General features: G+C 65.0%; 106 protein-coding genes and 3 tRNA genes (2 of these 109 only partly in view). 60 read left to right on the forward strand and 49 right to left on the reverse strand.

Going from position 1 to position 115,343, the window contains the following annotated elements:
* Window positions 1-1,196, forward strand: partial view of a class I SAM-dependent methyltransferase gene (locus GUY37_RS05655; protein ID WP_166823264.1) — the 3' portion only. It extends 91 nt beyond the left edge of the window; 1,196 of the gene's 1,287 nt are visible here — the last part of the coding sequence; the start codon falls outside the window, past its left edge; the stop codon is at window positions 1,194-1,196.
* Here GUY37_RS05655 and GUY37_RS05660 read toward each other — a convergent pair.
* The 5 genes from GUY37_RS05660 to GUY37_RS05680 form a co-directional block, all read right to left on the reverse strand.
* Window positions 1,147-1,590 (reverse strand): nuclear transport factor 2 family protein, encoded by a 444-nt coding sequence (locus GUY37_RS05660; RefSeq protein ID WP_166823267.1) that lies wholly within the window; start codon window positions 1,588-1,590, stop codon window positions 1,147-1,149. The two genes, GUY37_RS05655 and GUY37_RS05660, sit on opposite strands and share 50 nt — an antisense overlap.
* Window positions 1,591-1,698: 108 nt before the next feature.
* Entirely contained in the window at window positions 1,699-2,670 is a 972-nt protein-coding gene (locus GUY37_RS05665) for an HAAS signaling domain-containing protein (RefSeq protein ID WP_166823269.1), read from the reverse strand.
* Window positions 2,667-3,014, reverse strand: a complete 348-nt coding sequence (locus tag GUY37_RS05670; protein ID WP_166823272.1) for a PadR family transcriptional regulator — start codon at window positions 3,012-3,014, stop codon at window positions 2,667-2,669. Before GUY37_RS05670 ends, GUY37_RS05665 begins: the two co-directional genes overlap by 4 nt.
* Before the next feature lie 400 nt (window positions 3,015-3,414).
* Window positions 3,415-4,776, reverse strand: a complete 1,362-nt coding sequence (locus GUY37_RS05675; RefSeq protein ID WP_166823274.1) for an APC family permease — start codon at window positions 4,774-4,776, stop codon at window positions 3,415-3,417.
* Window positions 4,777-4,791: 15 nt separating this feature from the next.
* Complete coding sequence (locus tag GUY37_RS05680) at window positions 4,792-6,438, reverse strand: amidohydrolase (RefSeq protein ID WP_166823277.1); 1,647 nt, start codon at window positions 6,436-6,438, stop codon at window positions 4,792-4,794.
* 135 nt (window positions 6,439-6,573) lie between these two features.
* Between GUY37_RS05680 and GUY37_RS05685 the strand changes: the two genes are divergently transcribed.
* Genes GUY37_RS05685 through GUY37_RS05695 form a run of 3 tightly spaced genes read left to right on the forward strand, consistent with a single transcriptional unit; the run spans window position 6,574 to window position 8,347 of the window.
* Complete coding sequence (locus tag GUY37_RS05685; protein ID WP_166823279.1) at window positions 6,574-7,203, forward strand: TetR/AcrR family transcriptional regulator; 630 nt, start codon at window positions 6,574-6,576, stop codon at window positions 7,201-7,203.
* A complete protein-coding gene (locus GUY37_RS05690; protein WP_166823282.1) occupies window positions 7,200-7,721 on the forward strand; it encodes an ASCH domain-containing protein in 522 nt (173 codons plus the stop codon). Before GUY37_RS05685 ends, GUY37_RS05690 begins: the two co-directional genes overlap by 4 nt.
* Window positions 7,718-8,347, forward strand: a complete 630-nt coding sequence (locus tag GUY37_RS05695; protein WP_166823285.1) for a maleylpyruvate isomerase family mycothiol-dependent enzyme — start codon at window positions 7,718-7,720, stop codon at window positions 8,345-8,347. The genes GUY37_RS05690 and GUY37_RS05695 overlap by 4 nt, the downstream gene beginning before the upstream one ends.
* A 55-nt stretch (window positions 8,348-8,402) precedes the next feature.
* Here GUY37_RS05695 and GUY37_RS05700 read toward each other — a convergent pair whose 3' ends face one another.
* Window positions 8,403-8,843 carry an anthrone oxygenase family protein gene (locus tag GUY37_RS05700; RefSeq protein ID WP_166823288.1) on the reverse strand — a complete coding sequence of 147 codons (441 nt, stop codon included), beginning with the start codon at window positions 8,841-8,843 and terminating at the stop codon, window positions 8,403-8,405.
* A 114-nt stretch (window positions 8,844-8,957) separates the two neighbouring features.
* On the opposite strand from GUY37_RS05700, the gene GUY37_RS05705 reads away from it, so the two are divergent.
* On the forward strand, window positions 8,958-9,605 hold the full coding sequence (locus tag GUY37_RS05705) for a MerR family transcriptional regulator (RefSeq protein WP_208094774.1): 648 nt from the start codon (window positions 8,958-8,960) through the stop codon (window positions 9,603-9,605).
* A gap of 32 nt (window positions 9,606-9,637) precedes the next feature.
* Here the strand turns inward: GUY37_RS05705 and GUY37_RS05710 are convergent, their stop codons facing one another.
* The 8 genes from GUY37_RS05710 to GUY37_RS05745 form a co-directional block, all read right to left on the reverse strand.
* Window positions 9,638-10,102 (reverse strand): GNAT family N-acetyltransferase, encoded by a 465-nt coding sequence (locus GUY37_RS05710; protein ID WP_166823291.1) that lies wholly within the window; start codon window positions 10,100-10,102, stop codon window positions 9,638-9,640.
* A gap of 272 nt (window positions 10,103-10,374) precedes the next feature.
* A tRNA-Leu gene (locus GUY37_RS05715) sits at window positions 10,375-10,456 on the reverse strand.
* 67 nt (window positions 10,457-10,523) lie between these two features.
* A complete protein-coding gene (gene bcp, locus GUY37_RS05720; RefSeq protein ID WP_166823294.1) occupies window positions 10,524-10,997 on the reverse strand; it encodes a thioredoxin-dependent thiol peroxidase in 474 nt (157 codons plus the stop codon).
* 138 nt (window positions 10,998-11,135) lie between these two features.
* Entirely contained in the window at window positions 11,136-12,884 is a 1,749-nt protein-coding gene (locus GUY37_RS05725) for an acetyl/propionyl/methylcrotonyl-CoA carboxylase subunit alpha (RefSeq protein ID WP_166823297.1), read from the reverse strand.
* A gap of 3 nt (window positions 12,885-12,887) precedes the next feature.
* Entirely contained in the window at window positions 12,888-14,615 is a 1,728-nt protein-coding gene (locus GUY37_RS05730) for a 5-oxoprolinase subunit B/C family protein (protein WP_166823300.1), read from the reverse strand.
* Window positions 14,612-15,388, reverse strand: a complete 777-nt coding sequence (locus GUY37_RS05735) for a putative hydro-lyase (protein ID WP_208094847.1) — start codon at window positions 15,386-15,388, stop codon at window positions 14,612-14,614. The genes GUY37_RS05730 and GUY37_RS05735 overlap by 4 nt, the downstream gene beginning before the upstream one ends.
* Window positions 15,389-15,441: 53 nt before the next feature.
* Window positions 15,442-16,227 carry a LamB/YcsF family protein gene (locus tag GUY37_RS05740; RefSeq protein WP_228278385.1) on the reverse strand — a complete coding sequence of 262 codons (786 nt, stop codon included), beginning with the start codon at window positions 16,225-16,227 and terminating at the stop codon, window positions 15,442-15,444.
* Between the two features lie 2 nt (window positions 16,228-16,229).
* Window positions 16,230-17,534 (reverse strand): NRAMP family divalent metal transporter, encoded by a 1,305-nt coding sequence (locus tag GUY37_RS05745; protein ID WP_166823303.1) that lies wholly within the window; start codon window positions 17,532-17,534, stop codon window positions 16,230-16,232.
* Between the two features lie 206 nt (window positions 17,535-17,740).
* Between GUY37_RS05745 and GUY37_RS05750 the strand changes: the two genes are divergently transcribed.
* Window positions 17,741-18,379, forward strand: coding sequence for a GntR family transcriptional regulator (locus tag GUY37_RS05750; protein ID WP_166823306.1), 639 nt, complete (start codon window positions 17,741-17,743; stop codon window positions 18,377-18,379).
* A 410-nt stretch (window positions 18,380-18,789) separates the two neighbouring features.
* On the opposite strand, the gene GUY37_RS05755 is transcribed toward GUY37_RS05750, so the two are convergent.
* The 8 genes from GUY37_RS05755 to GUY37_RS05790 all read right to left on the reverse strand — a co-directional run bounded on the left by GUY37_RS05755 (window position 18,790) and on the right by GUY37_RS05790 (window position 27,633).
* Window positions 18,790-19,983, reverse strand: a complete 1,194-nt coding sequence (locus GUY37_RS05755) for an alcohol dehydrogenase catalytic domain-containing protein (RefSeq protein ID WP_166829400.1) — start codon at window positions 19,981-19,983, stop codon at window positions 18,790-18,792.
* 444 nt (window positions 19,984-20,427) lie between these two features.
* On the reverse strand, window positions 20,428-22,281 hold the full coding sequence (gene nhaA / locus GUY37_RS05760; protein WP_166823309.1) for a Na+/H+ antiporter NhaA: 1,854 nt from the start codon (window positions 22,279-22,281) through the stop codon (window positions 20,428-20,430).
* A gap of 284 nt (window positions 22,282-22,565) precedes the next feature.
* Window positions 22,566-22,638: transfer RNA gene (locus tag GUY37_RS05765), tRNA-Lys, on the reverse strand.
* A 139-nt stretch (window positions 22,639-22,777) separates the two neighbouring features.
* Window positions 22,778-23,098, reverse strand: a complete 321-nt coding sequence (locus tag GUY37_RS05770) for a GroES family chaperonin (protein ID WP_135808739.1) — start codon at window positions 23,096-23,098, stop codon at window positions 22,778-22,780.
* On the reverse strand, window positions 23,091-23,375 hold the full coding sequence (locus tag GUY37_RS05775) for a DUF3618 domain-containing protein (RefSeq protein WP_166823312.1): 285 nt from the start codon (window positions 23,373-23,375) through the stop codon (window positions 23,091-23,093). The genes GUY37_RS05770 and GUY37_RS05775 overlap by 8 nt, the downstream gene beginning before the upstream one ends.
* A 96-nt stretch (window positions 23,376-23,471) precedes the next feature.
* Window positions 23,472-24,194, reverse strand: coding sequence for an ASCH domain-containing protein (locus GUY37_RS05780; RefSeq protein ID WP_166823315.1), 723 nt, complete (start codon window positions 24,192-24,194; stop codon window positions 23,472-23,474).
* 6 nt (window positions 24,195-24,200) lie between these two features.
* Window positions 24,201-25,841, reverse strand: a complete 1,641-nt coding sequence (locus GUY37_RS05785; RefSeq protein ID WP_166823318.1) for a hypothetical protein — start codon at window positions 25,839-25,841, stop codon at window positions 24,201-24,203.
* A 202-nt stretch (window positions 25,842-26,043) separates the two neighbouring features.
* Window positions 26,044-27,633 carry a hypothetical protein gene (locus GUY37_RS05790; RefSeq protein ID WP_166823321.1) on the reverse strand — a complete coding sequence of 530 codons (1,590 nt, stop codon included), beginning with the start codon at window positions 27,631-27,633 and terminating at the stop codon, window positions 26,044-26,046.
* Window positions 27,634-27,856: 223 nt separating this feature from the next.
* Between GUY37_RS05790 and GUY37_RS05795 the strand changes: the two genes are divergently transcribed.
* From GUY37_RS05795 to GUY37_RS18995, 4 genes are all read left to right on the forward strand, one after another.
* Window positions 27,857-27,929, forward strand: a tRNA-His gene (locus GUY37_RS05795).
* Window positions 27,930-28,060: 131 nt separating this feature from the next.
* Window positions 28,061-28,912, forward strand: coding sequence for a ribokinase (locus tag GUY37_RS05800; protein WP_166823324.1), 852 nt, complete (start codon window positions 28,061-28,063; stop codon window positions 28,910-28,912).
* Between the two features lie 48 nt (window positions 28,913-28,960).
* On the forward strand, window positions 28,961-29,884 hold the full coding sequence (locus GUY37_RS05805; RefSeq protein WP_166823327.1) for a dihydrodipicolinate synthase family protein: 924 nt from the start codon (window positions 28,961-28,963) through the stop codon (window positions 29,882-29,884).
* Between the two features lie 94 nt (window positions 29,885-29,978).
* Window positions 29,979-30,269 carry a hypothetical protein gene (locus tag GUY37_RS18995; RefSeq protein ID WP_208094776.1) on the forward strand — a complete coding sequence of 97 codons (291 nt, stop codon included), beginning with the start codon at window positions 29,979-29,981 and terminating at the stop codon, window positions 30,267-30,269.
* Here the strand turns inward: GUY37_RS18995 and GUY37_RS05815 are convergent.
* Window positions 30,197-31,012: a siderophore-interacting protein gene (locus GUY37_RS05815; protein WP_166823329.1), complete on the reverse strand. Its 816-nt coding sequence runs from the start codon at window positions 31,010-31,012 to the stop codon at window positions 30,197-30,199. The two genes, GUY37_RS18995 and GUY37_RS05815, sit on opposite strands and share 73 nt — an antisense overlap.
* Before the next feature lie 109 nt (window positions 31,013-31,121).
* Window positions 31,122-32,453 carry a glutaminase gene (locus GUY37_RS05820; RefSeq protein WP_166823332.1) on the reverse strand — a complete coding sequence of 444 codons (1,332 nt, stop codon included), beginning with the start codon at window positions 32,451-32,453 and terminating at the stop codon, window positions 31,122-31,124.
* A gap of 93 nt (window positions 32,454-32,546) precedes the next feature.
* Between GUY37_RS05820 and GUY37_RS05825 the strand changes: the two genes are divergently transcribed.
* From GUY37_RS05825 to GUY37_RS05835, 3 genes are read left to right on the forward strand one after another with little or no spacing between them, the layout of a single operon-like run.
* The gene (locus GUY37_RS05825; RefSeq protein ID WP_166823335.1) at window positions 32,547-32,876 is read left to right on the forward strand and encodes a hypothetical protein; all 330 of its coding nucleotides are present in this window, start codon (window positions 32,547-32,549) and stop codon (window positions 32,874-32,876) included.
* Entirely contained in the window at window positions 32,873-33,133 is a 261-nt protein-coding gene (locus GUY37_RS05830) for a hypothetical protein (protein WP_166823338.1), read from the forward strand. Before GUY37_RS05825 ends, GUY37_RS05830 begins: the two co-directional genes overlap by 4 nt.
* Window positions 33,134-33,138: 5 nt before the next feature.
* Window positions 33,139-33,381 carry a hypothetical protein gene (locus GUY37_RS05835; protein WP_166823341.1) on the forward strand — a complete coding sequence of 81 codons (243 nt, stop codon included), beginning with the start codon at window positions 33,139-33,141 and terminating at the stop codon, window positions 33,379-33,381.
* Window positions 33,382-33,454: 73 nt separating this feature from the next.
* Here GUY37_RS05835 and GUY37_RS05840 read toward each other — a convergent pair whose 3' ends face one another.
* The 8 genes from GUY37_RS05840 to GUY37_RS05870 form a co-directional block, all read right to left on the reverse strand.
* The gene (locus GUY37_RS05840) at window positions 33,455-33,793 is read right to left on the reverse strand and encodes an antitoxin (RefSeq protein WP_166823344.1); all 339 of its coding nucleotides are present in this window, start codon (window positions 33,791-33,793) and stop codon (window positions 33,455-33,457) included.
* A gap of 139 nt (window positions 33,794-33,932) precedes the next feature.
* Window positions 33,933-35,240, reverse strand: coding sequence for a Na+/H+ antiporter NhaA (gene nhaA / locus GUY37_RS05845; protein WP_407645394.1), 1,308 nt, complete (start codon window positions 35,238-35,240; stop codon window positions 33,933-33,935).
* A 142-nt stretch (window positions 35,241-35,382) separates the two neighbouring features.
* Window positions 35,383-35,535 carry a hypothetical protein gene (locus GUY37_RS19125; protein ID WP_193627385.1) on the reverse strand — a complete coding sequence of 51 codons (153 nt, stop codon included), beginning with the start codon at window positions 35,533-35,535 and terminating at the stop codon, window positions 35,383-35,385.
* Window positions 35,536-35,643: 108 nt separating this feature from the next.
* On the reverse strand, window positions 35,644-36,888 hold the full coding sequence (locus GUY37_RS05850) for a M20 family metallo-hydrolase (protein WP_166823351.1): 1,245 nt from the start codon (window positions 36,886-36,888) through the stop codon (window positions 35,644-35,646).
* 75 nt (window positions 36,889-36,963) lie between these two features.
* The gene (locus GUY37_RS05855) at window positions 36,964-37,698 is read right to left on the reverse strand and encodes an LmeA family phospholipid-binding protein (RefSeq protein WP_166823354.1); all 735 of its coding nucleotides are present in this window, start codon (window positions 37,696-37,698) and stop codon (window positions 36,964-36,966) included.
* Between the two features lie 73 nt (window positions 37,699-37,771).
* Window positions 37,772-38,488 (reverse strand): LutC/YkgG family protein, encoded by a 717-nt coding sequence (locus tag GUY37_RS05860; protein ID WP_166823357.1) that lies wholly within the window; start codon window positions 38,486-38,488, stop codon window positions 37,772-37,774.
* On the reverse strand, window positions 38,485-40,008 hold the full coding sequence (locus tag GUY37_RS05865; RefSeq protein ID WP_228278386.1) for a lactate utilization protein B: 1,524 nt from the start codon (window positions 40,006-40,008) through the stop codon (window positions 38,485-38,487). The genes GUY37_RS05860 and GUY37_RS05865 overlap by 4 nt, the downstream gene beginning before the upstream one ends.
* Window positions 40,005-41,000: a (Fe-S)-binding protein gene (locus GUY37_RS05870; RefSeq protein WP_166829406.1), complete on the reverse strand. Its 996-nt coding sequence runs from the start codon at window positions 40,998-41,000 to the stop codon at window positions 40,005-40,007. The genes GUY37_RS05865 and GUY37_RS05870 overlap by 4 nt, the downstream gene beginning before the upstream one ends.
* A 338-nt stretch (window positions 41,001-41,338) precedes the next feature.
* Here GUY37_RS05870 and GUY37_RS05875 point away from each other — a divergent pair, with 338 nt between their 5' ends.
* The gene (locus tag GUY37_RS05875) at window positions 41,339-42,259 is read left to right on the forward strand and encodes an SCO6745 family protein (protein WP_166823360.1); all 921 of its coding nucleotides are present in this window, start codon (window positions 41,339-41,341) and stop codon (window positions 42,257-42,259) included.
* Window positions 42,260-42,271: 12 nt separating this feature from the next.
* On the opposite strand, the gene orn is transcribed toward GUY37_RS05875, so the two are convergent.
* On the reverse strand, window positions 42,272-42,886 hold the full coding sequence (gene orn / locus GUY37_RS05880; RefSeq protein ID WP_407645404.1) for an oligoribonuclease: 615 nt from the start codon (window positions 42,884-42,886) through the stop codon (window positions 42,272-42,274).
* 306 nt (window positions 42,887-43,192) lie between these two features.
* Between orn and GUY37_RS05885 the strand changes: the two genes are divergently transcribed.
* From GUY37_RS05885 to GUY37_RS05895, 3 genes are all read left to right on the forward strand, one after another.
* Window positions 43,193-44,812: a hypothetical protein gene (locus GUY37_RS05885; RefSeq protein ID WP_228278387.1), complete on the forward strand. Its 1,620-nt coding sequence runs from the start codon at window positions 43,193-43,195 to the stop codon at window positions 44,810-44,812.
* Between the two features lie 157 nt (window positions 44,813-44,969).
* On the forward strand, window positions 44,970-45,935 hold the full coding sequence (locus tag GUY37_RS05890; RefSeq protein WP_166829412.1) for a tetratricopeptide repeat protein: 966 nt from the start codon (window positions 44,970-44,972) through the stop codon (window positions 45,933-45,935).
* 167 nt (window positions 45,936-46,102) lie between these two features.
* Window positions 46,103-47,752: a hypothetical protein gene (locus tag GUY37_RS05895; protein WP_228278388.1), complete on the forward strand. Its 1,650-nt coding sequence runs from the start codon at window positions 46,103-46,105 to the stop codon at window positions 47,750-47,752.
* A gap of 7 nt (window positions 47,753-47,759) precedes the next feature.
* Here the strand turns inward: GUY37_RS05895 and GUY37_RS05900 are convergent, their stop codons facing one another.
* Entirely contained in the window at window positions 47,760-48,152 is a 393-nt protein-coding gene (locus tag GUY37_RS05900) for a hypothetical protein (RefSeq protein WP_166829418.1), read from the reverse strand.
* A 131-nt stretch (window positions 48,153-48,283) separates the two neighbouring features.
* On the reverse strand, window positions 48,284-48,634 hold the full coding sequence (locus tag GUY37_RS05905) for a hypothetical protein (RefSeq protein ID WP_166823366.1): 351 nt from the start codon (window positions 48,632-48,634) through the stop codon (window positions 48,284-48,286).
* A 114-nt stretch (window positions 48,635-48,748) separates the two neighbouring features.
* Here GUY37_RS05905 and GUY37_RS05910 point away from each other — a divergent pair, with 114 nt between their 5' ends.
* From GUY37_RS05910 to GUY37_RS05955, 10 genes are all read left to right on the forward strand, one after another.
* On the forward strand, window positions 48,749-49,960 hold the full coding sequence (locus tag GUY37_RS05910) for a cysteine desulfurase family protein (RefSeq protein WP_166823368.1): 1,212 nt from the start codon (window positions 48,749-48,751) through the stop codon (window positions 49,958-49,960).
* On the forward strand, window positions 49,957-51,171 hold the full coding sequence (gene mnmA / locus GUY37_RS05915) for a tRNA 2-thiouridine(34) synthase MnmA (RefSeq protein ID WP_166823371.1): 1,215 nt from the start codon (window positions 49,957-49,959) through the stop codon (window positions 51,169-51,171). The genes GUY37_RS05910 and mnmA overlap by 4 nt, the downstream gene beginning before the upstream one ends.
* 67 nt (window positions 51,172-51,238) lie before the next feature.
* Window positions 51,239-53,386 carry a prolyl oligopeptidase family serine peptidase gene (locus tag GUY37_RS05920; RefSeq protein WP_166823374.1) on the forward strand — a complete coding sequence of 716 codons (2,148 nt, stop codon included), beginning with the start codon at window positions 51,239-51,241 and terminating at the stop codon, window positions 53,384-53,386.
* Window positions 53,379-54,539, forward strand: coding sequence for a uroporphyrinogen decarboxylase/cobalamine-independent methonine synthase family protein (locus GUY37_RS05925; RefSeq protein WP_228278389.1), 1,161 nt, complete (start codon window positions 53,379-53,381; stop codon window positions 54,537-54,539). Before GUY37_RS05920 ends, GUY37_RS05925 begins: the two co-directional genes overlap by 8 nt.
* Window positions 54,536-56,779, forward strand: coding sequence for an NAD-dependent DNA ligase LigA (gene ligA, locus GUY37_RS05930; RefSeq protein WP_166823377.1), 2,244 nt, complete (start codon window positions 54,536-54,538; stop codon window positions 56,777-56,779). The genes GUY37_RS05925 and ligA overlap by 4 nt, the downstream gene beginning before the upstream one ends.
* Window positions 56,780-56,935: 156 nt before the next feature.
* Window positions 56,936-57,490 carry a hypothetical protein gene (locus GUY37_RS05935; RefSeq protein ID WP_166823379.1) on the forward strand — a complete coding sequence of 185 codons (555 nt, stop codon included), beginning with the start codon at window positions 56,936-56,938 and terminating at the stop codon, window positions 57,488-57,490.
* 162 nt (window positions 57,491-57,652) lie between these two features.
* Window positions 57,653-57,958: an Asp-tRNA(Asn)/Glu-tRNA(Gln) amidotransferase subunit GatC gene (gatC, locus tag GUY37_RS05940; RefSeq protein ID WP_135808767.1), complete on the forward strand. Its 306-nt coding sequence runs from the start codon at window positions 57,653-57,655 to the stop codon at window positions 57,956-57,958.
* Window position 57,959: 1 nt separating this feature from the next.
* Window positions 57,960-59,462, forward strand: coding sequence for an Asp-tRNA(Asn)/Glu-tRNA(Gln) amidotransferase subunit GatA (gatA, locus tag GUY37_RS05945; RefSeq protein WP_166823381.1), 1,503 nt, complete (start codon window positions 57,960-57,962; stop codon window positions 59,460-59,462).
* Window positions 59,459-60,940 carry an Asp-tRNA(Asn)/Glu-tRNA(Gln) amidotransferase subunit GatB gene (gatB, locus tag GUY37_RS05950; RefSeq protein WP_166823383.1) on the forward strand — a complete coding sequence of 494 codons (1,482 nt, stop codon included), beginning with the start codon at window positions 59,459-59,461 and terminating at the stop codon, window positions 60,938-60,940. The genes gatA and gatB overlap by 4 nt, the downstream gene beginning before the upstream one ends.
* Window positions 60,941-61,151: 211 nt before the next feature.
* Window positions 61,152-62,186 carry a hypothetical protein gene (locus tag GUY37_RS05955; RefSeq protein ID WP_227492758.1) on the forward strand — a complete coding sequence of 345 codons (1,035 nt, stop codon included), beginning with the start codon at window positions 61,152-61,154 and terminating at the stop codon, window positions 62,184-62,186.
* A gap of 18 nt (window positions 62,187-62,204) precedes the next feature.
* Here GUY37_RS05955 and def read toward each other — a convergent pair whose 3' ends face one another.
* Window positions 62,205-62,777: a peptide deformylase gene (gene def, locus GUY37_RS05960; RefSeq protein WP_166823385.1), complete on the reverse strand. Its 573-nt coding sequence runs from the start codon at window positions 62,775-62,777 to the stop codon at window positions 62,205-62,207.
* A gap of 473 nt (window positions 62,778-63,250) precedes the next feature.
* On the opposite strand from def, the gene cysK reads away from it, so the two are divergent.
* On the forward strand, window positions 63,251-64,177 hold the full coding sequence (cysK, locus tag GUY37_RS05965) for a cysteine synthase A (RefSeq protein WP_152348134.1): 927 nt from the start codon (window positions 63,251-63,253) through the stop codon (window positions 64,175-64,177).
* A 100-nt stretch (window positions 64,178-64,277) separates the two neighbouring features.
* Window positions 64,278-64,952 carry a serine O-acetyltransferase EpsC gene (gene epsC, locus GUY37_RS05970; protein WP_407645405.1) on the forward strand — a complete coding sequence of 225 codons (675 nt, stop codon included), beginning with the start codon at window positions 64,278-64,280 and terminating at the stop codon, window positions 64,950-64,952.
* A gap of 142 nt (window positions 64,953-65,094) precedes the next feature.
* Here epsC and GUY37_RS05975 read toward each other — a convergent pair whose 3' ends face one another.
* A complete protein-coding gene (locus GUY37_RS05975) occupies window positions 65,095-66,036 on the reverse strand; it encodes a hypothetical protein (RefSeq protein ID WP_166823387.1) in 942 nt (313 codons plus the stop codon).
* A 525-nt stretch (window positions 66,037-66,561) separates the two neighbouring features.
* Here GUY37_RS05975 and GUY37_RS05980 point away from each other — a divergent pair.
* From GUY37_RS05980 to GUY37_RS06020, 9 genes are all read left to right on the forward strand, one after another.
* Window positions 66,562-67,740, forward strand: a complete 1,179-nt coding sequence (locus tag GUY37_RS05980) for an LLM class flavin-dependent oxidoreductase (RefSeq protein ID WP_166823389.1) — start codon at window positions 66,562-66,564, stop codon at window positions 67,738-67,740.
* Window positions 67,737-68,459, forward strand: coding sequence for an NAD(P)H-dependent oxidoreductase (locus GUY37_RS05985; protein ID WP_228278390.1), 723 nt, complete (start codon window positions 67,737-67,739; stop codon window positions 68,457-68,459). The genes GUY37_RS05980 and GUY37_RS05985 overlap by 4 nt, the downstream gene beginning before the upstream one ends.
* A 1-nt stretch (window position 68,460) precedes the next feature.
* Window positions 68,461-68,928 carry a MarR family winged helix-turn-helix transcriptional regulator gene (locus GUY37_RS05990; RefSeq protein WP_166823390.1) on the forward strand — a complete coding sequence of 156 codons (468 nt, stop codon included), beginning with the start codon at window positions 68,461-68,463 and terminating at the stop codon, window positions 68,926-68,928.
* A gap of 87 nt (window positions 68,929-69,015) precedes the next feature.
* The gene (locus tag GUY37_RS05995; protein ID WP_166823392.1) at window positions 69,016-69,960 is read left to right on the forward strand and encodes a 2-hydroxyacid dehydrogenase; all 945 of its coding nucleotides are present in this window, start codon (window positions 69,016-69,018) and stop codon (window positions 69,958-69,960) included.
* 143 nt (window positions 69,961-70,103) lie between these two features.
* Entirely contained in the window at window positions 70,104-71,816 is a 1,713-nt protein-coding gene (gene ilvD / locus GUY37_RS06000) for a dihydroxy-acid dehydratase (RefSeq protein ID WP_166823394.1), read from the forward strand.
* 488 nt (window positions 71,817-72,304) lie between these two features.
* Complete coding sequence (locus tag GUY37_RS06005) at window positions 72,305-73,288, forward strand: ABC transporter permease (protein ID WP_166823395.1); 984 nt, start codon at window positions 72,305-72,307, stop codon at window positions 73,286-73,288.
* 1 nt (window position 73,289) lies between these two features.
* A complete protein-coding gene (locus tag GUY37_RS06010) occupies window positions 73,290-74,207 on the forward strand; it encodes an ABC transporter permease (protein ID WP_166823397.1) in 918 nt (305 codons plus the stop codon).
* Window positions 74,170-76,305 carry an ABC transporter ATP-binding protein gene (locus tag GUY37_RS06015; RefSeq protein WP_166823399.1) on the forward strand — a complete coding sequence of 712 codons (2,136 nt, stop codon included), beginning with the start codon at window positions 74,170-74,172 and terminating at the stop codon, window positions 76,303-76,305. Before GUY37_RS06010 ends, GUY37_RS06015 begins: the two co-directional genes overlap by 38 nt.
* Window positions 76,306-76,357: 52 nt before the next feature.
* Window positions 76,358-78,055 carry an ABC transporter family substrate-binding protein gene (locus GUY37_RS06020; RefSeq protein WP_166823402.1) on the forward strand — a complete coding sequence of 566 codons (1,698 nt, stop codon included), beginning with the start codon at window positions 76,358-76,360 and terminating at the stop codon, window positions 78,053-78,055.
* Between the two features lie 151 nt (window positions 78,056-78,206).
* Here GUY37_RS06020 and GUY37_RS06025 read toward each other — a convergent pair whose 3' ends face one another.
* A complete protein-coding gene (locus tag GUY37_RS06025) occupies window positions 78,207-78,788 on the reverse strand; it encodes a hypothetical protein (protein ID WP_166823404.1) in 582 nt (193 codons plus the stop codon).
* A gap of 54 nt (window positions 78,789-78,842) precedes the next feature.
* Here GUY37_RS06025 and GUY37_RS06030 point away from each other — a divergent pair, with 54 nt between their 5' ends.
* Window positions 78,843-79,784 carry a D-2-hydroxyacid dehydrogenase family protein gene (locus tag GUY37_RS06030; protein ID WP_166823407.1) on the forward strand — a complete coding sequence of 314 codons (942 nt, stop codon included), beginning with the start codon at window positions 78,843-78,845 and terminating at the stop codon, window positions 79,782-79,784.
* Window positions 79,785-79,931: 147 nt separating this feature from the next.
* Entirely contained in the window at window positions 79,932-81,569 is a 1,638-nt protein-coding gene (gene mdlC / locus GUY37_RS06035; protein WP_166823409.1) for a benzoylformate decarboxylase, read from the forward strand.
* A 140-nt stretch (window positions 81,570-81,709) separates the two neighbouring features.
* Here the strand turns inward: mdlC and GUY37_RS06040 are convergent, their stop codons facing one another.
* Complete coding sequence (locus GUY37_RS06040; protein WP_166823412.1) at window positions 81,710-82,531, reverse strand: aldo/keto reductase; 822 nt, start codon at window positions 82,529-82,531, stop codon at window positions 81,710-81,712.
* Window positions 82,532-82,751: 220 nt separating this feature from the next.
* Window positions 82,752-84,122: a PTS transporter subunit EIIC gene (locus tag GUY37_RS06045; protein WP_166823414.1), complete on the reverse strand. Its 1,371-nt coding sequence runs from the start codon at window positions 84,120-84,122 to the stop codon at window positions 82,752-82,754.
* Window positions 84,123-84,257: 135 nt separating this feature from the next.
* On the opposite strand from GUY37_RS06045, the gene GUY37_RS06050 reads away from it, so the two are divergent.
* The 3 genes from GUY37_RS06050 to GUY37_RS06060 all read left to right on the forward strand — a co-directional run bounded on the left by GUY37_RS06050 (window position 84,258) and on the right by GUY37_RS06060 (window position 85,514).
* Window positions 84,258-84,491 (forward strand): PTS transporter subunit EIIB, encoded by a 234-nt coding sequence (locus GUY37_RS06050; RefSeq protein ID WP_166823417.1) that lies wholly within the window; start codon window positions 84,258-84,260, stop codon window positions 84,489-84,491.
* Between the two features lie 132 nt (window positions 84,492-84,623).
* A complete protein-coding gene (locus tag GUY37_RS06055; protein WP_228278392.1) occupies window positions 84,624-85,067 on the forward strand; it encodes a PTS sugar transporter subunit IIA in 444 nt (147 codons plus the stop codon).
* 48 nt (window positions 85,068-85,115) lie between these two features.
* Window positions 85,116-85,514, forward strand: coding sequence for a hypothetical protein (locus GUY37_RS06060; RefSeq protein WP_166823423.1), 399 nt, complete (start codon window positions 85,116-85,118; stop codon window positions 85,512-85,514).
* A gap of 11 nt (window positions 85,515-85,525) precedes the next feature.
* On the opposite strand, the gene GUY37_RS06065 is transcribed toward GUY37_RS06060, so the two are convergent.
* Window positions 85,526-86,044, reverse strand: a complete 519-nt coding sequence (locus tag GUY37_RS06065) for an adenine phosphoribosyltransferase (RefSeq protein WP_166823426.1) — start codon at window positions 86,042-86,044, stop codon at window positions 85,526-85,528.
* An 89-nt stretch (window positions 86,045-86,133) separates the two neighbouring features.
* Between GUY37_RS06065 and GUY37_RS06070 the strand changes: the two genes are divergently transcribed.
* On the forward strand, window positions 86,134-86,748 hold the full coding sequence (locus GUY37_RS06070; protein ID WP_166823429.1) for a protein-L-isoaspartate O-methyltransferase family protein: 615 nt from the start codon (window positions 86,134-86,136) through the stop codon (window positions 86,746-86,748).
* Here GUY37_RS06070 and GUY37_RS06075 read toward each other — a convergent pair.
* From GUY37_RS06075 to GUY37_RS06085, 3 genes are all read right to left on the reverse strand, one after another.
* A complete protein-coding gene (locus GUY37_RS06075) occupies window positions 86,738-87,235 on the reverse strand; it encodes a hypothetical protein (RefSeq protein ID WP_166823432.1) in 498 nt (165 codons plus the stop codon). The two genes, GUY37_RS06070 and GUY37_RS06075, sit on opposite strands and share 11 nt — an antisense overlap.
* Before the next feature lie 101 nt (window positions 87,236-87,336).
* The gene (locus tag GUY37_RS06080; protein ID WP_208094778.1) at window positions 87,337-89,157 is read right to left on the reverse strand and encodes an ABC transporter ATP-binding protein; all 1,821 of its coding nucleotides are present in this window, start codon (window positions 89,155-89,157) and stop codon (window positions 87,337-87,339) included.
* Entirely contained in the window at window positions 89,154-90,980 is a 1,827-nt protein-coding gene (locus GUY37_RS06085) for an ABC transporter ATP-binding protein (RefSeq protein ID WP_228278393.1), read from the reverse strand. The genes GUY37_RS06080 and GUY37_RS06085 overlap by 4 nt, the downstream gene beginning before the upstream one ends.
* A 323-nt stretch (window positions 90,981-91,303) precedes the next feature.
* On the opposite strand from GUY37_RS06085, the gene GUY37_RS06090 reads away from it, so the two are divergent.
* The 5 genes from GUY37_RS06090 to serA all read left to right on the forward strand — a co-directional run bounded on the left by GUY37_RS06090 (window position 91,304) and on the right by serA (window position 98,033).
* Complete coding sequence (locus GUY37_RS06090) at window positions 91,304-93,238, forward strand: acetolactate synthase large subunit (protein ID WP_166823435.1); 1,935 nt, start codon at window positions 91,304-91,306, stop codon at window positions 93,236-93,238.
* Window positions 93,235-93,750: an acetolactate synthase small subunit gene (gene ilvN, locus GUY37_RS06095; RefSeq protein ID WP_152348157.1), complete on the forward strand. Its 516-nt coding sequence runs from the start codon at window positions 93,235-93,237 to the stop codon at window positions 93,748-93,750. The genes GUY37_RS06090 and ilvN overlap by 4 nt, the downstream gene beginning before the upstream one ends.
* Before the next feature lie 106 nt (window positions 93,751-93,856).
* Complete coding sequence (ilvC, locus tag GUY37_RS06100; protein ID WP_152348158.1) at window positions 93,857-94,888, forward strand: ketol-acid reductoisomerase; 1,032 nt, start codon at window positions 93,857-93,859, stop codon at window positions 94,886-94,888.
* A gap of 150 nt (window positions 94,889-95,038) precedes the next feature.
* A complete protein-coding gene (locus GUY37_RS06105) occupies window positions 95,039-96,331 on the forward strand; it encodes a GNAT family N-acetyltransferase (RefSeq protein ID WP_166823437.1) in 1,293 nt (430 codons plus the stop codon).
* 109 nt (window positions 96,332-96,440) lie between these two features.
* Window positions 96,441-98,033: a phosphoglycerate dehydrogenase gene (serA, locus tag GUY37_RS06110; RefSeq protein WP_166823440.1), complete on the forward strand. Its 1,593-nt coding sequence runs from the start codon at window positions 96,441-96,443 to the stop codon at window positions 98,031-98,033.
* A 21-nt stretch (window positions 98,034-98,054) separates the two neighbouring features.
* Here serA and GUY37_RS06115 read toward each other — a convergent pair whose 3' ends face one another.
* Together GUY37_RS06115 and GUY37_RS06120 are read right to left on the reverse strand one after the other, a co-directional pair.
* Complete coding sequence (locus GUY37_RS06115; protein WP_166823443.1) at window positions 98,055-98,807, reverse strand: phosphatase PAP2 family protein; 753 nt, start codon at window positions 98,805-98,807, stop codon at window positions 98,055-98,057.
* Entirely contained in the window at window positions 98,804-99,655 is an 852-nt protein-coding gene (locus GUY37_RS06120; protein ID WP_166823446.1) for an HpcH/HpaI aldolase/citrate lyase family protein, read from the reverse strand. The genes GUY37_RS06115 and GUY37_RS06120 overlap by 4 nt, the downstream gene beginning before the upstream one ends.
* Window positions 99,656-99,955: 300 nt before the next feature.
* Here GUY37_RS06120 and GUY37_RS06125 point away from each other — a divergent pair, with 300 nt between their 5' ends.
* The 11 genes from GUY37_RS06125 to GUY37_RS06175 all read left to right on the forward strand — a co-directional run bounded on the left by GUY37_RS06125 (window position 99,956) and on the right by GUY37_RS06175 (window position 112,662).
* Complete coding sequence (locus GUY37_RS06125; RefSeq protein ID WP_166823449.1) at window positions 99,956-100,993, forward strand: 3-isopropylmalate dehydrogenase; 1,038 nt, start codon at window positions 99,956-99,958, stop codon at window positions 100,991-100,993.
* Window positions 100,994-101,170: 177 nt separating this feature from the next.
* Window positions 101,171-102,262, forward strand: a complete 1,092-nt coding sequence (locus GUY37_RS06130; RefSeq protein WP_166823452.1) for a branched-chain amino acid aminotransferase — start codon at window positions 101,171-101,173, stop codon at window positions 102,260-102,262.
* A gap of 198 nt (window positions 102,263-102,460) precedes the next feature.
* Window positions 102,461-103,996: an MFS transporter gene (locus GUY37_RS06135; protein WP_166823455.1), complete on the forward strand. Its 1,536-nt coding sequence runs from the start codon at window positions 102,461-102,463 to the stop codon at window positions 103,994-103,996.
* A gap of 133 nt (window positions 103,997-104,129) precedes the next feature.
* A complete protein-coding gene (locus GUY37_RS06140) occupies window positions 104,130-105,785 on the forward strand; it encodes an HNH endonuclease (protein WP_166823458.1) in 1,656 nt (551 codons plus the stop codon).
* Between the two features lie 67 nt (window positions 105,786-105,852).
* Entirely contained in the window at window positions 105,853-106,569 is a 717-nt protein-coding gene (locus tag GUY37_RS06145) for a GNAT family protein (RefSeq protein WP_228278394.1), read from the forward strand.
* A gap of 98 nt (window positions 106,570-106,667) precedes the next feature.
* Window positions 106,668-108,854, forward strand: coding sequence for a prolyl oligopeptidase family serine peptidase (locus GUY37_RS06150; RefSeq protein ID WP_166823460.1), 2,187 nt, complete (start codon window positions 106,668-106,670; stop codon window positions 108,852-108,854).
* A gap of 10 nt (window positions 108,855-108,864) precedes the next feature.
* Window positions 108,865-109,944: a lipoate--protein ligase family protein gene (locus tag GUY37_RS06155; RefSeq protein WP_166823463.1), complete on the forward strand. Its 1,080-nt coding sequence runs from the start codon at window positions 108,865-108,867 to the stop codon at window positions 109,942-109,944.
* The gene (locus tag GUY37_RS06160; protein WP_228278395.1) at window positions 109,941-110,675 is read left to right on the forward strand and encodes a Type 1 glutamine amidotransferase-like domain-containing protein; all 735 of its coding nucleotides are present in this window, start codon (window positions 109,941-109,943) and stop codon (window positions 110,673-110,675) included. Before GUY37_RS06155 ends, GUY37_RS06160 begins: the two co-directional genes overlap by 4 nt.
* Window positions 110,676-110,733: 58 nt before the next feature.
* On the forward strand, window positions 110,734-111,519 hold the full coding sequence (gene thyX / locus GUY37_RS06165; protein WP_152348169.1) for an FAD-dependent thymidylate synthase: 786 nt from the start codon (window positions 110,734-110,736) through the stop codon (window positions 111,517-111,519).
* Between the two features lie 87 nt (window positions 111,520-111,606).
* A complete protein-coding gene (locus GUY37_RS06170) occupies window positions 111,607-112,185 on the forward strand; it encodes a maltokinase N-terminal cap-like domain-containing protein (RefSeq protein WP_166823466.1) in 579 nt (192 codons plus the stop codon).
* 27 nt (window positions 112,186-112,212) lie between these two features.
* A complete protein-coding gene (locus GUY37_RS06175; RefSeq protein WP_166823469.1) occupies window positions 112,213-112,662 on the forward strand; it encodes an HIT family protein in 450 nt (149 codons plus the stop codon).
* Here GUY37_RS06175 and GUY37_RS06180 read toward each other — a convergent pair.
* The 3 genes from GUY37_RS06180 to hrpB all read right to left on the reverse strand — a co-directional run.
* Complete coding sequence (locus GUY37_RS06180) at window positions 112,643-113,698, reverse strand: zinc-binding dehydrogenase (protein ID WP_166823472.1); 1,056 nt, start codon at window positions 113,696-113,698, stop codon at window positions 112,643-112,645. The genes GUY37_RS06175 and GUY37_RS06180 overlap by 20 nt on opposite strands.
* 134 nt (window positions 113,699-113,832) lie before the next feature.
* Window positions 113,833-114,798: a 3-methyladenine DNA glycosylase gene (locus tag GUY37_RS06185; protein ID WP_228278396.1), complete on the reverse strand. Its 966-nt coding sequence runs from the start codon at window positions 114,796-114,798 to the stop codon at window positions 113,833-113,835.
* 37 nt (window positions 114,799-114,835) lie between these two features.
* Window positions 114,836-115,343, reverse strand: partial view of an ATP-dependent helicase HrpB gene (gene hrpB, locus GUY37_RS06190; protein WP_166823475.1) — the 3' end only. 2,204 nt of this gene lie beyond the right edge of the window; 508 of the gene's 2,712 nt are visible here — the last part of the coding sequence; its start codon lies beyond the right edge, outside the window — the gene reads right to left on this strand; its stop codon occupies window positions 114,836-114,838.

A 115,343-nucleotide genomic window follows, 5' to 3' on the forward strand; every position in this document is an offset into this window, starting at 1 on the left:
GTCTGCCGCAGGCGCGCATGCTCGTCGAATACATCATCGGCCGACGTCTCCGTGAACTCGACGTATCCGGTCGGGATGCGGCCGGTGCCTTCATCGACGTCGAAGCCGCCGCCGAGGCTCCCCGCCGCATCATCGTGCTCGACGATGCCAAGGGCGTCCAGACCGCACTGCTTCGCTCTCTCGCCGAGGTGGTCGTCCACCACGATCGCATCGACGAATCCCGGACCGCGGCATCGCTCTCCGACGTCCCGGAACTCGCGGACCTCGGCGAGCCGGAATCCGCACATTTCGCGGATGGTCGGGCCCCCTCGGCGGGGGAGGGGAACCCTGAGACGTGGGCGGTCATCAACGCCCCGAAGGCCACGAACGCACTGGCCGAATCCATCGCCGCACTGCAGGCCCGCGTGTCGACGATCATCGTCATCGGTCGCAGCGACTCGATGAGCCGCGCGGTGAACAAGGAGCTGGCGCGCGGTTTCGCTCGAGTCGACGTCTCTCCGGGAGTCGGCAAGCACCGGATGATCATCGGCAGCCGACCGCTGTCATCACCGAGCCTGCCGAGCTTCCCGAAGCACGGAGTCATCACCCATCCCAACGTCGGAGACCTCGAGGTCAGAGCACATGGAGCCTGCTTCTCAGGGGTGAAGAGCGATGAAGGCTCAACCCTGCTGCTCGACGCGCTCATCGAGACCCTGTCCGGTGCGGACGACGTAACGGGCACCGCTGCCGAACCGGATTCCGTGCTCGACCTCGGCTGCGGAAACGGGTGGCTGCTCACCGCGGCCATGCGTGCCACGGGGGCAGCAAGGGGGACCGGTGTGGACGTGTCCGAGGCGGCGGTCGCCTCGGCGAGGGCCACAGCGGAGGCGAACGGGGTCGACGTCGACATCATCCTCGGCGATGCCGCCGATACCGAGGACCCGGCTGTGGCGGCCTTGGGCGAATTCGCCCTCGTCGTCCTGAACCCGCCGTTCCATCAGGGCACGACGATCGAGACCGACACGGCTGAGGCGCTCATGGCCACGGCCGCGGCCCATCTGGCGCCCGGCGGTCGGGTGATCACCGTGTTCAATACGCACCTGCGCTACCGGGACCGCCTCGAGACGATCATCGGACCGAGTGAGCAGCTGGGCCGGAACACGAAGTTCACGGTCGTCTCCAGCGGCGGCGGGATCTGCGGAACTTCAGCCGACTGACACCGAGGGCGAGTCCGCCCACCCCGCCGGGGCCATAGGGTTCGTAGGCCTGCCAGCGAATGACTCGCCCGTCCGCGGTCTCGACGACGAAGCACTGGCCGAACTCGAGGGACCGGCCGCTTGCGAGCACATGCCGGGATGAGACCTCGACGGCCGCACTCGTTCCGTCTTCGCCGAAGAACCACGAGTCGACGGTGAAGTTGAGTTCGCGCATTCCGGCGACGACCCATTGGAGGCCTTCGCGGATCTCGGTGTGACCGGCCATCCGTGGTCGAGGGTAGTGCGGGTCGATGAGGACTCCGTGTGAGGCGAAGGTGGCAACGGCCGCCTCGACGTCTTTGGCCGTGACGGCGGCCAGGTTGTCGGTGATGAGCGTGTGCAGAGACGTGGACATGATTCCTCGATTCTCCGGCGCTGTGCCCGGGCCGCGGGGTGCGGCTCGGTCTGGCACTGCTGCCCGAGGGCGATCGTCTGCGTCACGCCCCTGCTTCGATGATAGGCCTCAGGACCGGCCGCGGCGATAGGTCCGCCACGTGCTCACCTGATCCCAGACGGTGATGATCCAGACCGCGATGACCGTGATGATCTGCTGGATATCAGCGTTCGCCGAGGTCGTGAGCTCGGGGTGGAGGACCGGCTGAGTGAGCAGGGCGACCGTGAGGAAGACCGCCATGGCGACATCGGCGATCCCGCCGATGAGTACCACGATCGGGCTCGCCGAGGCGGTCGTGAACTTCACGATCTCGACCGCGGCGAGGAGAGCCAGGAAGGCCCAGTATCCGAGCAGCCAGCCGAAGCCGAGGTCCGGATTGATGAACGTCTCCCCATTGTTGAGATGGCCGACGTAGAACAGGGAGGTCGGGATGAACGGAACCATAGCCAAGGCCACGACGAAGACCAGCCCGAGCCCCGCCTCGGCGCGGATCTGCCTGCCGTGGGAATCGCGACGATCGAGGTCATCGACCGTCCATGTGCCCGGCTGTCGTTTCCGCATCGCTTCGGCCGCACCGCCGTCCATTCCGCGGTCGCCGAGGCCGATGATGATGGTGATGGCGGCGAACGCGGTCAGCAGGGCGATGACCGTGTTGCCCGCCGTCTTGCCGATGATCTCCCCGATCTGGACTTCGGGGGAGAGGGCGATGGTGGTCACGACGTTCGTGAGCACCGCGAGCAGACCGACGAGAGGCAGCACCCAGCGCAGTGCCCAGATGAAGAGCGGGTAGGAATTCGGGCCGATGAGGTGCTGTGGGGAGTTGGAGTACTCCCGCGACAGCATCACCGGATCGCCGAGCTCTTCGAGGACTTCGCGTTCGATGGTGGCCGTGCGGTCCGGGGTCGGGGCCGTGTCCTCGCCGAGGCGGGCGTCGACCATGTCATCGATCGTGGCGGTGATCTCGGCGGCGATGTCCGGGCGGGTGTCTTCGGGGAGGTGGCGGGTGACGTTGTCGACGTAGATTTCGGTGAGCGCACTCATGGTGTGCCGTCCTTCCAGAGCTCTGTGATGCTGGAGTTGAGTTCGAGCCAGTGGCTGTGCAGTGCGGCGGCGACTTCGGCGCCGCTGTCGGTGAGTGTGTAGTACTTGCGGGGGCGAGCTTGTTCAGTGTTCCAAACCGATGTGAGCAGGCCCTGTTTCTCCAGTCGCCGCAGCAGGGGGTAGAGGGTGTTTGCCTCGGTGGGGATGCCTGCTTCGGTCAGCGTCGTCAGCAGTGAATAGCCGTACTGCGGCCGGCGGCAGGCGACGAGGCTGGCGAAGACCACGGTGCCGCGTCGCAGCTCCTGTTCGTGGGTGGCCAGTGCCTTGTCTTCATCCTCGTTCATGCATCACACGATAGTGTGTGTCACACACTATTACAAGAGCCGGGGTATTCTTGTAGCGGCACGGCGCGGCACGGCGCGCGGCAGGGTATGGCAAGGCAGATTACCGGCGTCGACAGCCGTTTTGGTGCAGGTTCCTCTCAACGGATCAGTTTCCTCGGTGTGCATTTTGGAGCAGGGTGTACCAAACCTCAGGCCTGCGCCTGGCAGTGTCCTCTGCGGTGCTGATGCTGCTTTCCAGGACTGCTGGATGTCCCTGCAGCCTGGCAGGTTGGGGAGCGTGGATGGCCGCCGGATGTGTCATCGCCTGCGGGCTCGTTGTCACGGCAGGGATGACCGCTCCGATGACGAGCCAGATCGTGGCGAGGGTGATCGCGTGTGGGTCGAGCTGAGTAAGTTAACGTCAGTCAGCGAGATCAAGCATTGGTGTAGGGCGACGGAAGCCACGTGTGACGAAGGCGAGGTATCCGACTCCGAGAACCAGCCAGATGGCGCCGATGAGAAGTGTCCGCGGAGATAGGCTCGTCCACAACCACAGGGTCAGACAGAATCCGATCCCCGGCAGAACGATAGAGCTGAGGACGGCACGGGAACCGCGGTTCTTCTCGTCGATGATGAAGTGTTTGATCACCGACAGATTCACTGCAGAGAACGCAATCAGAGCGCCGAAGCTCACCATCTCAGAAATGAAGGTGAGATTGACGGTGAGTGCCAGCAAAGAGACTGCGCCTACCGTCAGAGTTGCAAGAGTGGGCGTGTGAAAGCGCGGTGACAAGCGGCCGAAGTAGCTTCTCGGCAGCACTCCGTCTCGACCCATTGCAAAGAGAATGCGTGAGACCGACGCCTGAGAGGTCAGTGCTGAGCCGCACGCTCCGGCGATGTATGCGGCAGTGAAGAACGCGGTGAGGGCCTCGCCGCCGGCCGCCGCCATGACGTCGAGGGCGCCCGAATCGACATCCGCGAACTGGTTCGAAGGATAGACCAGCTGGGCCAGGTAGGACAGAGCAATATAGATGAGCCCGCCGGTGACAGTTGCGATGACGATCGCACGAGGGACTGCTCTCTTCGCGTCCTTGGCTTCTTCGGACAGTGTCGAGACTGCATCGAAGCCGAGGAAGGACAGGCACAGAATTGCTGCCCCGGCCATGACGTTGTCGAAGCCCGGTGCAGAGCCGTCGCCGGTGAACGGTGTGGCGAGGTCGACGGAACCGTAGCCGCTGAATGATGCGATGCAGAGAGCGGCGAAGGCAATGATGAAGATTGCCTGCGCGACGATGATGACGATGTTGGCCCGGGCGACGGAGACGATTCCGATCACGTTGAGGACGGTGACGAGAATGATGGCCGAGACTACGAAGACCCAGGCTGGGATCATAGGGAAGGCCGCGCTGAGGTAGATGCCGATGACGAGATAGTTGATCATCGGCAGGAACAGATAATCGAGAAGCAGGGCCCATCCGGCAACGAAACCGATTCCCGCTCCGAAGCTCTTCTGCGTGTAGGTGTATGCGGAACCGGCAAAGGGCATCGCGGCGGCCATCTTCGCATATGACCGAGCGGTGAACACCATTGCCAATAGGGTGATGACGTAGGCGGCCGGTACACGACCGCCGGTGACCTGAGTGACGATGCCGTAAGTCGTGAAGATCGTCAGTGGGACCATGTAGACGAGGCCGAAGAAGACGAGCGAAGGTACTCCGAGTGCTCGTTTCAGTTGGGTCTCAGAAGTGTCTTGGGTGGTGGAGCTGTGATTGGAATGGGACATCATTGTCCTTTCGATTCAGTCCGCTGAATGGACGGCCACGCCGCGCAGGAACGTGCGGCGAACAGGGGTGGCAGACAGTTGCTGGGGGAGCAGTGTTCGGGGATCCGAACCGAGAATGATGAAGTCGGCGCTCGCGCCTGGACGGATCACTCCCCACCTTTCGGATCTAAGGTCTGCAAATGCTTGGTGGGCCACCGCAGTCGAGTAGGCGTCGAGAGAGCGTTCGATGTCGAGGATCTCTTCGGGAGTCCACCCGCCGTCGGGCTCACCGTCGTCGGTCTGTCTGCTCACGGCAACGGCGAGACCCTCGAACGGCGTCCCCGAAGTGCAGGGCCAGTCCGAACCGAAAGCGAGGTGCCCGCCGCTGTCGAGGACGCTTCGCATCCGATATTGCGCCAGGGCGCGCTCCCTGCCGATCCGGGGGACGGTGAGTACCGTCATGAGGTCATCAAGTTGAGCCCACAGCGGCTGCATATTCGCGATGACGCCGAGTTCAGCAAAGCGGGACAGGTCGGCAGAGTCGATGATCTGGGCATGTGCGATCACCGGCCGTCGATCACGGGCACCGTTGTGCCGGATTGTGTGCTCGATGGCATCCAATGCTTGTCGAACGGCCGCGTCGCCGATGGCGTGGATGTGGATCTGAAACCCTGCCGCGTCGACCTCGCGAACCGCCTCCGCCAGAGAATCTCCTTCCCAGACTTGCATTCCGTGGTTGTGAAGGGAGGTGCAGTAGGGCTCGATGAGCGCACCGGTTTCGTTTTCGATGACTCCGTCGGCGAAGAATTTCACGGTCTGAGCGGTCAGGAACGGATCCGAAAGTTCCTCGATCCTTTGGCGCGCAGAGAGCATTTCGGGCAGTTGTTGCGTGAAGCGGCGGGGATCGGCGTAGAACGCGAGGTTGAATCTCAGTTTGAGCCGATTCTGCTGAGAGGCGGAAACATAGGTTTCGACGTCGGCTGGTTCCACCCACGCGTCCTGGACCCAAGTGACGCCTCGAGCGAGATAGTATTCGGCGGCCCGATCGAGAGCGCGGAGTCGAACAGATTCGTGGTGCGGCGGACGAAAGCCGTCGATCAGATCTACCGCACCCCATTCACGCAGAGTGCCGAGCGGTGAACCGTCGTCTCGGCGAGGAATCTCGCCTATCTGTGGTTCCGGTGTTGCAGCGGTGATCCCCGCCAGTTTCAATGCTCGAGAATTGCACCACACGGTGTGGTAGTCCCAGGCGCGAAGGACGACCGGTCGGTCGGACACGGCTCTGTCGAGCCATTCGGCGTCGAAGAGACCGTCGCGTACGAGGCTGCCGTCATACGAGGCACCTGTGATCCAAGCTTCGTCGGGGTGAGCGTCCGCATACCGTTTCACCTCGGCGATGATCTCTTCGACGCTCGTGCACGACCTGACCAGCGGCCCTTCTGCCTCCATTCCGCCGAATATCGGGTGGGCGTGACCGTCTCCGAAAGACGGCATGAGGAATCCGCCTTCGAGGTCGATAGTCTCGAGAGAGGCATCTTCTTGCTCTGTGGTGTGCTCAAGCAAAGGGCCGACGGCCTCTGCGCCGACAGCAGTGATAATGCCGTCCTGGATCAGAAGCGAGTCCGCGGGTTCGGACTTTGCTCCGAGCCAGATGGCACCGTTGTGGAAGTGCTGTGTCTTCAAAGCTGTCGTACTCCTGCTTCATCGTATTGACTGGAGTTGTCGGAACCAATACGAACAGTGTTCGTGTATGTGGCTGGGAACACGATACACTGCTCGAAGTGCGGATGGAAGAGTGAATTTGAGAGCGAGTGTTCTGTGAGACTGAATCGGGATCGGCTGGTTGATGCCGCGCTCGCACTCGTCGACGAAGAAGGTGGCGAAGCATTGTCGATGCGAACACTTGCTGCTCGCGTCGACCGTCAGGTGTCGTCTCTGTACAACCATGTTCCGGGCCGGGGTGAACTCATCGAGCTGATGCGCGCCCGGATAGTGGCCGATATCGACGTCGGAGTGTTTGGCCGGATCGAGGGTGCTGGCGAGAACGTGCCTTGGGACAAGGCTCTGGAGATGTGGGCGCGATCCTATCTCACGGCCTTTGCAGATCACCCGAATCTCATTCGGTTGTTGGCAACGACATCGATTCGGGACCTGTCAACATATGAAATGTACGACGCCGTGATCGGTGGCTTGCGCCGAGGCGGCTGGCCGCAGGGACGGACTGTCGCGGTGATGCGGTCCGTCGAAGCCTATGTCCTCGGCTCCGCTTTGGACATCGTCGCTCCGGTCGACCTCATCACCCAGGAATCTGCGGGAGAGGGCTTTGCCGAAATTCAGGCGGCACTTGACCCGCGGTTCGTCGACGGTTCGTCGGCGGCCGCTTCATTCGAGTTCGGGCTGACAACCCTGATCGAAGGCCTGAGGCTCCAGCTGAAGGCAATCTCATGAGTCCTGTCGACCCGAGCGAGCCAGAGCTGGAGCTGTTCTGGGCCGATACCCGAAGTCGCTTCCCCGACCTGCCGTCACCGCTGTCCGAAGCGTGGGCCTTCGGTGCGACTCCTGAGCACGCGGACGAACTTCTCGCTCTCGTTCTGGACGGGACGAAGACGGGCACCGCCTCGGCGCTGTGGGACATCGAAGCCGATGGCGAATCCGTCCCGGAAATGGGTGGGCTGAGCATCATCCTCGACGGTCAGGACGGACCGAGCGCCCTCATCGAAACCACCGCGATCGACGTCGTCCCATTTTCCGAGGTGACCAGCGAGCACGCCCATTCCGAAGGGGAGGGCGACCGAACCCTGGCCGCCTGGCGCGAGATTCATGAACATTTCTGGCGCGAATACGGGCAACGAGGATTCTCGCCCGACATGCCGGTCGTCTGCGAGCGCTTCAGGCTGCTCTTCAGTGCAGAAGCCGGAACACGCGAAGACGATGCCGGCGACGAGCCACGCGGGAGCAGAGTATGAACGAGATCGCTTACTGGAGCCTCATCCACGCGGAGCGCGCACGCCTCGCCGATCTTCTCGCCGCACTCGAACCTGAGCCGTGGACGCACGCAACTTTGTGCGAAGAATGGACGGTCGAGCAGGTCGTCGCCCATCTGACGGCCACGGCCGATACTGGGCGGTGGGCCTGGATCCGCAGCATCATCCGGGCGGGCTTCGATCCCGCAGAACACAACGCGCGATTGCTCGAGCGCAAGCTCGGCGCCTCACCAGAGGAGACCCTCGAGAAGTTCCGCGAGTCGATCGCTCTGACAATCGCACCGACGAAGGACCTTCAAGCCTTCCTCGGCGAAGTCATCATCCACGGCCAAGACATCGCACGGCCACTGGGTCTCGGACTGACTCCCGACGCTGCGGCGACCGTCGAAGTGGCCCGATACCTCGCCGCTAAGGACTTCGCCGTGAACTCGAAGACCCTGGTGAGAGGACTGGCGCTCAGCGCAGCGGACGCAGACTTCGAAACCGGAAGCGGACCGGAAGTGACCGGTCGTCTCCTCGACCTCGTCATGGCCATGGCCGGCCGACCGGAAGCGCTGGCAGGCCTAACCGGTGGTGGAGTCTCCGAGCTCCGGCGACGGATGAGCTGAAGCGCGGCGGGCCGGATTCGCCGACCCGGAGACCGCGAAGGACCACCGCAGGCGCTCAGCCGAACCCGACGACCCCGATCGCCACGAAGGCGAAACCGAGCAGCTGCAGCGAAGCGCGCACGATCTGGAAGGCGTCCCATCGTCTGCGCATGGCGATGAATCCTTCGGGCGCAGCCTCCTCGACGATCCGTCCGGTCCTAGCGTTGATCGGGACATTCCCGAAAATCGTCACGACCAGAGCGACACCGAGGCTGATGGCGGCCGAAAGCAGCCAGGCGTTGGCCTCATCGATCGCGATGATGATGGCCAGAGCGGTCGCCACGGTCATCCCGACCGGCATCACCCGACCGAATGTCTTCAGCAGCCCCTTCTCCATGATGAGTTGATCGTCCGTCTTCAGCCGACGGATCACCGGGTGGACCAGAGCGGCCGATCCGAACTCCGCCGAACCGACGAAACCGGTGACGAGGACCGTGGCCAATGCGAAAGCGTCCATGACCTCTTCCCCTAATAGGTAGTGAAACTATCCATAATAGATAGTAGAGGTATCTGCTAAGGTCGATCAAGACCAGTCACAGACCATTGCCGGCAGTACCGGGAGGAGAGGGCGATGCAGGAGTCGGGGGAGAAGCCGGAGATGCGGATGGCGGAGCTGTCCCGCCGCTCGGAGCTCAGCGTGCCGACCATCAAGTATTACCTGCGTGAGCGCCTGTTGCCGCCGGGGCGGCGGACGAGTGTGAATCAAGCCGTCTACGATCAGACTCATCTCGACCGGCTGCGCCTCATCCGGGCATTGACTTCGATGGCCGGGCTGCCCTTGGCGAAAGTGCGAGCCGTCGTCGACGCGGTGGACGGGCGGGCCTCGGAGATCGAGGCGATGGGAGTCACACAGGATGCGCTCATCGGAGAGGTCGAGGCCGACGATGTCGATGCCTCAGCGTTTCTCGACCGTGTGATCACCGCACGAGGATGGCACTGTGAGGCCTCGTCACCGGCCTATCGGGCAGCCGTGAGCGCGATTGCCATGCTGAGCAGGGAGGACATGACTCCGATTCTGGACCGGCTCGACGCCTACGTCGAAGCCGCCGAAGCCGTCGGCAGGACCGATCTGGACGCCATTGCCGATGCAGGCAGTCTGGAGGAGAGGATCCGCGGAGTCGTCCTCGGCAGCGTGCTGCGCCGACCGCTGCTGGAGGCGCTGGTCCTGCTCGCCCAGCAGCACTTCGCGCAGGGCCTCACTCGTTCGGAAGAAAGCTGACCGGGAACAGCTCCGTCCTCGCGATCACGCGCTCATGACTCTTCCGGCACGGCGTCGTAGGTGAGCCAGTTCGTCTGCTTCGCGACATCGTCGTAGAGCACTTGGGCCTGGGCGTTGTCATCGGCGGTGATCCAGCGGATCACGGAACAGCCTTCGGCCGCGGCGATCGACTGCAGGCGCCCGATCAATGCGCGACCGGCACCTCGGCCGCGCGCCCGAGGATCGGTGAAGAGATCATCGAGCCAGATGCCCACGCTGCCGGCCGAGGGACGGGAGAAACGACGATAGTCGGCGATTCCGACGATCGTCCCCTCCACCTCGGCGACAAGCCCCTGGCACTCATGATCGGGATCGGTCAGCCATGACCACACACGAGAGACGATCTCCTCGGACGGTTCCAGCCGGTAGAACTCGCGGTAGGCACGGAAGAGCTCCTTCCACCGGGTCTCGTCGGCAGGCGCGGTGGGGCGAATCGTCGGCGCGGGGGAATCCGTCATCTGCTGTCCTCTCTCAGATCTCGATGCATTGACCACAGTACGTCCAATGCAGGTGACCGCGGAGTCAGAACCCGCGAATTCGATTCGGCAAGAGACTCCGCCTCCTGATGACAGGAACCGGATCTGGTCGTGAGCGTACGCAAGGTGATGACACGTGCACCTTTTGTGGTGTGGGGTGCACCGTCCGTGATCAGCGTCGGCTGAGGCCAACTCCGGGAGCAGAGAGAAGTCCCCGGTGCGGAAGCCTGTCGACTCCGCACCGGGGACCGCGGTACGCGAGAGGGGACTTGAACCCCTACGTCCGAAGACACTGGAACCTAAATCCAGCGCGTCTACCAATTCCGCCACTCGCGCTCAAGCGGCCGCATCAGCGGCCGCGACGCCCTCAAGATTAGCAGGGGCGGCGCGAGTTCCTGAAAACTCAGGCTGCGTCGATGCCCAGCTCTCTGCGGACGCGAGCGACGTGCCCGTTGGCCTTGACGTTGTACTGGGCGAGTTCGACCTTGCCCTCGGCATCGACGACGACGGTCGAGCGGATGACGCCCTGGACGACCTTGCCGTAGTTCTTCTTCTCGCCGAAGGCGCCCCACTCGGTCATCATCGTCTTGTCCTCATCGGAGAGCAGGTCGAAGTTCAGACCCTCCTTCTCGATGAACTGCTGCAGCTTCTCCGGCTTGTCCGGGGAGATGCCGAGGACCACGATTCCGGCGGCCTTGAGCGCCGAGAGCGAGTCCCGGAAATCGCAGGCCTCGGTGGTGCAGCCCGGGGTCATGGCGGCCGGGTAGAAGTAGACGACGACCCGCTGGCCCTTGTAGTCGCTGAGGCTGACGGACTTTCCGTCCTGGTTGACGAGGGTGAAATCCGGGGCGGTGTCGCCGACTGACAGACGTGACATGAATATTCCTCCTGGTTTGGGCGGTCTCCGGGGTGGATGACCATTGCTGCCCACCACTCTATTCCGTTGCCGGACCGAACGCCTCCGCCGTTCGGCGGAGGCCTCAGCTGATTCTTTCGCCGAGGCGGCCCCGCCGTCTCACTCGACCCGTGCGATCGCCTGACCCACGGCCACGACGTCGCCGACGGCCGCCACCTGGTGCAATGTTCCCGCGACGGGTGCTTCGACCCGAGTCTCCATCTTCATCGCCGAGAGCACGGCGACCTCGTCACCGGCAGCCACTTGCGAGCCGTCATCGACGAGGAAGTCCACGAGGCTGCCCGGCACGGGTGCGGTGACATCCCCGGCACTCGCCGAGGCGGCTCCACCGTTGACGGCAGCATCGCCCTCGCCACCGGTCCCACCGACCGAGCCGAGAGCCGCCAGTAGTCCCGCGGGCAGTCCGATGCTGGTGAGCTTCCCGTCGATCTCGATCGACATGCGCTGCATCTGACCGTCGGCCACCGGGGCCGGGCGGTCCTGAGTCTCGAAGCGCGGCAGCAGCTCGGCTTCGATCCACTGCGTGTGGATGCCGTCGACACCGTCGCCGCCGAGACCGGTGAACGCCTCGTCGCCGAGGATGGCGAGTGAGCACGGCAGCACCGTGGCAACCCCGTCGACGCGGAGCTCCTTCGCCGCTGTCAAGGTGCGTGCGATCGCCTGCCCGCGGTCGGGACCGTGGACGATGAGCTTCGCGAAGAGGGAATCGAAGGCCGGCTGCACTGTGTCACCGGTACGCACACCGGAATCCCAGCGCACGCCGAGACCCCCGGGCACATCGAGTACATCGATGCGTCCCGGAGTCGGCAGGAAGCCACGGCCGGGATCTTCGGCGTTGATGCGCAGTTCGATGGCATGACCGACCGGCTGCGGGGTCGATTCCAGAGACAGTCCCTGGCCGAAGGCGATGCGGAACTGTTCGGCGACGAGATCGACCCCTGAGGTCACCTCGGTGACGGGATGCTCGACCTGCAGTCGGGTGTTGACCTCGAGGAACGTCATGGTGCCATCTGCAGCGAGCAGGAACTCGACGGTGCCGGCACCGCGGTAGTCCACCTCGGCGCAGATGGCTTCGGCCGAACGGTGCAGGCGCTCACGCTGCTCATCCGTCAGTCCCGGGGCGGGTGCTTCCTCGATGAGCTTCTGATTGCGCCTCTGAGCGGAGCAGTCGCGGTCACCGACGGCCACGACCCGACCCTGACCGTCGCCGACGATCTGGACCTCGACGTGGCGGGGACGCTCGAGGTACTTCTCGACGAAGCATTCGGGTCGACCGAAGGCGTCGACGGCCTCACGGGTCGCCGATTCGAAGGCACCGGCTACCTCGGTCAGCTCGTGGACGATCTTCATTCCGCGTCCGCCGCCACCGTGGGCGGCCTTGATGATGATCGGCAGTCCTGCCTCGGCGGCGAAGGACTCGACCTCGGCCGCGTTCTCCAGGGGACGGTCGATGCCCGGTGCCAGGGGAGCGCCGACTTTCTGCGCGAGCTGACGGGCCGTGACCTTGTCGCCGAGGGCCGTGATCGTGTCAGCGGTCGGACCGATCCAGATGAGGCCGGCGCCTTCGACGGCGGCGGCGAAGTCGGCGTTCTCGGACAGAAATCCGTAACCGGGGTGGACGGCATCGGCACCGGCGGCCTTCGCTGCGGAGAGGATCGCATCGATGTTGAGGTACGTGTCGCCCGCTGTCGTCCCAGGCAGAGCGAACGCTTCGTCTGCAAGCCGGGCATGCATGGCGTCGGCGTCCTGATCAGCATAGACAGCCACCGAAGTGTGCCCGTGCTGGGCGCAGGCGCGGAGGATGCGGACGGCGATCTCGCCGCGGTTGGCGATGAGGATTCTCGACATAGTTCAGCCTTCGTTCTCGTTGGTGCGGGGTCCTGCTGCGGTGCGGGACGCCTCGGCCGGGCGGGGGTTCGGCGTCGGTCGGGCAGAGGTGGTGAAGCGCAGCTTCACGCCGGGAGGCAGCTGCGCGGCGAGGTCGACATCATCGACACTGGCGATGATCGGATAGCCGCCGGTGAGCGGATGGTCGGGCCCGAAGAGCACCGGCTGACCGTTCGGCGGAACCTGCAGGGCACCGGTGACCGCGCCTTCGCTGGGCAGCTCGCCCGTGTGGGCACGTTCGAGTGGAACCTCACCGTTCAGTCGCAGTCCGACCCGGTCGGATTCGTGGGTGACCGTCCACTCCTGTGACAGCAGAGTCTTGATCCCGGCCTCGGTGAACCAATCCTCACGCGGTCCCAGCGTCGCGCTCAGCATCACGGTCTCACCCGCCTGCGGAAGATCCCTTGGCTGCGTGGGATTGGGGTCGACGAGGTGGGGCGCCGTCCGCGGATCGTGCACACTCACCGTGGTGCCCTTGTCGACAGCGGCCGGACCGAGCCCGGCCAGGGTATCGGCGGAGCTGCTGTCCAGGGCCGTTTCGACGTCGATGCCACCACGGACTGCCACGTAGCGGCGGACTCCGCGCTCGGTTGGTCCGAGATCGAGTTCGTCCCCGTCGGACAGGGCAAAGGCCTCGCCTAGGCGGGGCATGAGGACCGTGCCATCGGCAGCCGTCACGGTGATCGTTCCGGTGGCCCCGGTGACGGCGGCGACGCCGTCACCCGTGCAGCGCAAGAGGACTCCGCCGCCGAAGCTCTCCAGCCCGGCAGCGGTCTCGGCATTGCCGACGAGACGGTTGGCGGTGGTCAACGCGGTGCGGTCGGCGGCCCCGGCGGCGGAAACTCCCATCGAGGCGAAACCTGGTCGGCCGAGATCCTGGATGAGCAGCTGCAGCCCGGGACGCAGCACCTCGAGGGAGTGGGAGACCGCTGCCGCCGAATCGGATGCCGAATCCGCTGCTGAATCCACCGCAGAATCCGACACCGCAACTGGCGAACCCGAGAAACCTGTCGAACCCGACCCCGCACTCGAGCCCGCGACCTCGACGGTCTCGCGGCCCGCCTCGGCGAATTTCACGATCGTGCCGGGTACGAACAGGGCCGGTGGTTCCCGGTCCAGGTCCCACAGCTTCGCATCGGTGCGTCCGATGAGCTGCCACCCGCCGGGGGAGGAGCGAGGGTAGACGCCCGTGAATTCACCGGCCAGAGCCACCGAACCCACGGGCACACGAGTGCGTGGGGACGAGCGGCGGGGAACGGTGAAGAGCTCGTCGTCACCGGCGAGGTAGCCGAAGCCGGGAGCGAAGCCGGCGAACGCGACCTCCCAGGTCGCGGCCTGGTGGCGGGCGGTCACCTCGGCGGGGGAGACGGAGAGGAGGTCGGCCACCTCTGCGAGGTCATCGCCGTCATAGCGGACATCGATCGTGACTTCCCGGGCCGCATCCGAGACCGACTCGGTGTGCCCGAACCCGTGCACAGCCTCGGCGAGGATCTCGGCACTCGTGCGGGCGGGATCGAAGCTGATGAGCACCGTACGCGCGGCCGGGATGAGTTCGGTGACGCCGGGCAGATCGGCGGCTTCGAGACTGTGGTGCAGGGCCATCGTCGCGGACAGGTCCGCGCATTCGACGAGGAGGTGATGCCTGGAGGCGGTGTGGAAGGTCAGGGAGTCGGTCAGCGGGGTCGAAGTCATTGGCGGTAGGTGTCTTCCGGTTCGTCGGTGATGAACATCTTCCCAGGTGAGTGCGTGATCGCGAAGGGAATTCCCGATGCCTGGATGGCTGCCTGCGGGGTGACACCGCAGGCCCAGAAGACGGGAATGTCGCCGTCTTCGATGACCGGGGCGTCACCGAAATCCGGGGCATCGAGGTCCTCGATGCCGATCTGGGAGGGTTCGCCGATGTGGATCGGTGCACCGTGGACGGCGGGGAAGCGGTCGGTGATGCGCACAGCCTCGGCGACCTGGAAGGCCGGGATCGGGCGCATGGACACGACCATGTCGCCGCTGACCCGACCGGCCGGAAGGCAGGTCGTCGACGTGCGGTACATCGGCACGTTGCGACCGGCCCCCTGGTGGCGGATCGGGATGCCCGCCTCGGTCAGGCCGTTCTCGAAGGTGAACGAACAGCCGATGAGGAAGGACACGAGGTCCGGATGCTGCTCCCATGCCTCGGTGGCATCGGTGACCTCGGCGGCCAGCGCGCCGTTCTCCCAGATCCGGTAGCCGGGAATGTCGGTGCGGATATCGCTGCCCGGAGCCAGTGCGGAGGACAGCTGCCCGGGTTCGAGGACGTCGACGACCGGGCACGGCTTCGGGTTGCGCTGGGTGAACAGGAGGACGTCGAAGGCCCAATCCACGGGGACGGAGATGAGGTTTGCCTGGACGAGTCCCGGCGCCATCCCCGAGGTGGGGCCGTCGAATCCTGCCCGGATGCGTGCGCGCGCTTCCGCACCAGCCGCCCGCATAGCGTCCATGGCGGTGGCGCCGGAGGTGGCAGTGGCGGTCGTGGTTGCAGCGCTCATTTGCCGACTCCGGCGAAGGCGGCGATCGTGACGCCTTCGGATTCGAGGAGATCACGGGCAGCCCGGGCCATGTCGATGGATCCCTGGCTGTCGCCGTGGAAGCAGATGGACTGCGCATCGATGTCGACGTGGCTGCCGTCGATGGCTTCGACCTGTCCGGTCTGGACGAGGCGCAGGACGCGGGAGGCTACGGCCTCTGGGTCGTGGAGGACCGCGTTCGGCTCCGACCGGGAGACCAGGGAACCGTCGGGGTTGTAGGACCGGTCGGCGAAGGCCTCGGCGGCAACGGTCAGCCCGGCCCCGGCGGCGACGCGGTTGGCCACGCTGCCGGCGAGGCCGAGGAAAACCAGCGAGTCGTCGATGGCTTTGACCGCGTCCACGACGACCTTCGCCTGCGCTTCGTCGTGGACGATCGCGTTGTAGAGGCCGCCGTGGGGCTTGACGTAGGAGACGGTTCCGCCGACGGCTGTGGTCAGGCCGATGAGCGCGCCGATCTGGTATTCGACCTGCGCCTGCAGGGTCGCTGCCGGCACGTCGAGGGCGCGGCGACCGAAGCCTTCGTAATCGTCGTAGCCGGGATGTGCTCCGATGACGACTCCGCCCTTCGTCGCGGCGGCGACGGTGGCACGGATGCCTTCGGGGTTTCCGGCATGGAAACCGCAGGCCACGTTCGCGCTGGTGACGAGGCCGAGCATGGCGGCATCGTCACTGACGACACGGTCGGGAACGTTTTCCCCGAGGTCAGAGTTGAGGTCGATTCTCAGTTCGCTGTTGACAGACAATGTCACCCTCCGATTCCGATCATGGCGAAGATGGGGCCGATGGACTGTGTGGCCGTGTACCACGTGACCAGTGTTGCCGCGGTGCCGATGATGAGCAACCACTTCGGGTACGAATCAGTGCGCAGCAGGCGCGGCCTGAACCAGCCGATGTACATGAAGATCGTCAGACCGATCGGCAGGATGAGCCCGTTGAAGCCGCCGACGAAGACGAGCAGCGTTGCCGGAGCGGTGCCGAGGACGAGGTAGACGACGAGCGAGACGACGATGAAGGACACCGTCGCCAGCTGCAGCGGCCAGCCGCCCTCGAGGCGTTTGGAGAACGCCGAGAGGAACGTCGCCGAAGTGTAGGCGGCACCGATGACCGAGCTCAGAGCCGCGGCCCAGAAGATCGCGCCGAAGATGCGCATTCCCGCATCGCCGAGGACTGCGGCGAAGGCCTGACCGGCGGGGTTGGCCACGCTCGAGTCGAGGTCGAGAGCGACACCGGAGGCGACGACGCCGAGGATGGCGAGGAAGAGGACGTAGCGCATGACACCGGTGACGAGGATCCCCGACAGAGCCGAGCGCATGACAGAACCGGCATTCTCCGGGCCGGTCTTGCCCGAGTCGAGGTACCGGTGGGCGCCGGAATAGGTGATGTAGCCGCCGACGGTGCCGCCGACGATCGTGGTCACGGTGGCGAAGTTGATGGTGTCGGGCGCGATCGACTGTCTGAGCGCCTCACCGACCGGCGGGTTCGAGACGATGGCGACGACACAGGTGAGGATGATCATTCCGACGCCGAGGACGAGGACGACGGCGTCGACGACCTTTCCGGCGCGTTTGAACAGGAAGATGCCGATCGCCAGGACGCCGGTGAGCAGTCCGCCGAGCTTCGGGTCGATGCCCAGCAGCGCATTGAGGCCAAGGCCGCCACCGGCGATATTGCCGATGTTGAAGGCCAGTCCGCCGACGACGATCAGGACGGACAGGAGGATGCCCGAACCCGGCACGGCCGAGGAAGCCAGCTGTGCTGCGCGTTTGCCCGAGGAGGTCACCATCCGCCAGATATTGAGCTGGATGGCGATGTCGATGAGGATCGACGCGAAGATCGCGAAGGCGAAGGCCGCACCCATCTGAGCCGTGAAGGTGGCGGTCTGCGTGATGAAGCCCGGACCGATCGCCGAGGTGGCCATGAGGAAGATGGCGCCGATGATCGCGCTGCGGCTGATCTTGGAGCCGATTTCGCTCTTGGCATTGTCAAGGCCCGAGGCGGCCCCATCCGTAGAAGAGGATTCCGGCGGCTGGGATTCCGGTGCGTGTGACATGGGAGTCTCCGACTGTCTGGTGGTCAGTTGTTCCTTCGTGTGCGCCGATGGGGTGAGGGCAGCGATGTATGTGTCCTGGCGCACGTAAAGTGGTAAACAATGTAGCACTCATTGTTCAACAAACATAGACGGAGGTCACACTTCTCGTCGTCTCTTTGTCGACGGACGGATGGGATTTCGGGGTGCTGTTTCAGTAGGATGGAGAGGTGAATCACGATTCGTCCCTGGTCAACAGGCTCACTGACCGCCTCATCGCTGCAGAGCTGCGCCCGGGTGAGCGGCTGTCCGAAACCGCGCTGGCGAAGGAATTCGATGTTTCGCGCAATACTCTGCGTGAGGCGTTCCGGGTCCTCGGTGAGCAGGGCCTGGTCACGCATATCCCGCACCGAGGCGTCTCAGTGGCGTCACCGAGCACCGCCGATGTCGTCGACATCTACCGGGTGCGTCATCATGTGGAGTGCTCGGTGCTCGAGTACGCTCCGCGCAATCACCCGAACGCCGTGAGGATGGAGGCGGCCGTCGAGGCTGCCGAGAAGTTCGCTGCCGAAGAGAACTGGCTGGAAGTCGGCACGGCGAACATGGGGTTCCACAATGCCGTCGTCTCGCTGTCGGACAGCAGGCGGTTGATGCGGTCGTTTGCCAATGTGCTCGCCGAGCTGCGCCTGGCCTTCCTCAAGGTGGAGGTCCTCGACTTCCTCCATGCGCCCTTCATCGAGCGCAACCGCGAGGTGGTCGAGATCTATCGCTCTGATGGGCCGGGGGCCGCCGCTGCTAGGCTTGCCGTCTACCTCGGGGACTCGGAGAGACAGGTTCTCGGTGCCTATGCCCGCGCCGGTCAGGACTGAATTGGGAAGCTGGGGTTCGTGAGTGCTATTGAACCGGATTCGATGACACCTCGAGCTGCGAATAGCGGTCGTTCTGAGGAGTCAGCTTGGACGCGCCTTTGAGCTTAGATGAGAAGGGGCCGTTGGAGACACCAAGGTAAGCCTGCTTACGAGTGTGCTGCCAGTAGTCTGGAGCATCACTCCTTGAGCTCTTCAGAGTTGACCAGCTGGCCGATTGAAATCTGGCGGGTGGCAGAGTTAGCTCGCTAAGGTCACGACACCACCTAGCTTCGCGCGAAGACGTGTCAATCGATGTGAAGACAGACTGATCGGACAGTTAGTGCAGTTCGGGTGCCACCAAAGGCAGCACCCGAACCCGTTCTCTGATGTCGTTAAATGAAGCTTGCAGTCCTTCTGGAGGGTGGATCAGGTCAGGCTGGAATGAGCCCGTGCGGATCGATGATGAACTTGTCCGAAGCACCCTTATCAAAGGTTGCGTAGGCGTCTGGAGCATCGTCGAGACTGATGATCTTCGTGTTGAGCATGTCGCTGAGGTACGGCATGCGGTCCCAGAGAATGGCCATCATCAACTCGCGGTTGTAGTGCATGATCGGTGCCTGGCCGCCCGAGATTCGAGGTGACTTGATCCATGCTTTTCCGAAGTCGAGTGGGAAAGTTCCTTCCTGCTCTGCTTTCGACTCTGCAAGCGGATCGGGTCCGTAGACTCCGATAATGCCGGTGGCTCCGCCAGGTCGGGTAGCGTCCATGACTTGATTGATCGCGTGCGCGGGATCCATATCTCCGGCCTCACGACCGATTCCATGTGCTTCCGAGCCCACGTAGTCCACCGCACAATCCACCATGGGCTCGCCTAGAATAGCTTCGATCTGATCGGTCAGAGGAACATCCTCGTTGAGGTCAATGGTCTCGCAGCCGTTCTGTTTCATCAGATCGAGGCGGTCCTTGTGGTAGTCGCCGACAATGATGCATGACGCTCCGAGGAGGCGAGCTGCCGCTGCCCCGCAACGGCCGACAGGTCCTGCACCGGCAATATAGACTGTCGAGCCTGGCTTGGCGCCGGCCTCCATGAGTCCGTGGAATGCAGTGGGAAGAATGTCTGACAAGAGGGCCAAGTCGCGGATCTTCTCCATGGCCTGGTCCTTGTCTGGGAAGCGGAGCAGCTGAAAGTCGGCATAGGGCACAAACAGGTATTCCGCCTGTCCACCTTGCCAATTGCCGAGGTTGAACCCGTAGGCTGCGCAGGCGACATCTGGATTCGTAGTCTCGCAGATTTCCGTCCTGCGCGCCCGGCAATTGCGACACCGGCCGCAGGCGACATTGAACGGCACCGAGACGAGATCGCCTTCCTTGAGGAAAGTGACGTCGGATCCGAGCTCAACTACCTGGCCTGTCATTTCATGTCCCATGACCATGCCTTGGGGCACTGGGAAAGAGCCACGGTAGATGTGGAGGTCGCTTCCGCAGATATTCGTAGCGACGATTTTCAGTATGACACCGTGCGGTGCTTTTGCTCCGTCGGGCATCTCCAGTTTTGGGAAGTCGAGATTTTCGACCTGCATGTCTTGTGGATTAGCGAACACTACTGCGCGATTGCCATCAGCCATGATTTTCGTGTCCTTCCATAGGATGGTCATCCAGCTTTCTGCTGGAACTTGCATGCGAAAGCGTTTATTTTTCGCCTGCTGGTTCAGCCTAGTTGAATCGCCCCAGGGATAATAGAGGCAGGGAGATTGGAGGAAGGAGATTCTCTCTTGCCAGTGAAATACGCCGACGAGCTCAAGGATCGTGCCGTCGAGCGCGTCGTCCGTGCCGAGGCCGATCTGGACGTCGCAAACGGGGCAAACACGCAATACGTGGTCGTGGCCTGGTGCAACAAGACCCGACTGCACCCAGCGACAGGGTGCCGCCCGCCACTCGAGGTCCATTCGGAGTGGATCAACCAGTCCGCGACAGAACCCGCGGCTGCCAAGGAGACCAGAATAGGAGCCTCTGTGAAACCCGCGGCTTGACAGGCCTCGGTAGTAGTCGCCGACCCCCTCACCATCCTTTCAGCGGGGTGCCTCCTGGGTACGTGTGCCGCGCCTCCTCGCTTCGAGCGCCGCAGTCAACGTCCGGGCGTCATAGTCGCCCAACAGGCGCCGACCTTCGACAAAGAACGTTGGGGTGGCATGAGCACCGCTGGCCTCGGCACTCACGAGGTCGCGGTTGACTCGTTGCGCGACATCCTCGCTGTCCATGTCTTGGATGAAGCGATCGACGTTCAGCCCGAGCTCTTCCGCATAGGCAAGGAGATGCTCCCGCTCGAGCGCGTCCTGGTGTGTGAATACGAAATCGAGCCATCGCCAGAACTCGCCTTGGTTTGCAGCTGCTTCAGACGCTTTTGCAGCCAATGGTCCGTGTGGGTGGTGGGGAAGATGCCGCACTACGTAACGAAGATCGTCGCCGAATTGCGCGCGCAGGTCCTCCCAGGAGCCAGTGGCGTGTGCACAGTACTCGCACTCGAAGTCGATATATTCGACCAGAGTCAGCTTGGCGTCCTGCGGGCCGCGAATGTGATCGACTTCGGGATCGACCGTAGGATCGAGCACCATGGGCAGATCTGCAGTCTCCTCACCCCACCGCTTGGCAGCGATCTTGAAAATCAACCAGCCCAGGGCAACGGCGAGCACCATGGAGACCAGGACACCCACAGTCGCCTGTCTCCCGAGATCAGTTGTCGAGCCGAAGGCAAGTCCGATGACGAGCAGAGAGACGGTGAACCCGATGCCTGAAAGCGCTGCACCGCCGAAGACGCTGCCCATTCCCACCCCTTCTGGCGGTCGGCCAAGGCCCATCCGGACTGCCAGCAGAGTGGCAAAGCCGATTCCAAGAAGCTTACCGAGTACGAGGCCAGCAATGACTCCCCAGGTCACGGATGAGCCGAGGGAATCAGCGAGCAATCCACCTCTGAGGTCGACGCCGGCATTGGCGAGTGCGAAGATCGGCACGACAAGCAGCGCAGTGGGCCAGCGAAGGACTTCGTGCATTCTCTCGTTCACCGAGATCCCCCGTGCTAGGCCGCGGTTGACACCGCGCGCCGAGGCGGCGCTGGGCGACTGCCAGAAGTCACGGAAAAGCTGGCGGGCAGCAACTACCTCGTGGCGCTGGGTAGGGTAGGCAGGGATGAGCAGCCCGGCTATCATGCCCGCGAGTGAAGCATGAACCCCGGAAGAGACAGTGGCGAACCACAGAACAATCACAATGATCACATAAGGCCCCGTAATCCACTGTCGTGAACGGCCAAGCGCCCACAAGCCGATGAGGCAGGCTAGAGCGATCAACAAGGGGACAAACTTGATCTCATCGCTATAGACAATGCCAATGATCGATACTGCCAGGAAGTCATCGACCACTGTCAGGGTGAGGAGGAAGACACGCAACTGACCTGACAGTCGTGGACCCACTATTGCCAAAGCGCCGAGCATGAACGCTGTATCCGTTCCGACGACAGCACCCCATCCGCCAAGTCCTCTACCGCCGGACAAGCTGACGACAAACGCATACACGAGAGCCGGGAGAGCGACGCCTGCGACGCCAGCTATCAAAGCGAGTTGAGCACGACTTCGATCGCGCAAAGATCCGTGCGCGAACTCCTGCCGCACCTCTAGTCCGACAACAAAGAAGAAGATCACCATGAGTCCGTCGTTGATCCAGTGGTGCAGAGTCATATGCATGCCCACGGGACCGACATCGAAGCCGACCTCCTGATGCCAGAGCGCGAAATAGCTTTCAGATAACGGCGAGTTCGCCCACGCAAGCGCCAATACTGTGACCAGCGCCAGAAACATCGCCGATCCGGACTCTGTTCGTAGACTGCGTACGATTTGACCGAGACCTGGCTTACGGTCAGCGAAGTTCTGCATGGAGGCAGTCTATCTTCACTTGCTGTTGTATCTTCATGCCGAGGCACCCGAGGACCAGTGGTCGTTCGGTACTCCCTGGGCCTGGCTATCATCGCGTGGCGCCCCGAAGGTGGCGAAACTCGAGATGGGCTGGGAGGAGACGATCGGCTTCTCAGGGACCGAAAGCAGTGTCGAGGCTGACACGTCCAGTCCAGACCCACATCTTGGCCTACACGATCTCTTCGCAGGAAAGAGAACAGAAAACCGCCACCCGGATGATCCGAATGGCGGTTGTCAGTGTGCTGTGCACCCCCCGGGACTTGAACCCGGAACCCACTGATTAAGAGTCAGTTGCTCTGCCAATTGAGCTAGAGGTGCGTGCCGCGCATCCCGCGCAACGAGAATTAATATTACTCAGGTGTCTGCCGATCATGCAAACCGAGATCGGCCCATATTTGATTTTGTGATGAAGGTCGCAAGCCCCAGGTCAGATACCCGATCAGACAGCGGCCAGTCCCTACAGATACATGCCGGAACTGGACTGCTCGGCCGGTTCGGAGATCGCGTGGACGTCGCGCTCACGCAGGAGCACATACGCCCGTCCCTCGAGCTCCACCTCGGCGAGTTCCTCGGGATCGTAGAGGACGGTGTCGCCGAGGTTGGCCTGCCTCACGTGCGGGCCCGCGGCGACGACCTTGCCCCACACGAGCCGTCTGCCCATGCTGGCGGTGGCGGGGATGACGATGCCCGCCGAGGATTTGCGTTCCCCGGCTTCCTCGCTGGGTTCGAGCAGAATCCGGTCATGGAGCATCCGGATCGGAAGTGCGGCATCAGCCACGCTTGCGACCGGAGAGCCCGACGACGAGGGCGGCCACACCGAGGACGGCGCCGGCGCCGAGTGCGAGGATCTCGGGCTTGGGGGAGCCGTCTTCCTCGACTACCTCGGACTTCGCCTTGTTGACGGCGCGGGTCGCGAGCACCTTCGGGTGGATGCGACCGACGAGCTCGTCGATGTTCTCGGCGATGCGCTCCTCGCGCAGACGGATCGACTCCGCGAGCTGTGCGGTTGTCGCCTGGTCGACGGTCACATCTGAGGTGTAGACGTTGTCAGTCATCGGGTCGAGTCCTCCCGGTCGATAATGCAATCCTGCGTCTGTGACCTTGTGCCACAGTGCTTCGCTGTCCAGCTTAGCGGCTGGGCACTGCGAGTGTCAGATATCGGCCGCGGTTCGACGGAATCTTACGATCTCGACGCTCGCATCCGCGGGCATGGTCGGGTAGTGGCCGCGGAGATTGCCGATATACCGGTCGAGCGCGCCCGGGCGAGTGAGGTCGAGATCCTCCGCCCCCAGTTCGTCGAGTCGTTTCACCATCACCGAGGAGACTTCCACCGGGAGGGTGCCATGCTCGGTGTTCTCGAAGTACGCCAGGGCCGGACCTGTACGGTGCGATTCGTTCCACCGCACCGTCAGCGTCTTCGTCCCGTCCGTGACCGCGTCGAAGTAGCGGGCGTGGAATCTCAGCAGCCGCGTCGGTGCTGACTCCGGATGCCGATAGGAGTGGGGGAGCAGCGCGGGGATCGGGACGATCGACCGCTGGCCTGTGATGTCGTCTGGAACTGCGACGAGCGCATCGGGATGGAGGTCGAGGATTACCTGACGGCAGCGTCCGCACGGGGCCAGCAATCCGCGGCTGTGGTCGCCGACCGCGGCGAAGGTGACCAGCGGGCCGGCGTTCGCGGCCGCGGCGGCACCGATCACGACGACTTCCGCGCAGGGCCCGCCGGTGAAATGGTGGACGTTGACGCCGGTGTGTATGGCTCCGGTGGTGTCCATCGCGGCTGCGGCGACGGTGTGGTTCTCATCGGTTCCGAGCCCGCGGGCGTGTTCCTCGGCGGCGGCGATCACGCGCAGTTCGGAGTCGAAGAGGTCCATAGGGCCTCAATCCTGTTTTCCGCGGCGTCCCATGATGTAGATGATAAACCCGACCGCGGCCATGCCTGAGGCGGCGAGGACGAAGATGGGCCAGGAGCTGACGATCGTGGAGATGATGGATTCGCCGAATGAGGTCGCCGGATTCTGATTGGCCCGTGGGGACGGCTGATCCCCGCCCGTGATGAGGTCCGTGTCGTCTTTGGGTGTCTGCTCATCGGGGTTGCGCGGCACCGGATCCGAATAGTCGGGACGTTCACTGTCCTCGTCATCCCCGGGCAGCCATTCGTCACCGGCGTTGCCGGGGATGGTCTCGCGTTCATCGGGGGATCCGTTGCCGTTCGCAGGGTCCGGTGTGGTGCCGTCGGCGTCGGAGGCGCCGATCGGTGATCCGGAACCGTCTTTGTCCGAATCCTTCTCTTCGTCCTCGTCGGAATCCGAGTCGGAGCCTGAGCTGTCGGAATCGCTGCTGCGTGAGCCGTCGGAACCTGAACCGGTGTCGGCGTCAGATTCCCTGTCGTCGGAGTCTTTGTCACCGGACGTGTTCGCACGGTCCTTTGTGCCCGAGTCCGAGGAGGTTCCGCCGTCGGTCGAGCTGGTGCTGTCGTCAGAGTTGTCGCTGTCCGATTTCGTCCCGTCCTTGTCGGCTTCGCGGTCGTCATCGGAGTTGTCGTCGGAGGTGGCCCCGTCCTTGCTGGCGGTCTTGTCCCCGCTCGTGTCGCTGTCGGAGCCGTCAGCCGCGGTCACACCATCGGCGGATGAGGAAGAGCCGTTGTCCGCCGTTCCGTTGTCGTTACCGGTCTTCGAACCATCTTTTGTGGAGCCGTCCGTCTCGCCGTCAGCGTCGGCCCCGTCGCCAGTGTCCGGGTACTGCTCACCTTCAGCGACGATTTGGCCCGCATCGTTGACCGTGAAAGTCCATGCCGGATCCGGGCCAGAAGGAGCGAACTCTTCAAAGTTCATCGGTTTGGTCTGACCCTCGGCAACGATCTGACCCTCTTCATTGAAGTGATATTCCGTAGGTGCTGCTTCAGCGGTGGCTTCGGCAAAGGACTGTCCGCTGTCGTCGGTATCCGCATCGTTCGCGGTCGATCCGGCGGCGGCATCGTCGTCGGACGACTGAGCGGGAATGCGTTTCATTGCCTGTTCCGGAGCTTTGAAAGACTTCCCGACCCAGCTATTTGGCAGGGTGCCTTTACCTTTTTCCTGATCATTCTCTGGAACAGACAGCTGATTGCCGATCATTTTCCAATCGGCTGTGAGTTCACCCCCAATCTCGCATGGTTCATCCGAGGTCCACTCCTGATCCTTGCAGGCCTTGTCGCCGTCTTCATCAGGGTTGTCGTCGTCCTTACCTTCGACCTCGGTCACGCCGTTGTCGGCGCTGCTCGAATCGGCCACGTCCTTGCTGTCTGATGTCGAACCAGCATCATCGCCGGAAGCGGAAGCGGAATCGGCCCCGGCGGAAGTATTCGCGTCAGCAGTGCTGCCGGCATCCTCCGCGTCGGCGGTCGAACTGGCTTCGGCCGTGGGAGTGGGACTCGGCTGGGCGACTGCGGGAGTGAACGTCGCCGAGAGAGGAAGTGCGGCCAGGGCAAGCGCAGCGCCGATTGCGGCGGCTCTGCGGCTGAACCGGTGTGAGACTGGCACTACGTTCCTTCGCGGTGGGGATTCCGACTTTATTGGGTCAAGGGGACATGACGTTCAGACACATCGGTGCCCATCTTAATGTCTCGACCAGATGTGTTAAAGCCGCTGGCGTGTTTCGCCGTGGCGCGGGATCCATGACCGAGCGGCGGTTCGCAACCGGCGCCCGGCGGCGGGAGGCCCCTCCACAGAGCTAACGATCCTGCTAGCGATCCTGCTTGTCCGACTTCTTCGGATACGCCCGAACGGTCGAGTCGTCGCCGAGCACCAGTGCCTCGTTGCCGTCGTCGATGACCGCCAGCAGATCGGTGTCGGTCTTGAACGCTTGTTTGCCGGCGAGCAGACACGAGGTGTTCGTGTCCATCGTGCAGGGGACGATGGATCCGCGCGGTTCGGAGAGGTGGATGTCACGGCTGGAGACGTCCATCAGCAGCAGACCCGACTCCAGATCGAAGAGATACGGACCGATGTAGGCGCGTTTTCCGGCCTGTCCGCGCACCCAGGACTTCTCACCGACGATGTCGGTCGTCGTCGTCACGGTCGACAGGATCGAACCGTCCTCGAGGGAGTGGACGACAAGCTGGATCCTGTGGCCCGAGTTCGTCGAGGCGCCCTGCTCGCCCCACAGTGTGATCGCCTTGCCGTGGCCGGCCGAGATCCAGTCGATGATCTTCAGTTCGTCGCCGGGGCTTTCGAGCTTGATGCTGCGCTCGTCGCCGGTCTTGATGTTCTTCGCCTTGACCGGGCCGTTCCAGTCGGAGCTGTAGAGCTCATCGTCATCGATGGCCATCGGCGTCGAACCGGCCTGCGGGGTGGGCACGTCTTCCAGTCCCTCGGCCCCGAAGGTCGAGAGCTTGTTGCCCGACTTGATGAGCACACTCTTGCCGGCCGAGGTGATGCGTGCCTTCTCCGGCAGCTCGTAGCTCTTGGGCTTCGAGTCTCCGTCGAAGAGCGCCTCGGCGGTGTTGCCTGACTGCCACAGCAGGGCCGGACGGCCGTCGATGACGGTGTCGACGGCGAAGGTCGGGGACTCATCGATCTTGGCCTTGTACCGAGACTTGCCGGTGTCCGCGTCGAGGACCTCGAGACGGTTGTCGTTGACGAGGAGGACGCCGCGATCGGAGGCCGTCACCGAGGCGCGCTTGGGCACCTCGGTCTCCCAAGCGGGGGAGTTGTCGTAGCTGGGCACAACGTCCCGAGTCTTGTCGACGGAGAGTTCGGACGCGGGGTTGATCTGCTGTTCCGAACCGATGGTCTGCGGGGTATCGGGGGAGTCGACCGGGACGATGTTGGGAACAACGAATGCGCCGATCATGAGGATCGCCAGACCGATGAGCACAAGCCCCGGAATGGTGATCTTCTTCAGTCGCTGCGGGCGGCTGCGAGCCGACCGTCTTCGCACCGGTGTCTTCTTCACCGTCGGCGCGGCTGGTGCGGCCGGTCCCGAGAAAGGGGTGCCCATCGGGTAGCTGTCGCCGTTCGAGTTCGAGGTGTCGTCCTGCTCGACCGCCTCAGCCGAACCATTCGCGGACGAAGCAGTGGTTGAGTCGTCCGCGGCCGCCTCGGTGCCGGTGTCATGTGTGGGGGCGGTCCCGACCTTCCCGTTCTCGTCGATGCCGATCTCGGTCTTCTTCGTCCCGTCGTCGATCGTCACGGTCAGGGGAGTCGCGGTCTCCTTGGCATAATCGCCGAGGAATGAGATGGCCTGCCCGGTGTCCGAATAGCGACTCGTCGCCCCGTTGAGGGTGGTGTAGGTGAACCCGTCTTCGGAGACGGAGATCAACGCACGAGGCATGTACAGGGTTCCTTGGGAGTCGTGGACAGGGCCGAGTCAATACTAATGAATGACGAGGAGCGCTCCTACCAGTTTTCCGAAACCGTTATAGATCTCTACTGAATCGTTGCACGCAATGAGATCTGCGTCTCATCGGGCCCGGGATGCGGTTCTGGTTTGCCCGGGTGAAGCGGGTGAGGTTAGGATATATATTGCTGTCTGCACCTGAGGTGCAGCGCATGTGGTGGGTATAGCTCAGCTGGTAGAGCGCCGCGTTGTGGTCGCGGATGTCGCGGGTTCAAGTCCCGTTACTCACCCCGACCAGAAGCCCCGTGATCTGTATAAACGGATCGCGGGGCTTCTCCCGTTCCCGCGACCAGCCGTACCTGATCGTTCCTGATCGTCCATAGTCGCCTTCGCTCCGACCCCGATCGTCGATAATGGGGCCATGACCATCGACTGCTCCCTGACGGTCGTCGGCAGCATCAACGCCGACATCACCGCCACCACCTCCCGACTTCCGATCGCCGGTGAGACCGTGGGAGGCGGCCGGCTCACCCGTTCGCCCGGCGGAAAGGGCGCGAATCAGGCCGCCGCTGCCGCCCGCCTCGGTGCGCGGACCCGCATGATCGGTGCGGTCGGTCGCGACTCCGACGGCCAGGCGATGCTCCATGCCCTCCGCACCGCCGGAGTCCGGGTCGATGACATCGCCGAGGCGACCGCCGAGACCGGGACCGCGCTCATCATGGTCGACGCCGCCGGAGAGAATCAGATCGCCGTGTGCGAAGGCGCGAATGCCGAGGTCAGCCTCGCCGGAATCGAATTCGGCGCCGACGAGGCCGTACTCACTCAGCTCGAGATCTCCCTCGACCTCATTGCCGAGCTCGCCGCGCGCGTTCCCGGGTTCCTCGCCGTCAACGCGGCTCCCGCCCTTCCTCTGCCCGCCGAGGTGGTCGACCGCGCCGATCTCATCATCGTCAACGAGTACGAATACTCCCAGCTGCCGCAGCTGAAGACCGCGAAGCTCGTGGCCGTCACCTATGGGGCGGAGGGGTCGGCGCTGCTGAAGAACGGTGAGCAGATCGCCTTCGCCGAGGCGGTGCGAGCGAACCCCGTGAGCACCGTCGGTGCCGGAGACGCCTACTGCGCTGCCCTGACCATCGGTCTGACCAGCGGACTCGAGCCGGAACGCGCACTGCGGGCGGCCAACGCCGTAGGCGCGGCGACCGTGGAGGTCACCTCGGCCCAACCGGAGTTCGATCCGCTTGAGACCTACCTGTCCGCTGACCTGGCAGACTGAACATCGGCGGACCCATCGACTGCCGCCATCCGAGGAGGAGGAGGAGCATTGACGAACGCCCACGCGTACGACCCGACCCTGTTCACCGGACTGAGTGCCTTCCCGCTCACCCCGCTGACAGGCGAAACCCTCGACGAGGATGCCTTCGTCGGTCTCATCGATCGCCTCGTCCTGGCCGGCGTCGACTCGATCACGGCGCTGGGATCGACCGGTTCCTACGCTTACCTCGACACCGACGAGCGGGCACGCGTGGCGCAGCTGACTGTCGAATCAGCTCTCGACATCCCCGTCCTCCTCGGAGTCGGGGCGCTGCGGACACGAGACGTACTGGCCAACGTCGCCTCCGCCGAGGCCGCCGGAGCCCAGGGACTGCTGCTGGCCCCTGTGAGCTATCAGCCGCTGACCGACGACGAGGTGTTCGGCCTCTTCCGCACGGTCACCGAGTCCACCGACCTGCCCGTCGTCGTCTACGACAACCCCGGCACCACACACTTCACGTTCACCACCGAGCTCTACTCACGTGTGGCCGCACTCGAGGGAGTGGCCTCGATCAAGATTCCCGGGTCCCCGGCCTCGCCCGGCGGATGGGATGAGCGCATCGGTGAGATCCGCGCAGCCATCGGCAGTCAGGTGACGATCGGCATCTCCGGCGACGCCCATGGCGCAGAGGGCCTCATCGCCGGCTGCGATGCCTGGTACACGGCCGTCGGCGGCACAATACCCGAGCCGCTGCTCGAGATCACCCGGGCCGCAGAACTCGGCAATGCGCAGCTGGCCCGTGAACTCTCGGCCGAGCTGCAGCCGCTGTGGGATCTGTTCACCGAGTTCGGCGGAAGCCTGCGCGTGAGTGCCGCCATCGCCGAACACCTCGGTCTCGTCGGGCCGGCAAGTCTGCCCCTGCCGGTCCGTGACCTCGATGAAGCGGCGAAGCGCAAGGTCGCCGAGGTGGCCGAGGGCCTCGACCTGGCCTGACCTGCACTCCGGTGCCGGGTGAACGAGCCCACTGTCCGCGAAGACGCTCACCGCCTCGGCGGCCGCCGAGGCGGCCGCGCCGTCGGAGACGGATGTGCACACCGCAGACTTCCACGAGTTCGAGGACGGCGGTGCGAAGACGATGCGCGAGGATGTGCGGGTCTTCGGTACCACGCCTGAACAGGACCTGCCGATCTCACGCAATCTCGAACCCGAAGACATCACCGTCGCCGGCGAGGCGCCGCCGGAGCTGACTTCGCGTCGACCGCCCACCTCAGCACCTGAGGCCCTGCTCAGAGGCGGCGCTGCGTCTCAGTCGATCTGGCCGATGGGTTCGCGTTTCTCGGCCTGGAACTGGTCCTCGGCGCGACCGCGGGCCCAGTAGGCCGAGATCGACAGTGACTCGCGAGGCACTTCGCGGTCCTTGAGAATCCTGCGGATCGCCTTGATCGTCTCGCGCTCGCCGTGTGCGAAGACCTGCGGAGTGCCGGAATGCCACTCAAGATCCTCGACTGCGGCGATGAGCTCGTCGTCCGAGTCCACCCATTTCACCTCGATGCCTGCGGGCACCTCGGGCAGAACGCGATCGGCCTCATCGGTGACACAGGCCAGGACGACACCGGCGGCCCCGGCCGGCATGGCTTCGAGGGCGGAGCTCACGGCGGGGATCGCGGAGTGGTCGGCGATGAGCAGGTGCCAGTCGGCGTCGGCAGGGGCGTACTTGCCTCCGGCACCGGAGAGGACGAGCGTGTCTCCGGGCTGTGCATTCTTCGCCCAGGGGCCGGCGATCCCGTCATCGTCGTGGATGACGAAGTCGATGGTCAGCCACTTCTCGTCCAGGTCGATCTCACGCACCGTGTAGGTGCGGCGGCTCGGCAGCTTCTCGGGGGACTGCTCACGCAGCTCCGTCAGGTCATAGGGCGGAATGAGCTCATGAGCCGGATCGGCGAAGAGGAGTTTGACGTACTTGTCGGTCGCATCGTTCGAGGCGATGTTGTCGAACGTGTCGCCGCCGAGGCGGATCCGCACCAGATGCGGGCTGACCTCGGTCGTCTCCAGGACGGTGAGGATCGCCTGCTGGCGGGCGGGTCGTGCGGTGCGCTCGGGGGTGTTGGGTGCGGTCGTCACAGGCGGCCTTTCTCAGACGGGGTGCCCCTGAGAGCTCACGGTCGGCCGAGCCGCCCCGGCGCAGGGGTTAGGCTCACCTTATCAAACCTTGTTCGGCGGCCGAGGTCCGTCAACTCAGACGGTCGGCCATCTCCCGGCGACGATCGTCGCGGATGCGTTTGAGCCCCTTGACCGATCTGAGCGAATCGAGGATCTGCACGCCCGGCAGAGCGGAGTTCGGTCCCTTGCACTGCATCATGTCCTCGGGATCGAGCAGCACCACGCGGATCCCGTCGTCCTCCTTGCGCGACAGCGCTTCGGTGAGCATGCTCCGGGCCACGGAGTTGATTTCGTTGACGCGGCGCAGGTCGAGGACGAACGTGTTCGTGCTGGCGCCGGGCTCGTCCATGGCGCGCAGGACGTTCTCCGAACCGCTCCACTGGATGAGTCCCTGCAGGCTGCAGATGCGGACCATCTTGCCCTCCGCGTCGACGAAGCGACGGTCGCGGCGGATGATCGAGCGGGCCGGCTCAGGCGCATCCATGATGTGCAGGCTCAACCTGTCGGACAGGTCCTGGAAGATCTTCGCTCCGCGGACGCTCGTGCCGTGCCTGTCCAAGCGCGGTGAGAACGTGGCGATGCCGACCTGACCGGGCATGACACCGAAGACACCACCGGAGACGCCGCTCTTGGCGGGGATCCCGATCTCTGTCATCCAGTCGCCTGCCGCGTCGTACATGCCGCACGTCATCATGACTGCGAGCACCTGCCGATTGACCCGGGCAGAGAGCACCTGTTCACCGGTCAGCGGGTTGACGCCGCCGCCGGCCAGGGTCGAGGCCATGATGGCGAGGTCCTTGACGGTGACGGTGACCGCGCACTGTTCGATATAGCCGCGGACCACCTCGTCGGGGTCGTCGTAGAAGATGTCGTAGGACCGGAGCATGTTCGCAATGGCGACATTGCGGTAGGCCTCACGCCATTCGCCATCGGCCACCGATTCGTCGATCGTCAGCTCTCGGCCGGCGAAGCGGGAGAGACCGGCGCGCACGATCTCCGTGCGTTCTGCCAGTCCTGCACCGGGGTCGCCGAGGACGGAGTGGATCGTCATGGCCCCGGCGTTGATCATCGGGTTGAGCGGGCGGCCCGACTTCTTGTCCAGGGAGAGCTCGTTGAACTTCTCACCGCTGGGTTCGACGCCGACCTTCTCGAGGACTCCGGACAGGCCTTCCTGTTCGAGGGCGAGGCCGTAGATGAAGGGCTTCGACATCGACTGGATCGAGAACTCATGATCGGCATCGCCGGAGGTGTATTCGACGCCGTCGAGGGTGGAGATGCAGATCGCGAGCTTCTCCGGATCCGCTGTGGCGAGATCCGGGATGTAGTCCGCATTCTCCCCGGACCGATCCGGTCGGAAACGGTCGAGCGTCTCATCGAGGAAATCCGGGATGGGCGATCGCATGGCACCTCCTGCTGAAGTCGGGGTCGGTCGGCACAGCGCGGCTTGACGCAGACTGCCATTCTCACACACTCTCCCGCCGTCCGCCGTCCTTCGATGACGGAGCTGACTGCCCCGGTCCCGTCGCTGCTCCTCCTCATCGGCATCGCATTCACCGCCGTCGTCGTCATCGGCGTGGTTGTGACCGCGTTCGTGCTCCGATATGCACCGCCCGGGCCGGTGACCGACAGACTGTCCGAGCAAGCGCTCACCCCGGAAGAGATCATCACCGAGGTGGCCCCGCACAAAGACGGCACCAAGCAGATCCGCCAAAGGCTGTTCTTCGAGACCCCACCCGACGATGGAGGCCCGGTGGGACGAAGGGCTTCGACCATCCGGCTGCGCGTTTCAGGTTCAGCCCGAAGGATTCTTCAGGCGCGGCCGTGAGGTGGAGTGAAGGTCGTCATGTCATCGAACTCGAATACGTCCTCGATGAGGTGTTCATGACTGTGGCCGGCAACGTCGGCTTCGAACTCGGAGATGGCTGCGGCGCTGCAGAATTCGCACAAGCCGACGAGGGCGATGGCCGCCGCGGGCGCATCGTCCGGCGCAAGTCCTATACCGACAACCGCGAAATCATCGCGTTCACCCCTCCTGCGGGGATGACTGCATCCCCGATCCACCCATATGAAAGGCAGCGGTGAATGAGATGAAGCGACGATTCGGACGCCGCCGCGACCGCGGAGACCTGGTCATCGACTCCGAGGCACCGATCACTGCCGTCGACTGTGAGGTCTTCGCTCCGCGTGGCGAGCCGTGCGGAGCGAAGAAAGGAGACACCTGGACGGTGGCGGGCGAGGACCTGCTGCACGATTACGCTGTCATCGACGCCGTGCGGATCACGATCGACGCCGATCCGAAATCCGTGCCTGCACCAGACATCGATTCCTGAGCGCCGCCGAACAGAGATCGAGCCCCTGCCGAATTCGACAGTGGCTCGATCAGCTGAAGCAGAAGATCAGTGTTCAGCGGTGTCCGGCAGATCCATTGTCGCCGTCGAAGCCGTTGTCGCCACGATCGCCTTCGCGGACATCGTCTCCGTGCATATCGTTCCCGCGATCATCGTCACCGCGGTCTGTGCCGCCGGGCTGATCACGGTCGTTGCCGATTGCGTTGTCGGCGGCATCCCGGGCCTTCTTGATCTTGTCGGAGTGTTTGCCTCCGGTCAGGGAGTCGGCGACACCGGCGGCCTTGTCGAGGACCGAGTCGGTGACTTGTTCGGCCTTGTCCGAATTGAGCTTGTCCTTGACCTTGGGATCATTGGCGAGGTTCTTGGCCTTGTCGAGGAATTTGTCGAATGCCATGGCACGGTCCTTCTCACTTGGTCGAATGCTCTGTCGATGCTGGTCGTGGGGATGGACAGGGACGCTTCGCATCCTAGTGGGGCTGTCTGTGACGGAACTGGCAATCGCTCGATTCGGATCCGCTCGTCACCGAGCTCCTTCACGCCTGAGACTCGCGACGGTGGTGGGCATTCCGGAGGGTGAGGATGAACGCGGCGATCGCGGCAGAGAGCAGCGAGGCGCTGAGAACGGCGACCTTCGCAACATCGTGCTCGACGGAACCGGCGGCGAAGCTGAGTTCGGCAACGAGGAGCGAGACGGTGAACCCGATGCCTGCGAGCAGCCCGATGCCGGTGAGGTCGGCCCACCGCAGGCTGGGATCCAAACCTGCGGTGAATCGGGTGGCCAACCACGTAGAGGCGAGGATGCCGAGCGGTTTGCCCACGATCAGTGCGGCCATGATCCCGTAGGTCAGGGGATGGGTGAACGCGGCGGCCAGACCGTGAGACCCTCCGATGTCGACACCGGCGGCGAAGAAGGCGAAGACAGGGACGGCGAAACCGGCTGACAGCGGTCGTATACGGTGCTCGAGCGCCTCGGCGAGGTCGATTCCGGACCCGTTCTCACCCTGGCTGGAGGGCCCGAGGCCGGCATCGGTCGTGCGGTTCGAAGCACGGCCGACCACTGCGGGGATCGTGAAGCCCAGCAGCACTCCGGCGATGGTCGCATGGACACCGGAGGCGTGCATGAGCGCCCAGGCGGCGAGTCCGAGGGGGAGCAGGACGACCCATGCGGCCCAGGCCCGGTCGACGAAGAATCGACGGAAGCGGTTCGCGATGAGCCCGTAGACGATGACGACGCCGAGCGCCGCTGCGAGGGGGAGGGCCGCGATGGTCTCGGTGTAGAAGATCGCGATGATGGTGATCGCCAGCAGGTCGTCGACCGCAGCCAGGGTCAGCAGGAAGAGGCGCAGCGCCTTCGGCAGGTGGGACCCGACGATCGCGAGGACGGCGACGGCGAAGGCGATGTCGGTCGCGGTGGGGATGGCCCAGCCGCGCAGCAGGTCGGGGCGGGTGAGCAGGAAGGCCGCGCAGATGAGGGCCGGGACGAGGACCCCGCCGGCCGCCGCAGCGATCGGGACGACGGCGGTGCGGAGCCGACGCAGGTCGCCGCGGGTGAATTCGGCCTTGAGCTCGATGCCGACGAGGAAGAAGAAGACGGCGAGCAGCCCGTCGGCGGCCCATTGCCCGATGCTCAGACGCAGATGCCAGGGCTCATAGCCGAGTTCGATGTCGCGGATCGCGAAGTATTCGGCCGATGCCGGTGAGTTAGCCCAGATCAGGGCGGCAGCGGCGGCGAGGAGGAGCAGTGCGCCGCCGACGGTGTCGCGGCGGAGCGCCTGGAACAGTTGCTGTCCCGGGGAGTTCGATGAGGCAGATCGTGAGGCAGTTGCAGCAGTGGTGGTCACAGTGGTCCCGTTCGTGGTCGGAGGAGAAGAGAGTTCGACCCGAAGAATGGATGCGCAGACAGTGCTCAGTTCGTCGAAACTGAGCGTACGTGCGTGACTCGAGCGGACGTCGCCGGCTCGGCCGATGAGATCTGTCGGAGAATCACACCAGGGGTCGGAGCGGAAGATCTCCGCGCCCGAACGGCTGTGTGCCCGACTGCATCTCGCCCCAGGAGGTGATGTAGCCGTTAGTGCCCGAGTGCGGGAGAACCCACACCTTCGGGCGGAAGACGGCATCCGGAGCTGACTGTGACATTGCGGACAGTCTACCTCAGCGGATCGGGAAGCTGCCGGACTTCACCGCGCAGCCGCCCATCCCGCCGAAGAGGCCGAAGATCATGTTCGCGGCCCCTTGGCCCCGGGATCAGCCGCGACCGCGCCTGTCTATGCGCAGCACAGTCTCGAGCAGGACCGAGATGCCCGGCATGATGTCGGCGAAGTCGGTGAATTCCTCCGGGCAGTGGCTGCGTCCGTCGACCGAGGGTACGAAGACCATGCCGACCTGGGTCTTCGCAGCGATGATGCCGGCATCGTGGCCGGCTCCGGAGAACATCGTGGCGCGCGTGAGTCCGAATTCGTCGGCCACCTCCGTGATGGTGGAGGTGATCGGCTCGTGCAGGGGGACCGGCGCATCATCGGTGGTCCATTCGACCTCCACCTCGACTCCGCGCTTCTCGGCTTCGGTGCCTGCCGCCGCGGTCAGGCGCCGTTGGGCCTCGTTGAGCCAGGAGCCGTCGGGGCCGCGGAACTCGCCTTCGAGGCCGGCGATCTGCGAGACCACGTTGACGGCTTCCGGAGTGAAGCGGATCTGTCCGCAGGTGCCGCGTGTGTTCGTGCCCGATTCGGCGATCGACTCCACTGCGAGCACCGTCCCGGCGGCGGCGCAGCCGGCATCGGCGCGGACGTCCATCGGCGTGGTGCCGGCGTGATCCTGACGACCGGTGAACAGGGCCCGGAAATGGTTGATTCCGGTGATGGTCTCGACAACGCCGATCTGCCGACCGGCCCGTTCGAGTTCGGGTCCCTGCTCGATGTGGAGTTCGAGGAATGCGGTCACCGGTGAGAAGTCGTAGGCGGCCGTGAGGAATTCCTCGGGATCGATGCGTGAGTTCGGCAGCGCCTCGGCGAGGCTGCGACCTGTGGGATCCGTCAGCGCCAAGAAGCTTCGGTCGACCTGGCCGGTCATCGCGCGGGAGCCGACGCAGAAGAGACCGAAGTCGTTGGGCTCCTCGTTGAAGAACACGACGACCACCAGATCGTGATCGACACGGATGCCGTTCTCCCGGATGAGCCGCACGACCTCGATCGCGCCGAGCACCCCGACGATCCCGTCGAAGCGCCCTCCGCCGTCGACGGTGTCGGTGTGGGACCCGAGCATGATCTGGCGACCGCCGAGGCGGCCGGGCAGGACCCCGATGACATTGCCGGCACCGTCGACGCGGGTGTCCATCCCGGCCCGCTGCATGAGTCTGCGGGCGAATTCCCGGCCCGAGACGTCGAATTCGCTCAGAGCGCGCCTGGTCCAGCCGGGACGGTCGGAGTCGGTCAGCGTCGACAGTTCGGTGAGTTCTGAGGCGACGCGTTCGCGTGCGGGAATGATCATGCTCATCATCGAGTCCTCTCTTCGGCAGATGCCGGGGCGTCCGCGCAGCCGAGCCGGCTGCGCAGGGTCGGCCGTGCCAGCCTATTCCAGGCTCACCCCGGAACCGTGGACACGGACCTGCAGCCCCGCCTCGGTGGCGGTGATGTCGGTGAGTTCGAGACCGGCAGGCAGGAAGTCGAGATCGATGACGATATCGGAGATCTCCGAGGTCAGGAACGCGGGCAGGCGGTCGAGGGAGAACTCCGCGGAGCCCAGCTTGATCGTCGTCGCGTCGACCACGGCCCGGCGCCCTTCGGCCTTCGGATCGATGCCCACGAGCAGATCCTGGCCGAGCAGGGACCCCTTGAGGAAGAGCTCACCGTCGACGGTCGTGAATGACATCCCGTCCGGCAGGTCCGCATGCTCGGCGGCGAGCTCGTCGAGAGTCGTGTGGGGGAGCACCGCAGTGCCGTCGACGGTGCCGATCGGCTTCGACCCGCTGGTCGGAACGTCATAGAGCTTCGCGTCGACATCGGTGAAGTCGACACCCTCGTAGCTCGCCTCGGCGGCGGTGACATGCACCGAGTCGAGCTCCCCGGACGCCAGCTGCGTGAGGATGGGGAAGCCTTCGACGGAGACCTCGGCCTCACCGTAGTCGGAGAGTCCATCGGCGATGCGCTGCTCCGTGGTGTAGTCGACGATGCGATCGGCCGCGATCACTCCGACGATGAGCGTGAGGACGATGACGACCGCGGAGACGATGATCGTCGTCCGGCGGCTGCGACGACGTGGCCGGTCATCCGGCTGCGGGTATTGAAGAGTCTGGGCCGTGGTCATGGGCACCATTGTTCCGCACTCGCCGATCCGTTCGCATTCGCCGTCCTGGCAGAGCTGGAATCCGGCGCTGCGCTCATCCGCCGAGGATGATGACGTCGAGGGTGCGCGGACCGTGCACTCCCTCGACCCGGCTGAGTTCGATATCGCTCGTGGCCGAGGGCCCGGAGATGAACGTCAGCGGCGCGTGCGCGTCGAGGCGGGCGATCCCCTCGGGGACGATGTCGACGATGTCGTCGACCCGGACGATGCACACGTGATGGTCGGGCACCAGCGTGATCGCCCGCCGCCCGCATGTCGGGGATCCGTCGAGGACGATCGTCCCGGTCTGTGCGATCGCCACCGCCGAGGCGGTCACCACCGCCCCCTGAGCATCGAGTTCGTCGACTGTGAGCTCCTCACCCGGGGCATCGACCCGCACGTCCCCCGAGAAGCCGTCCAGCCAGGTCTCATCGAGACCGCGGGGAACGACGACCGAGGAATGGTCGCCGATGAGGCCGACGATCGTCTCCGCGGGATCGCCGGAGGCACGGTGGACGTTGGCCTTGTAGTCGACGAGGCGGTCGATGAGGAGCTCGACGAGGTCCTCACCCGTGTGCGCACCCTCATGGTGGTAACCGGAGTCGGCGGCCGTGGCAGTGTCGTTCGCGGCCCCACCGGACTCCGCGCGTGCCGTGCCGCCGGTGCCCGGTACCGCCGTCCGCGGATTCGAGGACACGTACTCCCCGCCGCCGCGGCGACCGAGGGCCTCGCTGATGCGGGCGAGGATCTCCTCGCGGGCGGCGTCGGTCATCGCTGTCCCTCCTCGTCGCGTTTGTCTGCTTCCTCTTCGGCCCACAGCTGTCGGAAGCTCTTCTCGGGCAGGGCCGGGATGTCCCGGCTCGAGGTCCAGGCGCCAGCGATTCCGGGCAGGGCGTCGATCTGCTCACCGCCGGTGACCTTGTGCGCGAGAGGCAGTCCCTTCTCCGCCGCGGCCATCCGCTTCCCGTCGCCCATCATCCACGACGCACCGGTGAGGGCGGCATCGAGCTGGGAGGACACGGGGGAGTGGTTGGCTTTGACATCTTCGCCCCGCAGGTGGACGAGGATCTCCGGAATGTTGATCTTCACCGGGCATACGTCGTAGCAGGCGCCGCACAGGCTCGAGGCATAGGGCAGCGAACCATTGCCCTCCTCCTCGACTCCGGTGAGCAGCGGGGAGACGATCGCCCCGATCGGTCCCGGGTAGGTCGAGCCGTAAGCGTGCCCGCCGGTGCGTTCGTAGACGGGGCACACGTTCATGCACGCAGAGCAGCGGATGCAGTTGAGCGCGGTGCGGCCATGCTCGTCGGCCAGTGCTCGGGTGCGCCCGTTGTCGAGGAGGACGAGGTGGACGTTCTGCGGGCCGTCGCCGTCGGACTTCCCCGTCCAGAACGAGGTGTACGGGTTCATCCGCTCACCCGTGGACGACCGCGGCAGCAGCTGCAGGAACACCTCGAGATCGGCGAAGCGGGGCAGCAGCTTCTCAATCCCCATCACGGTGATGAGCGTCTCCGGCAGGGTCAGGCACATGCGCCCGTTGCCCTCGGACTCCACCACACCGAGGGTGCCGGTCTCGGCGATGCCGAAGTTCGCTCCGGAGATCGCGACCTTCGTGGTGAGGAATTTGTGGCGCAGATGCCGGCGGGCCGCCTCGGCGAGGACGGCCGGTTCGTTCGTCAGCTCCCCGGCATCGGGCATCTTGTCCATGAAGATCTCACGGATCTCATCCCGGTTGCGGTGGATGGCGGGGACGAGGATATGGCTGGGCTTGTCATCGCCGAGCTGGACGATGAGTTCGGCCAGATCCGTCTCGAACGCATCGATGCCTTCGGTCTCGAGATGTTCGTTGAGCCCGATCTCCTGAGTGGCCATCGACTTGACCTTGATGACCTCGCGGCGACCGTTGTCGAGGACCGGGGCATTGTCTTCGACGAGTTCAGTGACGATGGCATTGGCCTCATCGGCGTCCCGGGCCCAGTGGATGATGCCGCCGGCGGCGGTGAACGCCTCTTCGAACTGTGCGAGGTATTCGGGCAGGTTCGCCATCACCTCGTTCTTCGTGGCCTCACCGGCATCGCGCAGTCCCTCCCAGTCGTCGAGTTCGGAGACGACCTCGGCCCGCTTCGACCGGATCGTCGAGGTGGCATGGCCGATGTTGTTGCGCAGCTGCTGGTTCGACAGATGCTCATGGGCGACGGTCGGGAAGTCTTCGGCTTCGACGACATTGCCCTGCCCGCCGGGCAGATCGCTGCGTCGCTTCGACGGCAGCAGCGGCATTCCCAGAAAAGTCATCGCAGGCTCCCTCCGCTCACTTCTGCTCCTTCGCTCGGCACCCGCAGCGGGTCCTCCTTCGTCGAGGCGAGGATCCGGGCGAGGTGGACCGCGGCCTGACCGACGCGGAACCCCGACTGGGACCGGCTCGGTTCGGCCGGTGAGGTGCCCTGATCGCCCGGGGTGAGATGGTCGTCGTCGACGGCTCCGACGACGGTCGTCAGCGTCTCCGTCGTCCGGCCCCGGTCATCGGTCGAGCTCGTCTCCTTGACGTGGACGGCGGTGACGTCCGGGGCGCCGTCGAAGCGGCCGGTGCGTTCGAAGCGGGACATTCCGCCGCCGATGTGCAGCAGGCAGGAGGCGTCACCGCCGGTGCAGACATCGGCCCTTGTGGCTTGGACGGTGCGGACCTTGTCGGCGAGCATCGCCGACGACGTCTCCGGATTCTTCACGGAGAAGGTGCCTCCGAAACCGCAGCAGGAATCGGCCAGCGGCAGTTCGATGAAATCGATGCCCTCGACGGACCTGACCAGGGACGACTGCCGATCACCGAGGCGCAGCAGCCGCATCCCGTGGCACGAGGGGTGGAAGGTCACTCGGTGCGGGAAGTACGAGCCGAGATCGGCTGCGGCATCCGTTACGCCTTCGACGTCGGTGAGGAACTGGGTGAGCTCGTAGGTGCGGTCGGCCACCTCGGCGGCCTCGGAAGCCAGGGCATCGTTGCCCATCCGCGTCGCGACCATCGGCTGCTGGTGGCCGAGTGAGGCCACGCAGGAGGCGGACGGGGCGACGGCGACATCCCATTCGGTGCTCGTGAAGGCGCGGACATGGTTGGCGATGACCGGTTCGGCCTGCGCGAACTTGCCGGAGTTGATGTGCATCTGCCCGCAGCAGGATTGGCCCTCGGGGAAGATCACCTGGTGTCCGAGTCGGCGCAGAATCCTCACGGTTGCCTGCGCAACCTCGGGATACATCGCATCGACGATGCAGGTGGCGAACAGTGCGATCCTCATCTGACCTCCAAGCCGGACGCTGTGCAAATGCGGTTGGCGGGATCGCTGGCCGACCGGGACGATGCCGAGGTCGCAAACGGTCCGTGTCACTCCTTGCTCAGACGGTAGCACCGGGGGTCGGGCCTGCAAATGCGGACGAACGGGCGGACGCGCCGATCGGCGGATCGGCGCGGAAGTTCAGCCGCCTCGGGGGAGGGCAGAGCGATTTAGGTCCTATGTCACTGCGCTAATCTTCACTGTGCTGATCTCGCTTACCGAGGCGATCCATGACTGTCGGAGTCGGAGCCTCCATGAGAACGCCCATTTACCTGGGACGGGACCGCCCATAGGATGACGATATGGAATCCCAGCGCACGCAGAACATCAGAACAGTCTCGGCCCGCATCAACTCCTTCCACTCGTCGATGTACTTCTCGCAGACGGTCGGTGCCGAATATGCCGAGCACGGACTCGAACCGGGTGTCGAAGGCAATATGGCCGCCCGTTCGGCTCCGCTGGGCCGGGTGAATCCCGGAGTCGTGTCCGCCGCGTACTATAACTACTCCCCGAACTTCGTCGCCGAAATGCTGCCTCGCCTGTGGGAGACGGTGACCCCGGAGCAGATGGTGACCGCCCGCTTCGACGCCGTGAGCGCGTACATGGCCGAACTCTTCGGCGACCGTGACGACATCGCACTGCTCACCGAGGCCGCGACCCAGATGACGGAGACGCTGGCCCCCGTGCTCGCCGCCATGGACTTCTCCGGACGGACCCTGGCCGCGGCCACCGCGGATGTCATCGGCGGCCACGAGGCGAACACCGCGTTCGAGAAGCTGTGGGACGTGGCGACCGTGGCCCGCGAATTCCGCGGCGACGGCCATGTCGCCTCACTCGTCACCGCCGGCGTGCCCGGAATCGACGCCCTCATGCTCGATGTCGCAACCGGCGCCGGGTTCCGCCCGCGAGCGGCGCAGAAGACCCGCGGCTACACCGACGAGGAATGGCAGACCGCGCAGACCAGGCTCGCCGAGGCGGGGCTGATCACCGTGGACAAGGACGACCGCGGATTCGACCTGCCGGTCATCACCGAGGCGGGACGCGACCTGAAGGAGCAGGTCGAGGTCCTCACCGACGGCACGGTCGCGGCCGCGTGGTCGGTGCTCGATGACGAGACGATCGAATCGCTGCTGTCGCCGAGCCGCACCCTCACCAAGGTCATCGCCCAGTCCGGGGCGTTTCCTGCCACCGTCTTCGCGCGCCCCGAGAAGAAGGCCGGCTGAGCAGAGCGGTGTTCAGGCTTCGTCGGTCTGAGCCGACTCAGCCTCATCCGACTGAGCTCGGCCCGAGAAGTTCTCGGCCACCTCGGCGGCGATCGACTTCGCCTCATCGGAGCTCGGACCCTCGGCGGAGAACACGGCTCTGCGGTAGTACCGGAGCTCGATGATCGAGTCGATGATGTCGCCGAGTGCGCGGTGCCCGCCGTGCTTGGCCGGGGCCTGGAAGTACGCGCGGGGGAACCACTGCTTGGCCAGTTCCTTGATCGAGGAGACGTCGACGATCCGGTAATGGAGGTGCTCGACGAGTTCGGGCATCTGCTTGGTGAGGAACACCTTGTCGGTGCCGACGGAGTTCCCGCCCAGCGGAGCCTTGCCCGACTCCGGGACATGCTTCTTCACGTATTCGAGGACCTGGGTCTGCGCCTCGGCGACGGTGGTGCCCGCGTCGAGTTCGGTGATCAGGCCCGAGGTGGTGTGCATATTCGTGACGAACTCGTTCATGTTCGCCAATGCATCCGCCGAGGGCCTGATGACGATGTCGATTCCGTCGTCGAGGGGGTTGAGCTCGAAGTCGGTGACGATCGCAGCCACCTCGATGAGTTCGTCCCGCACCTCGTCGAGGCCGGTCATTTCGCAGTCGATCCACACAATTCTGTTGTTGCTCACCCGCCCAGCTTAGGGCAGGGAAAGGCGATCAGGACATTCCGGAGTGGACGCTGCGCCCATTCGCGGCCGGGTCACCGCCGCCTCGGCGAGGGCAGGCGAGGGAGTGTGCGCGGATATCGGACGACCGCCTCGGCGAGGTCCGGGGAGCGGGCGTGTGAACGTCGACACACACTGAGCGTGCGCACAAAGGCGATGTCCGGGATGTGACTTAAACTTGAAGTGTCCCCGAACCAGGGGTGCCATTTTGCTCGGCTGAGGGAAGGTTCGCACGTGCGCTACACAATCGCTGTGATTCTCATGGTGGTGGGTGTCATCGTCGGTGGCCTCGGCATCCTGCAGAAGACCCTGTGGGCGCCGGAGGATACGATCACTGCCACTGCGCAGATCGACGCCGACAAACCGGCAGTCATCGTCGACCCCGGAATGCTCAACCTGTACGAAACCCCTGCGACCATGACGGTCAAGGGCAGCGGTGACCTCACGATCGCCCAAGCTCCGATCGAGAACGTCGAAGCCTGGGCCGGACAGTCCGCCTATGATCGCGTCACCGGCCTCGCCGAGGGCGGCGAGCTCACGACCAAGGGCACCGACGGTGAGGGCAAAGTGCCCGACCCGTCCGGTAGCGATCTGTGGCAGGCGCAGGTCACCGGCACCGATTCGGTGGAACTGGAGTGGAACGACGACGCCAACCGCACCGGCTTCCTCATCGCCGGCGACGGCGAAGCCGGACAGGTCGAATCCGTGACCCTCACCTGGCCCAACCATGCCGAGACCCCATGGGCGATCCCGCTGATGATCATCGGCGGAGTCGTCTTCATCATCGGCGTCGTGCTCCTCTTCCTCGGCGCCAACCGGTCGAAGAAGGAAGCGGACCGACGCAAGGCGCGCCAGGAGCGCCGCCGCAAGCTCGCCGAATACGGCACCGCCTTCGCCGTCGTCCCTGTGCTGGCACTGAGCGCCTGCGGACCCGAGGAGCTGCCGAAGCCCGAACCCTCCGAGGCTCCGAGCTCAGCGGCCGCGGGAATCACCGACGACCAGGCCAAGCGGATCCTCGACTCCGTGGCCGACGACGTCAAGGCAGCGGACAAGAAGACCGATGAGAAGGCGCTGACCGAGCGTGCTGCCGGTCCCGCGCTCAAACAGCGCGAGGACCTGTACAAGGTGAAGGAAGACGTCGAGGATCAGAAGATGGCGCCGGCCGTGGCCAGCGAAGAGATCGTCGCCAACTTCACCTCGGCCACTGATTCGTGGCCGCGCATGACCAGCATGATCACCTCCGCCGGAGGGAACTCGCAGCTGCTCGTGCTGACCCAGGAGGATCCGCGCAGCGACTACAAGCTCTGGTCGCAGACCCAGCTGACGGGCGGCACGAAGCTGCCCGAGCTGCCCGACTCCCGTCAGGGCGCGAAGATGCTCGAACCGGGAGCCAAGGACTTCGTCACCACCCCGGAGAAGGCCGTCGCCGACTACGCGAAGGCCCTCGGCAGCGGTCAGGACTCGAAGGAAGCGAAGAAGTTCGAGTCCGATGACTTCTCCAAGTCCATCTGGAAGAACCAGAAGGAGCAGAAGGCCAGCGCCGAATCCGGCAAGGCCGAGGTGGAGTACAAGTACGCCCCGGGCAAGGAGCTCGTCGCCCAGGGCACCGCCGGTGACGCCGCCATAGTCACCGGAGTCATCGACGCCGAGTCGACGATCAGCCCCGAATCGAAGGACGGACGCACCGGCACCCTGTCCCTGTCGTCGCCGCAGAAGGAACTCATCGGTTCCGGGTCGACTCAGGAGCCGGTGACGACGAAGACCACTCAGGTGCTCACCTTCCTCGTGCCCAAGGACGGCAAGGTCAAGCTCATCGGCGGTCTCGAGACCCTCGCCGGAGCCGAGGCCGGCTGACGTGGAAGAATCGGCACCGCTGCACTCGGTTCCCGGCGGTTGAGGAAATAGCCGCAGGTGCACCGGTGTTGATACGTTCTGTTGGATAAGCATGGACCAGGTGGGAGACGGATCTCGCCGGGCCCACCGACCGCGTCACAAAGGAGACCACGTGTCAATGGATCCCTCGCAGGAGAACACGCAGCCCGATCAGGGACTCGACCTGTCGGCAGTGCGCAGCAAGAACATGCCTGCCGAACAGGGCGGGACGGCCGGCGGCACCGCTGCGGGTGCCGGCCGCGCCGGCGGCCCTGCAGGTCAGGACCCGAACGCGGTCGCCGTTCCGGGACTGGTCTTCGACGTCGACGAATCGACCTTCACCAGCCTGGTGGCGATCTCCGACCGCGTGCCTGTCGTCATCGACCTGTGGGCCGAATGGTGCGAACCCTGCAAACAGCTCTCGCCGATCCTCGAACGCGTCGTCACCTCGTACGGGGGACGTCTGGTCCTGGCCAAGGTCGACGTCGATGCGAACCCGCGTCTGCAGCAGGCCTTCGGTGTTCAGTCGATCCCCACGGTCGTCGCCCTCATCAAGGGTCAGCCCGTGCCGCTGTTCCAGAGTGCTCTGCCCGAACCTCAGGTCCAGGCGTACTTCGACGAGCTGCTCAAGCTCGCCGGTGAGAACGGTGTGACCGGGCATGCGGCCGTCGGGGGAGCCGAGCCTGAACCGACCGGTCCCGCCCACCCGGAGGCCGAAGAGGCACTCGCCAAGGGCGACTTCGACACCGCAGAGAAACTGTTCAAGGCCGCGCTGGCGAACTCTCCAGCCGACGAAGAGGCGAAGTTCGGTCTCGCCCGGGCGGGGCTTGGCCGCCGCCTCATCGACCACGAGCCGGCCGATCTCATCGCCGCCGCCGATGCGGACCCCAAGAACGTCGAAGCCGCGAAGGCGGCGGCCGACGCCGAAGTCGTCGGCGGCAATGCCGGCAGCGCCTTCAACCGACTCATCTCTCTCATCCGCACCTCTGCCGGCGATGAGAAGGAATCCCTGCGTCTGCGGGTCCTCGATCTCTTCGAGGTCCTCGGCGCCGACGACCCAGCCGTGACCAAGGCACGGACCGCACTCATGAGGGCACTGTTCTGATCCAGCGAATCCGACTCATCACCGCCATCCTCTTCGGCGTAGCGGCACTCACGCTCGCCGGACTGGTCATCTCTGCGCTCTCGGTCGTCGGCACCGACGAGATCACCGAGACGCCTGCGTTCGAAGTCAGGGACGGCGCCTATGCCGTCGTCCTCGACGAAGCGATCGTGCCCTATTCGGGTTCGAGCGTGACCGTGACGGCGAAGAACTCGAAGGGCACGGAGCTGTTCGTCGGCACCGCCAGCGGGGTCGACGCCGACAGCTACCTCGACGGGGTGGCGCAGGAGCAGATCAGTGATGTGTCGTTCCCGAATTCGGCCTCCCACCGGTTCACTCCCGGTGATGCGAAGCCGGAGGCCGGGATCACCGACCGCGACTGGTGGATCAGCCAGGACACGGGCACAACGGTCGCGAAGACCTTCGACCTCGATGCCGAACCGCAGATGCTCGTCATCGCCCCAGAGAACTCCGATGACAGTCTCGACGGAACGACGGTGAGCCTCAAGATGCGCGTCAAGGGCGTGTTCGCACTCAGCCTGCTCGGCATTGCCGGCGCCGTCATCCTCGCCGGGTTCTCCGTGTTCTTCTTCATGCGCTGGTGGGGCTCACGCATCCGCCCGCCGAAGAAGGACTCCGGTCAGCCGAGCCCGGACGACGACGGCGGCCACGGACCGGACGACGGCGGCAGTGGTCCTGACAGCGGCGGCGCCGGCCGGGGACCGGCCGACGAGCCTGCGGTCGAGGACGAGCCGGGTCCGGCGACTCAGCCGATCTCGACGGTGCAGCCGGGCACGAGCGGCCAAGTGCCGCCTCGGCGACGGGATCTGCGGCACCGTCGCTCCCTGCGGACGGTGACGGCGGCCGTGATGGGCACCGGACTCGTACTCAGCGGCTGCGCGAACATGCCGATCGCCAAACCCAGCAGCCCGGACACCACCCCGTACGAACGCACGGCGGTGCGCCCCGGTGAGGCCGGGAAGTTCATGACGAACTACACGGAATCTCTGGACAAGACACTCGGCGACAAGGGCAGCGACCTCGACAAGATCCAGGCGGCACCGCTCATCGACCACACCCGTGCACAGATCCAGATCGCGGACAAGGCGAAGCAGAAGCTGCGCGCACCGAACTTCACCGAGGTCGTCGCCGGCAGCCCGAGCTTCACGGAATACCCGATGTGGTTCTACGCCTTCGGCACCGCGGACAAGAAGTCCACGGACGGGGACGAACCGCTGACCCAGGTGATGCTGGTGACGCGGGAATCGGCATCGACCGATCCGCTCGTGCGCTCCGCGTCCTATATCCCCACCGACCAGATGCCGACCCTCATGGCCGACGACCGCGGAGCCGTGGAGAAGGGGCCCGAGGAATTCGGCGACGACATGACCACCGCGTCCGGTGACGTCTCATCGTTCCTCGTCGAAGGCAAGGCGAAGTCCGGGGGGCCCGAGGGACTCAAGGAGGGCGGATTCAAGGGATTCCGCGACTACGTGGGCGACCTGCGGGACAAGGACTCGGGCTTCGACAAGGTCGACGTCGACTGCAGACCCTATGAGGACCTCAAGTTCGAGGACATGAGCTTAAGCACCGAGAAGGGCGCGATCGGGATGGGCGAAGTGCGCTGCACGCTGACCATCAAGGCGCCGTCCGACTACGCGCTCGACCTCGGCGACACCGTCGAAGCAGTGAAGACGAACGACAAAGAGGGCGACACCATCAAGGTCGACACCGCACACCCCTATGTGCTGATGAAGACCGGTGACGAACTCACGGCCGTCGCCACCGACTGGAACGTCCTGTCCTCCAAGGTGGAGTGAGGCGGGCTCAGCCACGGTGGGCGCGACGGCCGACGCGCAGCAGCCACCACAGGCCGACGAGCGGCAGGAGCAGCGGAATATAGCCGTAGCCGCTGCCGAAGTTCGACCACACCGACGGCTTCGCGAAGTCCTCGGGATGGGTGTGGCTGAGGATGCCGACGACGATGACGCCGACGAACTCGATCGCGCAGGCGGCGACGGCGATGCGGTGCGAGACGCGGTTGCCGATGACCAGGCAGACCGTGGCGAGGATGTAGATCACCGCGGCCATTGCGGACAGCGAGTACGCGATCGGCGCGACGTCGAATTCGCGGATGAGCTGGTAGCCCGCCCGTGCCGTGGCCGAGAGCGCGAAGACCCCGTACACCGCAGTCAGCGCCCGTCCCGGTCCCGTATGCATCGCCGAGTACGGGGACCGCCCCGTCTTTCCCCTCGCCGAGGCGGCCGTCGAGTCCGCGTTGTCCGCCGCGTTCGCGCTGCCTGCTGAGTTCGCATCGTCGGCGGAGCCCCCGCCGAACCGGTTGCGCCTGGTCACTGCCAAATCTGGTCCAATCTCTCGATCATCACGATCACCGTCAGTCCTGCCGCGGCCAGCACACCCGGCCCCCAACGGCTCAGTTCCGCGAACGCCCAGAAGCCAGCCAGCGCCATGACCATGATCGCGGTGATGATGTAGCCGAAGTAGAGCAGCGGGTCGACATCATGCGTGGAGCCGAAGGTCGCAATCGAGATGATCAGCTGCACGACGAGCAGCAGCAGAAGCAGAGCGGCACCGCCGAGCAGAGCCTTGCCGGCCGGACGGTTGCGGACGGTCTCGATGATCGACCACAGGGTCAGGATGCCGGTGACGGCGTAGAGGACGATGGTGAAAACGGTGAACACCCGACCCAGTTTAGTCGGCATCAGTGCCCGGCGACTTCTCCGCCTGCGCCGCTTCGCGGGTGAGATGCCGCACGGATCCTGGCCGTAGCCCGGCTCACGCCCTAAAATTGCAGGGTGCCCATCTATCTCGATCACGCAGCCACCTCGCCGATGCCCGCCGAGGTGCTCGAGGTGTACACGAAGGAGTTGGCCCGCAGGGCCAATCCCTCGGCCCTGCACACGGTCGGCCAGGCGGCACGGATGCGCATCGAAGAGGCACGGGAGGACATCGCCCGTGCGGTCGGTGCGGCCACCTCGTCGGAGGTGATCTTCACTTCGGGAGGCACCGAAGCGGACAATTTCGCGCTCAAGGGGCTCTACCTCTCCCGCAACGACGGGACATTCACCGCACCGGCCCGCCCGCGGGTGCTGACGACGACGATCGAGCACCCGGCGATCCTCGAGACCGTGGAGTGGCTGGTCGGCCTCGGCGCCGAAGCCGTCTGCCTCGATGTCGATGAGACCGGACGCCTCGACCTCGACGCGGCACTGACCGAACTGCGCCGCGACCCCGAACGCACCGCGCTCGTCAGCGTGATGGCCGCGAACAACGAGATCGGCACGCTGCAGCCGATCGCCGAGATCGGGCAAGCGGCCTTCGAACTCGGCATTCCCTTCCATATCGACGCCGTCCAGGCTCTCGGGCAGATCCCGCTCGACTTCGCAGCACTGAAGGCCACGGCGATGACGATCACCGCGCACAAGATCGGCGGCCCCGTCGGCATCGGCGCACTCCTGCTCGACCGCGCAGCGAGCCCGACGCCGATCCTCCACGGTGGGGGACAGGAGCGCAGCGTGCGCTCGGGCACCCTCGACGTCGCCGGTGCCGTGGCCTTCGCCGCCGCCGTCGACCTTGTCACGACCGACCTCGAGACTCGGTCGGCACAGCTGTCGGGGCTGCGTGACCGCCTCATCGCCGGAATCGAATCGAGCATCGACGGTGCCGTGCTGTCCGGCCCGCGCGGAGCGGACCGGCTGCCGGCCAACGCCCATTTCACGTTCCCGGGCTGCGAGGGCGACTCGCTGCTGTTCGGTCTCGATGCCAGAGGGCTTGCCACCTCGACCGGTTCGGCCTGCTCGGCCGGGGTGTCACGTCCCTCGCACGTGCTGCTCGCGTGCGGACTGGACGAGGACAGCGCCCGATCCACCCAACGCTTCACGCTCGGTCGCGATACGACCGAAGCCGATGTCGATGCCCTGCTCACGGCCCTTCCCGAGGTCGTCGACCAGGCACGCCGAGCCGGGATGGTTTCGGCAACACCCCGATGGATGCAAGGAGCATCATGAGAGTACTCGTCGCCATGTCCGGCGGAGTCGATTCGTCCGTGGCCGCCGCGCGCGCCGTCGATGCCGGACACGAAGTCGTCGGCGTCCACCTGGCCCTGTCCCGGATGCCCGGCACCCTGCGCACCGGATCGCGGGGCTGCTGCACGATCGAAGACTCCCGCGACGCCCACCGCGTGGCGGGAATGCTCGACATCCCCTTCTACGTCTGGGACTTCTCCGAGAGGTTCAAGGAAGACATCGTCGATGACTTCATCGCCGAATACGCGGCCGGTCGGACACCGAACCCGTGCATGCGCTGCAACGAGCGCATCAAGTTCGCCGCCCTCCTCGACCGGGCCCTGGCCCTCGGCTTCGACGCCATCGCTACCGGCCACTACGCCGAGGTGGCCCGCGATGACGACGGTCGGCCCGAACTGCACCGCGGTGAGGACCTGGCCAAGGACCAGTCCTACGTCCTCGGTGTGCTCACCTCCGATCAGCTCGAGCACTGCTACTTCCCGATCGGTGCGACCGCGTCGAAGGCCGAAGTGCGCGCCGAGGCGGCCGAACGCGGGTTCTCCGTGGCGAACAAGCCCGACTCCTACGACATCTGCTTCATCCCCGACGGGGACACGAAGGCGTGGCTGGCCGATAAGATCCCGATGCGGCCCGGGCTCATCAAGGACGCCGAGGGCGAAGTGCTCGGCGAGCACGACGGAGCGATGACGTACACGATCGGCCAGCGCAAGGGACTGGGCATCGAAAAGCCCGCCGCGGACGGCAAACCGCGCTTCGTCACCGGCCTCGACCCGGCGACGAACACCGTCACCGTGGGATCACGCGGCGATCTCGCGGTCTCTCATCTCACCGGCATCCGCACCTCCTGGGCCGGGGCGGCCCCGGCGGACATGGGCTCCGCCCCCACCTCGGCGATCGACTGCGAGGTCCAGATCCGCGCCCACGCCGATCCGGTGCCGGCCCGTGCCTGGCTCGGTGAATTCGTCGCCGAAGCACCCGAGCATGAGGCGAACCCGATCATCGACGAGGTCGAGGTGCCGGCCGCACGCCCCGCCGGGCAGCTCATGCACGTCGACGTCGATGAGGAGCTCTCCGGAGTGGCCCCGGGCCAGACCATGGTCATCTACCGCGGCACCCGCGTGCTCGGCCAAGCGACCATCGACTCCACGGCGAAGGACCGCATCACCCCGGCGCCCGAATTCGCCGACGCCTGAGCCCGCCCCACCTCACTTAAGCGACGGGTTCAGGGCCGATGTCGGTCACTGGCGATACTCTGGGGGCATGAAGGAAAGTCCCCAAGATGTCGTCACGGCACCTTATGGAACCTGGTCCTCACCTCTGGGCGCAGCCGAGGTGGCCGCCGGTGCCGCTCCGATCTTCGACGCCGCCTTCCGCGGGGATGAGATCTTCTACTCCACGAAGATCCCCACCGAGAAGGCCCGCACCGGATTGGTCCGCACGTCACTGTCGCGTCCGGGAGAGCATGTGCAGGTCATTCCTGCCGGCTTCAACATCCGCTCCGCCGTCCACGAATACGGGGGAGCCTCATGGGCTCTCGACCAGAGCAGCGAGGTCATCTACTTCGTCAACGCCGCTGATCAGCGGGTCTGGCAGATCATTCCCGGGCGTGCCCCGCACGCCCTGACCCCGGACACCTCGGGGCGGATCCGCTACGGAGACCTGCGCATGAGCCCATGGGGACTGCTGTGCGTGCGCGAGGACTGCCGGTCCACCCGTCGCGAACGCGCCATCGTGCTGCTGACGAAGCACGGGACGACGAATGTGCTCTCGACCCACTCTCATTTCATGGCCTGGCCCAGGCTCTCACCCGACGGCAGCACCCTGGCATTCATCGGCTGGGAGCACCCGAACATGCCCTGGGACGGAACCACCCTGTGGCTGGTCGACGTGCGCACACCTGCCACGCCCGCGGTCGCCGTGCTCAGCGGCGACGGGATCGAGCGCCCGGCCAGAGCCGATCCGGCGATGCCGAGCCCGACCGACCCCGGGATCTCCCTGCTGCAGCCGGAGTTCACCTCGGACTCCTCCCTCCACGTCATCTCCGACCACGAGGGCCACTGGTCGCTGTTCGGCCTCGATTTCGACCCCGTCGTCACGCGACCCATCGTCACCGACGAACGGAACGCACCGGCACCTGAACCGATCGGCGTCGACCGTCTGCGGTCGGTCATCGACACGGGTGAGGAGATCGGCGGCGCCCTGTGGCAGCTGGGCACCCGTTGGCACCTCAACGACGGTGATGAGGTGTGGGCACATTCGCAGGCGGCGACGGCGACGCTCGTGCGCCGCCGACTCACAGACGGCCCGACCATGACGGACCTCGGCCCGACCATGACGCGCCTCGGCCCGGCCGCGGGCCGGACAGACGCCGCGGGCGGGACGGACGCCGTGGGCGGGACGGACGCCGTGGGCGGGACGGACGCTGCAGTCTGGGAGACCATCGACACGACGGGGGAGACGTTCGGCACGATCGAACTCCTCGATCTCGGGCGCACCCACCTGCTGCTGACGGCGAAGTCGACCAGGCGCCCCGGAGTCCTCTGCGCCGTCGACCGGGTGACCGGACTGTTCACCGAGATCGCCAGCGAACGCCTCGACACCCATCAGAGCTACTACTCCCGCCCACGGGTCGGCGAACTCGGGGGAGTGCCCGTCGTCATCCACCCGCCCCACAACCCCCGGTTCGCGGCACCCGACGATGAGCTCCCGCCCTTCATCGTTTCGATCCACGGCGGTCCCACGGGGCAGGCGACGCCGGAGATGACGGCCCGCACGAGCTTCTTCACCTCCCAGGGCATCGGCGTCCTCGAAGTCAACTACGGCGGGTCGACCGGTTTCGGTCGCGCCTGGCGCGACCGTCTGCGCGGGGGGTGGGGAGTCGTCGATGTCGAGGACACCGTCGCCGCGGTCAACGGACTCGTCACGGCCGGTCTCGCCGACCCACGGCGCATCGCGATCTCCGGAGCCTCCTCGGGCGGGTGGACGGTGTTCTCGGCCCTGGCCTCGACGAACGTGTTCGCCTGCGGCACCTCGTACTTCGGCGTCACCGACCTCATGCGGTTCGTCGTCGACACCCACGACTTCGAATCCCATTACATCGACAGTCTCGTCGGCCCCTGGCCCGCCGCCCAGGACGAGTACATCACCCGGTCGCCGATCCGCCGGACCACCGATATCAGCGTGCCCGTGGCCGTCATGCAGGGCGACCGCGACCCGATCGTCCCATCCTCGCAGGCCCAGGAGTTCGTCGATACACTCGAACTGGCCGGAGTGGAGTACATTTACCGTCTGTACAAGGGCGAATCCCACGGCTTCGTCCGCGCCGAGACCATCATCGATTCCCTGGAAAGCGAGTTCGGATTCTATGTCGACGTCTTCGAAATCCCGCGCGGGCACCAGCATGGCTGAACTCGACCCCACCAACCGCCTCGATCGCGACCGATCCACTCCCGCCGAGGCGGCCGCCCCCGAGGTCCCGACAACCGTCCTGCCCGCCGCCACGACAACGGGAATCTGGCTGCCCGGATCCCGCGATCCGAGCCGTGGCTATATCGCGACCAGCCCCGTCCGCGAAGCCGCAGCCGCAGGGTTCGACATCCTCGCCGACCAGCTGCCGCCCGTGCCTCTGACCGCCCACCAGGCCGAGGGCCGGTGGGGAGCCGATTCGATCGGCCGCGCCGTCGGGCTGCTCACCGAACTCCACGTCGACCGCACGTCCTACGGATGGCGGCTGACCACCTCGGCGGGCAAGGACGAACGCCTCGAGGACTCGGCCCTGATCGAAGCGTTCGACGCGATCGCCGAATACGGTCAGTCCCGCCCCGGACAGATCCAGATCAGCCTGCCGGGACCGTGGACGCTCGTGACCGCGCTGAGCCTGAGCTCCGGCGCCCGCGTCCTCGGCGATCACGGCGCCCGACGCGACGTCGTACAGGCCTACGCCTTCGGCATCGCCGCCTTCACCGACCGGATCGCGGGCCTGGGCATGCAGCCGACCGTCCGCCTCGTCGAATCCCGGCTGACCCGGGTCCTCACCGGAACCTGGCCGACCGTGTCCGGGTGGGCGAGCCTGCCCGCGATCAGCGAGTCCCAGGTGTGGGCGGCGCTCGAATCCACGCTGCGTCACCTCCCGCCCACCGTGCTGGCCCTGCCGAATCTCGACCCTCTGCACCTGCAGGGCAAGGAGATTCCCGCCGCCGAGGCGCTCCGCCGCACCGGCGCCCGTTCCGTGTCAGTGCCATTGGCGGCCCTGAGATCACACAGTTGGGAACAGCTGGCGATCCTCGCCGAGGAGGGGCTCGGCACCTGGATCCACCTGCCGCCGACGGCCGGTGGGCGATCGGACGCGGTCAATCACTGGTGCGAGCGGATCCGCACCCCGTGGTCACGCATCGGCATGGGAGACGCGAGCCTGCGCGATTTCGGGATCGTCGCCGGGCCGGAACTGCCGATGACCCACCCGCCGCTGCTGAAGGACCAGCAGGGGATCGGTCCCGAACACAACCGGGGAACCATGACCATCGCCGCCGGTCTGCGGCGGGCTCTTGAGGAGATCGAATGACCACGACACCGGAGAACGCAGACTCGCAGAACTCAGACGCGAAGGCGGCGGACGCGAAGTCGGCGGACGGGTCGACCCTCGACCTGTCCGCGGTCGATCTGTCGGACGCGGCCGAGCGCGCCCAGGCCCATGCTCAGCTGACCGAGAGGATCGAGGAGCTGCGGGCCGCCTACTATCAGGACTCCCTGCTCGTCTCCGATGCCGAGTACGACGAGCTCGTCCACCGCCTCGAAGACCTCGAGGCGAAGTACCCCGAACTCGTCACCGACTCCTCACCGACTCAGACCGTCGGCGGAGTCGTCGACACCTCGACCTTCGATCCGGTCGAACACATCGGCCCGATGTACAGCCTCGACAACGTCTTCGACTACGACGAACTGCGTGCCTGGTACGAACGGGTGCGGTCGGCCACCTCGGCGAAGTCGAAGTTCCTCTGCGAACTCAAGATCGACGGACTCGCCGTCAACCTGCTCTACCGGAACGGCGAACTCGTCCGCGCTGCCACGCGCGGCGACGGACGCATCGGTGAGGACATCACCGCGAACGTGCGCACGATCTCCGATATCCCGCACCACCTCGACACGGAGCACCCACCGGCCGAGGTCGAGATCCGCGGTGAGGTGTTCTTCCCCGTCGAGGATTTCGCCGAACTCAACGCCTCCCTCGTCGCCGATGGCAAGGCGCCCTTCGCGAATCCGCGGAACTCCGCGGCCGGTTCGCTGCGGCAGAAGGACCCGGCCGTCACGGCACGCCGGCCCCTGCACATGCTCGTCCACGGAATCGCCGTGTGGGCCCCGGCCGATGATTCGCATCCGGAACCGGCCCACCAGTCCGAGGTCTACGAGCAGTTCCGGTCGTGGGGTCTGCCGATCAGCGACTATTACACGGTTCTCGACACCGTCGACGAGATCGAGGACTTCATCGGCTACTACGGCGAACACCGCCACGACGTCACCCACGAGATCGACGGAATCGTCATCAAGATCGACGATATCGCCGTGCAGGAGACCCTCGGCTACACCTCGCGCGCACCGCGGTGGGCGACCGCGTTCAAATACCCGCCCGAGGAGGTCACGACGAAGCTCCTCGACATCCAGGTGCAGGTGGGCCGGACCGGGCGAGTGACGCCATTCGCCGTGATGGAACCGGTGACCGTGGCCGGATCGACCGTGGAGCGGGCGACCCTGCACAACGGGCACGAGGTCAGACGCAAGGGTGTGCTCATCGGCGACACCGTCACGCTGCGCAAGGCCGGCGACGTCATCCCCGAGGTGCTCGGCCCGGTCGCGGCGCTGCGCGACGGGTCCGAACACGAATTCGTCATGCCCACCCACTGTCCGTCCTGCGGGACCGAACTCGGTGAGCAGAAAGAGGGCGACAAGGACCTGCGCTGCCCGAACTCGCGGTCGTGCCCGGCCCAGCTGGCCAATCGCATCTTCTACCTCGCCTCCCGGGCGGCCTTCGACATCGAAGCCCTCGGGGAGGAAGCCGCACTGGCGCTGACGGCGCCGGCCGAACCGGAGACTCCGCCGTTGACCTCGGAGGCCTTTCTCTTCGACCTGACCCCGGAGGTACTGGCCGACGTCAAGATCTGGCGGGACAAGAAGGTCAAGGGTGTGGAGACCGGTGAGCGGGAGCTCGTGCCCTACTTCTACACCCGCGGAACCGCCAAGAAGCCAAGTGCCCCGAGCGCGAACACGAAGAAGCTCTTCGATGAGCTCGAGAAGGCGAAGGATCAGGATCTGTGGCGGGTGCTCGTGGCCCTGTCGATCCGCCATGTCGGACCGACCGCGGCGCGGACCCTGGCCGCGAAGTTCCGCACTCTCGACGCCATCCGTGAAGCGGGAGAAGAAGAGCTCTCCGCGGTCGAGGGCATCGGTCCGACGATCGCGAAGAGCCTGCGCGACTGGTTCGAGGTCGACTGGCATATCGAGATCGTCGAGACCTGGGCGGCAGCCGGAGTGCGCATGGAGGACGACGAGGTCGAGTCTGCTGCGCAGACATTGGAAGGGCTGACGATCGTCGCCACGGGATCGCTGAGCACTTTCACCCGCGACGGGATCAAGGGGGCGATCCTCGGTGCCGGGGGAAAGGCGGCGGGGTCGGTCTCGAAGAAGACTGACTATGTCGTCGCCGGTGAGAACGCCGGATCGAAGCTGGAGAAGGCGGAGTCGCTGGGCGTGCCCGTGCTCGACGAGGACCAATTCAGAGTTCTGCTGGAGACCGGCAGCCTCGACTGAATGCTGTCTGAGCACCGTGCCTGGTGCCTGAAGGGAATACATGCTGGATCCCGGAGGTCCCATGGTGCGGCGGCGTACTCATTCGTGACCGAACTCGAAGTCGGGGTTCAGACTCAGTCAAGCTCAGAGACAGCTTCGGATGGAAGAGTGTGGGACATGAGATGGATTCCCCGACTCCTCGCTGGTACCTGTGTGGTCGTCGCCGCGGCCATGACGGCGGTACCGGTGACGGCAGGACTGGCCGACCTGGTTCTGGGGCCGGGTCCGCACAGCACCAAACGCAGCGCACAGCCGGCGCTGACCTCCATGCGCACTCCGGCCGCTCCGTCCAGCGGGCGAACCGAGGAGTCGGGCACAGCCCAGGATGAGACAGTGCTCGAAGGCACGATCGTCGATGACTCGGCTAGAGGCCCGGCTTTCACCGGAATACAGGCGACCGGTGCACTCTCGGCCGGCGCATTGTCGACCGACGCCCTCTCGACCGACGCCCTCTCGACCGGCACACTGTCGGCTGGCGCGCTGTCGGCCGGCACGGAACTCGTCGCGGCCACTGCGGCCGACGCAAAGGATCGCATCGCAGACCTGTCCGCCGATCTGCAGGCCGGAGTCGCGGCAGGCGAATTCACCCAGGCCGACGCCGACCGAGTGCTCGCCGATATCGCACCGTACATTCACGGCGATCGCACCTGGCCCGAACGCTTCTCCGCCTGACCCCACCCCAATTGCTACCTGACGGCGGCCCAGCAACCTCGCGCGAGGTTGCTGGGCCGCCGTCAGGTAGTTCCGGGGGAAGGTCACAGCGCAACGACGGGGGCGGGTCCGGTGGAGAGACTAGACTGGGGTGTCAGTGTTAACGACGATGAAAGGCAGGGAATGACGGAGTCTTCCGCAATCACCCCCGAACAGGTGGAGCATCTGGCTTCACTGTCTCGGATCGCCATGGGCGAGGACGAGCTGAAATCGCTCGCCGGTGATCTCAGCACAATTCTGGGAAACGTCGCCAGGGTCAACGAAGTGGCCGGCGACGATGTGCCCGCAACCAGCCACCCCATCCCGCTGACGAACGTCATGCGCCCCGACGTCGTGGGCGAGACGCTGACCAGCGAACAGGCACTGGCCTCGGCCCCGGCCGCCGAGGACGACAAGTTCCTCGTCCCGCAGATCCTCGGGGAGGAATGAGATGACCGAACTGACGAAAAAGAGCGCTCTCGAACTCGCCGCAGGACTGGCCTCCGGCGAGTTCTCCTCCGTCGAAGTCACGCAGGCGCACCTCGACCGCATCGCCTCCACCGAGGATGACTTCAACTCCTTCATCACCGTCACCGACGAACTCGCCCTGGCCACGGCGAAAGCCGTCGATGCCAAGCGTTCCGCCGGGGAGGACCTCCACGCCCTGGCCGGTGTCCCGGTGGCGCTGAAGGATCTCGTCGTCACCGAGGGCGTGGCCACCACCGCCGGATCGAAGATGCTCGAGAACTGGGTTCCGCCCTATGAGTCGACGGTGCACAACAAGGTCAAGAACGCCGGTCTGCCGGTGCTCGGCAAGACCAACCTTGACGAGTTCGCCATGGGATCGACGACCGAGCACTCGGCCTTCGGCAATACCCGCAACCCATGGAACCTCGAACACGTGCCCGGCGGATCCTCCGGAGGCGCGGCCGCAGCCCTCGCCGGATTCCAGGCTCCGCTGTCCGTGGGCACCGACACCGGCGGATCCGTCCGCCAGCCCGCCGCATTCACCGGCACCGTCGGCGTGAAGCCGACCTACGGGTCGATCTCGCGCTTCGGCATCATCGCCATGGCCTCGAGCCTCGACCAGGTCGGACCGATGGGCCGTTCGGTCGCCGATGCCGCGGCTTTGCACGAACTGCTGGCGGGACACGATCCGCTCGATTCGACCTCGCTGCCCGATGACGTGGCCGGATTCCTGGGCGCCGCGCAGACCAGCGGCCTCAAGGGCAAGAAGCTCGGGGTCATCAAGCAGCTGGCCGGTGAGGGCTACCAGGACGGAGTCCGCACCGCGTTCACCGCCGCGCTCGAGACCGCTGCCGCCGCCGGTGCCGAGATCGTCGAGGTCGACTGCCCGTCGATCTCCTACGCCCTCGACGCCTACTACCTCATCATGCCCTCCGAGGTGTCGTCGAACCTCGCCCGCTACGACGGCATGCGCTACGGCCTGCGCGTCGAACCCGAGTCCGGCCCCATCACCGCCGAGACCGTCATGTCCGCCACCCGCGCCGCGGGCTTCGGAGACGAGGTCAAGCGCCGCATCATCCTCGGCACCTACGCCCTGTCGGCCGGCTACTTCGACGCCTACTACGGTTCGGCGCAGAAGATCCGCACCCTGGTTCAGAACGACTTCGCCAAGGCCTTCGCCGCCTGCGACGTCCTCGTGTCCCCGACGGCACCGACGACCGCGCTGAAGTTCGGTGCGGAGAAGGCCGCCGACCCGATGGCCCTCTACCTCGGCGACGTGGCGACGATCCCGGCGAACCTCGCCGGAATCCCCGGACTGTCCCTGCCTGCCGGTCTGGCCGATGGTCTGCCCGTCGGCTTCCAGATCCTGGCCCCGGCCCGTGAGGACATCAAACTCTACGAGGTGGCCGGAGCTTTGGAAGCCGCACTCGAAGCCGTCGGCGGACGCGTGCTCGACGCTCTCGCGGAAGGACTGAACGCCAAGTGAAATACGAAGACGCGATCAAGAAGTACGATCCGGTCATCGGCATCGAGGTCCACGTCGAACTCGGCACCGCGACCAAGATGTTCGACGCCGCCCCAAACACCTTCGGCGGCGGACCGAACACGAACGTGACCCCCACCTCCCTGGGTCTGCCCGGGTCTCTGCCCGTGGTCAACGAGAAGGGGGTGGAGTACGCGATCAAGATCGGTCTGGCGCTCGGCTGCGAAATCGCCGAGACCTGCCGGTTCGCCCGCAAGAACTACTTCTACCCTGACGTGCCCAAGGACTTCCAGACCAGCCAGTCCGATGAGCCGATCGCGGCCGAAGGCCAGGTCGAGGTCGAGCTCGAGGACGGCACCATCGTCACCGTCCCCGTCGAGCGCGCCCATATGGAAGAGGACGCGGGCAAGAACACCCACGTGGGAGGGGCCACCGGCCGCATCCAGGGTGCCGACCACTCCCTCGTCGACTACAACCGCGCTGGTGTTCCGCTCGTGGAGATCGTCACCCACCCGATCACCGGGACAGGGGAAAGGGCCGCCGAGGTGGCCGCCGCGTATGTGCGCACCCTGCGTGACATCTTCCGCGCCCTCGACGTCTCCGAAGCCCGCATGGAACAGGGCAACGTCCGCGCCGACGTCAACGTCTCCCTGCGGGAGAGCCCCGAGGCACCGCTGGGCACCCGCACGGAGACGAAGAACGTCAACTCCTTCCGCTCGATCGAACGCGCAGTGCGCTTCGAGATCGCCCGCCAGGCGACCCTCCTCGAGGCAGGGGAGAAGGTCGTCCAGGAGACCCGACACTTCCACGAGGAGACCGGAGAGACCTCGTCGGGACGTCCGAAGTCCGACGCCGACGACTACCGCTACTTCCCCGAGCCCGACCTCGTCCCGCTGCAGCCGTCCCGCGACTGGGTCGAGCAGCTGCGGACGAGCCTGCCCGAGCTGCCGGCGCAGAAACGTCGCCGCCTCCTCGCGGAGTGGAAGTTCTCCGACCTGGAGATGCGCGACATCGTCAACGCCGGACTCCTCGAAGCCATCGAGGACACCGTCACCGCCGGTGCGAAGCCTGCCCAGGCTCGCAAATGGTGGACCGGTGAGGTCGCCCGCCTGGCCAACCAGGAGGACAAGCACCCCACCGAGATCGTCACCCCTGCCCAGGTGGCAGGACTCGTCGACCTCATCGGACAGGGCAAGCTCAACGACAAGCTGGCCAAGGATGTGCTCACCGGAGTCGTTGCAGGCGAAGGCCAGCCCGCCGAGGTGATGAAGGCCCGCGACCTCGAAATCGTCGAGGACACCGGTGCACTCGAAGCCGCCGTCGAGGAGGCCATCGCGGCCAACCCCGATGTGGTCGAGAAGATCAAGGGCGGAAAGATGCAGGCCATCGGCGCGCTCATGGGCCCGATCATGAAGGCCACCCGCGGACAGGCCGATGCCGGAAAGGCCAAGGACCTCATCCTCGCCAAGTTGGGCGTCTGAGTACAGGTCCGAACTGACCCTGGTCGACGCCGGTGCCTGACAGTGCCGAGCAAGACTCAGGATTGATCCAGCCACACCCTCTAGACTGTGCGTCCAAGGGAACCGACCGGTTTCCCGAGCACAGCGGAGGGTGTGGCTGTTCGCATTCCCCGCAGCTGACGGCCCGCAGGGCAGGGCCGAGTGCGTGACCCACACGCGTGGAGGTGAAGCGGTGTCTGAGTGGAAGTCGCTGTGGAAGAGCGAATGCGGGAAGTCCGCGCCGATCTATCGGGTGCTCGTGCCCGACAGCGTCAACGAGGCTGTGCTGCGGGCGTGGAGCGCCCGCGGATACCGCTATACGGCCGGAGCCCCCAGCGCGATCATGCTCACCGGTGGGATGAGCCGGAACTTCTTCCGCTCCAGCGTTCTGTTCAAGGGCGGCACCGCTGCCGGCACTGCCGTGACCGCAGGATTCGCAGCACCCGGGGGACTGGCCCTGGTCTCGGGATTCGCCGATGCTGCCCTGACCTTCGGCGGCATGGGTGCGGCCACGGCCCTGGGCACCGGGATCTTCGCCGCGGTCACCGGTCCCAAATACCTGCGTGATCCGAAGCGTCTGAGCCGGAAGAATCGGCGCAAGGTCTCGGGCGCCAAATGGGTGACCCCGGCCAGCCTCGGCTATCTGCCCGGTCGCAAGGACGGCCGCGACACCGACGAACAGCGTCTGTTCCATCTGGCGGTCACGATCGCCCGGAAGATCGTGCGCACTCGTGCGTGGACCCATCCGATACTGAAAGACCACGTTTCCCGCGTCGACCTCGACCATGCCGTGGCCTCCATCGGAGTGCGCCTGCAGGAACTCGTCAGCCTGCGCGAGGAGATCGAAGACATCCGCGATGCGGGGACCGCGAAGTCCGTGGAGACGTACCTGTCGAAGCTGGCCGTCGCATTCTCGTCGATGGCCCGCCGCGTGGAGTCGATGCACGAATACTATGAGCGGCTGCTCGAACTCGACCAGCAGCTCATGCTGCTGCACAACTCCGAACGCTCCCGCGAACTCGGCGACCGAGTGCTGGATGTGCTCTCCCGCACCGCCGCCGACGACTCCGCCGATTGGCAGTTCAGAGAGCTGCGCATCGACGCGGACTCGCAGTCCTCGATCATCTCCGGACTTGTCGCCGAACTCGATCAGACCGCCGATGACTTCGACGACTTCGATACCCGTCTGGCCGCGGCGCAGAAGTCCGTCGACGAACTCGAAGCTTAGGCCCCAGCTGGGCCGAACTCAGTGACCGAAGGGGTCGGGATCGACCCCCGGCATCCATGACAGCCCCGGCTGGTTGTAGCCATGAGCCTCCTGGGCCCTCTTCCACTTCTTCGACCAGCGCTTGTCGAGTCGGTCGACGTAGAGCGTCCCCTGCAGATGGTCGTATTCGTGCTGCATGATGCGGGCGAACCATCCGTCCGCGCTCAGCGTCACTGCTTCACCGTTCTCGTCGAAGCCGTTGACGGTGACTCTCTCGGCGCGTTTGAGAGGGAAGTCGAGAGACGGCACCGACAGGCATCCTTCGGACTCGTCATCCGGGTCCGGGCGGGTGTCAGGAACCTTCGACGCGATGAGCACAGGATTGACGAAGGTGCCACGGCGGCGCTCTCCATAGCCATCGTCGGCATGGAAGACGAAGATGGATCTGCCGACGCCGATCTGCGGTGCGGCCAGGCCGACACCGTTGCTGGCGTCGAGTGTCTCGTGCATGTCGGCGACGAGTTCGGCAAGACTCTCATCGAACTCGCTGACCTTCTCGGCACGACGATGCAGAACGGGCTCGCCGCAGACGACGATGGGATGAATAGCCATGAGGACAATCGTATCGGTCCCCTGAGACGGCGTCGGACTCCGCCCGGTGACAGCTCCATGGCTCGAACGCGGGGGAGGGGTGCCTCGGCGTCTCATGTTTTCGCAGCACACAGACATCGCACCCGAGTGGGGCGACGTCGGCACCGCAGCGACGAACTCACCGGTGCGGCCACCTCGGTGATTCTCCGTTCTGATTGCTCAGCGGTTGACGGGATCCGACACTCGAGCGAGTGGATCGATATGCGAGAATTCCGGGATCGTGATACAGATTGTCACAAAGTTTCGCCCCCAGCGAACAGAGATTGTTGAGCAACATATCTGGGAACATGTTCAGGGTTGGCGTGGTTATGATGAGGGTAAGCCGTCTCGGACCACGAGATGAAAGCTGTCGCTCAACCCTTGCCGGAACCGCTCTGCCGAGTGTCGAGAGGCCTGTGACGGCGGGTGCACACAGTAGCGTGAAAGGACTTACTTTGACTATCTTCAACAATGTTTCCGAACTGGTCGGCCGTACACCGCTGGTCCGCGTCAACAAGGCCAGCGAGCGCTCGGGCGCCGAGATCGTGGCCAAGCTCGAATCGTCCAACCCCGGCAACTCGGTCAAGGACCGCATCGGCGTGGCGATGATCGACGCAGCCGAGCAGTCCGGTGAACTCAAGCCCGGCGGAACCATCGTCGAGGCCACCTCGGGCAACACCGGCATCGCTCTGGCCATGGTCGGCACCTCGCGCGGCTACAAGGTCGTCCTCACCATGCCCGAGTCGATGTCGAAGGAACGTCGCGCACTTCTGCGCGCCTTCGGTGCCGAACTCGTCCTCACGGACAAGGCTGCTGGCATGAAAGGCGCCGTGGAGAAGGCCGAAGAGGTCGCTGCTGAAGGCGCGGTGCTCGTGCGTCAGTTCGAGAACAAGGCCAATGTCGCTATCCACAAGGCCGCCACCGGCCCCGAGATCCTCGCCGACACCGATGGCAAGGTCGACATCTTTGTTGCGGGAATCGGAACGGGCGGAACGATCTCCGGCGCAGGGGCTGCGTTGCGTGAGGCGAACCCCGACGTCAAGATCGTCGCCGTCGAGCCCGCCGCATCGCCGCTTCTGACCGAAGGCAAAGCCGGACCCCACGCGATCCAGGGGCTCGGTGCGAACTTCATCCCCGGCATCCTCGACACGGAGATCTACGATGAGGTCGTCGATGTCGACAACGAGGTGGCCATCGAGCGCGCTCGTGAAGTGGCCAAGGAAGAGGGTCTGCTCGTCGGAATCTCCTCGGGTGCCGCCCTTTTCGCGGCTGAGGAGGTCGCTTCTCGACCGGAAAATGCGGGTAAGCGAGTCGTTGTCATCATCCCGAGCTATGGTGAGCGGTACCTGTCGACACCGCTGTTCTCCGAGTACCTCGACTGACAGCGAGCGATCGACATGAGGGCGTCAAACTCCGGTTTGGCGCCCTCACTGTCTCACATCCTCGACGGACAGCACCAAGAGCAGAATAAGGACGGACATGATGAAGGCACTGTGGACTGCGGCCGCCGCGATCGCGGGAGCGGCAGCGTACGGGTTCAGCCGACCCGGGGTGCGTGAGATGCTGCGCGAAGACCTCGATACCGTGCGGCGACGGGACCCTGCGGCGACGAGCGACTTCGTCTCGCTGGTCTCCTATCCCGGAATGCACGCCATCTGGGCGCACCGCGGACTCCACCGGCTGTGGCAGCACGACGCAGGAAAGACCCCGGCGCGACTGATGTCTCAGCTGGTGCGGACGCTGACCGGTGTGGAGATCCACCCGGGGGCGGAGATCGGACGTCGATTCTTCATCGATCATGCCAACGGAGTCGTCATCGGCGAGACCTCGAAGATCGGCGACGACGTCATGCTCTATCACCAGGTCACCCTGGGCGGCACGTCGATGGCGCAGACGAAGCGTCACCCGACGATCGGCAACCATGTGCTCGTCGGCGCCGGGGCGAAGATCCTCGGCCCTGTCGTCGTCGGCGACAACTCCGCTGTCGGGGCCAACGCCGTCGTCGTCAAGGACGTGGCAGCCGATTCGAGCGCCGTGGGCATCCCCGCGACCGTGCGCCCAAAGAAACAGGAAGGAGCCGCCTCGGCGAAGGCGGAGGTCGAACCGTCGAAGAAGCGCCCAGACTTCGTTCTCGAGGATCCCGCCCTCTGGATCTGAGGCGCTTGCCTCCTCTGGTTGTGTGCCTCCTCCTACTGTGCACACGTGCTCATGCTGAGTGCCCCGCTGCCTCCTGCGGGTGGATCCGTCGCGAAATCTCGTCGAATATCACGGTGGATCCACCCGCAGGAGACAATCAGTCTCAACAGGACGGGCTTCTTTCCGTCATCAGGTGCCTCAGGCGCCTGGCGAACGAGTCCATATCGCTTCGCTTTGCCACCCGCAGAAGGACCCAGCCCTCAGCTTCGAACAGCTCCCGGCGGCGAATGTCGTGCGCGTACTGCTCAGGAGATGAACGATGATGATCTCCTTCGTACTCGATCGCGATCCGCAGCTCCGGGTAGCCGAGATCGGGGTGGAGCACATAATCGTCGATCGGACTGTAGACGGCGGGGTGGACGATCGGCTCAGGGAAGTCGTGGTCGATCAGCCAGAGTCGCAGCCAGGTCTCCTTCGGCGAATCGACCGTCCGGCGGACGCGCGCGAGCGCCTTTCGCACCTTGCGGCGTTGGGGGACACGAGGAAGCTTGTCGGTGTCCGCACGCAGCCGCCCGATGGTGATGTAGGGGCCGCTGGCCTGGCGGCCGACCGCGGCGTCGCCGAGCGTGACCAGCTCATCGAGGCTAAGCAGCGGAGCAAGTGAGGCGACTACACGCGGAATCGTGACCAAAGGGAACCTCAGGAGGTCGATCCATTCGGTTGCGAGGCTCGTCGGCCGGCTGACGACGAGGCCGGGGCGGTTGATGCGCAGGTTCCGTGAGGGTGTGGCGACGTAGACGCGACTATCTGCGAGATGACTCGGCAGCGGAAGCCCATACAGGCGCGCTGCCGTCAGGTGGTCCGCGACCAAGTCGGGATATAGTCTGCGAATGCCAGTCATGTACAACCAGGTCTCGAGCCACTCGTGGTCTGCCCAGTGGGGTGTCGGCACATCGGTCAGTGATTCGATGTCGACCCAGACCCCGCGGTAGATCTGATTGAAGCGGCGGTGTTCGGTCAGCGCATAGGCCGTGATGCCGCGCTCAGCGGCTTCCGCTGCTGTGAAGGGCAGGGGTACAGACTTGAAGGCGACACTCTGGTTCATTGTTTGCCACATGCCGGCAAGGCTCCTCTTGAATGATAGTGGTGCGCGAAGCGCGAGTTGACGGCTGTGGACAGAGGGCGGCCGTATCCAGAAATGAGCGCTTGAGTCAGCACCCGAGAATCTGCGCTTCTGAAGCTCCCCATGCGGATCTGTCCCCAGGTGTCTGTGCGCGAGTCGATTTTTCGACGGCACGGAAGGGTGAGGTGAAGTGATGCGGCTGAGCGGTTGCCGGTCGAATGACTGTGGCGTATGTGGTGCGACGGTGCCACGCGGTGCCGTTGCGTGGCGGGGGACCAGCCGCCGGTGCATGGTGAACTTTGACAGGCTGTCTCGTGCGGGTGGATCCACCTCGAAATCGAGAGCAGAATCGCGGCGGATCAGCCCATAGGGGACACTTCACTCGGCAGCCGGGAATACTTTGGCGACCACTTCTGTTAAGATTTCAACTAGTTACTTCAAAATTGAAGTTAGTTCAATCAGCAGGGCGACCGCGCGACCCGCAGGGGCCCAGAAGCAGGAGGCGTCATGGAATTCGGAATCTTCACCATCGGCGATGTCACCACCGACCCCACCGACGGCACCACCGTCAGCGAACACCAGCGGATCAAGAACACCGTCGAGATCGCGAAGAAGGCAGAGGAAGTGGGCCTCGACGTCTTCGCCACCGGTCAGCATCACAACCCGCCCTTCGTGGCTCCGGCGAACCCGCCGGTCCTGCTGGCGAACATCGCCGCACAGACTTCGACACTCGAACTCTCCACGGCGACGACACTCATCACCACGACCGATCCCGTGCGCATCGCCGAGGACTACTCCTACGCGCAGCATCTGTCCGACGGTCGCATCAGCCTGATCATGGGCCGCGGCAACACCGGTCCCGTCTACCCGTGGTTCGGCAAGGACATCCGTGCCGGCATCCCGCTGGCCGTCGAGAACTACAACCTCCTCTACCGTCTGTGGCGGGAGAAGAACCTCGACTGGGAAGGCAAGTTCCGGACTCCTCTCAATGGCTTCACGGTCACCCCGACACCGCTCGACGAGGTGCCGCCGTTCGTGTGGCACGGTTCGATCCGCAGCCCCGAGATCGCCGAGCAGGCGGCCTACTACGGCGACGGATTCTTCCACAACAACATCTTCTGGCCGACCTCGCACACGGCCCGGATGGTCCAGCTCTACCGTCAGCGCTATGAGTACTACGGCCACGGCACGGCCAGCCAGGCGATCGTCGGCCTCGGCGGCCAGGTGTTCATGCGCAAGAACTCCCAGGACGCCGTCCGCGAGTTCCGCCCCTACTTCGACAACGCGCCGGTCTACGGTCACGGGCCCAGCCTCGAGGACTTCTCGACGCAGACCCCGCTGACCGTCGGTTCGCCGCAGCAGGTCATCGAGCGCACCCTGAGCTTCCGCGACTGGGCCGGGGACTACCAGCGTCAGCTGTTCCTCATCGACCACGCGGGACTGCCGCAGAAGACCGTGCTCGAACAGCTCGACCTCCTCGGCGAAGAGGTCATCCCGGTGCTGCGTGAGGAATTCGCGAAGGGCCGTCCGGCCGACGTCCCCGATGCGCCGAACCACGAATCCCTGGTCATCCGACACAGGGAAGGCCGCGACCCGATCCCCGGCGGCGGAGAAGGCTCGCGCGCCTTCGAAGACCGGCAGGCACGCGCCGCCGAAGCGGCACAGGAAGGAGCCGACCAAGCATGAGCACGAACACGATGAACATCGTGGCCGTGACCACCTCGCTCAGCGAGGACTCGACCACACTCAAACTCACGAATCGGATTCTCGACAGGGCCGCCTCGGCGGGGGAATCTGTGGGCATCGATGTGACCACGGGCGTCATCAACATCCGCAACCTCGCCACCGCGCTCACGGATATGACCCTGACCGGGTTCCGGTCCGAATCCCTGGAGACGGCCTTCGCGACCATCGCGGCAGCCGACGCGATCGTCACGGTCGCTCCGGTGTACAAGGCCGCCCCGGTCGGTCTGCACACCCTGTTCTGGCAGCTCATCGACGACAAGGCGCTGAGCCGCAAGCCCGTGCTCATCGCCTCCACCGGTGGCACGGCGCGCCATTCGCTGGCCGGGGATGCGGTGCTGCGGCCGATGCTGTCCTACCTCAAGGGCATCGTCGTGCCCACGACGGTCTTCGCCGCCACCGACGACTGGGGGACCGTCGAGGGCGGCCGGGCGCTGACCGCCCGGATCCGCCAGGCGGGGGAGGAGCTCGTGTCCCTGACCGCAACGATCCTCGGGGCCGGAAACGACGACCTCGCCGAGGTGGCCGACCCCGATTCCGCCACCGCGCGGTTCCCCGGCGGGCAGGGAACGGCCACGGCCGCGGGAACGGGTTCCCGCGGAACCGTCGACGAATTCGACCCCGCGAACGTCACCCCGTTCGCGCAGCTGCTCGAGGGCTGAGATGACGGAGATCAGATTCGGACTCGGACGGGAGGCGCTGGCGCAGAACGCGTGGCGGACCTATTTCGAGACCTCGCAGCGCATCCGCCAGGCCCTCGAGGTCCAGCTCAAGGACGATGCGGGGCTCGACGTCAGCGACTACAACACTCTGCTCCTGCTGTGGGAAGCCCCGGACCGGACGCTGACGATGAGCGCTCTGGCGAAGAAGCTCGTCTTCTCGCCATCGCGGCTGAACTATCGGATCAAGGTCCTCGTCGACGCGGGGCTGGTGACGAAGACCCAGTGCCCCGAGGACGGGCGTGCCCACAATGTGGCGCTGACCCAGGCGGGGGCGCGGGCATTCCTGGCCGCCGGGTCCCAGCACAAGAGCTATGTCGACGAGATCTTCTTCGGCCATGTCAGCGATGCCGAACTCGAGGTGATCGAGGCCGTCTTCACTCGGATCGGGGATGCTCTGCCCGAGTGCTGAGGCGGGTTCTGCTCGAGTGACGAGGCCCGTCATCTCAGAGTGACGGAGGTCTCGGCACTGAGGAGGGCGGCGTGCCACAATGAGGGCATGTCCATCACCACAATCGCCTTCCCGAACTCCGAGCTCCGCAATCGTGTAATCGCTCAGATCCCCGCACACCAGCGCGCAGATGTCGACCTCGTCGTCTTCTCCGATGCCGAACGTTCGGCCAAGCTCAGCCGTGACGATGTCGACGTCGTCGTCCTGCCCTACCTTGATTCGGGGCCGACGATCGAGCTGCTCGACGAGCTGCCCAACCTGCGTATGGTCATCACGCAGACGACCGGATTCGATCCCGTCGCCCACCTGCCCGAACGCGGAATCCAGGTCGCGACCGCCTCCGGTGTGCACACGGGCGGAACCGCCGAGCTCGCCCTGGCGCTGACGCTGGCCAGTCTGCGCGGAATCGACGACGCCGTGCGCTCGCAGGTCTCACGGGTGTGGGAGCACCATCGCTACCGTTCGCTGCAGGACCGGCGTGTGATGATCATCGGCGTCGGCGAGATCGGCTCGGCCATCGCCGACCGCTTCGACCCCTTCGAAGTCCAGCTCACCCGTGTCGCCTCGACCGCGCGTGAGGACGAGCGCGGGAAGATCCACGGCGTCGACGAGCTGCCGAAGCTTCTGCCCCACACCGAGGTGGTTGTGCTGATCACTCCGCTCAACGAGGGCACACACCAACTCGTCGACGAGAAGTTCCTCAGCCTGCTGCCCGACAATGCGCTCATCGTCAACGTCGCCCGCGGCAAGGTCGTCGACACGGATGCGCTCGTGGCAGAGCTCGCCACCGGACGACTCCATGCCGCCCTCGATGTCACCGACCCGGAGCCGCTGCCGCGCAACCATGCGCTGTGGGGAACCCCGAACACTCTCATCACGCCCCATGTGGGAGGCGACACTTCGGCCTTCGAACCACGGGTGGTGAAGATCCTCGCTGAGCAGGTCAGGCGGATCAACGACGGTCAGCAGCCGGTCAACCTCATCAAGGCCTGAGGATCCGACAATAGGTCACGCGACTCTGACCTAAGCGGTCTGGAAAACCGGCTCGTTGCCGGACTCTCGCATGGTGCCCAGGAGAAGTTCCACCATGCGAGAGTCCGGCGTGCGGATGCTGAAATCGGGCGTAGCATGCCTGCATGAGCATCGATACAGACAACACCACTCCCGACATCAAACCCCGTTCTCGCGATGTCACGGACGGCCTCGAAGCCACCGCCGCGCGCGGAATGCTTCGCGCCGTCGGCATGGGCGACGATGACTGGGTGAAGCCGCAGATCGCGATCGCGACCTCGTGGAACGAGATCACCCCCTGCAACATGTCGCTGCAGCGTCTCGGCTCGGCCGCCAAGGAAGGCGTCCACGAGACCGGCGGCTTCCCGCTGGAATTCGGCACCATCTCCGTCTCGGACGGAATCTCGATGGGCCACGAGGGAATGCACTACTCGCTGGTCTCGCGCGAGGTCATCACCGACTCCGTGGAGACGGTGATGAGTGCCGAACGCCTCGACGGCTCCGTGCTCATGGCCGGCTGTGACAAGTCGATCCCGGGAATGCTCATGGCCTCCGCCCGTCTCGGGCTCTCGAGCGTCTTCCTCTACAACGGTTCGATCATGCCCGGAACCGCGAAGATGGAGGATGGGTCGGAGAGGGAAGTCACTCTCATCGATGCCTTCGAAGCCGTCGGCGCCTGCCGAGCGGGCACCATGTCCCAGAAGGACGTCGACGCCATCGAGCGCGCCGTCTGCCCCGGTGAGGGTGCTTGCGGCGGAATGTACACCGCGAACACGATGGCCTCGGCCGCTGAGGCCATGGGCATGTCGCTGCCGGGATCGGCCGCGCCGCCGGCCATCCACCGCAATCGGACGATGTTCGCTCGCAAGTCCGGTGAGGCGGTCGTGAACATGCTGCGCCAGGGCATCACGGCGCGTGACATCATCACCCGCGAATCGCTGCACAACGCGATCGCCGTGGTCATGGCCTTCGGCGGTTCGACGAATGCGGTGCTCCACCTGCTGGCCATCGCCCACGAGGCCGGAGTGACACTGGAGCTCGACGATTTCAACCGCATCGGCGACAAGGTTCCGCACCTGGGCAACGTCAAGCCATTCGGTCAGTACGTGATGAACGACGTCTTCAAGATCGGCGGCGTGCCCGTGATCATGAAGGCCCTCCTCGACGCCGGTCTGCTCAACGGCGACTGCCTGACCGTGACCGGCAAGACCGTGGCCGAGAACCTCGAGTCGATCAACCCGCCGGACCCGGACGGGAAGATCCTGCGTGCGCTCAACAACCCGATCCACGCCACCGGTGGTCTCACCGTGCTGCAGGGATCACTGGCTCCCGAGGGGGCGGTTGTGAAGTCCGCAGGCTTCGACGCCGATGTCTTCGAGGGCACTGCGCGTGTGTTCGACCAGGAGAAGCCGGCCATGGATGCCGTCCTCAATGGGGAACTGAAGAAGGGCGACGTCGTCGTCATCCGCTACGAGGGGCCGAAGGGCGGACCCGGAATGCGCGAGATGCTCGCGATCACCGGTGCCATCAAGGGCGCAGGCATCGGCAAGGATGTCCTGCTGCTCACCGACGGTCGCTTCTCCGGCGGCTCGACCGGTCTGTGCATCGGCCATATCGCCCCCGAGGCGGTCGACGGCGGTCCGATCGCGCTCGTCGAGGATGGTGACAAGATCACCGTCGACATCGCGGCCCGCTCGATCGAGCTTCACGTCGACGAGGAGGTGCTGGCCGAGCGCCGCAAGACCTGGACGCTGCCCGAGAACCACCGCCTGACCGGTGTGCTCGGCAAGTACGCGAAGCTCGTGCAGTCGGCGTCGAAGGGCGCGGTCTGCTTCTGAGCCGGTTTCCGGTCCCTTGCCGACGCTGAACGCTTCCGGTTGACGGGACCGGTTCCACCATCGCCGAGGCGGTGCAGACGGAGAGTCTGCGCCGCCTCGGCGATTCTGTTGCCGAACTTCGCTGATCACTGCGTGCGCCATTCCCGCTTGGCGACACGAAACTACAGTTACCGAAAAGTTACTTCGGCGTGTCGCGCGGAATTCCGGGGGACACGCGGCCTTGTCGCAATCGTTACTGCAAGGGAAGTTTGTGTGACGGATCACATGGGGATACAGTGCGAACTACGTTCAGTCGTTTATGAGGAGCCATTGAGGTTCCTCACATGTCGGCCGATCTGCGCACTGCATATCCCAAAGGACCCCTGATCATTGATGATTGTCACCTCCTTCCCGATTCGCCATGAGATCTATTCCCAGCTTCCCGGGCCGATGCACCATTCCGCCGACAAGGTCGAGGGCAGACTGATCACAGTGTCGTAGCCGACATCATGGGAAAATACGTTCTGCGGCGGTTCATCAACTACTTCATCCTCGCGTTCATCGCGACGGTCACCGCCTACATCACTTCCAGCTCATTCATGGATCCGGCCGCGCGCTATCGGGGCCAGAATCCGCCACTGTCAGAGAATTCGATCCAGGCCATCCTCAATGGACACGGCACGAATCCCGATGTTCCCGTTCTCGAGCGCACCTGGAATTGGCTGACGAACATCTTCCTCCACGGTGATTTCGGTACGACGGTACACAACTCCCCAGTGCTGCAGGAGATCCTCGTGCGTGCCGGCGTCAGCCTCAAGCTCCTGCTCATCGGTTCGATCATCGGAGCGATCCTCGGTGTCATCGTCGGCGTCTGGGGAGCCGTCAGACAATACAAAGCATCAGACCAGGTTGTGACGTACGCGTCCTACCTCATCATCGCCACTCCGACATTCGTCATCGGCGTGATCCTCATGATCATCGCCACCGGTTTCAACAATGCCCTCGGCACGACTCTCATCCGCTTCTCGGGTGACTATTCGGCGAATATCGACCCCGGGTTCATCCCGTGGTTCACCGACCAGTTATCGCATATGCTGTTGCCGACTCTGGCACTCGTGCTCATGGGTGCCGCGACCTACTCGCGTTACCAGCGTTCGGTCATGCTCGACGTCTTGGCATCGGATTTCATCCGGACCGCCCGGTCCAAGGGGCGCACCCGCAAAACCGCGCTGGTCAGGCACGGTGTGCGCGTCGCACTCATCCCGATGTCGACTTACTTCGCCTACGCATTCGGCACTCTGGTTGCGGGGTCATCGATGCTCGAAGTCGTCTTCTCTTGGAACGGCATGGGCCAATTCACCATCAACTCGATCCTGCAGTCCGATATCAATGCGGCCGCAGGTTCCGTCCTCTTCGTCGCAGTGCTCACGCTCTTGGCCTCGACCCTGTCCGAGGTGCTCTATGCCGCACTCGACCCGAGAGTGAGGATCTGACATGGCAACAGATATCCCAATCTCCACAGAACCCGACACCGAGGTGGTGTCGAAACGCTCAAAGCCGACCTCTCGGACGGTGCTCATCTGGCGGCGTCTGCGCTCGACCCCACGTTTCTGGGTCGGCGGGATTCTGCTCGCATTCTTCGTCCTCTTCGCGCTGTTCGGGAATACGATCAACATCTACTCGCCGACTGACCAGGACGTCTTCGCCCTCAATGAAGGTCCGAGCGCCCAGCACTGGTTCGGTACAAACACGATCGGCCAGGACATCTACGCCCAGACAGTGGTCGGTCTTCAGAAGTCGCTGCTCATCGGCATCATCGCCGGACCGTGTGCGAGCATTCTGGCGGCCATCATCGGATCGACGGCAGGCTATTTCGGCGGTCGTGTCGAAACGATCATCGTGTGGTTCATCAACCTACTGCTCGTGCTGCCGTCCTTCTTCATCCTTGTGCTCATGGCACCGCTGCTGCGGCAGCTGTCGTGGACGGCCATCGTCGTCTTCCTCGTGCTCTTCGGCTGGATGATCATGGCTCAAGTCGTGCGCAATCAGACCAAGGCGATCAAGGACCGCGACTTCGTTCGAGCCGCCCGCTACATGGGAGTCTCGACTCCGAAGATCCTCAGCCGTCACATCATCCCCAACGTGGCATCGATCCTCATCGTCGATGCGACTTTGGGTGTGGTCTCGGCGATCCTCGCCGAGACGTCTCTGAGCTATTTCAACCTGGGCATTCAGAAGCCCGACGTTTCGATCGGCACGCTGCTGGCCGAAGGCTCCGGTGCCGCTGCCACACGCCCCTGGCTGTTCGTCTTCCCCGCAGGTGTGCTCGTGCTCATGCTCTTCGCAATCAGTCTCATGGCCGATGCCCTGCGCGATGCGATCGATCCGACCTCAGGAGTCAACCGTGACTGAAACCCTCGACATCGATCGCAGATCCGCGACCGCGGCCGAACCCATCCTCGAGGTCAGAGACCTGACGGTGACCTTCCCGAACCCCAAGGGGGACGTCCGCGCCGTGCGTGGGGTCAATTACGAGGTCAGACCGGGCGAGTTCCTCGGCATCGTCGGCGAATCCGGTTCAGGCAAATCCGTGTCTTCGATGGCTGTGATGGGTCTGCTTCCCTCGACAGCTCAGATCGCGGGTTCTATCCGGTATCGCGGCCAGTCTCTGCTCGATATGGACGACCATCAGATGTCGAAGCTGCGCGGGCGTGAGATCGCCATGGTCTTCCAGGATCCGTTGTCGGCGCTTACCCCCGTCTATACGATCGGCGAACAGATCTCGGAAGGACTGATCATCCACGATCCGAGTCTGACAAAGGAAGCGGCGAACGACCGGGCGATCGAACTGCTGGGGATCGTCGGCATCCCCGGGGCGGAGCGACGGGTGAAATCTTACCCGCACGAGTTCTCCGGAGGTATGCGGCAGCGAGCCATGATCGCTATTGCCATCGCCAACGATCCGGACCTCATCATCGCCGACGAGCCGACGACCGCATTGGACGTGACGATCCAGGCTCAGATCCTCGACGTGCTGCAGAAAGCACGTGAGATCACCGGCGCCGCGATCGTCTTGATCACCCACGACCTCGGCGTCGTGGCCGGAAATGCCGATCGGATTGCAGTCATGTACGCCGGCCGCCTCGTCGAGACGGGGGGAGTGGAGCAGGTCTTCCACCGCCCGCAGATGCCGTATACAACAGGGTTGCTGCGCTCGGTGCCGAATCTGGCGACCGCGGGAACTCAACGCCTTGTTCCGCTTGAGGGCAAACCGCCCTCGCTGTCGAACCTGGCGCCGGGGTGCCCTTTCGCCCCTCGTTGCCCGATCGCTGTCGACAAGTGCCGGGAGGTCGAGCCCGACCTCGTCGAACACGGGATCACAGGAGTGCAGGCTGCCTGCCATCGTGCTGATGAGATCGCCCGGGGTGATCTGTCAGCCAAAGACATCTACCCGCGCCCCGAGCCAGTGGCGACTCGGGTGAAGGACGATGCAGCACCGAACATCCTTGAAGTCACCGGTCTGCAGAAGCACTTTCCTCTGCTCAAGGGGGCAGTCTTCAAACGCCAGATCGGCACAGTGAAAGCCGTCGACGGAATCGACCTCGAAATCAAGGCTGGCCAGACGCTCGGCCTGGTCGGCGAATCCGGCTGCGGGAAGTCGACGACGATCGGTGAAGTGCTGGAGATGGTCGCTCCGCAGAAGGGCCGACTGATCATCAACGGCATCGATGTCGCGGACCTGAACAAGCGTGAACGTCTGGCCATGCGCAGAGACGTCCAGGTCGTCTTTCAGGATCCGATGGCCGCGATCGACCCGCGCCTGCCGGTCGGCGAAGTGATCGCCGAGCCGCTGACCGTGCACAGGGTGCCGGCCCAGGAGCGCCACGACAAGGTTGCCGAGATGCTCGAACTCGTCGGTCTCGACGCCTCGATGGCCGAACGCTATCCGCATGAGTTCTCCGGCGGTCAGCGTCAGCGCATCGGCATCGCCCGAGCCCTGGTGACGAACCCGAAGCTGCTCGTCCTCGACGAACCCGTCTCTGCTCTCGATGTCTCTGTCCAAGCAGGTGTCATCAATCTGCTCGAGGATCTGCGTGACAGTCTTGGGCTGTCTTACCTCTTCGTTGCTCACGACCTCGCAGTCGTGCGGCAGATTTCGGACTACGTCGCCGTGATGTACCTCGGTCGGATCGTCGAGTACGGCGAATCCGCTGCGCTCTACAGTCAGCCCCGACACCCGTATACGCGAGCGCTGATGTCAGCGATTCCGGTTCCGGACCCGGTCGTCGAACGCTCCAGAGAGCGCGTGCTGCTGTCCGGAGATCTGCCCAGCCCGACGGATGAGATCTCCGGATGCAACTTCCGCACCCGATGCCCGCTCTTCGCTCTCCTGCCCGAGGCCGACCAGCAGCGGTGCAGAACCGACGACCCTCGGCCGCGTTCGGTGGAAGGCGGCCTCGTCGCCTGCCACCACTCAGAGCGGATCTCGGAACTCGAAGTTCAGAGCTGAATACCACCCCTGATTCCACCTCGAGGAACACCACACTAGAAATGAGGAACTCATGAGAATGAGGAACAAGGCGACAATGATCGTCGCCGCGACTGCTGCGCTGGGCTTGGCACTGTCCGGTTGCCAGCAGGCGAACAAGGACTCCGGCGGAGTCGACAGCGGCAAGGCGGACAAGGAGATCTCCGGTCTGCCCAGTTCTGACTACCAGAAGGCCGGATACGACGAGGTCAAGGACGGCGGCACTCTGACCTATCCGATGACCGAGATCCCCGCAAGCCTCAACTACTACCACGCCGACGGGGCACACGTGGACAACAACAATCTCTACGGAACCTCGCTGGGCGGACCGGTCAAGATCAAAGAGGACGGCACCTGGGAGGTCGACAAGAACTATGCCGAGAGCGTCGAGATCGCCAGCGAGGATCCTCTCGTCATCGACGTGAAACTCAACAAGGACGCCGTCTGGGAAGACGGCACGCCGATCGACGTCGACGACTACAAAGCGTTCTGGAAGACGCAGAACGGTGAGAACAAAGAGTTCGAGGTCGCTTCGACCAAGGGGTATGAGGACATCGAGAAGATCGAGTCCGGCAAGGACAAGCACGAGGTCAAGGTCACCTTCAAGACTCCGAACATCGACTGGCCGAACTACATCGCCGCACCCGTGCCGAATGAGATCGCCGAGGACGCCGACACCTTCAACAAGGACTACACGAAGAAGGTCCTGCCCTCGAACGGCCCGTTCAAGGCTGACAAGGTCGACACGAAGTCCGGCGTCATCATCATGGTCAGGAACGACAAATGGTGGGGCCAGGAACCCAAGCTCGACAAGGTGATCTTCAAGGTCGTCTCCCAGGCTCAGCAGGCCCAGGCCTATGCGAACAAGGAGATCGACCTCGTCGATGTCGGCACCGATGGCGACTCCTACAAGACCGCCGGCAAGCGCGAAGACGGTGAGATCTATAAGTCTCAGGGCATGCAGTGGACTCATGTGACGATGAACGCAGAGAAGGGTGCGCTCAAGGAGCAGGAGGTCCGTGACGCGATCGGACACGCGATCAACCGTGAAGCCATTGCGCAGGCGGCCATCGGACCGGTCGAAGCGCCCGTGACCCTGGTCAACAACGTCACCTTCATGCCCGGACAGGAAGGCTACCAGGACAACACCGACGGCAGCCTCGACTTCGACCAGGATGCTGCGAAGAAGATCCTCGACGACGCCGGCTGGACCGAAGGCGACGGGGGAGTGCGTGAGAAGGACGGTGAGAAGCTGCAGTTCAAGATCGTCGTTCCCGCCGACACCGCGTCGAACGCGCAGCGTGCCGAACAGATCATGAAGGACCTCAACGAGGTCGGCTTCAAGATTGAAATCGAGACTGTGCCTGTGGCCGCGTACTTCGCTGATCACGTGCTCAACGGCAACTTCGACATGGCGACCTTCACCTGGGAGGGAACGGCATTCCCGATCTCCTCGGGTTCGAACCTGTTCTACCCGGCGGATTCGGAGCAGAACCACTCGAAGATCTCCAGTGACGCGATAGGTGAGAAGTTCAAGGCCGCAACGAAGACGCTCGATCCGGCAGAGGCCAAGAAACTGGCGAACGAAGGCGATGCCGAGGTGCTCAAACTCAAACCGCTCATCCCCTTCTACCCGACACCGTACGTATGGGGCGTCAGGGATGACGTCCTCAACCTCGGCCCGCGTCAGCTCGAAACGCCTGACTGGACAGAGATCGGCTTCAAGAAGTGATTCAGTGATCGATTGAAGTCATCCGAGACTGCCGGCCCCGTGGGTTCACGTTCCCCACGGGGCCGGTCCTTGTCCTTTTGTCTTAGATCTCGACAGAATGCGCCGGTGCGACATGGACACTCGTCTCGCCCTTCTGATATCTGAGTCGGGATCAGATAAGTCCGATCGACACCAGCAGCACGAGCACCAGAGTCACACCGATGACGCCGAGGCTCCACCGAGTGCTGACCTCCTCGGCACCGCCGGACGGGCCGTTTCGCACTGCCGTTCCAGGAGCATCGGCCTGAGTCTGCTCCCATCGGCGCAGCACTTCGAACGCCGGATGATTGGCCAGAGACTCCGGTCGAGTTCCGCCGGTCAGTCCCGAATCGATCTTCCTTCGCGGCATTCCGGGAGCGTTCCACGGTCGAATGGTGCGCGCAGCCCCGCCCGGCGAAACTGCTTCGATCGTCACGACCGAACCCAACCGGATATCACGGATACGGGTGAAGGGCACCGTCGTCGTGCGCAGGATCTCCCGGACCTCGATCTCGTCGGTTGCGACGATGAGCGCCGGCCGCCAGAGAATGACGAATGCGACCCAGCCGATGAGCAGAAGAGCGGGTCCGAAGCGGCCGACGGTATCCCACGCGCCGCGCAGAAGCGCGTCACCGAGGAGGAAAGCGAGGAAGGCCCACACGATGACCGTGATGATGGGGCCGCTGCGTTGTCTCAGGATGATCGGTGCACTCACCCGCCCAGCCTATCGGCTCTAGGATGTAGGTCACACGAGTCCAGGAGGGAAAGCATGCGCATCGTCGTTCTCGATGACTATCAGCAGGTGGCAGCGGAGTTCGCGGACTGGAGCGGCCTCGACGCCGACGTCGAGTACGTGTCCCGTCCCATCGTCGACGATGCTGACCTGGTCAAGGTCCTCATCGGCGCCGAGGTGGTTGTGGCGATGCGTGAGAGAACCGCCTTCACCGCCGGTCGGCTGGCACAGCTGCCGGACCTGCGTCTGCTCGTGACCACGGGAAGAGTCAACGCCTCCATCGACGTCGAGGCGGCACGGTCGCAGGGGATCATGGTCTGCGGAACCGAGTCGACCACCTCGGCGACACCGGAGCTGACCTGGGGGCTCATCCTCTCGGTCCTGCGCAGCATCCCGGTCGAGGACGCCGCCGTCCGAGGCGGCGGGTGGCAGTCGACGGTCGGGGGAGATCTCGATGGGCACCGCCTCGGCGTGGTCGGTCTGGGGCGTTTGGGAACGAAGGTGTCTCGGGTCGGTGCGGCATTCGGAATGGAGGTCGTGGCGTGGAGCCAGAACCTCGATCCCGAACGGGCCGAGAGCCTGGGCGTGCGCGCGGTGAACAAGGACGAGCTGTTCTCCACCGCGGACGTGGTCACGATCCACTACAAACTGAGCGAACGCAGCCGGGGGCTCGTCGGAGCTGCGGAGCTCGAGGCGATGAAGCCCGGCAGCATCCTCGTCAACACCTCCCGCGCGGGACTCGTCGACACCGATGCCCTCATCACCGTGCTGGAGGCAGGCGGGATCCGGGGCGCGGGAGTCGACGTCCACGACGAAGAGCCTCTGCCTGTCGATCATCGGCTGCGCAGCACGCCGCGGACCGTGCTCACCCCGCACCTGGGCTATGTCACCGAGGACACGTATCGGATCTTCTTCGCTCAGGCGGTCGAGGACATCGCCGCCTGGACCGCAGGAGAGCCGATCCGCGTCCTCGGCTGAGCCGTCTCACCCGCGACGGTCGTGATCGTCGGTTCGGCCGACCGCAGTCGCTCCCAATCCGTATCAACAGCTATGGTGAGGTGAGAGGGGCGCCACACCCGCATCGCCCCTCAGCGACAGCGCAACACGAACGAAGGCAGATGCACTATGGCTGAAGAGTCCGACGGTGAGAAGACAGTCCTCGACGCGAGTCTGGAGGTCTTCCGTGCCCATGGGATGACGACGATCTTCGGGAACCCGGGCTCGAACGAGCTGCCGTTCCTCGCCGGCCTCGGGGATGACTTCCGGTTCATCCTCGGTCTGCACGAGCAGGCCGTCGTCGGTATGGCCGAAGGATACGCACGGGCCACGGGGCGGCCGGCGCTGATCAATCTGCACGCCGCCTCGGGGTCGGGCAATGGGATGGGCGCCTTGACGAACGCTCACTACGGCCACGTTCCGCTGGTCGTCCTCGCCGGTCAGCAGGTGCGTCGAACCGTGGGCCAGGAGACGATGCTGGCCAACGTCGATGCCTCGATGCTGCCCGCCCCGCTGGTGAAGTACTCGCACGAGCCGCTGTCGGCCACCGACGTGCCGCGCACACTGTCACAGGCGGCATTCGAAGCCGTGACGCAGCCGAGTGGTCCCGTGTATGTGTCGGTCCCGCTCGACGACTGGGACCAGCCGGCCCTTGCCGACGACGAGCTGTTGACGCAGCGTTCGGTGACGACGGCGGGGACGATGTCGGAGTCGCTGCGCCGCGAACTCGCCGCGGTCCTCGACGGTGCACGGAACCCGGCGCTCGTCCTCGGGCCTCAGGTCGATGCCGCCGCAGTCGATGATCCGACGGTGTTCGACGATGCGGTGGTGTTGGCCGAACGCATCGGCGCCTCCGTCTATGTCGCTCCCTCACCGACGCGGTGCCCGTTCCCGACGACCCACCCGAACTTCGACGGCGTCCTGGTTCCGGGAATCAGATCAGTGCGTGACCGGCTGTCCGGCCATGACGCGGTCCTCGTCATGGGAGCCGCCACGTTCCGGTACCACCGCTGGGAACCGGCGAACTACCTGGAGCCGGGCACCGAGGTCATCCAGATCACCCAGGATCCGCGGGAGGCCACGCGGGCGCCGTTCGGTCGCGCCGTCATCGCGGATGTCGCCACCGCGATCGCCGACCTGGCGGAGGCGACCACGGATCGAGGAACTCGCCGAGGCGACCGCGGGTCACGAGTCGTCACCGCCCATCCGCGCTCGGAGCGGGGTATGGCCGGCGCCGAGGTGCTCGAAGTCCTCAACGATCACGTCGACGGCAGCATCGTCTACGTCAATGAGACGACCACCCTCGACCTCGACTACCTCGAGCGGATCGTCATCGACAGGCCCGGAATGTATCACTTCCCGGCCTCGGGAGGACTGGGATTCGGGCTGCCCGTCGCTCTCGGTTTGGCCATCGGCGACCCCGAGAAGACCGTTGTCGCCACTGTCGGCGACGGTTCCGCGAACTACGGACTCACCGCTCTGTACACGGCGGCTCAGTTGGGCACGAGGACGATCTTCGTCATCGTCAACAACTCCGGCTACGGTGCGCTCTCCGGATTCGCCGAGCGCATGGGAGTTCCTGACACCCCGGGACTGACCTTGGGCACGATCGATTTCGTCTCCTTGGCCCAGGGGTACGGTGTCCCGGCCAGCAGGACGACGACTCGCGAGGAATTCGACGCCGCCTACCGAGAGGCGCTGCAGGCAGACGGACCGGTGCTCATCGACGCCGTCGTCCTCGGCGCCGGAGGGCAGCCGGTGGAGTGATCTGCCGGCGCAGGGAACTGTGACCGGAGACGGACGAAGCCGCCGGAGAGTCGGAACTCTCCGGCGGCTTCGTCGCTGCTCGGCAGACCCGGGCGGGGAGGGCCGCCTCGGCGAGGTCTCAGGTCAGCCTGACGATGGGATCAGTTCACTTCGGCAGGATCGCCGGAGACGCGGCCGCCGTTTTCGAGCGCATCGATGGCTGCCACCTCGGCGTCGGTGAGTTCGAAGTCGAAGACGTCGAAGTTCTGTTCCATACGGTCGCGGTTGTTCGACTTCGGGAAGACGATGTGACCCTTCTGCAGGTGCCAGCGGATGATGGCCTGGGCCCAGGACTTCTCGTGGGCGGCGGCGATCTCACCGATGACGGTGCTCGCGTAGTCGACCTTGCCCTGTCCCAGCGGTCCCCAGGCTTCGATCTTGATGTCGTGCTCGGCCAGCAGCGGACGGGTGTCGACCTGCTGGAACTGCGGGTGGCATTCGATCTGGTCGACGGCGGGGATGATGCCGGTGTCGAGGATCTCGGGCAGGAACCGGTGGTCGAAGTTCGACACGCCGATCGAGGTGGTCAGCCCCTGATCGCGGTAGGCGGGGAAGGCCTCCCAGGTCTCGACGGAGTTGTTGTTCTGCGGGGTCGGCCAGTGGATGAGGTAGAGATCGACGTGGTCGAGTCCGAGCTTCTCCAGGGACTCGCCGAGGGCGCGCTTGGATTCTTCGGCGCCGTGGCGGTCATTCCACAGTTTGGTCGTCACGAAGAGTTCGTCGCGGGCGATTCCGGACTTCGCGATGGCCCGACCCACGCCTTCCTCATTGCCGTAGACGGCTGCGGTGTCGATGTGGCGGTAGCCGACCTCGAGGGCGTCGGTGACGATGCGTTCGGTTTCGTCGGGGTCGACCTTGAAGACGCCGAAGCCCAGCTGCGGGATCGTCTTGCCGTCGTTGAGAGTGAGTGTGGGAACCGTCATGGTGCCGCCTTTCGTCACATTTGCGGTGGTCAGGACGAACCCGAGGATGGTCGGGCTCGCCGGTTCGGCACCCGGTGAGGTGCCGAACCGAGCCTATAACGTCACCAGAGCCCGGAGCATTCCACGCACTCTCTGCGCCACTCATCTGAGGAGGGACTGGATGAGTAGGGACTGGGGGAGTGGGAACTGGGGTGAGGACGGGCTGGGGCCGGCTTGACGATCAGCTTCGCCCCTCGTCCTGTGCGCGCTTCTTGCCCGTGGACTCCTCGGCGGCGACCTGAGCTTCGTCGAAGACCGACGGAGCCCCGGTGCCGGTGTCTGACTCGTCCTCGCGTCCCGGTGTGTGCAGATTGAACTTGATGATCGCCCACCGGAAGAGGAGATAGTAGACGACGGCATAGGCCAGGCCGATGACCAGCAGGAGCAGGACGGGCCCGATGCCGCCGGACAGTTCGGAGGCGCGGCCCAGGTTGAGCAGATAGTCCAGAGCACCGGCGGAGAAGCCGAATCCGGATTTGATGCCCAGCGCATTCACCAGCGCCAGTGATGTGCCGGTGAGCACGGCGTGGACCGCGTAGAGCGGGAACGCGACATAGGCGAACGCGTACTCGAGCGGCTCCGTGATTCCGGTGATGAAGGCAGTCAGCGCCACCGAGAGCATGATGCCGCCGACGACCTTGCGACGCTTCGGATGAGCGGTGCGATAGATCGCCAGGGCCGCGGCAGGCAGGGCGAACATCATGATCGGGAAGAAGCCGGTCATGAATGATCCCGTCCACTCTGCCGTGCCGTCCACGCCGGAGAAGAAGCAGGTGATGTCGCCGTGCGCGGTGTCTCCCGATGCGTTCGTGCACGAACCCAATTGGAACCACGGCAGATTGTTCAGCAGGTGGTGCAGTCCGAACGGAATGAGGAGCCGGTTGACGGTGCCGAAGACGAATCCGGTGCCAGGATTGGCTCCGTGCTCCATGAGGAAGCCGCCCACGCCTTTGTTGATGAGGGCGTCGAAGAGGGGATAGAGGAGCCCCATGACCACGGCGATGAGCATCGACGCGACCGCGGTGATGATCGGGACGAAACGGCGACCGCCGAAGAAGCCGAGATAGGTCGGCAGCTTGATCCGGTGGTAGCGCTGATAGAGCAGAGCGGTGACGATGCCGACGACGATTCCGCCGAGCACCCCGAAGTTGATGACGTTCTCACCCTCACCGTTGTCCGAGCCGAAGCTCGGCGCCATGGCCGTGAAGACGCCGGTGAGGACCATATAGCCGACGACGGCAGCCAGCGCCGTCGACCCGTCGGCCTTCTTCGCGAAGCCGATGGCCACGCCGACAGCGAAGATCAGCGGCAGATTGTCGAACAGGGCCGAACCGGCGGCGGCGAAGACCGTGGCCACCGGCAGCAGCCAGTCCGCGAACCGGCCGAGACCATCGGGACCGAGCATATCCGGCTGACCGAACCGCATCAGCAGCGCCGCGGCAGGCAGAACGGCGATCGGCAGCATGAGAGATCGGCCGACGCGCTGGAGCTGCGCGAACCCCGGTATGGTCCTCTTGCGCTTCTTCGGTTCGTCAGCGGATGCGGTGGTCATCGGAGTCCTCCTCGGGGCGGGTCAATCGGCAGATTCGGATCGAGCGACGGCCACGAGTCGCCGTAGACTTGTGACGCAGATCGCAGAATGAGAAATCGACGCCGGACATCAGCGCCGGAGATGAAAGGGACAGGCATGGGCAAAGCAGAGCAGATTCTCGCCGGCCTCGGCGGTGCCGACAACATCGACGACATCGAAGCGTGCATCACCCGACTGCGCGTCGAGGTCGACGACGACTCCCTCGTCAATGAGCAGGCGCTGACCGCTGCCGGTGCATTCGGCGTCGTGGTCCGGGGAAGCGCGGTCCAGGTCGTCGTCGGTCCTGAGGCCGACAACCTCGTCGATGACATCGAAGACCTCATGGGCTGAGTCACGTCTTCGTCTCCTCTGCTCGCCGGTGAGCATCTGCTGGTCGACAGTGAGCCTTGTCTGTAGTCTGAGGTCAGTCTAGGCGAAATGCTTCTGATTTTGGAGAAAGGCGGCCTGCTGGCTATGACAGTCATGATCGCTGCACCCGTCACCGGCACGGTGACCCCACTGACGGAGGTTCCCGACCCCGTCTTCGCGAAGGCGCTCGTCGGCCCCGGTGCTGCCATCGATCCTGGCGACGCCGCGACACTGACGGTCACGGCTCCCGTCTCCGGAACGCTGACGAGTCTCAAGCCCCACGCGTTCGTCATCTCCCACCGGCCCGATCAGGGGGTGCTCGTCCATCTGGGCATCGACACCGTTCATCTGAAGGGCGCCGGTTTCACGCTCCATGCCGAAGCCGGGCAGCAGGTCGAAGCCGGTGACGAGATCATCGTCTGGGACCTGGCCGCCGCGAGGGAGGCGGAGAAGCCCCTGGTCGTGCCGGTCGTCGTCCTCGGCGCCGATGTGGGTGACCTGACAGTCGCCGAGGCGGGCCCGATCTATGCGGGCGACACCCTCATCCGTGTCGGCTGAGTCGATGTATGCCTGGTGGAGGCCCCTCCGCTAAGTTGGTGAGTGGAGATGTCCGATGCCGCCAGCGTGACGTGGTTTGTCGACTTCCCGTTCTCGGAACAGGGCCAGAACCGATTGGAAACGGCAGTCGAACCGATTCGCCACAACACAAAGCGGATCACTATCGCAGACGATCAGGTGTCGGATTACTTCGCCGTGGTTCCGGACGGGCCCGATAGAGTCAGCCGGGTCAGGGAAAACATCGAGCGGATCGACGCCACAGCCGCTGATCCGTGGCAATTCACATGGGCTGTCGGACCTGACCCGACGGGTGCGTCTGACAGCTCATCCGGCGGAGTGATCAGCGTAGGGGGCTGTGATTACGACCTGGACTCGGAAGTTCAGCTGACCCAGGAAGCTGAGAAGACTCAGGATCAGCTGCGCCGCATCTACGACACCTGCCGCTGACTGTGCGCACCTCACTCGACGAAGAGAGTGTGAACCTCGCCGGTATGTTCGCGTCCGCCGAGTGCGGTGAGCTCAAGGACGACGGCCGATCCGATGACCTCGGCACCGAGATCGCGCACGAGCGACTGGGCGGCTGTGAGGGTCCCGCCGGTGGCGAGGATGTCATCGATGAGGAGGACGCGCTCGCCCTTCTTCAGGACATCGGGGCCTTCGATGGTGGCGGTGCCGTATTCGAGTGTGTAGGATACGGCGGCCGCCGGTCGGGGGAGCTTTCCGGCCTTGCGGATCGGCAGGATTCCGACTCCCGTCTTCGCGGAGATGGCACCGGCGAAGAGGAAGCCACGGGCTTCGAGCCCGCCGACGATATCGAACTGTCCGGCGAAAGGTTCGATGAGCGCCTCGGCGACGGCCCGCATCGCCGGACCATCGGCCAACAGCGGGGAGATGTCGCGGAAGATCACTCCCGGTTCGGGATAGTCGGGAATCGAGGTGATGAGTCTCTGGGCGCGGCTGAGATCGGATTGAGTCACGGCACAACGATACTCGGTGGCACCATTGTGCCCTCAGCGCGGATCGGCACAATGGTAGGTACCGAAGACTGTCGTGAATCGGAGGAGTAATGACATCGGATACGACGCAGGATCGAATCGCCGAGGCATTCGCCCGGGTTCCGCGCGAACCTTTCCTGCCGACCGCGGAACGGCAGAACGCCTCCGCCAATGCGCCCCTGTCGATCGGGCACGGGCAGACGAATTCGCAGCCGAGCACCGTCGCGGACATGCTCCGGCTCCTCGATCCGCAGCCGGGCGACACCGTCCTCGACCTCGGATCAGGGTCCGGGTGGACCTCGATGCTGCTCGCCGTCCTCGTCGGACCGACGGGAAGAGTGCTCGGGGTCGAACGTCACCCCGAGCTCGTCGAATCCTCGCAGGCGGCAGTCGAAGCCGTCACCGCTGAGATCACCGACGGGACGCCGATCGCCGAGGCGGCCATCCACGAAGCCATTCCGGGATCCCTCGGTCTCCCTTCCGAGGGACCGTTCGACCGAATCCTCGTCTCCGCCGGGGCAGAGTCACTGCCCGACGAGCTCGTCGATCAGCTGGCTGTCGGCGGCACGATGGTCATTCCCGTGGCGGGGGAGATGCTCCGAGTCGTCCGTGAAGGCCGCGAAGCCGACGAGCTGACGATCACTCGGCACGGCTTGTACAGATTCGTTCCACTGATCAGCGAGTGACCTCGTCGCTGTTTCGCTTTCGCCGTCGGACGATCCAGGTGGTGGTGAGAATGACACTGGCGAACGCGAGCGGCATCAGGAAATACAGGTCATCTGTCCGGTACTGCGGATTCTTCCACGACCACGGCAGCAGGGGGTGACCGAGCTTCGCCTCAGCCGCGACTGCTCCGCAGACGGCGGGAATGAGCACCAGCGCGAGCAACAGCCCGGACCATGACGTCTTCTCAACCGCGTCGAGAGAGGGGATGTCCAATTCGACTCCGCGCTTACGCGCATAGCGCCGAGTCGCAGCACGAGGCAGATCAAAAGTGGTTATGACGACCACCAGGATGCCCGCCCACCACAGTCCGGAGGCGAAGAACAGCAGACCGATGATTGCCGCGGTCCACCTCGTCACCTGACCGCCACGAGCTATGGCATCGCCGATGATCCGTCGTTCCTCAACCGATGGCCCTGCCTCGGCCTGGTTCTCCGTCTCTGCGTTCATGGGCGTCCTCCTCATCGACTCGAATCGTCTCGTACGCAACAACCTACTTTGTTCGAACTGGTGAGTCGATCCTCGACTGAGTGGAGTCGGGAGGGAAGACCTCACACGAGCGAATCGCGCCAGGCCTGATGCAGCTGCGCGAATTTGCCCGTGCCGGCGATGAGATCGTCGGGCGTTCCGTCCTCGATGATCCGACCGGATTCCATGACGAGTACCCGGTCGGCGATCTCGACGGTGGACAGGCGGTGGGCGATGATGATCGCAGTCCTGCCCTCGAGCACCGTGGCCAGGGCGTTCTGCACCAGCCGCTCGGACGGGATGTCGAGATGCGCGGTCGCCTCGTCGAGGACGACGACATCCGGATCGGCGAGGAACACGCGTGCAAAGGACACGAGCTGACGCTGTCCCGAACTCAACCGGCCGCCGCGCTTCTTCACATCCGTGGCATAGCCCTCGGGCAGCCTGCGGATGAACGCGTCCAAGCCGACGGCGGTCGCGGCGGCAACGACGTCGTCATCGCCGGCATTCGGGTTGCCGATGCGGATGTTGTCGGCGATGGTGCCGGCGAACAGGAACGACTCCTGAGTGACCATGACGACCGACGAACGCAGCTGCGCATCATCGAGGTCGCGCAGATCCACCTCGTCGAGGTTGATCCGGCCAGCGCTCGGATCATAGAAGCGGGTGACGAGCTTGACCAGGGTCGACTTGCCGGCGCCGGTCGCACCGACGAGCGCGACGATCTGCCCGGCTGGGATGTGCAGATCGAATCGGGGGAGGACATTGGGACCGTCGGCGTAGGCGAAGCGGACGCTGTCGAGGTCGAGGGCGCGACCGCTGGCAGCAGCGTCACCGCTCGCGTGCGCAGGCAGCGCACGCGGCTGGGCCGGCTCGACCACCTCGGGGTCGGTGTCGAGGACCGCCGCGATCTTCTCCAACGCCGCCGAGGCGGACTGGTAGAGATTGAAAGCCTGCACGAGTTCGTCGAGCGGGCCGTAGAAGCGGCGCAGGTAGAGGATGAACGCGGCGAGCACTCCGATCTGCGTCCACCCCTCGATGACGAGCCACGCACCGATGACGATGATCACCGTCTGCGTGATATTGCCGATCAGTCGCGTCCACCCGGCGAACCATGCGACCCCGCGCAGGGCATCGGTGTTCGCATCCCGATACCGGGAGTCCTGATCGCTCAGGGTCCCGCGCCGCTCGGGCTGACGCCGGTACGCCTGCACGGCTCGGATGCCGCCCATCGTCTCGACGAAGTGGACGATGACCTTTGCGATCGACGTCCGCGTACGCCGGTAGGCGCTGCGCTGAGTCGAATGCGCGGCCTTCGTGATGAAGAACAGCGGCACGAAGCCCGCGAAGACGACGACCGCCAGCGGCACATCGAGGACGACGAGGGTGACGGCGATGAAGAGCATCTGCAGCACCGCCAGGGCCGTCTCGAACAGCGAATACGACAGGAACTGCTGCACCGACTCCATGTCCGAGGTCTGCCGGGACACCAGCCGTCCCGAGGTCGACTTCTCGTGATAGCCCAGGTCCAGACGCTGCACATGAGTGAAGACCCGCTCGCGCAGGGTGAAGAGGATCCTCTGCGCGGTGATTCCGACGAGCCTTGTCGAGGTGAAAGCCAGAATCGCCGAGGCGACCGCTGAGACCACGAAGAGTGTGACCGCCCGAATCAGCGGGTCGACATCGCCGTCGATCGCCGCGGGAACGCCCTTGTCGAGGGCATCGGCGATGAACACCGGCCCGATGACGAGCAGAGCGGCAGTGAGCACGACGATGACGGCGAGGAAGATCGCCATCGGCAGGTGTGGCCTGACCAGCGACATCAGCAGGGAGCGCGCCTTCTTCGCAATGTCCGGAGGCAGCGCCTCGATCTCGTCGTCACTGTCGAGACGGGGCATGCTCATGGCCGACCTCCTTCCTGTGGCTGCTTCTGTGCGCGAGCCTCCGCGCCCGCAGGCGCACTCGATTGCACGCGCGGGTCCGTATGCGCCTCGACCTTCGCGCTCGCCCCCATGAGTTCGCGGTAGAGCGTCGAGGACTCGAGCAGCTGCTCGTGCGGGCCCAGGGCCGCGATCCGGCCCTCATCGAGCACGGCCACCACATCGGCCAGCGCCGCCGTGGAGGGGCGGTGGGCGATGATGAGCGTCGTCGAGTCCGGCAGAATCTCCCGCAGGGCCCGCTGCACCCGATCCTCGGTGTCGACGTCGACGGCCGAGAGCGGGTCGTCGAGGACCAGGATGCGCGGACGCCCGATGACTGCGCGGGCCAAGGCGAGGCGCTGACGCTGACCACCGGACAGAGACAGACCCTGCTCGCCGACCTGCGTGTCCAAGCCATCAGGCAGGCGGGAGACGAAATCCTTCGCCGCAGCGATCTCGAGGGCCTTCCAGATCTCTTCCTCGCTCGCGCCCGGGGCGCCCATCTCGATGTTCTCGGCGACCGAGGTCGAGAACAGGATCGGATCCTCGAAGGACACGGATACGAGGTGACGCAGCTCGTTGACCGGCATGTCCCGGATGTCGACGCCGTCGATGCTCACCGTGCCGGCGGAGACGTCCTGAAGCCTGGGCACGAGCGAAGCCAGCGTGGTCTTCCCCGAGCCGGTCGCCCCGACGAGAGCGAGAGTCTGACCGGGTTCGATGGTGAGATCGAGACCCTGCAGAGTCAGTCGCTCGGTATCGGCGAAATGGAAATCGACATCGTCGAAGCGCAGCTTCCCGCGGAAGTGCCCGACCTCGGGAGCATCGTCGACACCACCGTCGATGTCGGTGATGTCGTGGCGGATATCGATGACCTCCCAGTACCGGCCGGCGGCGGTCAGCGCCATGAGTGCATCGGCGAGCAGGAAGCCGAGCATCTCGATGGGCATGCGCAGCACCATCGAGATCGTCACTGCCGCCACGACCGTGCCGATCGTCGTCCAACCCTCGATGACACCCCAGGTGCCGACGGCGACGATCGCGGCCTGAGCCAGAGTCGGCAGCAGCAGGAGCACACTCCACAGCCAGGAGTCGAGCTTCGCTTTGCGGATCTCCAAGGACTTCAGCCGAGTCGAGATCTCGGAGAAGCGCTCGGCGGCCCAGGGGGAGCGGCCGAAGGACCTGAGGATGCGGATGCCCTGGATGGACTCCTCGACATCCGTGGTCACCTCGCCCATGGTGTCCTGCGACCGCCGGGAGGTCTCCCGGTAGTGCTTCTCGAAGATCGCGACCGCGATGATCGCCGGCACCGCCATAAGGATCATGATCAGACCGAACACGGGCTGCATGAGCACGAGCATGACCGTGCCGACGGCGAGCACGATCGGCGTGGAGACGAGGAACGGCAGTCCGAAGGCGAAGAAGCGACGCAGCTGGGACAGATCATTGACCGCGCGCGAGAGCAGCTGGCCGGACTCCCAGGAATCATGGATCGCCACCGAGGTGTACTGCAGACGATCGAACAGACGCGAACGCCACGTCACCTCCCAATGAGAGACGACGGGAGCGACGACCATGCGCCGGGCCCACATTCCGACCGCCTCGGCGATGCCGATGAACAGCACCCCGAGGACCGGCAGCCACAGGGCCGACAGGTCGCGGTGGGCGATGGGCCCGTCGACGATGTAGCCGGTGATCACCGGGACGACGAGCTGGATTCCGTTGGCCAGGAGAGTGAGGACGAGCACGAGGATGTACACGCCGATGCGGGAACGGAGATCAGGCCAGAAACGGAGGAGGGGGCGCACGAGAATCCAGCCTAGTCGCAGACTGTGATCTATTCCACGAATCCGGCAAACGGACTTCCTGTTTCTCTGTGCGCTGAATCGACGGAGTCTCGCCTGTCAAGCCACTTTCGTCTCGTTTATTGAGACGAAGGATTGCAAGGTTTGACACCCCAGAGTGCTGCGGGGAACCATTGAGGCATGACTCACCTTCTCGTCGTCGTTATTACTCAGCGCGCGGATCTTCCGTAGCCTGTCGAGACGACACGTTCCGCGCGCCCCTACCGAATCCGGAGGGGCTTTTTTAATGCGGAGATGAGAAGGAAACCTAGGAAGGATAGGAATCGATGGCAGCCAAGCCCTCGACCGCGAAGGACACGGGCACTCAGTCCGCGCCCACACCGGTCACAGCCACACCGTCCAGCATTCGCCGCACTACCGGCCCCGAGGTCCTCACCGGTGCTCAGGCGATCGTCCGCAGCCTCGAGAAGCTCGAGGTCGACACGGTATTCGGGCTTCCCGGCGGCACCATCCTTCCCACCTACGATCCGCTGTTCGAGACCGACAAGATCCGCCACATCCTCGTCCGCCACGAGCAGGGCGCCGGCCACGCGGCCGAAGGCTATGCGGCCGCATCGGGCAAGCTCGGCGTGTGCATCGCCACCTCGGGCCCGGGCGCGACGAACCTCATCACGGCCCTGGCCGACGCGAACATGGACTCCGTGCCGATGCTCGCGATCACCGGTCAGCAGGCCTCGTCCCTGCTCGGAACCGACGCGTTCCAGGAAGCCGATATCGTCGGCATGACGATGCCGGTGACCAAGCACAGCTTCCTCGTCACCCGCGCCGAGGATATCCCCGGAGTCCTCGTCAACGCCCACCACATCGCGACCACCGGCCGCCCGGGACCCGTGCTCGTCGACATCACCAAGGATGCGCAGACCGGCACTGCTCCGTTCGCCTGGCCGGAGGAGCCGGCGCTGCCCGGCTACCGTCCGGTCCTCAAGCCGCACGCCAAGCAGATCCGCGAGGCCGCGCGCCTGATGTCGCAGGCCCTGCGCCCGGTGTTCTACATCGGCGGCGGAGTCATCCGCTCGGAGGCCGAGAAGGAGCTGCTGCGCCTAGCCGAGGCCACGAACATTCCGGTGGTCACCACGCTCATGGCTCGCGGAGCGTTCCCCGACTCGCACCAGCTGCATCTGGGCATGCCCGGAATGCACGGCAGTGTGCCGGCCGTCACCGCCTTCCAGAAGGCCGATCTGCTCATCGCCATCGGTGCCCGCTTCGACGACCGCGTGACCGGCAAACTCGATTCCTTCGCCCCGAATGCGCAGGTCATCCACGCCGATATCGACCCGGCCGAGATCGGGAAGAACCGCGATGTGGATGTCGCCATCGTCGGCGACGCCCGTGAGGTGCTCGCCGAGATGCTCGCGGAGATGCGCAGCAAGTTCCCCAAGGCTCTCGAGCGTCAGCGTGAACCGTGGTGGCGTTTCCTCAATCGTCTCAAGCAGACCTATCCGCTCGGCTATGAGACGCACGGCGAACTCTGCGATCCGCAGTACGTCATCTCCCGGATCTCCGCTCTCACCGGCCCCGAGGCGGTCTATGCCGCAGGCGTGGGACAGCACCAGATGTGGGCGGCTCAGTTCATCGAGTTCGAGCGCCCCAAGTCCTGGCTGAACTCCGGGGGTCTGGGCACCATGGGCTACTCGGTGCCCGCGGCCATGGGTGCGAAGGTCGGCCAGCCCGACCGCGTGGTGTGGGCGATCGACGGTGACGGCTGTTTCCAGATGACGAATCAGGAACTGGCCACCTGCGCGCTCAACAACATCCCGATCAAGGTCGCGATCATCAACAACTCGTCGCTGGGCATGGTCCGCCAGTGGCAGACCCTGTTCTACGACGGCCGCTACTCGAACACCGACCTCAACACCGGTCACGAGACGATCCGCATCCCCGATTTCGTCAGACTGGCCGAGGCCTACGGCTGCGAGGCGCTGCGTGTGGACCGCAACGAGGATGTCGACGCCGCGATCGAGAAGGCGCTGTCGATCAATGACCGACCGGTCGTCCTCGACTTCACGGTCCCGCCGGATGCGATGGTGTGGCCGATGGTCGCGGCAGGTGTGTCGAACGATGAGATCGAATACGCCCGCGGCATCCGTCCCGAGTTCGACGGTGAGGGCGAAGAGGAAGCCGAGGCCGCCATCGCCGAGGCTGGAGCGAACGAAGACGGCACGGTGCGTTCCGTGGCTCAGATCGAAGGAGGCCTGGAATGAACAACAGCCGGCACACACTCTCTGTCCTGGTCGAGAACAAGCCCGGCGTGCTCACTCGGTTCACCGGACTCATCGCCCGCCGCGGCTTCAACATCCACAGCCTCGCGGTCGGTGTGACCGAGCACGACGAGCTCTCGCGGATCACCGTCGTCGTCGACGTCAACGATGTTCCGCTGGAGCAGGTGACGAAGCAGCTGAACAAGCTCGTCAACGTCATCAAGATCGTCGAGCTCGAACCCGAGACCTCGGTGCGTCGAGCGCACATCATCTACAAGGTCAAGGCCAATGCGGCGACACGTCCGCAGGTCGCCTCGGCGGTGGAGATGTTCCGGGCGAAGATCGTCGACGTCGGCCCCGAATCCGTGAGCATCGAGGCCACCGGTGAGCTCGGCAAAGTCGAAGCGCTGCGCGAGGTCCTCGAGCCCTTCGGGATCAAGGAGATCGTGCAGTCGGGAACTGTGGCCATCGGCCGTGGGGCGAAGTCGATCACCGATCGCGCACTCCGCAGCTGATTTCGCGTTCCAACTTGTGGAACCCCGCACATCTCAATAAGTGAACAGCAGTACCGAACTGTGAAACAATGGGGACATCACCCCGTAATCCGAAGGAGCTAGAACTATGGCAGCAGAACGCTATTACGACGACAACGCAGACCTGTCGATCATCCAGGGCAAGAAGGTCGCCGTCATCGGCTACGGCAGCCAGGGCCACGCCCACTCGCTGAGCCTGCGCGACTCGGGCGCAGAGGTCCGCATCGGTCTCAAGGAAGGCTCGGCCAGCCGCGACAAGGCCGCAGCCGAAGGCCTTGAGGTCGGCACCCCCGCCGAGGTGGCCGCATGGGCCGATGTCATCACCATCGCCGCACCCGACCAGGTTCAGGCCGAGATCTTCAACAGTGAGATCAAGGATCAGCTGGCTCCCGGCAAGACCCTCGTGTTCATCCACGGCTTCAATATCCGCTACGACTACATCCAGGCTCCCGAGGGCGTCGACGTCATCATGGTCGCACCGAAGGGACCGGGCCACGTGGTCCGTCGTGAGTTCGTCGACGGACGCGGTGTGCCCGTCCTCGTCGCCGTCGAGGTCGACGCCTCCGGCAAGGCCTGGGACACCGTGCTGTCCTACGCCAAGGGCATCGGCGGCCTGCGCGCCGGCGGCATCAAGACCACCTTCACCGAGGAGACCGAGACCGACCTGTTCGGTGAGCAGACCGTGCTCTGCGGCGGTGTCTCGCACCTCGTCCAGTACGGCTTCGAGACCCTGACCGAGGCCGGCTACCAGCCCGAGATCGCCTACTTCGAGGTCCTCCACGAGCTCAAGCTCATCGTCGACCTCATGGTCGAGGGCGGAATCGCCAAGCAGCGTTGGTCCTGCTCCGACACCGCTGAGTACGGCGACTACGTCTCCGGCCCGCGGGTCATCACCCCCGAGGTGAAGGAGAACATGAAGGGCGTCCTCGACGACATCCAGAACGGCAAGTTCGCCGAGCGCTTCATGAACGACCAGAAGAACGGCGCACCGGAGTTCAAGGAGCTGCGCGCCAAGGAAGAGCAGCACCCGATCGAGGCCACCGGCCGCGAGCTGCGCAAGATGTTCGCCTGGCTCAAGGACTCCGACGACGACTACACCGAGGGCACTGCCGCTCGCTGAGTCTGATCAATCGGTTCTGATCGAAGGAGCCCCGGACGCCGCAAGGTGTCCGGGGCTCCTTCGACTCATGCCGGTGATCCCAGCGCCCGAACTTCGATCGATCGGGAGATTATCCCCGACGCGGGCGGGGAACTGGATTACTGTGGATGTGTGACGAATTACAGATTCGAAGACTTCAAGCCGACCATCGACGACGCCACCGGCGAACCGGACGAGCGCACGAGGGCGTATTTCGCCTCGACGAGCGTCGGCTTCCACGACCCCCGTTCCACGGACACGGCCTTGGTCGATCGGGTGAAGCGGGCGATCGCCGACGGCCGACACCTCACGGCCGTCTACGCTGACAGGGAGTACGACCACGGCCTCGACTCCTCGACCCCCGTGGCGACCTTCGCGTGGTTCGAGAAGCTCGTCAACGTCGGCGGCGGACGGCTGGTTCCCGGGCACCTCATCACCTGGATCACGGTGCGCCCGACTCATCGCCGGCGCGGCCTGCTGCGGTCGCTCATGACCACCGACCTCGCCGAGGCGAAGGCGGGCGGCTACCCGTTCGCCGCACTGACTGCGACCGAGGGCGGCATCTATTCGCGTTTCGGATTCGGTGTGGCCACATGGTCGCACTCGGTCGAGGTCGACACCTCGCCCGGGTTCAAGATGGTCCGCGAACCCGATCGGCGCGTCGAGATGTGCCTGCCCAGTGAGCTGCGCGAACTGGCACCGAAGATCTACGACCGGTTCATGCGCACCTCGCCCGGAGCGATGGAGCGCCAGCAGACCTATATCGAACGCGCCACGGGTGCTCTCAACGTCGAGACCGGCGAAGAGGACCGCAGCGTCCGCGCGGCCCTGCACTTCGACGAACAGGGCGAGCCCGACGGCTATGTCTCCTACAAGTTCGCCGGCTGGTCGAAGACCCCGCCGACCGTCGACATCATCGACTTCGTGGCCGTCACCGATGCGGCGTATGCCTCCCTGTGGTCCTTCCTCGCCGCCATCGACCTGTCCACGCGGGTGACCTTCGGCGAGTCCGCCGAATACTCTCCGCTGCCGTGGCTGCTCACCGATTCGCGACGCGTGAAGACCGTCGCGAGCGAGGACAACATCTGGATCCGCATCCTCGACGTCAAGTCCGCGCTCGAGGCCCGGCCCTGGTATGTGCCCGGAACGCTGACGATCGACATCGACGATTCCCTCGACCTCGCCGGGGGACGCTTTACGATCACCTCGGACGGCACCGACGCCGAGGTGACCCCTGCCTCCGATTCGACGCCGGCAGACCTGGGGCTCGGCATCGCCGAACTCGGGTCCCTGTACTTCGGCGGCGCCGATCCCGTCATCCTCGCCCGGGCAGGGCGCATCGACGAGAAGACGCCGGGGTCCGCGGTGCTCGCCAGTGCGATGTTCAGCCTGGGGCGTGCGCCGTATTCGCCGAACGGGTTCTGAGCACGCCGCACGCTCTGTTGAGCGATTCTTCCCAGAATCTGAGACCTTGTGAGGGAATCCTGAAAGTCTCATAAGGTGGACGCGTCCCGGACGCAACAGGAGGAAATCAGTGCCCAAGCCCGTCGTGCTCATCGCCGAAGAACTGTCACCGGCCACGATCGAAGCTCTCGGAGGAGACTTCGATATCCGTCACACCGAGGGCGCCGACCGATCCCAGCTCCTGCCCGCCATCGCCGACGCCGATGCGGTCCTCGTCCGGTCGGCCACACAGGTCGACGCCGAGGCCATCAACGCTGCGAAGAACCTCAAGGTCATCGCCCGCGCCGGAGTCGGACTCGACAATGTCGATGTCCCCGCAGCCACCTCGGCGGGTGTCATGGTCGTCAACGCTCCCACGTCGAACGTCATCTCCGCAGCCGAGCTGACGATGGCCCATATCCTCGGTTCGGCTCGCTACTTCGGCGCCGGCAACACCTCGCTGAAGGCGGGGGAGTGGAACCGGAAGAAGTACACCGGCGTCGAACTCTACGAGAAGACTCTGGGCATCGTCGGCCTCGGACGCATCGGCGGTCTCGTCGCCGAACGCGCGAAGGCCTTCGGGATGCGGCTCGTCGGCTACGACCCCTACATCACCCAGGCCCGTGCGGCGCAGATGGGCGTCGAGGTCGTCGACCTGGCCGGTCTGCTCGCGGTGTCCGACTTCGTCACCGTGCACATGCCCAAGACGCCGGAGACGATCGGCATGATCAGCACCGCAGAGCTCAAGGCCGCCAAGCCCGGCGCCCGGTTCATCAACGTCGCCCGCGGCGGCATCATCGACGAGGCGGCGCTGGCCGAGGCCGTGGCCGACGGCGAGGTCGGCGGCGCCGGAATCGATGTCTGGAACGTCGAACCGCCGGAGCACTCGGCTCTCATGGACCTCGACGCCGTCAACGTCACCCCGCACCTGGGCGCCTCGACTCATGAGGCTCAGGAGAAGGCCGGTGTCGCCGTGGCGAAGTCCGTGCGCAAGGCCCTGGCCGGGGAACTCGTCCCCGATGCGGTCAATGTCGCAGGCGGCGCCATCCACGAGGATGTGCGTCCGGGCATCCCACTGGCCGAGCGTCTGGGTCGGGTCGTCAACGCTCTGGCCGATTCCTCGGTCACGCACTTCAAGGTCGAGGTCAACGGCGAGATCGCCGACAAGGACGTCTCCGTCCTCAAGCTCTCGGCGCTCAAGGGCCTATTCAAGGACGTCGTGTCCGACCAGGTCTCCTATGTCAACGCTCCGCTGCTGGCGGAAGAGCGCGGAATCGGCGTCGAGCTCGTCACCGATCCGTACTGCGAATCGTTCCGCAACATCACCCGCCTGACCGCGACGACGAGCACCGGGCAGCGGATCTCCGTATCCGGCACCGTGACCGGTCCGAAGCTCGTGCAGAAGCTCACCGAAGTCGACGGCTATTCGCTCGAGATCGAGCTGACCGACAACCTCCTGATCTTCCGCTACGAGGATCGCCCGGGAATCATCGGTCAGCTGGGTCTGGCACTCGGCGCCAACGACGTCAACATCGCAGGCATGCAGGTCTCGCCGGCGTCGACGAGCAACGAGGCGCTGTCCGTGCTCGCCGTCGATTCGGTCGTCTCCGACGAGGTCGTCAAGGCCGTTGCCGGCGCCGTGAATGCCTCGGCCTTCACCGGCGTCTCGCTGCAGGAGGACTGAGACCTCACCGGCAGGGCCCGTTCAACCCGCAAGCCACAGAGCGAAGCGGGCTGAGCGGGTCCGTGTTGCTGTCAGGGTCCAGAATTCGTCGGCGAGAACGGCGACGGCGATGCCGATGAAGGCCCCGGCGATCGTGTCGGTGAGCCAGTGGACCTGGAGGGCGGTCCGCGACCACATCATCGCGAGGATCCAGATGCCGGCGAGGATGAACGACCAATGGAATCCCATCCTCGGTGCGGGTGTTCGGTCGGCTTTCGGCCCTGCGGCACTGTCAGCGACGGGGTAGGCGGAATCACGGACTGCCTGAGCTTCTGATCTGCGCAGCTGATGGCGGCGGCAGGCGATGATCGCCAGACTCATGGCCAATGCGGCCGCTCCCATCGAATGTCCCGAGGGGTAGGAGAAGCCCAAGGATTCGTAGAGCTGATCGCCGGGGCGCAGGCGGGTGACGACGGCCTTGAGGATCTCCGAGGCGGCGATGCCGGCCAGCATCGTCGTGACGAGGAAGATCGCCGAGCGCCAGCGCCTGCCCAGCACGAAGATGCCGGCGAGCAGTGCGGTGCAGATGACCACCCCGGTGCCCCCGCCGACCTCGGCGAGGACGACGGCGATCCGGTAGGGGACCGAGCCCTGAACGAGGCCGACGAGGTCCAGCCAGGACTCATCGAGTCCGGTGGGCCCGGCGTGATCGAGACGCAGCCACAGGCCGAAGGCGATGACGAGCAGAACGGTCGGCGGCGTCGACCACAGCAGCCAGGACGGCTGTCGGCTCAAGCGTTCCAGAGGCCGTAGGTGTCGGCCAGGGACGCGATCTTCTTCGCACGGGCCAGACGCGGCAGGTAGGAGCCGTCGGTGATCTCGGAACCGCCTTCGGCGGCTTCGAGCATCTGGCGGGCCCAGTCGCGTTCGTCCTCGCTCGGGCTCATGGCCTCGTTGAGGGTGTTGACCTGGTCGATGGTGAGGACGAGCTTTCCGGTCATGCCCATCATGTGCGTCACTTCGGCGTCGGACCGGACCTTGTCATCGTCGGCATCGGCGGCCGACGGACCGTCGATGGGGCCCGGCAGGCCGCCCATGCGAGAGGCGATGGTCAGGCGCGAACGGGCATAGGCCAGGGCCATCGGGTCGCCGGAGAAGCCGGTGTCCTTGCGGAAGTCGTTGGTGCCGAAGGCCAGGCGGAAGGTGCCGGGCGCCTCGGCGATGCGGGTGGCGTTCTCCACTCCGCGGGCCGATTCGAGGAGGGCGAGCACGGGCAGTCCGGCCTTCGCGCGCATTGCGGTGTAGGACACCTGCTCGGGGCGTTCGGTCTCCGGGAGCATGACTCCGCGCAGACCGGGCAGCATGGCGACGGCGGCGAGGTCGTCGTCCCAGAACTCGGACTCCATCTTGTTGATGCGCACCCAGGCCGACATTCCGTTCTCAAGCGCACGCACGACATTGTCGCGGGCCTCGATCTTCTGGTCTTCGGCAACCGAAGCTTCGAGGTCGAAGATGACGGAGTCCGCTTCCGAGGTCTGCGCGGGAGTGAAGATCTCCTCCTTCGCAGCATTGACGAGCAGCCAGGACCGGGAGAGTTTGGCGGGCAGAGCTGCGGCACGGGCGTTGCGGATGGTCTCGGTCAATGATCGACTTTCTCTCGGGGCTGATTCTGCGTGGCCCCCACGGGGTTTGGGGGTGCTATCTCCATCTTCGTCCCTGCGCGGCCGGATGTGTAGCCGAGAACAGGGATTGAGACGTGAAATTGTTCATGACGGCACACGGCTCGCGGGGTCGGAAGCGGGGACGGCGGGCTTCGCCCAAGGCAGCCGTGCCGCATTCGCGCGGTGGGGATCGCTGAATCTTCGCGCCGGTACGGTGCCCCCGAGTGTCCGCATCGTAGGACACAGTAGTTGTATCGTGAGATGCGGTCCTATTCTGTGAACATGAAGTTCTCAATCGCAGTCATGCCCGGAGATGGAATCGGCAACGAGGTCGTCCCCGAAGGTCTCAAAGTCCTCCAGCGCGCCATCGAGGTGTCAGGCGAGCCGGTCGAGCTCGAGCTCACCGACTATCACGTCGGCGCCCAGCGCTTCCATGAGACGGGTGAGACGCTCACGGACGAAGAGCTCGAATCGCTGCGCGGCCATGATGCCATCTTCTTCGGCGCCTGCGGAGACCCGTCCGTGCCCTCCGGCGTGCTCGAGCGCGGAGTCATCCTCAAGATGCGCTTCGGGCTGGGGCATGCGGTGAACCTGCGTCCCTCGAAGCTGTTCGCCGGAGTCACCAGCCCGCTGGCCGATCCCGGCACGATCGACTTCGTCGTCGTCCGCGAGGGCACCGAAGGCTCGTACACCGGATCCGGCGGATCCGTGCGCACGGACACCCCGCAGGAAGTCGCGACTGAGGTCTCGGTCAACACGTGGTACGGCGTCGAGCGCGCCGTCCGCGATGCCTTCGCCCGCGCTCAGGCTCGGAACAAGAAGCTGACCTATGTGCACAAGCACAATGTCATGGTCCATGCCGGTCACCTGTGGCGTCGCGTGGTCGAGAAGGTCGGTCGGGAATACCCCGAGGTGGCCGTCGACTACGAGCACACCGATGCGTGCACGATCTACATGGTCACGAATCCCGAGCGCTACGACGTCATCGTCACCGACAATCTCTTCGGTGACATCCTCACGGACCTCGCAGCCGCGGTGACCGGCGGAATCGGTCTGGCCGCCTCGGGGAACCTCAACGTCGAAGGAACGGCGCCGAGCCTGTTCGAGCCGATCCACGGATCCGCTCCGGATATCGCGGGCCAGCAGATCGCCGACCCGACGGCATCGATCCTCTCGGGGGCGCTCATGGCCTCTCATCTAGGGCTCGAGGTCGTGGCGAAGTCGATCGAGGCGGCCGTCGAGGCCGACCTCGCCGAGCGCGATGGAACGAAGCGATCCACCACCGAGGTGGGCGACGCGATCGCGGCACGCCTCGGCTGATTCGATCGACCGCCTCGGCGAGGGGCGGGTGGGTGACGATGGGGTCACCTCTGCGAGGATTAACCCATTCGACTGACACCCGTTTTCAGGGCTGACGCCATCACCCCGGTGCGACGAGCGCCGGGGTGATGGACTACTCTGAAAGTGTCACTCATCACAAATGAGAAGAGAGTTTTCATGACAGATTTCACCGTTCTTAAGAACCTCCAGCCGCAACCCGAGCTGGTGCGCGAGAACATCAAGAAGGACCCCGGCTTCGGCCAGTACTTCACCGACCATATGGCGCACATCCGATACACGGTCGATGACGGTTGGCAGGCGCATGAGGTCAAGCCGTACGGACCGTTGGTGCTCGATCCGGCGGCCGCCGTGTTCCATTACGCCCAGGAGATCTTCGAGGGGTTGAAGGCCTACCGTCATGCCGACGGTTCGGTGTGGACGTTCCGCCCCGAGCGCAACGCCGCGCGCATCAACAAGTCCGCTGAGCGTCTCGCGCTGCCGCAGCTGCCCGAAGAGGACTTCATCAACTCGCTCAAGGCATTGGTCAGCCTTGACCAGGCATGGGTGCCGACGCCGGAGTCGGAGGCCGATGAGTCGAGCATGTACCTGCGCCCATTCATGATCGCCACAGAGCGGTTCCTCGGCGTGCGGGCCAGCCACGAGGTCGACTACTACGTCATCGCATCGCCTGCGGGCCCCTATTTCTCCGGCGGCATCAAGCCGCTCTCGATCTGGCTCTCGCCGAAGCTCAAGCGTGCCGGTGCCGGCGGCACCGGTTTCGCCAAGTGCGGCGGCAACTACGCGGCATCCCTGGTGGCCACCAACGAGGCGGCGGCGAAGGGCTGCCAGCAGGTGCTGTTCACCGATGCTGTGGAGGGCAAGTACATCGATGAGCTCGGCGGCATGAACCTCATGCTCGTGACCAGGGACGGCAAGCTGCTCACCCCCGCGCTCAGCGACTCGATCCTCGACGGAGTCACCCGTCGTTCGCTGCTCGACCTGGCCCCGCAGCTCGGCCTCGAGCCCGAAGAGCGCCAGATCTCCATCGAGGAGTGGCGTGAAGGTGCCGCCAGCGGCGAGATCGTCGAGGCCTTCGCCTGTGGCACTGCTGCGGTCATCACGCCGATCAGCAGACTCGTCAGCGAAGACTTCACCATCGACCACGGTGAAGACGCCGGTGAGAAGACCATGGAGCTGCGCAAGACGCTGCTCGACATCCAGTACGGACGCGTCGAGGACAAGAACAACTGGCTCGTGCGCCTGGCCTGATCGGGTCTGGTGGGTCCGCCCGCTCCGGGCGGTTGCCGAGCATGCTCATCCGGCGGGCTGGTGCGACATGCTCGTCTGGCGGGCCGCTGCGACATGCTCATCTGGCGGGCTGCTGCGAAGGGATTCGCGGCGGCCCGCCTTTTGACTGCGCACGGAGCGTTTTACGCAGTTATGCGTTAATTGAGGTACTGTGGCCCCGTGCACACGACCACCTCGGCGTCGGTTCCGACAGCCTCCGAAGTCATCGCTCACCTGCCATGGAAGTGGCGCACTCAAGGTGCCATCTTCATCATCGGCGGGCTCGGTTTCATGTTCGACGCGTGGGACGTCGCTCTCAACGGATTCCTCATTCCGCTGCTCAGCGACTACTGGGATCTCAGCGTCGGCCAGGCCGCATGGATCGCGACCGCGAACCTCATCGGCATGGCTCTGGGCGCCTTCATCTGGGGCGGCATCGCCGACGTCATCGGGCGGAAGAAGGCATTCACTCTCACGCTCCTCGTATTCTCGATCTTCACCGTCGCCGGTGCCTTCTCGCCCGCTTACGGGTGGTTCATCCTCTTCCGCTTCCTCGCCGGATTCGGGCTCGGCGGATGCATCCCCGTCGACTATGCGCTCGTCGGGGAGTTCACTCCGAGCCGTCACCGTGGGCGCGTGCTCACCGCGATGGACGGATGGTGGCCCATCGGAGCCTCGCTCTGTGCTTTCGTCTCGGCTTATCTGCTCGACTTCGGCGACTGGCGTCTGATCATGCTCGTCATGATCGTGCCGGCCCTGCTCACCGTCGCCGTGCGTTTCGGAATCCCGGAATCACCTCTCTATCTCGCTTCCGTCGGTCGCTGCGCCGAGGCCGACGCGGTCATCGCACGCCTTGTCGAACGCACCGGTGCCGACGTGCACGAATGGACTCATGAAGCGCCTGCCGCCTCCGCGGCGAAGACCGCTGAAGTCGCCGGCGCGGAGACGTCCGCAGCGGGCACTTCCGGAGCACCATCGAAGCCGGCGGCACCGGCAACACCGGCAACACCTGCAACACCGACAGACCCGGCAACACCGGCGGCGTCGGCAGCACCGGCAACACCGGCCGAGCCCAGCGTGAGCCGACAGCTGCGTGCCGCGAGCGGCCAGCTGGTGCAGCTGTGGGAGCACTCCGCCAAAACGACTCTCGTCTCGTGGTCGCTCTTCGTCTCAGTCCTCCTTGTCTACTACGCGGCACTGACATGGCTGCCCGGAATCCTCAAGAAGCAGGGCATGGCCGACCAGGCGGCCTTCCTCGTGACGGGATCCATGACTGCGATCGGCATCCTCGGCGTGATCGCCTCGGCGCTCATCGTCGAGCGATTCGGGCGCAAGGTCGTCCTCGGCGCTTCATCCATCATCGCGGCGGTGCTGCTCGTCGGAGCGGCAGTGTTCATCGAAGCCTCTGACGCGGACCTCACCTTCGCGGCGAAGGCCGCCATCATCGGATTCGGATTCGTCGTCCAGATCGCGATCCCGACCCTGTACACCTATGTGTCCGAGCTCTACCCGACACGACTGCGAGGTTCGGGCTTCGGATGGGCGTCGGCGGCCTCACGTCTGGCTACGGGGAGCGCTCCGATCGTGTTCGGCGCATTCATGTGGCCTGTGCTGGGGCTGACCTTGACGTTCGTCCTCACCGGAGCGCTGGTCGTCGTCGCAGTAGTCCTGATGAGCTTCTTGGCTCGAGAGACGACCGGCGAAGAACTGAGCTGAAGAAGCTGAGAGCGGAATTCGACTTCAGTGCTTCACTGTTTCTACTGAAGTCGCTTCTGCGCTCATAAGGCTCTGACCAGCCCAGATGCGTGCGAGTAATCTCGTGTCAGTGCCGACCGATAGTGTTCTGGGCATGGAAGCAGAGCAGGTTCCAGACGCACTCACCGAGATCCGTCGGTGGCGCGACAGCCTGTCCGAACTGCCTCCGGCGGCGACCGAAGAAGAGGCGATCGATCGCATCACGGCTCTGGAGGAGCTGACCTCCGCCTGCGCCGCGGCGCAGGCTCGCGAGACTCTGACGTTCGACATGCACCGCAGGAATCGGGAAGCCGAAGACGGAGTCGCGAGCAAGAAGCAGGGACGCGGCGTCGGTGCTGAGATCGCCTTGGCCAGAAAGGTCTCCCGACATCGCGGCAACTCCCTGCTGAAGTTCTCCCGCACTCTGCTCTTGGACCTGCCCAATGTCTACGCGGCGATGAAGGGCGGCGACATCTCAGAGGAGAAGGCCCGCACGGTCGCCAAAGAATCCGACTGGCTGCCACGGGAGAAGAAGCACGAGCTCGACGAACGCATGGCCGTACGCCTGCCCGAGGTGGGCGTCAGACGACTGGGCAACGAGGTGCGTGCCCTGGCGCAGAAGCTTGACCAGAAAGCCGCCGTCGACCATCTCGAGCGCAGTGTAGACGAGCGTGCGGTCAGTGTGCGTCCGGCTCCGGGCAATATGGCCTACCTGACCGCTCTGCTGCCGATGCCGCAGGCAGTGGCCGCCTACGCGAACCTGAAGAAGTCGGCGCAGACTGTCATCGCGACGGGCACAGCCGACGGCAGAACCCAGAATCAGATCGCAGCCGACTTGGTGGTCGAGCGGCTGACCGGGCAAGCTGCCGCTGCGGCGGTGCCCACCGAAGTCCACCTCATCGTCCAGGACAGCAGCCTGTTCGGGCCCGGGGATGAATCGGCCTGGTTCCCCGGAGTCGGCCCGATCCCGGCACAAGCCGCCAGGAACTTCGTGGCCGACCACGAAGCCGCCACGTTCATCCGCCGCCTGTACACACGACCCGAGGACGGTCAGCTCGTGCGGATGGACTCGCGTCGGAGGGAATTCTCCGGCCTCCTTCGCCGCATGGTCGTCTTCCGCGACGACGTCTGCCGCTCGCCCTGGTGCGAGGCGCCCATCAAACACGCCGATCATGCCGACTCCGTCGCCGCCGGTGGTGAGACTGAGTGGGACAACTCCTCCGGACTGTGCGCGGCGTGCAACTATCTGAAGGAACTCGACGGGTGGCGCCACAAGGCGACTGCCGACGCCCTCGAGGTGATCACACCGACCGGCCATCGCTATAAGACCTGTACGAAACCGCTCAGCGGCCCTGATCCGGGGTGCCGTTCTGGCCGAGGAGATCACTCCGGCACGGGGAACGAGCCTGGCAGGCAGTATGGTCCCGGTAGGCAGTGCGATCCAGGGAGGCAGTACGGTCCCGACCCGGGGCAGAACCACGGCGACATCGTGGCCGAGGCGACCGCGCCGCCGGGCGGCGGAGCTCGTGCCGCACCACCGAGTGCTGACCGCGAGTTTTCGGTGATGATCCCATGGAGATACATTCGCCGGGCCTCGCAGCCCGCAACCATTGACATCGGTGGGTCGACTGTTGGAATCGACATCTATGATGCCGACGACCGACCGATGAGTCCCACTGAAGAGCTCCTCTACGCCGCAATCCTGGAACAGAAAGGCAAGCAGCGAACCGATTCTTCGGCCGGGAGAGCTGACGGCGGCCCTCACCGCTGACGAGGCGAGGGCAAGTGGTCACCGAAAGTTCAACTGCCCGCTCCGCTGCGGGACTATGGTGATAGTCATGAACGACCTCAACGGGCAGTCGTCGCCCGGTGACCAGCCAGCGATGCGGGACCAGCCAGCGATGCGGGACCGGCCAGCGTTGCGGGATCAGTCTTCATCGCGGGACCAGGCCGGCGTCACGGCGGTCGAAGTCGTGTGGGGGCTGCCGATGGGTCTGGGCCCGCTGTGGCAGGGCGTGCCCTCGGGACCGGGAATCTCCGGTGTTCTTCCACCCCGCAGCGAGGTCGAAGCACTCTATGGTGCTGCGGCCGCAGAACCACCGCTGAACGAGGACCCGAGGTTTGCGGCACGGTTCGCCGACGTCTACGAAGTCTCCGTCCGCAAGGGCCAGGTCCTCATGACGTTGACACGGACCCAGCCCGACGGACGACTGAGCTCATTCGCCTACGGCCACCATTGGAGGTGGGAAGAACAGAAGTATCCGTGGGCATTCGAACTGCAGAGGCGCCTCGGCGAGGCTTCGGTCGAGCTCGAATCGACCTTCGCACTCAACCTGCTCGCCCGTGATCCGAATCAGCGCGCACGAGGTGTGGGTCGGCGCACTCTCGCCATGTGGATCGGGGAGGTCGGCCGATTCGGCTGCTGGCTGCAGACCGACGACATCGACAGCCCGGCACGCCGACTCTACGCGAGCCTCGGCTTCACCGAGCTCGGCCACGGCCCCGAAGCCCCTAACGGGCGGCCCGGCCTGGTGATGTTCCGCGCCCCGCAGTGAAGCCCTCACGGGGGTCGGCGGGCCCGGCAGATCCTGAGAGCCTGCCCCGTGCCCGACGGCCAAGCCGACACGTCAGTGACGGTCACTAGGATGGGAGCATGCGTGAAGAAGACTCCCCATCGACGGCCCCGACGACGAGCGCCGATCTGCCCGAAGACGAGAACCTCTGGCTCGAAGACATCCACGGCGAGAAACAGATCGCCTGGGTGAAAGACCAGAACGCGAAGACCCTTGAGCGATTCCAGGACGGGCTCTTCGACAGCATCTCCGGTGACCTGCGCACTGCGCTCGACTCCGACGATCGCATCCCGATGGTCACCAAACGCGGTGACCACTTCTATAACTTCTGGCGCGACGAAACGAACCCGAAGGGCCTGTGGCGACGCACCTCCTGGGACAGCTACCGCACGGCAGCGCCCGATTGGGACGTGCTGCTCGACCTCGACGAACTCGCTGCGAAGGAAGACACTGCCTGGGTCTGGGCGGGCGCGATGGTTCGCCGCAGCGACAATCGCCGCGCGCTGATCCTCCTGTCCCCGGACGGTGGCGACTCACACAGAGTCCGCGAATTCGACCTCGAAGACCGCACCTTCGTCGACGGCGGCTTCGACATCCCCGCGGCGAAGACACGACTGGCCTGGCTCGACGATGACACCGTGCTCGTGGCCACCGAAACCGGCGCAGACTCACTGACGACCTCGTCCTACCCGCGCCAAGCCCGAGCGCTCCGCCGCGGCCAGAGCGTGGACGACGCCCCGATCGTCGCCGAAGTGCCGCACGACCATGTGGCGATCTTCGTCGGCAGCGATATCCGCCCCGAGGCCGAGACCACCGACCGTGCCGTCATCGTCGACGCCATCGACTTCTTCAACTCGAGAATGAGCTTCCTCGACCTCGACGACATCACGGCCGCTGACGGTTCGCTCTCCACCGAGCCCACGACGTGGACCGAAGCACTCATCGAGGTCGACGTTCCCACCGACGTCGAGGTCGGCTTCGAACGCGACCTCGTGCTCTTCCGGCCCCAATCGACATGGAGATCCACCACCACCGAGGTGCCCGCCGGCGGTCTCGCCGTCGCCGATGTCGACGCGGTCAGGGCAGGCGAGATCGTCCCGCGCGTGATCTTCACCCCGGATGCCCACACGTCTCTGCAGTCGTTCACCTTCACACGGGACTATCTCGTGCTCGAACTGCTCGCCGACGTGCAGTCGAAGCTCACGGTCCTCGACATTGACAACGACTTCGCCGAATCCACCCTGCCCGGTGTTCCGGCCAACCATATGGTCGGCCTCGGTGCGGTCGACAGGTTCGATCCGGCTACCGCCAACGACTTCTGGATGGTCAGCACCGGCTTCCTCACTCCCTCGACCCTGTCGTACGGAACCTTGGGAACGGATTCCGACGATTCCGCCACCGAGGTGGTCAAATCGGCACCGGCGATGTTCGTCGCCGAAGGGCTGAGCGTTCAGCAGCACTTCGCCACGAGCGCCGACGGAACGAAGATCCCGTACTTCCAGATCGGTGCCGACGACCTCGTGCTCGACGGCGACAATCCCACACTGCTTGACGGATACGGCGGTTTCGAAGTCAGCCGCACCCCCGGATACTCACCCGTCGTCGGCATCGGCTGGCTGAGCCGAAGCACGACCGGAAACACCCTCCCGGCAGGCCGCCGCGGCGTCTACGTGCTCGCGAACATCCGCGGCGGCGGCGAGTACGGTCCCGTTTGGCACACGTCCGCGATGCGGGAGAACCGCATGCGCTGCTACGAGGACCACTCGGCCGTCGCCCGAGACCTCATCGCCCGCGGAGTGACGAGCCCGAAGACACTCGCCTGCGCCGGCGGTTCCAATGGAGGACTGCTGGTCGGCAATATGCTCACCCAGTATCCCGAACTCTTCGGCGCAGTCTCCTGTGGAGTCCCGCTGCTGGATATGGCCCGGTACACGAAGCTGAGCGCGGGCTATTCGTGGAAGGCCGAATACGGTGACCCGGATGTGGCCGAGGACTGGGCGTTCATCCGGGAATTCTCGCCCTACCACCTCATCGAGGACGGACAGGACTATCCGCCGGTGCTGTTCTGGACGGCCACCTCGGACGATCGAGTGGGGCCGGTGCAGGCTCGGAAGATGGCCGCACGGATGCAGGCCCAGGGAATTGAGAACGTGTGGTTCTTCGAAGACACAGAAGGCGGACACTCCGCCGCTTCGGACAATGAGCAGACTGCGTTCACCCGGGCACTGAGCTACCGGTTCATGTGGAACGCACTGACAGGGGAGTAGGTTGGGTGACATGACGAACGAGACGCAGCACTTCCACGGCGAATACAAGGTCATCGGCGGCAAGCTCGTCGTCGCCGATGTGACCACAGACGGCAAGAACATCACCGAGGTGAAGATCTCCGGTGACTTCTTCCTCGAACCCGAAGAGGCCTATTTCGACCTCGCACCGGCCCTCGTCGGCGCCAGCGTCACTGCCGACAACGCGGCACTGCGCGGCCGCCTCGATGAGGCCCTGGCCGGCTACGGTTCGGAGCTGGCGATGCACGGCTTCTCCACCTCCGATGTCGCCACGGTCGTGCGTCGGGCACTCGGCTCGGCCGCGAACTTCACCGACTTCGACTGGCAGGTCATCCGCGGAGAGGTGCTGCCCACCCAGCTCAATGTGGCCCTCGACCAGGTGCTGCTCGAAGAGGTCGCGGCAGGTCGTCGTCAGCCGACCCTGCGGTTCTGGGAATGGGAGGACACCGCCACCGTCATCGGTGCCTTCCAGTCCTACGTCAACGAGCTGCGGCCCGAAGGCGTGGACAAGTACGACGTCCAGGTCGTGCGGCGCATCTCCGGGGGCGGGGCCATGTTCATGGAGGGCGGCAACTGCATCACCTATTCGATGTTCGTCCCGCCTGCACTCGTCGCCGGTCTGGACTACGAAGAGTCGTATGTCTTCCTCGACCAGTGGGTGATCGCGGCGCTGAAGACCCTCGGTGTGGAGGCGTTCTACAAGCCGATCAACGACATCTCCTCGACCGGCGGCAAGATCGGCGGTGCCGCACAGAAGCGGATGCGCGACGGCACGCTGCTCCACCACGCGACGATGAGCTACGACATCGATGCCGACAAGATGGTCGAAGTTCTGCGCATCGGCGAAGCGAAGATCTCCGACAAGGGAGTGGCGAGTGCGAAGAAGCGCGTCGATCCGCTGCGCAGCCAGACCGGGGAGGCCCGCAAGGACATCATCGATGTCATGGCAGACACCTTCGCCACCCGCTATGGGGCCGCCTACGGCTCCTACACCGAAGAAGAGCTCGAACGGGCGCAGGAACTCGTCGATGAGAAGTTCGGGACCGAGAAGTGGACGCACCGAGTGCCGTGAGCACCTCTGAACCCACCGGCTTCCGTGGCACGATCGTGGCCCTCGGTGGCGGTGGGTTCTCGATGTCCGAGACCGGGGAATCGGCCATCGACGACGAACTTCTGCAGATGGCGAGGCGAGGGAACACCGCATCACAGCTCCCACGAGTCTGCTTCGTCCCCACTGCCTCCGGCGACAGCCGCGACTACATCGAACGCTTCGAAGCGGCTTTCGAGGGACGAGCACAGATCCATGTCCTCTCCCTGTTCGGGCAGAGCCCCTGGGACTACCAGGACCCGTCAATGCTGCTCGACATGGACCTCATCTACGTCGGCGGCGGGTCGACGGCGAATCTGCTCAGCCTCTGGCGTCGGCACGGAGTCGACCACAAGATGCGCGAGGCCGCAGCCGGCGGCACGATTCTCGCCGGGATCAGCGCCGGTGCGAACTGCTGGTTCGAAGCCTCCTCGACAGATTCGTTCGGACCGCTGGCACCACTGAACGACGGGCTCGGATTTCTGCGGGGGAGTGCCTGCCCGCATTTCCACGGCGAACCCGGGAGGGCGGAATCCTTCCAAGAGTGGATCGTGCAGGGCAGTCTTCCGCTCCCCGGGATCGCCATCGACGATCATGCCGCGGTCGTCTACGAGGACGGCAGAGCCACCTCGGTGATGGTCGAATCTGCGGAGGCGAAGGCATTCGTCGTCAGCCGTGAGGGGATGCACGATCTTTCCGCGGACGTCGCTCGGTGACCCTGGGAAACTGTCTGTAGGATTGGGAGTCAATCACGTCCCCTTCACTAGGAGAGCCATGCGCCAGGTCGAACCGTCCGTTGAACTGCTCGCCAAGCCCGATATCGATTGGGAAGCGATGAGGACTTACCTCGACGAGGTGGGCGGAACCTCTTGGGCGGACCGGGTCGAGGATGCGGAATCTCCCGACGCCGAGGATCTCCTCGAGTTCTCCGGACGCATGTGCTACCGCTCGTGGGAGCCGGGACTCAACCCGAACGTCTCGCGCGTGCGCACCGACTCCGCGCAGTACATCGGCAACGTCGTGAAGTCCCAGCACGGATCTGTGCTCGAACACGCGAACTTCACCTTCGTCCTCCACAATGTCTCGCGCGTGCTCACCCACGAGCTCATCCGCCACCGTGCAGGATCGGCGTTCTCGCAGGAATCGCTGCGCTACGTCCGCCTCACCGACATTCCGTTCTGGTTCCCCGAGTGGGCCCGCGAAGATCCCGAACTCATGGAACGCAGCCTCAAGGTCCTCGACACCCTCGAAGAGCACCAGAAGTGGATGGCCGAGCACTTCGAGCTCGACGAGGACGGGACGAAGTTCTCCCACAAGAAGCACATGACCTCGTTCATGCGTCGCTTCGCCCCCGAGGGCCTGGCTACCGGAATCGTCTACACCGCGAACCTGCGCTCCCTGCGCCACGTCATCGAGATGCGCACCGCGAAGGGCGCCGAAGAGGAGATCCGTCTCATCTTCAACAAGATCGGTGAGGTGATGCGGGAAGAGGCTCCCGCGGTCTTCGCCGACTACGAAGTCGTCGACGGAGAATGGATCCCCGGAACCCGGAAGGCCTGACCCGAACGGCGTCACACCCACGATCAGCAGCACCTGACACCAGCAGCATCTGACGCCGACGTCAGACAGATCTCAGGAGGAACCGCCATGGCAGATATCTATGCAGCTGAGCTCGACCCCGGCAAGCTCGACGTCGTCACCGACTGGGTTGCCGAGCAGGACTGGGCCGCCGAGCTCGACCTCGAGGCGAATCCGCTCGAAGCCGTCACCGCGTACCGGTTCGACGACCCCGCCGGCGAGGTGGGCATGGAGATCCACATCGTGCGCAGCGGCGACCAGCTGCTGCAGGTGCCGCTGACCTACCGCGGCGCATCGCTCGAGGGTGTCGATGAGGCGTTCGTGGCGAACATGGAGCACTCGGTGCTCGGCAAGCGGTGGGTCTACGCGGGCATGGGCGACCCGCTCTTCCGGCAGCGCCTCGACCACACCATCGCCACCGCGTCGACTGCGGCGAAGCAGTACCGTGTCGACGACGAAGGCAACAGGGGAGAGGAGATCACCGAGGTGGCCCACGCCTTCGGGACGGGACCCCTGCCGGGTGCCGGCGACGTTGAGATCCTCTACCGCCTGTCGCCCGATTCACCGGCCGAGAAGTCCGACGCCGGTCTGCTGCTGGGCCGCTGGGACGGACAGGACACGAACGTCGTCCTCGCCATCATGGTGTGAGGGCCAGCCGCGACCCGGGAGGTGAGAATGAGCGAGAGCTGCATCTTCTGCCAGATCGTCGCAGGTCAGGCATCGAGTGCGCCGATCGCCGAAACCGAATCGACGTTCGCGTTCATGGACATCCAGCCCGGATCGGACGGGCATCTGCTCGTCGTGCCGAAACGGCACAGCACGGATCTGCGGGACATCCCGGCCGAGGACTTGGCCGCGGTGGCTCTCGAGTCCCAGCGCCTCTCCAAGCACGCCTATTCAGCCTGGAACGCGGATGGAGTCAACCTCCTCAACTGCTGCGGTGCCGACGCCTGGCAGAGTGTCTTCCACTTCCACATGCACGTCATTCCGCGCTACCGCGACAAGGACAAAGACGGCCTGAGACTGCCGTTCCGACCCGGTGTCCGCGGCGACCGGGACCTCATCGATTCCTTGGCCGCAAGCATGCGGGAGTCACTCGGCGAAGTCACCGCGCCAGGTCGATGATCGTCATCCCCGCAGAAGCGGCCGGGGCGCTCATCGCCTCCATCGCCGCCGGCGCCTCGTCGAGGCCGATGACGTTCGTGACGAGATCCTGCGGGCGCAGCCGACCCTCGACCACGAGATCGACGAGCTCCGGGTACTCGGCAGCGGCCATTCCGTGCGAGCCGAGCACACTGAGCTCGAGAGCGATCACCCGCGGCACATCGACGACCGGCTCGGCGGGCAGCAGCCCGATCTGCACATGCCTGCCCAAGGGAGCCAGAGCTCCGATCGCCGCCCGGATCGTGTCCTCACGGCCCAAGGCATCGACGGTCACCGCCACCCCGTCCGGGCAGTCGTCGGCAAACTGTGCGGCCACCTCGGCGCTGAGTTCGGTCGGGTCGAGATCGCGGGCATTGACGCATCGTGTGGCACCGAACTCGCGGGCGGATTCCAGAGCCGCATCGCTGACGTCGACGGCCACTACCTTCGCCCCGAGGGCCTTGGCGATCATGATCGCCGACAGTCCCACCCCACCGCAGCCGAAGACGGCGACCGTCTCGTCGGCGGCGAGTCGAGCCCGCACACTCAGACCGTGGAAGGCAGTGGCGAACCGGCAGCCGAGCCCGACCACCGCCGCGGCCGGCAGATCCTCGGGCACGGCCACGAGGTTCGCATCGGCATGGTGGATGACGACCTGATCCGCCCACGACCCGAAATGCGTGAATCCCGGCTGCGTCTGATCGGGGCAGACCTGGGCTTTGCCGGAGGCGCACCACCGGCAGGTTCCGCACCCGCACACGAAGGGCACGGTCACCCGCTGACCGACATTGAATCCCTGCACCCCAACCCCCGCCGAGGCGACCCGACCGACCAGCTCATGCCCGGGAACGTGAGGCAGGGTGATCGTCGAGTCATGGCCGGCCCATGCGTGGTGATCGCTGCGGCACACCCCGGTTGATTCGACGTCGATGACGACGCCCGCATCGGGAGCTGTGGGAGCAGAGATCTCCTGCAGCTGAAGGCGGTCGGAGAACTGATCGAAGACGATGGCGCGCATACCGTCGATCGTAGGCGGTGCGATCTACCGGGACCGAGCATGTCCGCCCTGTGGCGGAAGGGGTGACGAGGCGGCCCACGATGTGTTCGACGACCGGGCCGCCGGCACCTCAGCACCGACACGCCGCCGACAGCTCAGCGTGGATGCACCCCGGCCGCGGCCAGCGCATCGAGCAGGCCCCGACGCAGCTCTTGTGCGCGCGCCGAGAACGTCTTCTGCCGTTCCATGTACTCGGCCTTGCCCGCAGCGGTCTCGACGGCGACAACCCCGTAGCCCCACCCGCGCAGGTCATAGGGGGAGGCCTCCATATCCAGCGTGCGGATATCGACCGCCAGGTCGAAGCAGTCGACGACAAGCGCAGAATCAGCGATCGGCGAGATCTTCATCGCCCATTTGTACAGATCCATCCCCGCATGCAGACAGCCGGGCTGCTCGGTCGCGACCATGCCCTCGCGGCTCGGCTGCAGGGTGTTGAGCGGCCGAGCAGGCTCGGTGAAGAACCGGAACGCATCATGATGCGAACACTGGATCCGGTGGCCCTCGACCACAGCATCGGTCTCGGCCGGGCTCAGCCGCAGCGGCACCTGCTGATGGCGGCGCTGCTCCTCGGTGAGCCGGTAGACCATCGCCCATTCATGGATGCCGAAGCACCCGAAATTCGCTTCCCGATTCAGCGTCGACGACAGGAGGGAGGCGATGAACTTCGCCCCATCTCCACGGTCGGCGCGCCAGGACTCGAGGTCCACCTCGGCGAAGTTCCGGTCGTCGATGCGATACCAACGCCGGTCGAAATACCGGTGGTCGGCCGCCTCGGCGAGTTCGACGCGCACGCCCGGCCCGGGATGCCATCTCTTCAGCTGTCCGACCTTGAACGGATAATAGGTGAAGAGGAAATCCTCGACCGGATGGCTCTCCTGCCGCATCCGCCGTTCGATATGTGCATCGGTGCGCTCGGCGACCCGACGTTCGTGTTCATCACGCAGCCCGCGCCATCGTGAGGCAGGTACGACACCGTCACCGAGGCGGTCCGACGTGGAGTCGGCGCGCTCGGTCCCCGCCGCGTACGGGGCGGGAGTGGTGGAGGAGGGTGCGGACGTCACCGCACCATTGTCCCAGACCGTCGAGTCGGGCTCCAGCTCAGCGACCCGAGCGCTTCGTACCCCTCGCCGCAGGCGCGCTCAACGGATCCTCGGGCCACGGATGCTTCGGGTAGCGGCCCCGGTTCTCGGCTCTGACATGGGCATACGCATTGGCCCAGAACGATGCGAGATCACTGGTCACCGCCAAGGGCCGCCTGGCAGGGGAGAGCAGATGCATCGTGACCGGTACCCGGCCGTCGCAGATGCGGGGCACATCGGTCCAGCCGAAGCACTCCTGGAGTTTGACCGCGAGGATCGGGCTCGTCTCCTCAACTCCGGGATCCGGGTAATCGAGACGGATGCTCGACCCGCTGGGCACGTCGATGTGGGTCGGGGCCAGCTCATCGAGCCGAGCCGCCTCGGGCCACGGCAGCAGAGTGTGCAGAGCAGAGACGAGATCCACCTCGCCGGGATCGGAACCCTTCGCGATCCGGTCGAGCGCCTCCGGACACCAGTGATCGAGCGTGACCGACAGCTGCTCCCACGTCACGTCCGGCCACGGTCGG

The sequence above is a fragment of the Brevibacterium limosum genome (genome assembly GCF_011617705.1).
Taxonomy (GTDB): Bacteria; Actinomycetota; Actinomycetes; order Actinomycetales; family Brevibacteriaceae; genus Brevibacterium; species Brevibacterium limosum.

Excerpts from the sequence above, each read along its gene's own strand:
- GUY37_RS05660 (WP_166823267.1), bottom strand. The coding sequence starts at position 1,590 with ATGTCCACGTCTCTGCACACGCTCATCACCGACAACCTGGCCGCCGTC.
- GUY37_RS05665 (WP_166823269.1), bottom strand. The coding sequence starts at position 2,670 with ATGAGTGCGCTCACCGAAATCTACGTCGACAACGTCACCCGCCACCTC.
- GUY37_RS05670 (WP_166823272.1), bottom strand. The coding sequence starts at position 3,014 with ATGAACGAGGATGAAGACAAGGCACTGGCCACCCACGAACAGGAGCTG.
- GUY37_RS05675 (WP_166823274.1), bottom strand. The coding sequence starts at position 4,776 with ATGTCCCATTCCAATCACAGCTCCACCACCCAAGACACTTCTGAGACC.
- GUY37_RS05690 (WP_166823282.1), top strand. The coding sequence starts at position 7,200 with ATGAGTCCTGTCGACCCGAGCGAGCCAGAGCTGGAGCTGTTCTGGGCC.
- GUY37_RS05695 (WP_166823285.1), top strand. The coding sequence starts at position 7,718 with ATGAACGAGATCGCTTACTGGAGCCTCATCCACGCGGAGCGCGCACGC.
- GUY37_RS05700 (WP_166823288.1), bottom strand. The coding sequence starts at position 8,843 with ATGGACGCTTTCGCATTGGCCACGGTCCTCGTCACCGGTTTCGTCGGT.
- GUY37_RS05705 (WP_208094774.1), top strand. The coding sequence starts at position 8,958 with ATGCAGGAGTCGGGGGAGAAGCCGGAGATGCGGATGGCGGAGCTGTCC.
- GUY37_RS05710 (WP_166823291.1), bottom strand. The coding sequence starts at position 10,102 with ATGACGGATTCCCCCGCGCCGACGATTCGCCCCACCGCGCCTGCCGAC.
- bcp (WP_166823294.1), bottom strand. The coding sequence starts at position 10,997 with ATGTCACGTCTGTCAGTCGGCGACACCGCCCCGGATTTCACCCTCGTC.
- GUY37_RS05725 (WP_166823297.1), bottom strand. The coding sequence starts at position 12,884 with ATGTCGAGAATCCTCATCGCCAACCGCGGCGAGATCGCCGTCCGCATC.
- GUY37_RS05730 (WP_166823300.1), bottom strand. The coding sequence starts at position 14,615 with ATGACTTCGACCCCGCTGACCGACTCCCTGACCTTCCACACCGCCTCC.
- GUY37_RS05735 (WP_208094847.1), bottom strand. The coding sequence starts at position 15,388 with ATGCGGGCGGCTGGTGCGGAAGCGCGCGCACGCATCCGGGCAGGATTC.
- GUY37_RS05745 (WP_166823303.1), bottom strand. The coding sequence starts at position 17,534 with ATGTCACACGCACCGGAATCCCAGCCGCCGGAATCCTCTTCTACGGAT.
- GUY37_RS05755 (WP_166829400.1), bottom strand. The coding sequence starts at position 19,983 with ATGGCTGATGGCAATCGCGCAGTAGTGTTCGCTAATCCACAAGACATG.
- nhaA (WP_166823309.1), bottom strand. The coding sequence starts at position 22,281 with ATGCAGAACTTCGCTGACCGTAAGCCAGGTCTCGGTCAAATCGTACGC.
- GUY37_RS05775 (WP_166823312.1), bottom strand. The coding sequence starts at position 23,375 with ATGACTGACAACGTCTACACCTCAGATGTGACCGTCGACCAGGCGACA.
- GUY37_RS05780 (WP_166823315.1), bottom strand. The coding sequence starts at position 24,194 with ATGGACCTCTTCGACTCCGAACTGCGCGTGATCGCCGCCGCCGAGGAA.
- GUY37_RS05790 (WP_166823321.1), bottom strand. The coding sequence starts at position 27,633 with ATGCCTCGTGCGTTGATCTCCGTCTCCGAAGACGGGTTCACCTACACC.
- GUY37_RS05800 (WP_166823324.1), top strand. The coding sequence starts at position 28,061 with ATGACCATCGACTGCTCCCTGACGGTCGTCGGCAGCATCAACGCCGAC.
- GUY37_RS05820 (WP_166823332.1), bottom strand. The coding sequence starts at position 32,453 with ATGCGATCGCCCATCCCGGATTTCCTCGATGAGACGCTCGACCGTTTC.
- GUY37_RS05825 (WP_166823335.1), top strand. The coding sequence starts at position 32,547 with ATGACGGAGCTGACTGCCCCGGTCCCGTCGCTGCTCCTCCTCATCGGC.
- GUY37_RS05835 (WP_166823341.1), top strand. The coding sequence starts at position 33,139 with ATGAAGCGACGATTCGGACGCCGCCGCGACCGCGGAGACCTGGTCATC.
- GUY37_RS05840 (WP_166823344.1), bottom strand. The coding sequence starts at position 33,793 with ATGGCATTCGACAAATTCCTCGACAAGGCCAAGAACCTCGCCAATGAT.
- GUY37_RS19125 (WP_193627385.1), bottom strand. The coding sequence starts at position 35,535 with ATGTCACAGTCAGCTCCGGATGCCGTCTTCCGCCCGAAGGTGTGGGTT.
- GUY37_RS05850 (WP_166823351.1), bottom strand. The coding sequence starts at position 36,888 with ATGAGCATGATCATTCCCGCACGCGAACGCGTCGCCTCAGAACTCACC.
- GUY37_RS05855 (WP_166823354.1), bottom strand. The coding sequence starts at position 37,698 with ATGACCACGGCCCAGACTCTTCAATACCCGCAGCCGGATGACCGGCCA.
- GUY37_RS05860 (WP_166823357.1), bottom strand. The coding sequence starts at position 38,488 with ATGACCGACGCCGCCCGCGAGGAGATCCTCGCCCGCATCAGCGAGGCC.
- GUY37_RS05865 (WP_228278386.1), bottom strand. The coding sequence starts at position 40,008 with ATGACTTTTCTGGGAATGCCGCTGCTGCCGTCGAAGCGACGCAGCGAT.
- GUY37_RS05870 (WP_166829406.1), bottom strand. The coding sequence starts at position 41,000 with ATGAGGATCGCACTGTTCGCCACCTGCATCGTCGATGCGATGTATCCC.
- GUY37_RS05875 (WP_166823360.1), top strand. The coding sequence starts at position 41,339 with ATGGAATCCCAGCGCACGCAGAACATCAGAACAGTCTCGGCCCGCATC.
- orn (WP_407645404.1), bottom strand. The coding sequence starts at position 42,886 with ATGACCGGCCTCGACGAGGTGCGGGACGAACTCATCGAGGTGGCTGCG.
- GUY37_RS05890 (WP_166829412.1), top strand. The coding sequence starts at position 44,970 with ATGGATCCCTCGCAGGAGAACACGCAGCCCGATCAGGGACTCGACCTG.
- GUY37_RS05900 (WP_166829418.1), bottom strand. The coding sequence starts at position 48,152 with ATGCATACGGGACCGGGACGGGCGCTGACTGCGGTGTACGGGGTCTTC.
- mnmA (WP_166823371.1), top strand. The coding sequence starts at position 49,957 with ATGAGAGTACTCGTCGCCATGTCCGGCGGAGTCGATTCGTCCGTGGCC.
- GUY37_RS05920 (WP_166823374.1), top strand. The coding sequence starts at position 51,239 with ATGAAGGAAAGTCCCCAAGATGTCGTCACGGCACCTTATGGAACCTGG.
- GUY37_RS05925 (WP_228278389.1), top strand. The coding sequence starts at position 53,379 with ATGGCTGAACTCGACCCCACCAACCGCCTCGATCGCGACCGATCCACT.
- ligA (WP_166823377.1), top strand. The coding sequence starts at position 54,536 with ATGACCACGACACCGGAGAACGCAGACTCGCAGAACTCAGACGCGAAG.
- GUY37_RS05935 (WP_166823379.1), top strand. The coding sequence starts at position 56,936 with ATGAGATGGATTCCCCGACTCCTCGCTGGTACCTGTGTGGTCGTCGCC.
- gatC (WP_135808767.1), top strand. The coding sequence starts at position 57,653 with ATGACGGAGTCTTCCGCAATCACCCCCGAACAGGTGGAGCATCTGGCT.
- gatA (WP_166823381.1), top strand. The coding sequence starts at position 57,960 with ATGACCGAACTGACGAAAAAGAGCGCTCTCGAACTCGCCGCAGGACTG.
- def (WP_166823385.1), bottom strand. The coding sequence starts at position 62,777 with ATGGCTATTCATCCCATCGTCGTCTGCGGCGAGCCCGTTCTGCATCGT.
- epsC (WP_407645405.1), top strand. The coding sequence starts at position 64,278 with ATGAAGGCACTGTGGACTGCGGCCGCCGCGATCGCGGGAGCGGCAGCG.
- GUY37_RS05975 (WP_166823387.1), bottom strand. The coding sequence starts at position 66,036 with ATGAACCAGAGTGTCGCCTTCAAGTCTGTACCCCTGCCCTTCACAGCA.
- GUY37_RS05980 (WP_166823389.1), top strand. The coding sequence starts at position 66,562 with ATGGAATTCGGAATCTTCACCATCGGCGATGTCACCACCGACCCCACC.
- GUY37_RS05985 (WP_228278390.1), top strand. The coding sequence starts at position 67,737 with ATGAGCACGAACACGATGAACATCGTGGCCGTGACCACCTCGCTCAGC.
- GUY37_RS05990 (WP_166823390.1), top strand. The coding sequence starts at position 68,461 with ATGACGGAGATCAGATTCGGACTCGGACGGGAGGCGCTGGCGCAGAAC.
- GUY37_RS05995 (WP_166823392.1), top strand. The coding sequence starts at position 69,016 with ATGTCCATCACCACAATCGCCTTCCCGAACTCCGAGCTCCGCAATCGT.
- ilvD (WP_166823394.1), top strand. The coding sequence starts at position 70,104 with ATGAGCATCGATACAGACAACACCACTCCCGACATCAAACCCCGTTCT.
- GUY37_RS06005 (WP_166823395.1), top strand. The coding sequence starts at position 72,305 with ATGGGAAAATACGTTCTGCGGCGGTTCATCAACTACTTCATCCTCGCG.
- GUY37_RS06010 (WP_166823397.1), top strand. The coding sequence starts at position 73,290 with ATGGCAACAGATATCCCAATCTCCACAGAACCCGACACCGAGGTGGTG.
- GUY37_RS06015 (WP_166823399.1), top strand. The coding sequence starts at position 74,170 with ATGCGATCGATCCGACCTCAGGAGTCAACCGTGACTGAAACCCTCGAC.
- GUY37_RS06020 (WP_166823402.1), top strand. The coding sequence starts at position 76,358 with ATGAGAATGAGGAACAAGGCGACAATGATCGTCGCCGCGACTGCTGCG.
- GUY37_RS06030 (WP_166823407.1), top strand. The coding sequence starts at position 78,843 with ATGCGCATCGTCGTTCTCGATGACTATCAGCAGGTGGCAGCGGAGTTC.
- mdlC (WP_166823409.1), top strand. The coding sequence starts at position 79,932 with ATGGCTGAAGAGTCCGACGGTGAGAAGACAGTCCTCGACGCGAGTCTG.
- GUY37_RS06040 (WP_166823412.1), bottom strand. The coding sequence starts at position 82,531 with ATGACGGTTCCCACACTCACTCTCAACGACGGCAAGACGATCCCGCAG.
- GUY37_RS06045 (WP_166823414.1), bottom strand. The coding sequence starts at position 84,122 with ATGACCACCGCATCCGCTGACGAACCGAAGAAGCGCAAGAGGACCATA.
- GUY37_RS06050 (WP_166823417.1), top strand. The coding sequence starts at position 84,258 with ATGGGCAAAGCAGAGCAGATTCTCGCCGGCCTCGGCGGTGCCGACAAC.
- GUY37_RS06055 (WP_228278392.1), top strand. The coding sequence starts at position 84,624 with ATGATCGCTGCACCCGTCACCGGCACGGTGACCCCACTGACGGAGGTT.
- GUY37_RS06060 (WP_166823423.1), top strand. The coding sequence starts at position 85,116 with ATGTCCGATGCCGCCAGCGTGACGTGGTTTGTCGACTTCCCGTTCTCG.
- GUY37_RS06070 (WP_166823429.1), top strand. The coding sequence starts at position 86,134 with ATGACATCGGATACGACGCAGGATCGAATCGCCGAGGCATTCGCCCGG.
- GUY37_RS06075 (WP_166823432.1), bottom strand. The coding sequence starts at position 87,235 with ATGAACGCAGAGACGGAGAACCAGGCCGAGGCAGGGCCATCGGTTGAG.
- GUY37_RS06080 (WP_208094778.1), bottom strand. The coding sequence starts at position 89,157 with ATGAGCATGCCCCGTCTCGACAGTGACGACGAGATCGAGGCGCTGCCT.
- GUY37_RS06090 (WP_166823435.1), top strand. The coding sequence starts at position 91,304 with ATGGCAGCCAAGCCCTCGACCGCGAAGGACACGGGCACTCAGTCCGCG.
- ilvN (WP_152348157.1), top strand. The coding sequence starts at position 93,235 with ATGAACAACAGCCGGCACACACTCTCTGTCCTGGTCGAGAACAAGCCC.
- ilvC (WP_152348158.1), top strand. The coding sequence starts at position 93,857 with ATGGCAGCAGAACGCTATTACGACGACAACGCAGACCTGTCGATCATC.
- GUY37_RS06125 (WP_166823449.1), top strand. The coding sequence starts at position 99,956 with ATGAAGTTCTCAATCGCAGTCATGCCCGGAGATGGAATCGGCAACGAG.
- GUY37_RS06130 (WP_166823452.1), top strand. The coding sequence starts at position 101,171 with ATGACAGATTTCACCGTTCTTAAGAACCTCCAGCCGCAACCCGAGCTG.
- GUY37_RS06140 (WP_166823458.1), top strand. The coding sequence starts at position 104,130 with ATGGAAGCAGAGCAGGTTCCAGACGCACTCACCGAGATCCGTCGGTGG.
- GUY37_RS06145 (WP_228278394.1), top strand. The coding sequence starts at position 105,853 with ATGAACGACCTCAACGGGCAGTCGTCGCCCGGTGACCAGCCAGCGATG.
- GUY37_RS06150 (WP_166823460.1), top strand. The coding sequence starts at position 106,668 with ATGCGTGAAGAAGACTCCCCATCGACGGCCCCGACGACGAGCGCCGAT.
- GUY37_RS06155 (WP_166823463.1), top strand. The coding sequence starts at position 108,865 with ATGACGAACGAGACGCAGCACTTCCACGGCGAATACAAGGTCATCGGC.
- thyX (WP_152348169.1), top strand. The coding sequence starts at position 110,734 with ATGCGCCAGGTCGAACCGTCCGTTGAACTGCTCGCCAAGCCCGATATC.
- GUY37_RS06170 (WP_166823466.1), top strand. The coding sequence starts at position 111,607 with ATGGCAGATATCTATGCAGCTGAGCTCGACCCCGGCAAGCTCGACGTC.
- GUY37_RS06175 (WP_166823469.1), top strand. The coding sequence starts at position 112,213 with ATGAGCGAGAGCTGCATCTTCTGCCAGATCGTCGCAGGTCAGGCATCG.
- GUY37_RS06180 (WP_166823472.1), bottom strand. The coding sequence starts at position 113,698 with ATGCGCGCCATCGTCTTCGATCAGTTCTCCGACCGCCTTCAGCTGCAG.